The following is a 94,800-nucleotide window of genomic DNA, read 5'->3' as shown; positions in this document are numbered from 1 at the left end:
AAGAACATGCTGCAGCGCGACCGCCTCGAGTCCAAGAAGGTCTCGAAGACGCAGGCCGTCACCTCCAACCTCTCCGGTCCGCTCGGCGGCAAGAAAGAGGACCGCAACGTGCACATCGGGCCGTCGGACTACGTCGCCTGGCTCGATGACCGCAAGTGGGCGTACGTCCGCCTCGAAGGTCGCGCGTTCGGTGAGGTCCCCTTGAACCTTGAGTACAAGCTCGAGGTCTGGGACTCGCCCAACTCGGCAGGCATCATCATCGACGCCATCCGCGCAGCGAAGATCGCCAAAGACCGCGGCATCGGCGGCCCGATCATCTCCGCGTCGAGCTACCTGATGAAGTCCCCGCCCGTCCAGATCGAGGACACCGAGGGCCGCGCGCGCGTCGAGGCCTTCATCAAGGGCGAGCGCAACGACTGATTGCACTGAGACGGCCGACGTACCGCGAACAGTTGATCGATCGCGACAAGGCCGCTGCAGTTGAAGTCCGGGTGGGGGCCGACGCATATGCGTCGGCCCCCACCTTCTTGTCATACTCACCACGGCACCAAGTCAATGGCGACATGCTGGTCCGTGTCATGGATGCGTTCGCCCGAGTCTTGCGTGGCACCCCTTTCCAGTGCCGGGACGAATGCGGCCAAGGGAACATCGTCCGCAATAACGCTCCGTGCAATAACTGATCAGCCTGCCGCCTCGAACCAGAATTCGGGCTTCCTCATCCCATGCGCCGCGCCGTTCGACCTGCGCGCGAACGAGAATGCCGGTACGGTCATCAGCATCGGGCTGTCTGGCTCTTCTTGGATGGTGCGTCTACTGGCAGCGTTGCCAGTCGCGACAGGATTCCGCCCCGTCGTCCAGTTCCGATGATCACTGCAGGTCTGCCGATCAACGATGATCGGCGGCAAACCCGGAAGGCAGCAATGATGAAGTACAGGAAATTTGGCGCCCTGATCGGTTCGTGGGCTCTCTTAGGCACACTGGCTCTCGTCGGGACGGCGACGGCAACCACGGCAACATCGTCGACGCCCGCAGTCGACACCGTCGTAAGCCAAGCGAAGGAAAGTGCCGCCGAGGCGGCGAAAAGCGTCAGCGAAACCAAGCTCCAGGCAATCATGCGAGACCTGAAGCTGACGAAGAAGCAGGCGTTGGCTCGGATCAAGCTTGAGAAGAAGGCGGTCAAGCAAGAGAAGAAGTTGAAGAAGAAACTCGGCAACAAATTCGCTGGCCTGTGGATCTCCAAGAATGGCAAGAAGATCGTTGTCGGTGTCACGACAAAGAAGGCGGCCAAGGTCGCCAAGAAGGCAGGCGCGAAGCCAAAGATCGTCAGGAAAAGCCTCAAGTCACTGGCGAAACAGGAGAAGAAGTTCACCAGGGCCAATGCGGCCAAGGCTTCCGGCGTGAGTTCGTGGTGGATCGACCCGACGACCAACAAGTTGGTCCTTCAAGCAACATCCAAGAAGGCCGCGAATAGGGCGCTGAAGACGGCGGGAATCGCAACAAAGGACGCCACCGTTGAGATCAACTCGTCAAGTTACACGGCCTACCGTGACTACTGGGGCGGAGATCCACTCATGGGGTGCACCATTGCTTTTGCCGTGGAAGGCGGGCTGTTGACCGCGGGCCACTGCATCCCAGCGGGTTCGAGCAATCACGGACTCGACACCAAGATGAACAACACCCGCATCGGCACCGTTCAGGCGTACCAGTATGGTGGCGGCATTGACGCCGCCTATGCCCGCAATGAAGGCGGTTGGGTAGGAAAGGGCCGGGTCACCCATTGGAACGGGGGCGGCGGTGTTGACATTAAGGGATCAAACGAGGCCCCAGTCGGATCCCATGTGTGCAAGTCCGGCATGACGACCAAGTGGACTTGCGGCTACGTCACGGCGCGCAATGCAAACACCTACGTGAGCGGACAACTCGTCGTCACGGTCAACACGAATGTTTGCTCGGCCCCCGGCGACTCGGGCGGTGCTCTGGTGTGGAATGACCAGGCACAGGGAATCCTGTCCGGCGGATCGGGATCGGGCAGCAACTGCAGCACCGTCTTCCAACCCATCAACACGATCCTCCAGAAATGGAATCTGCGTCTGACTACGACGGGAAATGCTGGACCGTCCATCGCGTCGATTCAGGGCTGGCAGAACAAGTGCATCGATGTCCCTAACTCCCAGTTCGTCAACGGTGCCGCCGTCCAGATCTGGGACTGCAATGGCACGAATGCACAACGGTTCGAATTTCACAGTGATGGCACGCTGCGAGTCGGCGGAAAGTGCCTGGACCTAGCCGACTGGTCCACCGCCAACGGCAGCAGAGTCCAACTGTGGGATTGCTTCGGTGGTGCCAACCAGCAATGGACTCTGAATAGTTCACTCGACCTGGTCAACAAGCACGCCAACAAGTGCGTCGATGTCAAGGACTGGGGACGCAACAACGGGGCCAAGCTCCAAATCTGGGAGTGTTCAGGCACCGCCAACCAGAAGTGGTGGCGCAAGTAACCTCGACCAGGCCGTATACACCGCGGCGGCGGGGGGCGACGCATTGCGTCGCCCCCCGTTTCCATCCAGCAAGCAAGCGACTCAGAGCTCGCATCATTGGATAGGTGCCTGTCGTCAAAACGAATTCGCGGGTGAGTACCTGTAGCCGTCAAGAAGCCACGACGGACTCAGGCACAGACCCTCAACCCGTGGTGTCCGTCAGTTCCGGACCGACCGTTGAGGGCATGAGACTCTGTTACTACTCTTACGTAGCATGACGCTCAATGCAGAACATTCTCAGGCCAACCCATCCGTGAACGATCAGATCCGAATTTCGGACAGTGAGTGGGCGCGGAGGAAGCATTTACAGACAAAAGCTTGGTGGACTAGCGTTGCTATTACATCCGTCCTGGCGCTTGCCATCTCCTAAATTCCGTGGCTCTCGTGGAGTTTCACCAATAGCCTCCTGGCTGTTCCGACGCAGGTCTTCCGAACAATCCCATTTCTCGCTCTCGGCCTTGCCCTCGTTGCAATCTGGCGAAGTCCCGCTGCCACCGGCTATAGAACCATTGCTACGTTATTGCCATTGATCGTCGCCGGTTACTTCCTATTGGTTGTCGAAATTATTCGACCCCGGGCTGATTTTGAGTTACTTCTGGCTCGTCGTCCTCGTCGGCTACTACACCTGGCTAGCCGTGGTCCTTTCTTCTTTGAACTAGAACCACTCGGACATGCTGGCTCTGAATATTCCCTCATAACCATGATGGAATACCGTGAAACGACACCTCGGACGTCAAGCATCCTTCGTCAGACACAGATCTGCTAGAAGACAAAGTCGAAAACAGCGACGCCTGGCAACGGGCCGCGAACTAGTACTGCGGATACGCGTAGAACGCAGCGGTGGAGCGCGGCAGCCACGTCTCGACGACACCGCGGTACCCGCGTGTGACCGTCCCGCCTCCGCCGGTGTTCCCGTGCAGCAATCGGATGTGCGTCTTGGAGATCGCAGTCACCAGCCCCACGTGCCCGGCGTCCCGGCCGCGCTCCGTGCGCACGAACGCCAGTGCGCCGACCTTCGGCTTTTTCGAGGTCTTCATGGTCCGCTTGACCGTCTCGCGCATATTGGGGAACGGGATCAGCTTCTTCTTGGGCGGCAACAGGTCGGCATTGCCGGAAGCATGGAAACCCCACGTCTGGAAGTACCCGCACCAGGCGGCAGATGAGCCCATCCACTTCTGAATAGGGGTGTTCTTGTTCTTCGCGTAGGTGACCTTGAAGCCGAGCCAGCTGCGCAGCGCAGCGTCGACCTCCCCGAACCTGCCCTTCGCGGTGGTCGTGACCGCCTTCTTTGTCCTCGTGGACGAGTACGCCGTCCGCGCCGAGAAAGTTTGCACACAGCCTGACTGCAACAGGCCGCACTTGGCGTCACCGCTCGGAACCCCCCAAGATCCGGCTGGGCCACCCGATTTGCGATAACTTTCGCCAATGGCTCCGAGGGCCAGCCAAGTGCGCACCTTCTTGCCCTTCCTCACCTCCACCACGACGCCTTCGTCGAACACCTGCCAGCGGACGGCCGTCACCTTCTTGCCTGCGCCGGAAATCTTGCGTGTCTTCGCCTTCGACATCGTCCGCACCTTGGTTATGGCGTGACCAAGCTTGGCGGAGGACTCGTCCCGGCGAACGACCAAACTCTTGGTCACCCCGAAGGTCGGGACGCTGGCGGCGGCGGAGGTCCGCACGGACGGCGAGGCTCCCTTGACGACGATGCGGTACTGGGCAGGGCCGGTCACGCGAACATGCAGATGAGCCTTGCCGCCGGTGGTCTTGTGCGAATCTCCGACCTTCTGCCATGAGCCGCTCGGCGAGTACGCGGGTCCGACGACGCCTCCTGGCTCGGCCGTCTGGTTCGGCGTGATCTTCTTGATCTCCCGTTGTTGCACGCTGATGGTCGCGGACTTGGGCAGGCCCGTGACGGCCAGCCAGATGCGCTCGCCTACCTGCGCCTCCCTAGAGCTGACGCGCAACGTCGGCTTGACCTTGATGGTTTTGACCGCTGCCTTCGGTGCGGCGGTGGCGAGCACGGGGCCGGCGAGCAGGACCGGTGCCAGTGCGAGCGATCCAACGATGGCAGACGCGACCGCTAGACGACCGGCCGACCGCGAGCGCTTGAACCCAGACATGCCCGGCTCCCCTCCGTTGACGATTCCTCGATTCTCACACAATCCGGCGGGCTCGGCCCAGGCGTCGACGGCGCGCTCGACCGGCACGATGGCGGGCTCGGACGCTCGAAAATAGTTCGCGAACACTCCGAACCGGCACCTAGGCTGTACGGATGATTGACGCCGCAGCGCCCGATGGTTCAACCAGCCCGCCCATCGAACAGGGCCGCTGGCGGCGCAACGTCGCCCTGTTCCTGGGTGGCCAGAGCGTCAGCCTGATCGGCTCGGCGGTAGCCCAATTCGCGATCTTCTGGCACCTGACCCTGGAGACGAAGTCCGGCTGGGTGCTCGCGCTCGCTACGTTCTTCGGGTTCCTGCCGCAAGCGATCGTGTCGGTGTTCGGCGGAGTGTGGGCGGACAGGCACAACCGCAAGTTCCTCATCATCGGGGCGGATCTGGCTATCGCGCTGACGACCCTCGCATTCGCGTTCGCCTTCATGGCCGGCTACCGCCACCTCTGGCTGTTCTACGCGGCCCTCACGATCAGGTCGATAGGCGCCGGGATTCAGACGCCCGCGGTCTCGGCGATGATTCCGCAGATCGCCCCGGCCGACCAACTGCTGCGCGTCAACGGCCTGTTCTCCTCGATCCAGTCCCTCGCGAGCGTCGGCGCGCCCGTACTCGCGGCGGGCCTGCTTGCCGTGGGCGGGCTCGAATCGGCGTTCTTCCTCGACGTTGTCACCGCCGTGATCGGTGTGGGACTGCTGGGGCTCGTGCCCGTTGGGAGGGTCAAGCGCGCAGCCGACGATCATCGCGGCTACTTCGAGGACCTCGTCGTGGGACTCCGTTACGCCGCCGGCTCGCGGCTGTTGCGCTTCCTCATCGGCTACTTCGCGCTGATCATGTTCCTCGCCGTCCCGCCGAGCTTCCTCACGCTACTGCTGGTGGCGCGGAAGTTCGGAGACGACTCGTGGCACCTCATGGCGAACGAGGTCGCATTCGGCGTGGGCATGGTGCTGGCGGGCGTCTTCGTCGCCGCTGCCGCAAAGAGGTTCAACAACCGACTGCGTCTCGTGGCGTTCGGCGGCCTGGGTCTCGGAGTGACGACGATCGCGCTCGGGGTCGCGCCCACGTTCGTGCTCTACCTCGTGCTGATGTTCCTGTGCGGAATGACCGTGCCGCTGATGAACACGCCCATGTTCACGATCCTCCAGGAGAAGGTTCCGGCCGAGCGCCAAGGCCGCATCTTCGGTCTTGTCATGATCATCATGGCGATCGCCCTGCCGGTGGGCATGGCGATCATCGGTCCCATTGCCGACCACGTGAAGGTCGAGGTGCTGCTGTGGATCGGCGGCGTGGCGACCATCGTGGCCTCGGTGTGGGGGCTGCGCCAGTCCGTTGCGCTCGCCGATCAGGTGTCGGCTCCCGTGGGGGAGGACGAGGCCTGATCGGCTGACCCGACTGCACGGGCCGCACCGGTGTCGCCCAGGAAAACGGCGCTCAGAGCCAGCCGTTCTCCTGGGCGATGCGCGCCGCCTCGGCCCTCGTGCGCCCGTGCGTCTTTCCCATTGCCGCGGACAGATAGTTGCGCACCGTGCCCTCGGACAGGAATGAGGCGGCCGCTATGTCGGCGATCGTCCCCCCGCCAAGGGCCGCGAGCAGCACCTCGCGCTCCCGCTCCGTGAGCGGATTGTTCCCCACGGTCAGTGATTCAACCGCGAGGTCGGGGTCGACTGCCCGGAGGCCTTGGTGCACCCGGCGTACGGCCTGCGCCAGTTGTTCGGCGGGGGTGTCCTTCACGACGAATCCGCTCGCGCCTGCATCGAGCGCTCGACGCAGGTAGCCCGGCCGGCCGAAGGTCGTCACGATGAGCGAACGGCAACTCGGATACTCCCGGCTCAACGCGGCCGCGGCGCTGATGCCGTCGAGTCCGGGCATCTCGATGTCGATCAGGGCGACATCGCAGCGGTGCTCGCGCGCCGTCGTCACGACCTCGTCGCCTCGTCCAACCTGCGCCACGACCTCGAGATCGGCCTCGAAGTCGAGCAGCGCGGCAAGGGCACCGCGGACGAGTGCCTGATCGTCCGCCAGCAGCAGCCTGATGGATGTGGTCATGACCCCTCCGGTGTTGTCGCCGCCGTCACGATCAGACGAAAACCGCCGCGCTCGCCTCGAGTCGTGGTGACTCGCGCTCCGGCAGCGGAGGCACGCTCGCGCAGGCCGCGCAGACCGTGTCCCGCGGCCACATCGGACGATTCCGCCGCGGCCGTGGGGCCGCGGCCGTCGTCGGCCACCTCCAGCCGATCGGCGGCGATCGTCACCTTGACGTGCGAGGCGCCTGAGTGGCGAACCACGTTCGTGACGCCCTCGCGCACCGACCACGCGAACAGATCGCGGAGCGGAGGGCGGACCACGTCGATCGCGCCGGGCAACTCGGCGGAGATTCCGGCGGCGTCGAGGGCCCGCCGCGCGGCAGCGAGTTCGCCAGCGCGGGTCACGGCCCTCGTCCCGGCGACCGCCCCGCGCACGTCGGCCAACGCCGAGCGGGCGAGGGTCTGAATGTCGAGCAGTTCCGCCGTGGCTCGATCCGGGTTGAGCGGCACTAACTTGGCGGCCAGTTCTGACTTCACGGCGATCACGGTGAGCGAATGGCCGAGCACATCATGCATGTCGCGCGCGATACGAGCGCGCTCCTGGGCCACGGCCAGATCGGCGACCTCCGCCTGAGCCTGCTGAAGTTCGCGGTTGCGGCGGACGAGCTGGCTGAAGGCGAAGACGGCCGTGCTTGCCAGGACGATCGATACCGCAAGCGACGCATCGAACTCCCACCCGGCCACGAATAGGGGCAGCAGGACGGCGATCAGGACGCACGCCAGAGTCCCGATGAAGGCGAGCGGCCGGCGAAGGATGAGGTGGAGTATGACGGATACGAATACCAGGCCGACGAGCCCCTCCTGCCCCGCCCCCAAGCACGCCAGAAAGACGAGCACCGCCTGCAGCGCCACCAGCAGCGCGATCCCGGTAGGGTGCACCCCACCGCGGCGCTGCCTGAACACGGCCCACGCGAACACGAGTGCCTGGGCCACAATGGCACCGACCGCGAGCGCCCGCGGCACCGGCCGGGGATTGGCCCATGCCGCGACCAGCGGATCGGTGAGGAAGACGACCCAGACGATGCCGAGTCCTGGCCCGAATACCCGCCACAGTCGGCGGCGGCCAGAAGGGGCGGCGGCGGGGATGCTGGGCGGCCGATTCATGGGTTCCACGGTACTAGCGGGACCGCGCGCGTTCGCTCGTCACACCCGCGCCGTGTCCTTGCGGAAACGCCATGCCGCACCGAGCCCGAACAGCGCCGCCCACACGAGGACATTGACGATTGACGCGGCCGTGAAGCCGGTTCCCGTCAGCGGGGCGCGGACCAGCTCGGCAAGGCCGTACGTCGGCATGATCTGTGCGATTGATGCGAACCAGCCATCCCCGAGCGGCATGAACAACCCGCCGGCGAACGACAGGAGCGCCAGCACGGGGCCGAGGATCTGCATAACGTTCTCCGACGGCAGCAGATAGCCCATGAAGAGCCCGAAGGCGCCGAACACGAGCGAGCCTCCCCAGGCGATCAATCCCGAGAAAACCCAGACGTAGCCCGGCATTGAGGCACCGAAGAACGCGCCCACCGCGAGCGTGACCGAGACGGAGATCGCCCCGAGCGCCATGGACGCGATCAGCTTGGTCGCGACGTAGGCCCACGGCGCCAGCGGGGTGAGCCGCAACTGCCGCGTCCAGCCCTGCGAACGCTCGACCGACACACCGGCACCGCCCGAAGTAGCCGTGAGCATCGCGCCGTATAGCGCCATCGAGACGAGGATCCAGGCGGTGACGTTGCCGTGTCCCGCCTGCTCGTCACGGTACGAGGCCGCCGTGCCAAAGATCAGGAAGAAGATCGGCGGCATCAGCAGGGAGAAGAGCATAGTTCGCCGGTTACGAAGGAGCCGCCGCACCTCCAGGCGCAGGTACGTGGCACTCAGTCCCACCCGGCGCACGGGACGGACGGACGGGTTGCTTACTGGGGTGAGGCCGGTCATCGTGAGGCTCCTGTGGCGATGGCGTTCTGGGGCTGGGACGTGAGGGCGACGAAGGCGTCCTCCAGATTGTGCGAGGAGATCTCCAGGTCGTGCGCAGCCATCCCTAGCAGATAGCGCGCAACCGAGTCGGAGTCGTGCGCCCTCACCAGTACGCGAGGGCCACGCACGTCGACCGACTCGACCCCAGCGATGGCACGCAGATTGGCGGCCACCTCCTCCGGATCGGGATGCCCCGCACCCGTTGTGAGTTGCGCGCTGACGGTCCGGCCGGACGCGAGGTTCTTGATCTCGGCCGCGCTGCCGTCCGCGACGATGCGCCCCTGACTGACGAGCACGATCCGGTCGGCGTAGGCGTCTGCCTCTTCCAGATAGTGAGTGGCGAAGACCACCGTCCGCCCGCTCGCCGCGTCCTCGCGGATCGAGGTCCAGAACTCGCGCCGGCCCTCGACGTCCATGCCCGTCGTCGGCTCGTCGAGTAGCAAGAGGTCGGGCTCGCTGACGAGCGCCATGGCGAACCTCAGCCGCTGCTGCTGACCGCCAGAGCAGGCCGAGACCCGTCGGCCAGCTATCTCGGTGATGCCGGCTCGTTCGAGGAAGGGTTCCGGGTCCACCGATCGGCCGAACAGCGCCGCGGTGAGTTCGACGGTCTCGGCGACGGTGATGTCCCGCAACAGGCCGCCGGTCTGCATGACCGCCGCGACCTGCCCGGCGCCGATCGCGTCCTCCGGACTGCGGCCGAACACGCGGACGGAACCTGAGGTCGGGCGCGAAAGCCCGAGGATCATGTCGATCGTCGTGGTCTTCCCAGCGCCGTTCGGCCCGAGGAAGGCGACGACCTCGCCGGGTTGGATCGTGAGGTCGATGCCGTTCACGGCGTGGACCGTGCCGGCGGGCGAGGGGAACTGTCGATGAAGGTCCCGCAGTTCAAGCGCGGGGATGGTGGGTGCGTTCATGCCTTCATCGTCCCGCCGCACGGACGGCTGCGGCAGTCCTGCACGTCACGAACCGGGGATGACAGATGTCACTTGCTCGCCGCGCTCCGCCGCGGCGCATGGGTGTCTACCGGCAGGTATCCGGACTCTATTCCCGGACGTCCCTAAGCCTGGGCCTGCCACCATTCGAGCAGCCGCGAGCGCGCAGTCTCGTAATCCGCGGGACCCTCGTTCAGGCGCAGATCGAGCAGGAACTTGTAAGCCTCACCGACGACCGGGCCGGGCTTGACGTCCAGGATCTCCATGATCTGCTCGCCGCTGAGATCGGGGCGGATTGCCGCCAGTTCCTCGCGCGCGGCGAGATCGGCGATGCGCTGCTCCAGGTCGTCGTAGGCCGCCGAGAGGCGCGCGGCGCGGCGCTTGTTCCGCGTCGTGCAGTCCGCGCGGGTAAGTCGGTGCAGCCGCTCCAGCAGCGGCCCTGCGTCGGTGACGTAGCGCCGAACGGCGGAATCGGTCCATTCGCCGTCGCCGTACCCGTGGAAGCGCAGGTGCAGTTCGACCAGGCGTGCCACCTGCTTGATCGTGTCCTTGTCGAACCGCAGCGCCCTCATGCGCTTGGTCGTGAGCTTCGCGCCGACGATCTCGTGGTGGTGGAAGCTCACACCTCCGCCCGGCTCGAACCTGCGCGTGGCCGGCTTGCCGATGTCGTGCAGGAGCGCAGCGAGTCGCAGGATCAGATCGGGCCCGGGGACGGGCCCGTCCGCGCCGGTCTCGAGGTCGATGGCCTGATCGACGACGGTGAGCGTGTGCTCGTAGACGTCCTTGTGGTGGTGGTGCTCGTCCACCTCGAGTTGCAGGGCGGGGAGCTCGGGCAGAACGGCGTCAGCGAGGCCAGATTCGACGAGAATGCGCAGCCCGCGGCTCGCGTGGCGACCCAGCAACAACTTGACGAGCTCGTCGCGCACCCGCTCGGCCGAGACGATGCCGATCCGGTCCGCCATCTCGACGAGCGCGGCCGCCGTAACCGGCTCGATACCGAATCCGAGCTGAGACACGAAGCGCGCGGCACGCATCATGCGTAGCGGATCGTCGTCGAAGGACTGCTCCGGCACGACGGGCGTTCGCAGTACCTTCGCGGCCAGGTCGGTCAGCCCGCCGTAGGGGTCCACGAACGTGAGCTCGGGTAGGCGCACGGCCATCGCGTTGACCGTGAAGTCGCGCCGCGAGAGATCGCCGTCCAGATTGTCGCCGAAGGCGACCTGGGGTTTGCGGGACGATGGGTCGTAGACATCGGAGCGGTACGTCGTCACCTCGACGGTGATCCCCGGCCGGCCGCCTCGCGCGTGCCGCGCGGCGCCGATGGTGCCGAATTCCTTGCCGATGTCCCAGTGCGCGTCTCCCCACTGCGCCAGCAGCCGCTGGGTCTCATCGGGCATGGCGGACGTGGCGAAGTCGAGGTCGGTCAGGTCGCGATCCAGGAGCGCGTCACGAACCGGGCCGCCCACGAGGGCCAGCTCGGAGCCGTTCGCCGCGAAGAGCTCGCCGAGCTCGATGATGGCGGGGTGGTCTGCTTGCAGGCGGTCGAGTGCCGCGTGCAGCATGAATGCAGGATGGTCCACGGGCACGGCTGAGTTGGCGTCGGAATCGGGCATGATGACCAAGCCTAGCCGTTGTCCCAAGGCTCAGTCGGTAGAGTGGAAGGCATGTCAGAACCGGCCAGGCGAGATGAAGGGCGTCCAGGCGTACCCTTACCGCCCGCCGGTCATGCCCTTCGGCTGCAGGATGGCCGCACGCGCGAACCGCAACGTCACGCGCCGCGCGAGGACAGCGCGGCCTTCCCCATCTTCGAGGAGACGTCGGCGGGCGGCATCGTCCTCACGTACATCGACGGAGTGCCCCACGCGGCGGTGATCGCGCGGCGCAATCGAGGCGGCCGACTTGAGTGGTGCCTGCCGAAGGGCCACCTCGAGGGCGCCGAGACGCCCCCGCAGGCGGCCATCCGAGAGATCAGCGAGGAGACCGGAATCCGCGGACAGATCCTCGCCCTGCTAGGCGTGATCGATTACTGGTTCACGGGAACCGATCGGCGCGTGCACAAGGTGGTGCACCACTTCATGCTCGCGGCCGTGTCCGGCACCCTGACAGTGGAGAACGACCCGGACGCGGAGGCCGAGGACGTCGCCTGGATCCCCGTGGACCAGTTGACGCAGCGCCTCAGTTATCCGAACGAGCGCCGCATCGCCGCGATCGCGCAGACCCGGGTTCAGGATCACGACGTCACGAGCCACTATCGGGAGGGCTCGACGTGACCCGTCCCCGCACTTCGGCGCGGGTGGCTATCAATGCGTGGATGGTCTTGCTGACCTGCGCTTTTGCTGCCGCGCTCGTCCTCGCCGGCCCCGGAGTGACGGCGGCGCACGCGGTGTCCACGGCGACCGAGTTGAAGGTCACCATTGACGCGGTGAGCCCGAACGTGGTGACCCCCGGAGCTGAAATGAAGGTCTCCGCGACCATCCACAATCCGAGTGCCGCGGATTTCACCGGCGACTCATCGCTCCGCATTTCGCGGGTCATCCTGCAAACGTCTGCCCAGATCGACGAATGGCGCGTCGCGGAACCGCTCTCGGATGCCGGCTCGATCCTGCGCACCGCCCCGATCACCATCGCGGCGGGCAATTCGACGAGCATCGTGTTCAGCGTTCCCTCGACCGAACTGGGCCTCCTCGGCACCTCCGACGGGCTCGGTCCGAGGGGCATCGCGGTCGATGTGGCCGGAAGCATGGACGAGGTCTCCGGCCGGCTCGGCATCTCCCGCTCCTTCATGATCTGGCAACCCCTCGCAGCGGAGGCAACACCTGCGATCAACCTCACGATCGCCGCACCCATCACCTCGCCACTGAGCGATGTGCCCGCGCAGACCGAGGCCGAGGGCCGGCTCTCGCGGGTGATAGAGGCCTCCGCCGCCGGAACCGCTATCTCGTGGCTCGTCGATCCCGCGGTCGTCCTCACCGCGAGCGGGAAACTGCCGCCGAATCTGCTCGACACGGATCGACCCGCGACCACGCCCGCCAGCACGGCCTGGGCCACCCGCCTGACGGGACTCGCGAAGGGGCGGGACGTCACTGCGCTTCCCGTCTTCGACGGCGATCTCGGCGTATTGGGACGCGACCCAGCGGCGCCGGAGGCCTCGTCCTCCCTGACCCGGGAGACCCAAGCGATAGCGAGCGGATGGCACACCAACATCGGGCTGCCCGCGGAATCGGCCCCCGCTAAATCGATCCTGCAGGACGCTTACCGTCTGGGGATCGACACCGTGATCGCGCGCTCGGGCTACGACGTGATCTCCAACCCGATCGATACTCCCGGCGGCGTCACTCAGGTCACCCACGATCGCGGTGAGACAAAGGTACTGGTCGCCGACGAGACGCTGACCGACGCCTTCCTGGCCAGCGGGGATGACTCACCCGCCGCAGCCACCCAGACCCTGCTGGCGGAACTGGTCGTCATCGCCCGGCAGAACGTCGACTTCGAGCGATCCTTCCTCATCGCCGTGCCGCGCACGTGGGATCCGGACGTGGCGATCACCCAGGCCATGACGCAGGCCATCGAATCGGCGGCGTTCGTGAACCCGATCGGGCTCGGTGCCCTCAGCGCTGAACCCGTGGAGATCGTGGATCGCGCACTTCCGCGCGCGTCAAAGCGAATCGAGCGACTTCGCCTCACCGCGTCGGATTGGTCCAGCCTCGTCGCCAGCGCCAAGCGCGCAACCGACTTCGCGATCATCGCGGATAACCCGGAGGCCCTCACTGCACCCCTGACAGACGCGGTACTGCTGGCATCTTCCGTCAGCCTGCTCAGGAATAGCGAGGCGCGGGATGACGCGATCCCCGGCATCGAGCGCGCGTCCGAGGAGTTGATCGGATCGCAGGACGTGATCATCGGCTCCGACGTCAACCTGATCTCCGCGTCGGGGCTGCTGCCCGTGACGCTCGCCAACCGACTCGATCAGGACGTGACCGTCAACGTGAGTCTTGTGCCCGACCAGGCGCGCCTCATAGCCGAGCCGGTGACGGGCGTTCGCGTGCCAGCGGGCTCGCAGACCTCGGTCGACATCCCCGTGCGCGCGGTCGGAAGCGGCGATGTGCACGTGGAGGTGCGCCTCGTCTCGTCCGCGCATCGCGTCGTCGCGACCCCGGCGTCGTTCGAGGTGCGCGTGCGCGCCGACTGGGAGTCGCGGGGCACCATCCTGGTGGGCGGACTACTGGCCCTCGCGCTGATCGCCGGCATCTTCCGGACCATCCGGCGCGGTCGCGCCAGCACACGGACCACCAAGGGGCCCGGACAGGAGCTAGGACGCGCGTGAGCGACCCGAATCTCGAGCCCGAGGAGGAGGCGACCGGCACCTCTACCGGACGCGGCTCCGTGCTCATGGCCACCGGCACGTTCGTCTCCCGCATGTTGGGAATGGTGCGCAACGTCCTGCTCGTCGCCGTGGTCGGCGCTACGGGTCCCATCGCCAATGCCTTCGACATCGCCAACAAGCTGCCCAACGTCCTGTACGCCCTGCTCGCCACCGGTCTCATCAACGCCGTGCTCGTCCCGCAACTCGTCAAGGCATTCAAGCGCAAGAACGCACAGGAGTACACGGACAAACTGCTGACCTCGGCCACGGTCATCATCCTGGCGTTCACCGCGGCTTTCACGATCGCCGCGCCCTGGCTGGTCCGGATCTACACGGACTCGAGCTGGACGCCCGCGCAAGTGGCGCTCGCCACGGCTCTCGCCTTCTGGTGCACGCCGCAACTGTTCTTCTACGGCCTGTACGCGATCCTCGGCCAGGTGCTCAACGCCCGGCGGCAGTTCGGCCCGTATATGTGGGCGCCGGCGCTGAACAACGTCATCTCGATCATCGGGTTCGGCATCTTCATCGTGGTTTTCGGCCGCGCCGCAATCGGCGGTGGGGATGATGTCATCGCCGCCTGGACGCCGACCCAGACGGCCGTCCTCGGCGCGATCTCAACCGGCGGCATCGTCGCGCAGGCACTCATCCTCTTCGTTCCGCTCTACCGCTCCGGATTCCGCTGGCGCCCGCGCTTCGGCGTGCGCGGCATCGGATTGCGGGCAGCAGGCACAGTCAGCATGTGGGTGATCGCCGCCACGATCCTGGATCAGCTCGGCGTCTGGTGGGTCACCCGGCTGGCCACGGGCGCGCCGGCGCAGGCGATCGCGGCGGGTGAGGCCGCCACCGCGGGAGAGGTCGCCTCCAACGGCACGTACACGCAGGCGTTGATGATCTACCTGCTGCCGCACTCTCTGGTGACCATCTCCATCACGACCGCGCTGTTCACCTCGATGAGCCGCGCGGCCTCCGCCGGCCGCCTGGACCGCGTGCGCGCCGACATGTCCGAAGGCTTCCGCACAGTGGGCGTGTTCACCGTCGCGGCGACGGTCGCCATGATCGTGATGGCCCAACCGCTCGTCAAGGCGCTCGTCCCATCCATGCGCGGCATCGAGGTGGCGGTCACGGCTCCCGTCCTGCAGGCCATGTCGCTCGGGCTGGTGCCGCTCGGCGCGATGGTGCTCATGAAGTGGGCCTACTTCGCATTCGAGGACGGGCGCACCGTGTTCTGGATGCAGCTGCCGGGCACGGGGGCACTCGTCCTCTTCGGCTGGCTGGGAACCGTTGTGTTGCCCGCCAGCAACTGGATCGTCGGCATCGGCCTTGCGATGGCGATCTCCAATTTCGTGGTGCTGATCTCCCGATACGGCGGGTTGCGCGCTAAGCTTCACGGCCTGGACGAGGCCCGCGTCACGCGACTGCACGTACGAGCGGTCGTGGCCGCTATCGTGGCGGCGCTGCCCACGTGGGCGATCCAGCGCGCGATGGGGTTCCAGCCCGGGGATTCCTGGGGACACTCCCTGATCGTCACGGCCGTGGCGGGGAGCGTGTTCGTCGGCGTCTACGCGGGCGCGCTCAAACTCATGAAGGTGTCCGAACTGGGTCGCATGATCGATCCGATCGCCCGCCGGCTCCGCCGCCGCTGACGTGCGGAAACCATGAGCGGGCACGGTGACTCCACGCCCGCAAGTAAGCCGCACGCCCACCGATGCGCGGAAACATTGAGGAGTCACGGTGACTCCCTTGGCGCACCCGCGACGCGTCCTCGAGAGCCATGGGTCGTCCGACCACCCGCGACGGTTTAGCCTGATTCCACGGCATCGCGCACCCCTCGCCGGACGGTGCGGTCATCTGTGACTACCGGCGGTCAAGAAATGCGGATGGCTTTCAGTTTCAGGCTCTTGTTACCAGACTTCACCGTTCCGCGGGCGATGCCCTTCCCGAACGCATCGATGACGAGGTAGTCCAGCTTCTGGCTACTGCTCCGCGGTGCCGTAAAAGAACCATTCGCCGCCATCCGCTGTCACGGTGCGCGACTTCTGGCCCTTCGCGTGGTACCCCGGCGAGGCGACGACCTCCGCCCCCGCCTGCACGTGTCCGCAGCCGTCGCTAATCGTGCCCTGGACGGTCCCAGAAGTTGCTACTTGCGCCGGTGCCGTAAAGAGGATCGCCCCAGCCCCCACCATGACAAGACTCAGGCAAACCGCTGTTCGTCGCCACACGTCATGAACCATTACACGCACGGTCCTTGGGAGATTGTCCTTGTAGTCTACCGTCGATGCGCGCGGCGCCGAAGGGCCGGTCGCATCCGGCAATCCTGTCGGCACAGCGCGACGCGGCGGCTTGGCTGTCCGCATGATCTGCGCGCCTTCGGAACGCTCGCGACAAGCCCGCGGAGATGCTCACGGGCTTTTCAGCGATCCTCGCTAGACTTGGCGGCGTCTGACAGACCTCACTCTCTCCTCGCGGAAGGCATCCAAGTGGTTGACGATTCGACGCCGTTGTTGGTCGGTGGCCGGTATCGGGTGGATCGTAGCAATCCGCTCGACGGCCCGTTGACCGCGTGGTTTGGACGCGACGAGATCCTCGAGCGCGGTGTGCTGGTGATCGACGTGACCGAAACGGCCGCCGCGAACGGCGATACGGACATCCCCGCAGTCCTCGACGCTGCTCGCCGCGCCGCGCTGGTGAGCGACCGGCGGCTAGTCAAGCTGCTCGATGTGAGTCAGGACAGTGACCTCGCGTACATCGTGACCGAGGAGCCGGGTGGGAGCAGCATCGCCGCGCTGCTCGGCTCGCTTTCGCTCACCGCGGAGCAGGGACGAGCCCTCCTGGGCGAACTCGCCACCGGTCTCGAGGTCGCCGGTTCGCGCGGCGTGCACCATCTCGACATCAACTCCGATGCTGTGTTCCTCACACCCAAGGGGCCTCGCCTGCTGGGAGCTGGCTTCGCGGCCGCGCTCCTGGGCCGGCCTGTACCGCAGGAGGAGGACGCGGCGATATTCGACACTGACCAGTTGCGCTCCTTCGTCCGGGGACTGATCCCCGAGGAACAACTCGCGTCCGATCCGACCCTCTCAGACGTGCTCGATTCGTCCCGCGTATTCGTGCGTCCGGCTCAACTCGCGGCGCGACTGGATCCCTGGGATGCCACGACGCTCGTCACGCTCGTCGACGATCTACTGGCGGACGAGGACGCTCACGAGGACGCCGACAAGCCTGCATCAGCCGGCGACGCTCCCCCGCTCGTGGCCCCTTCGCGCACCTCCGCCCGAGCGCGTTTTGCACCGGACGATCAATTGTCTCCCCCCGGCACGCCGCCGCCCGCCGCGCCGTCGCGCTACACCGGACTGACGGGTGCCACTGGCGCGACGCCGGTGCGCGTCTCCTCGGGCGTCGCCGTCTCCGCAGGCGCGCTGGCGGGAGGCAGTGCGTCGCTTCTAGGTCCCGTTCTCCCAGGCGCCGCTGAGCCCGCCCCACCCGTCTTCGCCCCGGTAGGCGCGGCCGGCGCGGCAACGGGCACTAGCGCAGCCGGTGGCGGCCACTCATCGGTTTCGGGTGCGGTCAGCGCCGCGTTCGGCGCCATCGACGGACCGCCCGTTTCAGGTCCGGGTAGTCATACCGAGCGGGTCTCACTCTCGCGGCGGCTTCAGGTCAGTTCGACATTCGTCGTGCTGCTGCTCATCGTCGGCCTCATCGGCGTGGGGGGCGTGTGGGCCGCGCTCACGATCGGCGCCAATCTCGAGCCCACGCACGAGGTGCGCTCGCTTCGCGGAAGCGCCGCGCCAGTACCGTCGACCTCCGACGGAAGCGATGGTGACTCGCAGGGTTCGTCGGCTAGCACCGCTCCGCCGGTCATTGCCGAGGGGGCGGCGCTCGACCCGGACGGCGACGGCGACGAGCACCCCGAGCTCGTTGATCGGGCGTACGACGGGGATCAGCAGACGTTCTGGACCACGCGCACCTACAAGACGCCCAATTTCGGCGGGTACGACCGAAGCGGTATCGGCTACGGAATCACGCTTGAGAACGAGGCTCAAGTATCGGCTGTCTATCTGGTCACCGAGAGCAAGGGCGGGAAGTTCGAGCTTCGCTCCACCTCTCTCGACGATCCGAGCGGTGGCGAGCTGCTGAAGTCCGGGAAGTTCTCCGAGGACATGGAGATCGAGCTCGATAAGCCCGTCACGACGCAGTCGCTGGTCCTTTGGGTTACCGAACTGCCGAAGACGGATGACGGTTACGCGATCACGATCGGCGAGATCAACCTTTCCTGACACCGCGCGACGACCGCGGAACAACGCGAGCCGCCGTAAGGTTATAGTTCGCGAAACCACACATCGACGAAGGAACCTCCATGACGTCCACCACGCACCGGCTCATCATCGTGGGCTCCGGTCCCTCCGGCTACACCGCAGCGATATACGCCGCTCGCGCGGGGTTGCAGCCTCTCGTTATCGCGGGTGCGCTCAGTGCGGGCGGTGCCCTCATGAACACCACGGACGTGGAGAACTTTCCTGGCTTCTCCGAGGGAATCATGGGGCCCGATCTCATGACTCAGATGCAGCAGCAGGCCGAGCGGTTCGGCGCCACCATAGAGTGGGACGATGCCGTCTCGCTTTCGTTGGAAGGCGACATCAAGACCGTCGTCACCGACGGCGGTCAGACTTACACCGCGCCAGCCATCATCCTGGCGCTGGGTTCCGCATACCGGGAACTCGGGCTACCCGACGAGAAGCGCCTATCTGGACGCGGAGTCTCCTGGTGCGCTACGTGCGACGGCTTCTTCTTCAAGGACAAGCCCATTGCCGTCATCGGCGGCGGGGACTCGGCTGTCGAGGAGGCAACGTTCCTCACGCGCTTCGGCTCGTCAGTGACCCTGATCCACCGGCGCGACCAATTGCGGGCATCGAAGATCATGGCCGATCGAGCGCTGAACGACGCCAAGCTCAACATCATCTGGAACAAGGAAGTGCTCGGCATCGACGGTGAGAACGGCGTCGAGGCCGTCCGTCTCCGCGACACCGTCACCGGGGAAGAGTCACGGCTCGACGTGGCCGGCCTGTTCATCGCCATCGGACACGACCCGCGCACTGAACTCGTTCGCGGGCAGGTGGAACTCGATGACGCCGGCTACATCAAGGTCGACAGCCCTTCCACTCGCACGAATCTCCCCGGCGTCTTCGCCGCTGGTGACGTCGTGGACCACACCTACCGTCAAGCCATCACCGCGGCGGGCACAGGCTGCTCCGCGGCCATCGACGCCCAGCACTTCCTCGACTCGGTGCCGGTCGAATAGGCGCTGCCCCACCCTTAGCGCGATATGAGCGGTGCAACCCTTCAATCAGCGTTGTCATCAACGAGTGGACAGCAGCGTCCAGTTCGACTCGTGCAAGCCGGGACGGTCTTGACCAGGCGAAATCCAGCCTAGTGAAGGTGTACGCGGCAGAATGCGGTGCGGGGGCACCACACGGCGAAGTGCCTGCACAATACAACCTGGTGCGGTGCGAGCGCGGCGAAGCCGTAAAGCCGTAGCGGAGGCCGCCCAGCGGCCGTGAGCGGAGGCGAGCCGCGCTCGCACCGCAGCCACACGCACCAAACGTGCGCACAGCCAAGTTGAGCCCGCGTAGCCACGGTAGAGTCGGGCGGTTTCGTCAGGAACGCTTCTGGAAAAGTCCCTGCTCGTCTGGCGCAATCACGGTCAGAATGCGATTGAGGTCTTCGACTGACCCGAACTCAACGGTGATGCGTCCCTTTCGCTTGCCAAGCGCGATCTTCACTCGCGTATCGAGTCGATCGGCCAACCGCGTCGCGAGCTCATCGATGGCTTCCACCCTCGTGCCGGGCCGGGGTCGCACCTTGGGGGCGGGGTCCTCTGGCACTCCCCCCAGTGCGGCGATCTCCTCGGTCGCGCGGACCGAGAGTCCCTCCGCGACGATCCTCTGCGCCAGGCGCTCCATGCCGGCCGCGTCACTGAGACGTAGGAGGGCGCGTGCGTGGCCCGCGGAGATGACACCCGCCGCCACCCGACGCTGCACGAGCGGCGGCAACTTGAGGAGTCGCAGGGTGTTGGAGATCTGCGGGCGGCTACGTGCGATTCGAGTCGAGAGTTCCTCCTGCGTGCAACCGAAGTCATCCAATAACTGCTGATACGCGGCCGCCTCCTCCAGCGGGTTGAGGGCGGCGCGGTGGAGGTTTTCGAGCAGCGCGTCCCGAAGCAGGTCGCCTTCCTCCGTCTCGCGGATAATCGCCGGGATTCTCTCCAGCCCCGCAGCCTGCGTGGCCCGCCAGCGACGCTCACCCATGATGAGTTCGTAGGTGCTCCCGTCGCCACTCGGGTCGATGCGCACGACGATGGGCTGGAGAACCCCTACCTCGGCGATGGATGCGGTGAGCTCGGTAAGGTCGTCCTCGTCGAAGACGGTGCGGGGCTGCCTGGAGTTCGGGCGGATTGCAGCGGTGGGAATTTCGGCGAAGGACGCTCCGGGCACGGGCAAGAGGTCATCGGAGGCAGGGGCGGACGATAACGCTCCCGCTTCTCCCGCCGGATCAGAGATGGACTCCAGCGCCTGCACAGTCGTTTCGGCTGTCTTGGCGCTCAATTCCGAATCCGTACCTCTACGACCGGATGCGTCGGTGTTTTGGTGCCCCTGGCCTGCAGATCCGTCAGTTTTCGCCGAAGTTTCACCCTGTCCGTTACCCGGCCCGAAGAACACATCGGACGGTCGCGTCGCCGTGGGCCCCGTAGGAATTAGCGCACCCAGCCCTTTGCCCAAACCCCGTCGTTTCTGACTCATCCGTGCGCTCCTTGATCATTGTTCAAACCGACGTGTTGCCGTGTGTGCGTCGCATTCAGATCGGGCTGAAGATCCGATCCGCGCAAGTTGATCTCTCGTGCCGCCTCTCGGTATGCGAGCGAGCCGCTGGAGCTGGGTTCATAACTCACGACGGTTTTCCCGTGACTCGGCGCCTCAGAGACGCGAACCGAACGCGGGATGGTCGTGTTCAGCGTCTGGGCCGGGAAGTGCTCGCGCACTTCGTCCGCGACCTGGCGTGCGAGGTTTGTGCGCTGGTCGTACATCGTCAGGAGGATTGTCGAGAGTTCGAGAGGGGGATTCAAGTGGGCCTTGATGAGGTCCACCGTCTTGATCAACTGGCTGAGACCCTCGAGCGCGTAATACTCGCACTGGATGGGAATCAGAACCTCGCTCGCCGCGGTGAACGCATTCACGGTCAGCAGGCCCAGGGACGGCGGGCAGTCGATGAAGACGTAATCGAAACGATCAACGTTCGGCGATGACGGATCTCCGATGAAGGCAGTCAGAGCTCGTGAGAGGCGCGTTTCACGTGAAACCATGTTGACGAGTTCGATCTCCGCGCCCGACAGATCGAGCGTGGCGGGCACTACCCACAGTTCGGGAAATTCGGGAGATTGCCTCACAACGTCGGCGATTGGACTTCCCTCGATGAGTACCTCATACACAGAGGGCACGCCGGACCTGTGATCAACCCCCAGCGCCGTGCTCGCGTTCCCCTGGGGATCGGCGTCGATCACGAGCACCTTGAGGCCATCGCGGGCAAAAGCGGCGGCGAGGTTGACCGTAGAGGTCGTCTTTCCGACACCGCCCTTCTGGTTCGCAACCGTGAAGATTCTGGTGTCCGCGGGTCTGGCGACGGCACTTCCATCGAGTTGGCGCTTACGCTGAGCGTTGGCCAACAGTTCCGCGGCGAGCGGCGTGCTGTGATCAGCGTTCAGTGGCTCGTTCAATGCCTTTCCCTCTCATACTCCATTGCGACGCCGTGATCGAAGAATCGACCTCCCAGCGATGTGCACGTTCACACTCAACCAGGTGCCTGTGACCCTGCGCGACCAGGTGCCTGTGACCCTGCGCGCTTCGCGCCTCCTGAATTGGGCCGACTATTTCGCGTGATTCGCAATCCGCGTAGGCAGGTGCGCTACTTTCCACGGCGAATCCTCAGCACGGTGGCCGCCGAGTAACTCGGAACCGCCCTACGCTGCTCGATTGTGACGTCCCGGGCACCGTACCTACCCAGCACTTTGCTGGCTGATTCGACCTCTTCCTGCGCGCGCTGTCCCTTGAGGAGCACGAGCTCCCCGCCCACTTTCACTAGCGGGAAGCACCAGCGCGCGAGTTTGTCCAGTGCCGCCACGGCACGGGCGGTCACGACGTCGTATTCTCTCGCTCCCACGAACTCCTCGGCGCGTCCGCGCAGTACCTCGATATTGGCGAGGTCAAGGGTCTCTTTGACCTCGCTGAGCCACGCGCAACGTCTCTCCATCGTCTCAATGAGGACGACGTTAGCCTGCGGCTTCAGTATTCCTATCACGATTCCCGGCAGGCCAGCGCCGCTACCAACGTCCGCAATGGTCCGTACGTCGCCGATAGCACTTGCGAGGGATGCGCAGTTGATAATGTGCCGATCCCATAGTTTCGGCAATTCCCGTGGACCGATCAAACCCCGCCGTTCGCCCTGGCTTGCCAGAAGGTTCGCGAACGCGATCATCTTGTCGGCCGAGGCTCCGAGGAAGTCGATCGCATCCTGATGCGGTGCCTCGGGAACGGACGGGTTGTCGTCGGTGGCAGAGTTCTCACTCATACGCTCAACGCCACCAAAGGGGGTTTCCGCGTCTCGCTGTCAGGGCGATGTTTCACGTGAAACGACGATCCCTAGTCGGCGGACGGGAGAGAGATCTGCACGTAGCGATTCGGGTCCGTTCCGAAGGATTCGCTTACAAGGCCGGACTCGGAGATGACATCGTGCACAACCTTGCGCTCAAAGGCGTTGAGCGGCGGCAGCGCGGTCGGCTGGCCGGTTAGCTTTACGTTGTCAATCGTCGACTGCGCCAGTTGCACGAGTTCAGCCTTGCGCTGGGCGCGGTAGCCGGCAACATCGAGCATGAGTCTGGAGCGTTCTCCCGTTCGCGTTTGCACGGCGAGCCGGGTCAGTTCCTGCAGTGCCTCAAGTACCTCGCCCTCGGGGCAGACCAATGAACTGAGTTCTCCGGCTTCATCTGCCACGATTGCCACCGCGGCCCGTCCCCGCTCAACATCGATGTCGATGTCGCCGTCCAAATCCGTGATGTCCAGCAGTTCCTCAAGATAGTCAGCCGCGACTTCGCCCTCTTCTTCAAGCAGTTTGGTCGTCGCGTTTACTTCGTTTGAGATCTGTTCGGTGGACACCGTCACTCCTTCTCGTGCCATCGCTTGGCCGGCTGGCCAGGCGAACTACGCCTACTACTACGTCAATCATGACAGCCCAGGTACTGTCCCCGCCAAGTTACTACCGTTTCTTCTTCTTCGACTTCTGCCGAGCTTTGCCGACCGGCTGCTGCCGCTGGCCCTGCGGCTTGATCACGGTGGGGGTATCCGGAGCAATCACAATCCCCTTCGCTGCGGCCCTGCGGGCCCTACGCTCGTTGAGTTTACGCTCCGCCTCGGATCCGGGGGCTGGCATCTTGCGGATTGTGTAGAACTGCTGACCCGTCGACCACAGGTTCGTGGTTGTCCAGTACAGCAGGACGCCGATGGGGAAGTTGATTCCCGAGATGGCCATGACGAGGGGCATGGCATACATCATGATCTTCTGCGTCTGGGCCATGGGACCCTCGAGTGCGGCGGGTGGCATGTTCTTCAGCGTGAGTTGACGCTGGGTAATGAATTGCGTCGTAGCCATCGCAATGATGAGGATCGCTGCAATCACCTTGGTCTGACCGGCGGCGCCTGGCTGCAGGAACCAAGACGAAAGTGGGGCTCCGAAGATGGTCGATCCCTCGGCCTGAGCAGCCACTGCCGCGTCGATCGGGCCAATGGAGCCTCGATCGATCAGCGGGTCGGCGATCTTCGGTAGTGCCTGCAGGACGCGGAACAGCGCGAAGAAGAACGGCGCCTGGATCAGGATGGGAAGACACGACGCCATCGGGTGAGTGCCGTGCTTCTTGTACAGCGCCATTGTCTCGCGGCTCATCGCCTCGCGAGAAGCGGGGTCGGTTCTACCCTTGTACTTCTTCTGGATTTCCTTGACCTCGGGCTGCAGCAGCATCTGGGCGCGAGAAGCCTTGATCTGCCGGAAGAACAGCGGGATCATCAGCACGCGCAGGATCACGACGAGGCCGACGATCGAGAGCACCCACGCGAGTGACGTGGCGTTCGGCAGGAAGAAGTCGAACATGAGGTGGCACAGATACATGATCCAGGACACGATGAATTCAAACGGGGCCATGATGGTGCCCATCAGCACTACTCCTTCACGCGAGCGTCATCGTCAGACTCGCGCTCGTTCGTCTCGATGCCTGCGTGACTGTCATAGCCACGAAAAGACAGGCGGAACTTCTCCGGGACATCGTCGATGCCGCCGCTTGAAAACTGATTACATTTGGCGAGCCGCCAAGCACCCAGGGTTATGCCCTTGATCAGTCCGTGCCGCTCAATAGCCCCCAAAGCGTAAGCGGAGCACGTCGGGTAGTACCTGCAACGAGGGCCCAGGTACGGGGAAATCTTGCGCTGGTACCACCTGATGACCGCGACCGTCCCTCGTCCACGCGAAGAACGAATCGGATGAACAAGCTCACAGGGACCGTCGTGCTGATCCATTACATCATCGAACCCTGGGACTCTTCGAGCGGCGGGTGCGGCCTCGAGGGTGCCCATCGTCAGCACGGTTCCACAACCGAACCGGCTTTCGTTTCACGTGAAACGAGACGGCGGCACGATTGCTCGAAGGCGGATTCAACCTGGCCAGCCAGCTCCTCGAACGAAACGCGTGCACATCCGGGCAGAGCTCGCACGACAACGATCCTTCCGGGAGGTGACGCCGCCAACAGTGGACGCAGAATGTTTCGAATGCGGCGCTTGACGAGATTACGCTCGACAGCGTTGCCGACGGATTTGGATACCACAAGACCCGCGCGGGCTGGCATTTCACCAGCCGCGCGGGCCATGTGCACAACGATATTGGTGCGCCCGGAGCGCACGCCCTTCCGGATGACGAGTTGGAACTCGTCCGACCGGCGTAAGCGTCGCTCGGCGGGTAGCACGAATCAGGCGGAGAGTTCGGCCCGACCCTTGCGGCGACGAGCCGCCAGGATGGCGCGGCCGGCCCTCGTCCGCATGCGCAGACGGAAGCCGTGGGTCTTGGCCCGGCGCCGGTTGCTCGGCTGGAAGGTGCGCTTGCTCACGAGATACTCCAACGGTGTTGATCATCAGACGCCGACTTGCGTCAGATAAGTATTGTTGTCGCGGATCATCGCCCTTGCGCGCCAGCATATTCAGCGTGAACGCGATGGGAAGTGGGCACACTTCACCGCATGAACCTCAAAAGCCTACGAAACCAAGGCCCTACAAGTCAAGTGAAGACTGATGTGGATCACGACACCCTCCATCGATTGACCATCGCGCAGGGTTTGCCCATTACCCACATCTGTGGAAAACTCTGTGGATAGTATTTCCGGGGTGACGTCCGAGTCCGGACCCCAACGCTAGGGAATCACAAACCTTGTAAGACTTACCCACAGTGTGGAAATGCTGTGGGAGGGTGAACGTGGACGGAGAGTCAAGACCGTGACGCAATTCGATCCGGACGAACTGTGGAATCAGATCCTCTCTGCACTGGCCAATGATCCCGATGTCACGCCCAGGCAGGTGGCCTTCGCCAATCTCGCCAAACCGATCGGTTACTTCGGCAACATGCTGGCCCTCGCCGTGGGCAACGATGTGACCCGGGACTATCTCGAGAATCGCGTCCGACCGCTCATCGATGGAACCCTCAGCGAGATCGTCGGCGAGGACGCCAAGTTCGTCCTCACAGTAGACGCCGCCCTAGACGCCGAAACCCCGGAATTCCGCCCCTCCGTCCCGCAGGCACAACCCGACGCAGCCCAACTTCGCCCGCCCTTCGATCCAGGACCGTACATTCCGGGTCAGACAAATACCCCGGTGAGCCCGCCAGCGGCGCGAGTCAGCGAGTTCGTTGAGCACACGGCACCGAGACGTCCGGGTAGCACCGATCAGCTCAATCCGAAGTACGTCTTTGACACCTTCGTCATCGGTGCTTCCAATCGCTTCGCCCACGCCGCTGCCGTCGCGGTGTCCGAGACTCCGGCCCGCGCCTACAACCCCCTCTTCATCTACGGCGACTCCGGCCTCGGCAAGACGCACCTGCTCCACGCCATCGGCAACTACACGGTCAGTCTCTATCCGCAGATGCGGGTTCGGTACGTGAACTCCGAGGAGTTCACAAACGACTTCATCAATTCGATCTCCGAGGGCAAGGCCGGCGCCTTCCAACGGCGGTACCGAGATGTGGACCTCCTGCTCATCGACGACATCCAGTTCCTGCAGGGCAAGGAACAGACGATGGAGGAGTTCTTCCACACGTTCAATGCGCTCCACAACTCCGATAAGCAGATAGTGCTGACGTCGGATCTGCCCCCACGGCAACTGAACGGCTTCGAGGATCGGCTTCGATCGCGCTTCGAGGGGGGCCTGCTCACTGATGTGCAGCCGCCGGACCTCGAGACGCGTATCGCGATCCTCCGAAAGAAGGCCAGTTCGGAACGTCTCGCGGCCCCCGATGACGTCCTCGAGTACATCGCGTCGAGGATCTCGTCCAATATCCGTGAGCTGGAAGGCGCGCTCATCCGGGTGACGGCGTTCGCGAATCTGAACCAGCAGGAAGTCGATCTTTCGCTGGCCGAGATTGTTCTCAAGGACCTGATCACCGACGATTCCTCACTACAGATAACCGCGTCGCTGATCATGGCGCAGACGGCCCTCTACTTCAATCTGACTATGGACGACCTGTGCGGCACATCGCGTTCGCGCGTACTGGTAACCGCTCGGCAGATAGCCATGTACCTGTGCCGCGAGCTCACGGACCTGTCCCTGCCCAAGATCGGTCAGCAATTCGGTGGGCGCGACCACACCACGGTGATGCACGCCAACCGGAAGATCGCGGAGCAGATGGCAGAACGGCGATCCACCTACAACCAAGTAACGGAGTTAACGGCTCGTATCAAGCAGCAGCAGCGCGGTTGAGAAACCCCGCTCATCCCCAACTGTGGAAATGGCTGTGGAAGAACGTGGAAGACCCGGCCTAAACCGGTGGACAAATGACAAGGAAGTCGTAGACCCAGCGTGGAAATTGCGCCCGGCGCGCACAGGCGACCACAAGCGCCTAGGAGTTTTCCTCACTCCAGATCACAAGCGAAAACCCTGGCGGCGCAGCGCTGCCGAGTGGTTTCCACACAATCCACACCACCGATGACTATTACGAAACTATCTATTGTCTGAAATTCCCCACACCGCCATGTGGACGAGCGCTCCGCCCGAGGGACTTTCGCGAGATCCTCGTTGCCCGGCCATGCGACGCTTTAGCCAAAGCAGGTCCTCACCCCACCCGGCAGGAAGTTATATGGCGAACCGGCTCAAGTGACGTAGTGTTACCTGCAGAAATCAAACCCAGCCACGAGGTGAAAGATGAAGTTTCGCGTAGACCGTGACGTGCTCGCCGACGCTGTTACCTGGACAGCGCGGACACTTCCCCAGCGGCCGCCGGCGCCCGTTCTCTCGGGCGTGCTCATCCGCTCCGAGGACGAGTCCACCATCTCGCTCGCCACCTTCGACTACGAGGTTTCCGCCCGCGCTTCGGTCGCAGCCGAGGCAAGTGAGCAGGGAACCATCCTCGTCTCCGGCAAGCTCCTCGCCGAGATCTCGAGGTCCCTGCCGAACAAGCCGGTCGAGATCACGACAGAGGGCACGAAGGCCACCGTCGTGTGCGGATCGAGTCGCTTCACGCTCCTGACCATGCCGGTTGACGAATACCCCTCGCTGCCCGAACTGCCGGAGCTGATCGGTTCGATCGACTCCGAGGAGTTCACGCACGCCGTTCAGCAGGTATCCATCGCGGCGTCGAAGGACGACACCCTTCCCCTGCTCACCACGGTTCGCATCGAGGTCAGTGGTGACAAGATCACGTTGCTTGCGACAGACCGCTACCGTCTGGCTCTGCGGGAGGTCTCGTGGCAGCCGGCCAAGCCGGATCTGGAGACCTCGGCGCTCGTCCGCGCGCGGACGCTGAGCGAATCCGCCAAATCGTTCTCGTCCTCCGGTCGGGTCGAGATCGGCCTGCAGACCGGTGCCGGTGTCAATCGGATCGGCTTCCTGGCCGGAGGTCGGGTCACGACCTCCCAGCTCGAAGACGGCGACTATCCGCACGTGCGACGGCTGTTCCCCGAATCGACGCCGATCCAGGCTGTCGTGGAAACCGCCCCGCTGATCGAGGCCGCCAAGCGCGTGGCTCTCGTGGCGGAACGCAACTCCCCGATCCGGTTGTCGTTCTCCGAGGGACAGGTTGTCCTCGACGCGGGCCAGGGAGATGACGCCCAGGCATCCGAGGCGATCGAGGCGACTCTGAGCGGTGAGGACATCTCGGTGGCGTTCAACCCGCACTACCTGCTCGATGGGCTCTCAGTGCTGGGCACCCCTTACGTCCGCCTCGGCTTCACGCACCCGAACAAGCCCGTCGAATTCATCGGCCAGCGCACCGAGACGGGCGAGACCCTGGACGAGTACCGCTACCTGCTGGTCCCCATCCGCTTCACCTCCTGACCGGCAGGAATACGGACGTATGTTCGTCTCTCACCTGTCCCTGATCGACTTCCGGAACTACGAGAACGTCGATCTCGAACTATCGCCGGGGATCAACGCATTCGTCGGGCCGAACGGACAGGGCAAGACGAATATCGTCGAGGCCGTTGGGTACCTTGCCACATTGCGCAGTCATCGCGTGGCCAGCGAGGCCCCGCTGATCAGGGCCGGCGCCCAGCGCGGCGTGATCCGCTCGCGCATCGTCCGGGGCGACCGGGCGAGCACGGTCGAGGTCGAGATAACGCCGGGTAAATCGAACAGGGCGCGCATCAATCGCGGTTCGCTAGTGCGGTCGCGAGAGATCCTCGGAATCCTGCACGCGGTCACCTTTGCTCCGGAGGACCTCGTTCTGGTCAAGGGCGATCCTGATGCGCGCCGAACTTTCCTCGACACGCTCTGCGTGCAACTCGTTCCGCGCTTCGCGGGCATACTCGCCGACTACGAACGGGTGCTGCGCCAGCGCAATACCCTGCTCAAGTCAGCAGGTCCGCGCCGGCGCGCGTCCGCCGGCGGTAGCGTCGATCTGCGGACGCTGGATGTCTGGGACGAGAAGCTCGCGCAGTTGGGCGCGCAGATAACCACGCTGCGTCACGGCGTCATCAAGCAACTGGCACCGTATGTGGCCGCCGCATACGACCAGGTCAGCTCGTCCGCATCGGTGGCCGCGATCGCCTATCGCTCGAGCCTCGACGCCCACGTGGAGCAGGACGAGTCTCTGGAACTCGCGCCCACTGTTGCGGCGGCCACGATCGAGGCGCGTCTGCTCGAGACGCTACTGAAACTGAGGCCCAAGGAGGTCGAGCGCGGCCTGACCCTCGTCGGTCCGCACCGAGACGACCTGTACCTGTCGATCGATGGCCTCGCCACGAAGACGCATTCGAGTCACGGTGAGTCGTGGTCGATGGCGCTTGCGTTGCGCCTGGCGAGCTATGACCTACTGACCATTGGCCCTTCCGGTGACGATGTGGAGTGGGTTCCCTGGGCACAGGATGCCGAACCCGTGATGATTCTCGACGACGTCTTCGCCGAGTTGGATGCGCGGCGGCGGCGTAGCCTCGTTGAGCGAGTGGCGGCCGCCAAGCAGGTGTTGATCACGGCCGCGGTGGCTGAGGATGTGCCGGCCGAACTGGACGGGGCGCGCTTCGACGTCATGGCCGCGGAGGTGGCGCGTGTCATCTGAGGTCGAGGCGCCGGGTGAGGGCGCGGACGAGTTCGGCCGGGAAATTCTGCGGCGAATCAAGGCGGGTGCGGCCGCTCGCGGTGCAAAGCCGCGCCGCCGCCGCGACACTTCGGGACTCGAACCGCGGCCGCGAAGCGATTCGCGGGATCCTATCCTGCTGGGTGACTCCCTCGAAACCCTGATCGGCACCAGGGGTTGGACGGAGCAGCTGTCGGTCGCCGGGGTGATGACGCGCTGGCCGCAGATAGCGGGCGAGCAGATCGCGGGGCACAGCGAGCCGGTCGACTTCACTGACGGGATTCTCACGTTGAGGGCGTCCTCGACGGCCTGGGCCACCCAGTTGCAATTGCTCACCGGGCAGATTCTGCAGGCGATAGCGCGTGACCTGGGCGATGGCGTGGTCACGGACGTGAAGGTGGTTGGCCCGGCGGCCAGGTCCTTCAAGCGAGGCCCGAAAGCCGTTCGGGGCCGTGGACCCCGTGATACCTGGGGATAACTAGGGTTTATCCCGAAGGTTATCCACAATTACTGGGGATAACCGGCGCGTCTGGTTGCGCTCCGGCGCGAAAGGCGCAAGGCGCCCATCGACGCCCATTCCCGCGGGGAACCTCACGGATGGGGGTCAAATGCGAATTTGCCGCCTTAGGGCGCCAAATATCGGGAATCGACCCTACGATCGGTTACAATTTTGAGGGAAGTCGCGGAACTCATGGCTCTGCGGTGACACTGTCTCAACCCGCCGGGTTACGGCCCGGGCGCAGGCCCTGTGGATTGAGCGATTCGCCGCGCGTGGCCGCCGTGGCGCGTCGCGAACCGTTCGTGATTCCCAAGTGCCAAGAACAAGGAGTGTCTGCGGCTGTGACCGAATCCGACATCAACGATGCTGGGCAAGAATCCGCGACGACCGCATCGGCCAATGGGCGGATCGACGCCGAATACGGCGCCAGCGCCATCACGGTCCTCGAGGGCCTAGAGGCCGTCCGCAAGCGGCCGGGAATGTACATCGGTTCGACCGGGGAGCGCGGGCTCCATCACCTCGTGTATGAGGTTGTGGATAACTCTGTGGACGAGGCGCTGGCCGGCCACTGCGACCACATCGAGGTCACTATCCTGCCCGACGGCGGCGTACAGGTCGTCGACAACGGTCGCGGAATCCCGGTGGAGGTGCACCCGACGGAGGGCCGCCCCACCGTAGAGGTCGTCATGACCATCCTGCATGCCGGCGGCAAGTTCGGTGGCGGCGGATACGCCGTTTCCGGCGGCCTGCACGGCGTGGGCATCTCCGTGGTCAACGCGCTGTCGAAGCGCGTCGAGACCGTGGTCAAGCGCGACGGCTACACCTGGCGCCAGCTCTTCGAGAACGGCGGCCACCCGCTCGGCAAACTCGAACGCGGAGAGCCGACGCAGGAAACCGGCACCACGCAGACCTTCTGGGCCGACGACACCATCTTCGAAACAACGCACTACGACTTCGAGACGCTGCGCGCGCGCTTCCAGCAGATGGCGTTCCTGAACAAGGGGCTGCGCATCACGCTGACGGATCTGCGCCCGGAGGCGGCCACGGAGGACGAGATCACCGGCGACGGGACCGACGAGACCTCGAACCACCGCACCGTGAGTTACCTCTACGAGCGCGGGCTCATCGACTACGTGGAGCACCTGAACAAGTCCAAGAAGTTCGAGCTCGTTCACCCCGACATCATCGATATCGAGACGGAGGACTCGTCCCGCCGCATCTCCCTGGAGATCGCGATGCAGTGGACCAACGCATACTCCGATTCGGTGCACTCGTTCGCGAACACGATCTCCACCACTGAGGGCGGCACGCACGAGGAAGGCTTCCGAGCGGCGCTGACCTCGCTGATCAACCGCTATGCGCGCGCCAAATCGATCCTCAAGGAGAAGGACGAGAACCTCACGGGCGACGACGTGCGCGAGGGATTGACGGCGGTAATCTCGGTCAAACTCGGCGAGCCCCAGTTCGAGGGCCAGACCAAGACGAAACTGGGCAACACGGAGGCCAAGACGTTCGTGCAGAGCGCCGTCAACGAGAAACTCGGCGACTGGCTCGACTCGCACCCGAACGAGGCCCGCGACGTGATCCGCAAGGCGATCCAGGCCTCGCAGGCGAGGCTGGCGGCGCGCAAGGCCCGCGAGGCGACCCGGCGCAAGGGGCTGCTCGAATCGAACTCGATGCCCGGAAAGCTGAAGGATTGCCAGTCGAACCGGCCCGAGGAGTGCGAGGTCTACATCGTCGAGGGCGACTCCGCGGGCGGTTCCGCCGTGCGCGGGCGGAACCCGCACAACCAGGCCATCATGCCGCTACGCGGAAAGATCCTGAACGTCGAGCGGGCGCGTCTCGACCGGGCGCTGTCCAACGCCGAGGTGCAGGGCCTGATCACGGCCTTCGGAACCGGCATCGGCGAGGACTTCGACCTCGCGAAACTGCGCTATCACAAGATCGTGCTGATGGCCGATGCCGACGTCGACGGGCAGCACATCTGCACGCTGCTGCTCACCCTGCTGTTCCGCTACATGCGCCCGCTCATCGAGCACGGTCACGTGTACCTGGCTCAGCCGCCGCTCTACCGCCTGAAGTGGACCAACGCGGAACACGACTACGTGTTCTCCGACGCCGAGCGGGACGCATTCCTCGCCGCGGGGCAGGCGGCCGGCAAGCGCATCCCCAAGGAGAACGGGATCCAGCGCTACAAGGGTCTCGGTGAGATGGACTACTCCGAACTGTGGGACACCACCATGGACCCGGCCCAGCGCACGCTCCTGCAGGTGACGCTCTCCGACGCCGCCGCTGCCGATGAGACGTTCTCGATCCTGATGGGTGAGGACGTGGATTCGCGCCGGGACTTCATTCAGCGCAAGGCCAAGGACGTTCGCTTCCTCGACATCTAACTCCTGGTGGACGGGGCGGGCGCGCGCCCACAGGCCGCGCGCCGCCCGCACCTCACGCACTAGCTTCGAAAACAGACGAAAGGTCAGCGATGAGCGACGACCAACAGCCACCGGTACCGCAGAGCAATCCGCTTGAGCCGGACAACCCGGCCCCTGTGGCGCTGCAGCACGACCGCATCGAGCAGGTCGATCTGCAGCTGGAGATGCAGCGGTCCTACCTGGACTACGCCATGTCGGTCATCGTCGGGCGCGCGCTTCCGGACGTAAGAGACGGCATGAAGCCGGTGCACCGCCGCGTGCTCTACGCCATGTTCGACGGCGGCTACCGACCCGACCGAGCGTTCTCCAAGTGCTCGCGCGTCGTCGGCGACGTGATGGGTAAGTTCCACCCCCATGGCGACACGGCGATCTACGACGCGCTCGTCCGCCTGGTGCAGGACTGGTCGCTGCGCTACCCGCTGATCGCGGGGCAGGGAAACTTCGGCTCGCCCGGCAACGACCCGGCCGCCGCGCCGCGATACACCGAATGCCGCATGGCACCGATCGCGATGGAGATGGTCCGCGACATCGACCGCGACACGGTCGACTTCCAGGACAACTACGACGGCCGGACGCAGGAGCCGGTCGTACTGCCCGCACGCTTCCCGAACCTGCTGGTCAATGGCTCGTCGGGCATCGCGGTCGGTATGGCCACGAACATTCCGCCGCACAACCTGCGCGAGGTCGCATCGGGCGTGCAGTGGTACCTCGACCACCCCGAGGCGAGCCCGACCGAGCTGCTCGAAGAACTGATGCTCCGCATCAAGGGCCCGGACTTTCCCACTGGCGCCACCATCCTGGGCCGTCGCGGCATCGAGGAGGCCTATCGGACGGGCCGCGGCTCGATCACGCAGCGCGCAGTGGTCAACGTCGAGGAGATCAACAACCGCATCTGCCTCGTCGTGACGGAACTGCCCTACCAGGTCAACCCGGACAACCTGGCCGAGAAGATCGCCCAGCTCGTCAAGGACGGCAAGATGCAGGGCATCGCGGACATCCGCGACGAGACATCGGGCCGCACCGGGCAGCGCCTCGTCATCGTGCTCAAGCGCGATGCAGTCGCCAAGGTCGTGCTGAACAACCTGTACAAGCACACGCAGTTGCAGAACAACTTCTCCGCGAACATGCTCGCGCTCGTCGACGGAGTGCCGCGCGTGCTGTCGATCGACGCATTCGTCCGGCACTGGACGCACCACCAGCTCGAGGTCATCGTCCGCCGGACACGGTTCCTGCTGAACGAGGCCGAGGAGAAAATCCACATCCTGCGCGGCTACCTCAAGGCGCTCGACGCGCTCGATGAGGTCATCGCACTGATCCGTGCTTCGGCCACGGTCGATGTCGCCCGATCCGGTCTGATGTCGCTGCTGGAGATCGACGAGATCCAGGCGAACGCCATCCTCGCGATGCAGTTGCGCCGCCTCGCCGCTCTGGAGCGCCAGAAGATCATCGACGACCACAACGAGCTGGAGCGCCAGATCAAGGACCTCCAGGACATCCTGGACCGGCCCGAGCGCCAGCGCGCGATCGTCGGCGAGGAGTTGGGCGAGCTCGTCGACAAGTACGGCGACGAGCGACGCACGACCATCCTGCCGTTCGACGGCGAGGTCTCGATCGAGGACCTCATCGCCGAGGAGGAGATGGTCGTCACGATCACGCGCGGCGGATACGTCAAGCGCACCAAGATCGACCAGTACCGCGCACAGCGCCGTGGCGGCAAGGGCGTGCGCGGAGCGCAGTTGCGCGAGGACGACATCGTCGACCACTTCTTCGTCACCTCCACGCACCACTGGCTGCTGTTCTTCACGAACCTCGGCCGCGTGTACCGCGCCAAGGGCTACGAACTGCCCGAGGGCGGCAGGGACGCCAAGGGCCAGCACGTCGCCAACCTGCTGGCGTTCCAGCCGGGCGAGGTCATCGCCCAGGTCCTGGCGGTGCGTGACTACGAGGCGGCTGACTACCTGGTGCTGGCCACCAAGGCTGGCCTGGTCAAGAAGACGCGCCTCGGCGACTACGACTCGCCGCGATCCGGCGGTCTGATCGCCATCAACCTGCGCGAGGACGCCGAGGGGGAGTCGGACGAGCTCGTCTCGGCACGCCTCGTCAACGCCGACCAGGATCTGATCCTCGTCTCCCGCAAGGGGCAGTCGCTGCGCTTCACCGCCACCGACGAGGCGCTGCGCCCTACGGGCCGGGCGACGTCGGGCGTGACCGGCATGAAGTTCCGCGAGGACGACGTGCTCCTGGCACTCGACGTCATCACGGAGGGCTCGTACCTCTTCACCGTGACCGAGAGCGGACTGGCGAAGCGCACGGAACTCAGCACGGAGCAGTACCGCGTGCAGGGACGTGGCGGACTCGGCATCAAGGTGGCGAACCTGCCTGAATCGCGCGGCGATCTGGTCGGAGCGCTCGTGGTAAGCGAGGACGACGAGGTGCTGGTCATCATGGAGCGCGGCAAGATCGTGCGCTCCGCGGTCCGCGAGGTCAACCCCACGGGGCGCACGTCGCAGGGCGTGATCTTCGCGAAGCCGGACAAGAATGACCGGATCATCGCGGTGGCGCGTAACGCCGAACCCGAGTTGGATGAGGACGAGGATTCCGACGCCTCGGCCGCCGACGCGGCTTTGGCGGACGTGGTCGAGCCCGGGGCCAGCGCACCTGCTGCGGACGCCGAACCGGCGGAGGCGGAACAGGACGAAGAGTAAGGTCTAGCGATTCGCCGAGGTAGGTCTGAGGCGCATCGGGCACAATGGTGGGAAGCGCGGCGAGCGATCGCGCGAATCGTGCGTCCCAACCGTGGCGCGTGAAAGGTTAAGAACTTTGCCCAAGAGTACGAAGACGCCGAGCAACAAGGCGGCCAAGCCGTCGACGGCAGCGCCGGCCGCCAAGGACGCTGCGTCACCGCAGACCGGCGCGACCCCCGCGCGGAAGTCCACCAAGACCGCTACAGAGACGGGAGCGACCCCTGCGGCCGCTGCTAGCCCCGCGGCCGCCTCCGGACCGGCTCCGGCGCCTCAGGCCGATGCCACTCGTACGGGGGACACGACCGCGCAGTCTGCGGCGAAGCCCGCTGGCCTCCCCGGCCCCCGGCGGGTGCGATTGTCGGTCTCGCGCATCGATCCGTGGTCGGTGGTGAAGTTCTCTTTCCTAATCTCGTTCGCGGTCGGAATCATGATCGTGGTCGCGGCGGCCATCTTCTGGTTCATCCTCGACGGGATGCACGTGTTCAGCTCGATCAACGACACGATTGCCGAGATCGCGGGCGAACCCGAGAAGTTCAACATCCTGCAGTGGGTGACGTTGGAGCGCACGCTGTCCCTCGCCACCATCATCGCGCTGATCGACATCGTCGTGCTGACCGCGCTGTCCACGATCTTCTCGCTGCTGTACAACCTGACCGCCATGTTGGTCGGCGGCGTGAGCGTCACCCTCACCGACGAATAGCCGATTTGGCTAAGCGGTGGTTTTAGGGTAACTTTGATCGCCGTGACACCACCAAGGTTGGCGATCCCAGCCGGTGTCCGATTAGGGCCTTTAGCTCAGGCGGTTAGAGCGCTTCGCTGATAACGAAGAGGTCGGAGGTTCAAGTCCTCCAAGGCCCACGTTCCGTCTCTTACCCAGGAGGACGAGCATGAAGAAGCTGTTAGTGGTTGCCGCACTCGTCGGTGCCGGCGTGCTCGTCTGGCGGGCTATCAGCCAGCAGGACGAGGCTCGCGATCTGTGGGCCGAGGTCACAGACAAGCTTTAATCCCGCCTCACTGCGGAACACTCCGGACGGCCGCTCGGGCCGCCCACGGGGCCATGGCGCAATTGGTAGCGCACCTGCTTTGCAAGCAGGGGGTTGGGGGTTCGAGTCCCCCTGGCTCCACCCTGTGATGAGTCGAGACAGGTGTCTTAGATGAATCGCGAGACATGTCACTGACGCGAGCCCGGCCATCGGCCGGGCTCGCGTTGTTTGTTGTACCGGTAGCGGGCGCGGAGCAGGGGCATCGAGACTCCCGTCCCGGTATCGAACCAAGAGACGGTGCAGGTGCTGGCGGGACACGCCATAGTGCCAAGGTAGCTTCGGTGATTGTCAGTTCGTTGGAGATAGTCCGTAGGACGATGACTCGATGCTTCGACATCCCTTCCGCATGTGACCTATGAGGCGACTCACCAGGGACCGATCACGTGGTGAACCCGGACAGTTTGAGTAAGAACTATTTAGTGCTCGCGGAACGAAGTCAAGCTCCTGCTTCCCCAGCGGTCACGACGCTGGGGTTCACATCCGGCTGATCGGTCAGGTTGTGAGGCCGTAGCGTCGTTCGTCGCTGTGAACCTTACGACCACGGAACCAGTCCGGATCTGGTTGCCATGCATGTTTTCGTATAACATTAATGGCATGAGTGAGCGTGAAACGATCAACGGCACCCCTGTCACCGAGGAGCAGATCGCAGCCTGGGCAAAGGAGGCTGAGACCGGATACGACATCGCGGCACTCAAGAAGCGAGGTCGCGGGCGACCTGGGCGTGGCGCTGAACCGTCCCAGGTCATTGCGCTGCGTCTCACAGTAGATGAGATTTCGGCACTCGACGCACGCGCGGAACGTGAGGGCAAGTCCCGCTCCGAGGTGATCCGCGAGGCACTGGCCTCAGCGTGAGAGTTCATCCTTCGGCGTTGAAGCATGGGATCGACCCCGAAGACGCGATCCAGGCTGCAACGTGGGCGACCTGGATCGAAGACCTGGACGAGGACAGCCCGGCTCGGCAGCTCCGGCTCGGGTTCGATACCCGTGGTCGTCTTCTTGAAACGCTCGTGCTGGTCTTCGACAGCGGGAACGAACTCGTGATCCATGCAATGAAAGCGCGGTCGCAGATGCTCGATTTACTTCCGTAGCCGGTGTGTGTGGGACTGCTCATACCTCGGTTTCTCCCGCACTGTCATCCCATGCACACGTCACCGCCGCGACGAACCCCGAATCGTGCATGGCGATCCATTCGCCGACACTCCGCCCGATTGCCCCATACGGCTTCTAGCCGTTCGACGCGTTTCAACTCATGTGATTGGAATCTGTCCTGGCTCCACCCAACATGCGACATCGGAAGAGTGGGATGAGCTCAGCCTCCGTTAACTGCTTGCATCGCGACGACGCCGACTCGTTTCATGGGAGCACCCACGAGAAATGGTGCCCGCCGTAGTCTGGAGAGTACGGTTCGGTGAACGTGAGGTGCGCATCAAGGGAGAACGACGAGATGAGATCACTTCGATACTCGATCAACGTCACGCTAGATGGTTGCTGCCATCACGAAGCGGGGCTTCCCCCGGATGAGGAGTCGATGCGCTACTGGACCGAGGAGATGGCGCGAGCCGACGCTCTGCTATTGGGCCGGGTCACCTACGAGATGATGGAGTCGGCCTGGCGGCAACCGGCCACGGGCAAGTGGCCCGACTGGATGGAAGAGTGGGAGATCCCGTTCGCCGAGACCATCGATGGGGCGAAGAAATACGTGGTGTCGAGCACGCTGAGCGGAGTCGACTGGAATGCCGAGCTGGTGCGAGGCGACTTGGGGCAAGCAGTTCAGCGGCTCAAGCAGGAACCAGGCGAGAGCCTGTGGGTGGGTGGTGTGACGCTCCCTCTGGCGTTGGCAGACCTGGGCTTGATCGATGAGTACGAATTCCTCGTGCAGCCGGTTCTTGCCGGACACGGACCGACATTGCTCGCCGGTCTGCGCGAGCGCATCCAGCTCGAACTTGTGGATCGCCAGGAGTTTCACTCCGGGGCTATCGCTATGCGATACCGGCCTAGGCGCATCTCGGTTTGAACTGGTGCGTCTGCCGGGCATGGACCATCGAACCGTTCGCCGATGGACACCTGCAGGATCAGGCACCCGCAGGGTCAGTTATCGGCTGACTTCCGAACCCCGTCGGTGATGTAGGCGTCAAGGTTGCCGAGCGTCTGCTGGCCGCCCTCGACGGCGTGATACTTCTCCACCGCCTCGTCCCGCTGCTCTTTGGTGGGGAATAGGGTGCGCATCTCGACTCGCGTCGCCCCGCCGAGGGCCTCGAACGTGAGGACAGATTCGAACGCGTTCGGATCGCCGCGGTACTCACCGTGCAGCATCGCGATCCGCTCCGCAGGAACGACTTCGGTCCAGTAGATCCATTCGGGATAGTCCGTGCCATCGGGCCCGTGCATCTGGAACACCCATTCGCCTCCGACCGCGAACTGGAAGGATCGCGTCGTGGTGGTGAAACCCTCGGGCCCCCACCACTGCGACAGATGGCGCACCTCGGTGAATGCTTCATACACGAGTTCTCGCGGGGCATCGATGATCCGCGAGATGACGATCTCGCGGTCGGCGATGGACGAGGTCTCGGGCACTGTCTCACTCATGGGATGCTCCTTCGCTGGTGTGTTTCATGTCCTGTACGTACGACTCCAGCCGGTCGAAACTTTCGCTCCAGAACCGCTCGAAGCCCCCGGTCCATTCGTGGATGACTCGGAGGCCGCGCGCGTCGAGCCGGTAGATGCGCTGCTTGCCCGCCCTGCGATCCTGAACGAGGCCAACCTCGCGCAGCACCCGCAGGTGCTTGGAGGTGCCCGGCTGCGTTAAGCCGAGGGCCCGCGCCACGTCGGTGGCGGGGCGCTCGCCCGTTCGCAGGAGCGTCAGGATGTCTCGACGTTGGGGCTCGGCAATCGCATTGAAGACGTCCGAGGCTGTTGCTGCGCGTGGCATAGACCTATCATATGCCCATATAGGAAAGCGTCATGGGGTGCAACGGCGCCAGATATCCGCGGCTACGCGACCGTAGGCACCCTCAGTCCGTGAGGATCAGCCGCTCAATGGCGTGCACGATCCAGTCGCGGTAGGTGTCCTGGCTCATGCCGCCCTCGTCCACGAGCTGAGTGTAACTCTCCGGCGAGATGAGGAACGAGATCACCGACGCGAGTTCCCCGTCGTCCCGCGAACTGCGGCACAAGCCGCGATCGCGCAGGTGCGCGATGACCGACTCCATGTCGGAGCGCCGGTTGGCCTGCAGCGACGCGAGACGCGTTCCGACCGCGGGGTCAACGGCGGCTGCCTCGAGCACTCGCGGCCACAGCCTGGCCGACCGCTCGTACCCCTCGGCGACGAATGCCATCCAGCCTGGCAGGAACTCATCATCGGGCAGGCTGCGCAGATTCTCCAGGTCGCTGCGCTGATGCAGCGGGGTGTCATCGACGGCGCGCGTGAAGGCGTGACCGAAGGCCGCGATCAGCAGCGGCGCCTTCGGGCCGTGCTGCTTGACTGTCTCGACGGATACATCTGCCCGCTTGGCGATCAGCGCGAGCGACGCGCCGGAGTAGCCCTTCTCGCTGAAGACGGCGACGGCGGCGTCGAGAACCCGCCGCCGGGTCTGGGCGGCCTGCGCTTCGCGCAGCGGTGAGATGTACGGAGTCATTGACTTTCCTGTGCGGGTATTGAATACTTCTCGAATGCATCCAATATACCAGTCATCCCCGGACGGGAACCTATCGATTCTCCTGTGCAGCACGCCCGTGCACGGGCACATCTCGCCGCTCCTCGTGGTCGCCAGCGCGTTGGTCGAAGCGGGAAACGACGTGCGCTTCCTCACCGGTACCCGCTACCGGGAGGCGGTCGAGGCCACGGGCGCGCGCTGGGTTGGGCTCCCCGTCGACGCGGACTACGACGACAGCGATGTCGATGCCGCATTCCCCGGCCGAGTGGGACGCCGCGGCGTGGCCGCCGCCAAGTGGGATCTGCGCCATATCTTCCTGGCCCCCGCCGAGAGCCAGCTGCGCGCGGTTGACGCGCTGCTGGGGGACGAGCCCGCCGACATCGTTCTGACCGAAACCATGTTCCTCGGGGCGATGCTCATGCTCTGCCGTCCCGCGTCCGAACGCCCGCCAGTCGTCAACCTGGGCATCGTCCCCCTATCCCTGACCAGCCGTGACACCGCGCCCTTCGCCCTGGGCCTACCACCTGTGCCGGGCGCGATCGGCCGCCTGCGCAACGCCTTCCTGCAGTGGACGTCCGAGCGCATGATCTTCCGCGCCCTGCACCGCACCGCCGATGACCTGGCGCGCGCCACCACGGGACACCCGCTGGCCACCTTCGCCATGAACTACCCCGCAACTGCCGACGCAATAGTGCAACTGTCGGTTTCCGAGTTCGAATACCCGCGCAGCGACGCCAAGGTGCCGGTGCATTTCGTCGGACCGGTGTCGAAATCGGCACCTGACATGGAACTGCCGCAGTGGTGGGCAGACCTCGACGGCGGACGGCCGATCGTCCACGTAACGCAGGGCACGGTGGCCAACGCAGATCTAACCGAGCTCGTGATCCCCACGATTCGCGCACTCGCGGACCGAGACGTTCTCGTCGTCGCCACGACCGGTGGCCGGGAGCTTCCGGAGATCGACTTGCCCGACAACGCGCGCCTCGCCTCCTATCTTCCCTACGACCTACTCGTCCCGCGCCTATCGGCCTTCGTTACCAACGGCGGATACGGCGGGGTGCATTTCGCCCTGCGTCACGGCGTCCCGGTCCTCGCCACCGGGAACACTGAGGACAAGGCGGAGGTGGCGGCCCGCGTCCAGTGGAGCGGTGCCGGCCTGCGCCTCAAGCCGCGGCGCGGCAGCCTGGACCCGAAGCAGATCGCGTCGGCCGTTGATCGCCTGCTGAGCGAACGCCACTTCGCGGTCAGTGCGAGCCGGATCGGCGCGTCCATCGCCGAGGCGCCCGGTGCCGCCGGCATCGATGGCATCCTTCGCGAGATCGTGAGGGGACGAGCGCTCTGACGAGCGGGTTGGCTCAGGCCACATTTCGCCGCTAGGGGCGACATACGTCTGGCGGCGACCCGCTCTGCCGTATGCGGGTCAGTTTCCAGGCAAACCACGCAACAGGGAGAATTCCCGATCGCGACCCGACTGCGCGCGACGGAGGGCTCGTCCACAATGCCGGACGAGCCCTCCGCCCAAGCGCTACTCGGCGCCGACCACCGCGGGCGCCCCGTGGTCCACGCGCTTCGGCAGGACAAAGACGAGGGCGAACGCGACCACTGCCAGGATCGCCGAGACGGCCATGGCGTGGGCCGCCGAATCCACGAAACCGCGAGCCACGTCGGCCGCCCCGGAGATCTTCAGCGTCCCGAAGAACACCGACCCGATGACGGCGATGCCGATGGCGGAACCGATGCGCTGCATCGTTCCGATGACGCCCGAGGCCGCCCCCGCCTCGGTGCGATCGACGGTTGCCACGATGAACTGCGCGTTCGGCGCGATGAACAGCCCGGAACCGATGCCCGCCACGGCGAGCGGCGCCAGCAACTGCCAGTGATTCAGATCGGCGGCCGGGACCAGGACGAGCACGAGCCACACCGCGGCCAGGCCGAGCGCCACCATGGCGGTGCCCATGACCAGCGCTCCGCGACCGAACCGATGGGCGATGCGGTCGCTCTGCGACGCGCCAAGGATCGATCCGATGGCGAAGGGGATCGCCACGAAGCCGGACTCCAGCGCGGAGTGTCCCAGCCCGGACTGCCAGAGGATCGAGATCGTGAAGAAGATGCTGGTGAACGCGGCGAAGTAGACGAGGGCGAGCACCACACCGCCCGTGAACGCCGGGTGGCTGAACAGGTGCGGGGGCACGAGGGGCGATGTCCTGCCCCGGCGGACCACGCCCAGTTCCCACACGGCGAACAGCACAACCAGCAGAGCGCCGCCGATGAGCGATAGCCAGGTCCACAGCGGCCAGTCCTTCTCCTGGCCCTCGATGAGCGGAACCAGGATCGCGACCAGGGCACCGGCCAGCAGGACGAATCCGAACCAGTCGACGCCACGCTCCTTGGCGGCCTCGGCGCCGCCCGGCAGGACTAGAATCGCCGCGATGACAGCGATGATGCCGAAGGGCAGGTTGACGAAGAAGATCGAGCGCCAGCCGTCGGCGTCGCCGAGCCACTCGATCAGCACGCCACCCACGATCGGGCCGAGTGCCGTGGAGACGCCGATGGCCGCGCCCATCGCCGCGAATGCCTTGCCGCGCTCGCGGCCCGAGTACATGAGCTGGATCAGTGCGGTCACCGCAGGGAAGAACAGTCCGCCGAAGAGTCCTTGCGCAACGCGCCCGATGACCAGGGCGTTGCCCGAGTCCGCGAGTCCGCAGGCGAGGCTAGCGAGTGTGAAGCCCGTAAGGCCGACGATGAACACCCATTTGTGGCCCACGCGGTCGCCGATACGTCCGGCCGGAATGAGAATCAAGCCGTAGGCGAGGGCGTATCCGGAGATGATCCACGAGAGGGTGGCCTCGGTGGCGCCGATGCTCGTGCTGATAGTGGGCAGAGCGACGTTGACGATGGTCGTGTCGAGCATTCCCATGCCAACACCGAGGATGAGCACGGCGAGTGCGAGCGCTCGTCTACGGGTGCTGACGAGCGAGGGAAGAATGGGGGAGGTCATGGCTGTGCTTTCGTTCGGGTCCGCTCATCGCGGATGATTTCGGGTATCGCTGCCAGCAGTTCGTCGTGCCAGGCGAGTTCGGCTTCGAGTCGGTGGATGCCGTGGCGCGTGCCGAGCCATTCGGCCTCGGACAGGTATTTCCGGATGCTGATGCGGTGCGCGCGCTGGTCTTCGAGGATCGTGGCGATCTGGTCGCGCCGGTCGCGGACGACGTCTTCGAGTTCGTCGAGCCTGTCCGGATCGAGGCTCCAGAGGGCGAGGTCCACCGGATCGTGGCGCCAGGACAGTTCTGTCAGTGCCTTGTGGCGCATTATGCGCAGGGATTTGCGGCCGGTGTCCGTGATCGCGAAGATCTGCCGCTCCGGGTAGTTTCCGTGCTTTTCCGTGCGCAGTTGCTCGATCAGTCCATCTGCGGCGAGGCGCCGGGCGGCACCGTAGAGACCGCCGACGGAGATGTCCGTCCACTCGTGAACGTGCTCCTGCTCGGCCAGGGCGACGAGGGCGTGGCCATGCATGGGCCCTTGCCGGTCCAGGGCCGACAGGATGTAGAAGCGGATCGATGACACCGAACTACTTTCGCGGAAGTAGTTCGCCGCGTCAATATGACGAACTCCACTTTTCGGATATCTAGGGGCAGATGCGGAACCGCACGGCGATTGCTCGAACGCACCGACTCCGCAGCTGTTAAGTCTCCGCGCCCGCGAACGGATTGACCACCTGCACCCCGCCATAGTCCTGGCCGTGAGAAAGGTCTTCTGAAAGAAGCGTGCCGCATCGCCCAGCGCGTGCTGCGGCGATGATCGCGGCATCCCAATAGGAGATGCCGTAGCGATCCTGAACGGCAAGCGCCGTTCGCACGACCTCAAGTGTCACGTCCACCACCGTGAAGCGGGCGAATCCTTCGACGAGATCGGCGGCCTGGTCCAGGGTGAGCCGGTCTGGACGGCTGGCGCGAGTGGCTTGTACGACGAATTCCTGAAGCACTTGCGTCGAAAGCACGAGGTCGCGGGCCTCAAGGAGATCGCGAGCAACCCCAGCCTTCGCCTGCTCTTGGGGCGCGGTAGCGATCGCGTAGAGCAGGATGTTTGTATCAACGAACCGCACGGTCGTGGATTTCATCGCGGGTCAGGCGCTGTGCGCTGAATTCGACTATCTGCGCCTGCACCTTGTGCTGCAGGTCGAGTCTGCGACTGAATTCGGAATGGCGTTGGGCTAACTCAACAAGGTAGTCCGTGACGAGCGCACTGACGGAACGATCGCGTTCAGCGGCGGCGATGCGGGCGGCGCGATAGACATCGTCAGGAACGGTGACGGTGATGTTTTTCATGCTTCCTCCGACCTTGTCATCTAACACGGTAACACAGAAACACAATTTCACAGCCAAGAGTCACGGCCCGGCTCCTTGTCAGACCTCCTCCGCGAGCCGCCAGTCGTCGAAGGAGAACTCGGGCGAGACCACGCACGTCGCCAGCACCGTGTCGGTGACGGGCAGCGCGCGCTGCCACACCCCCGCTGGGATCAGCAGTTGGACGCGCGGTATGGACGAGTCCATCGTCACGACCTCACCCGCGTCATCCGGCTCGGCGCCGCTCCCCCCGAACTGAAGGTGCAGCGTTCCGGGACCGTGCCAGAGCCACAACTCGTCCGAGCGGACCACGTGCCACGCTGCGTCCTCGCCAGGAGCGAGCAGGAACTGGATCGCGGAGGCAGTCGCGCGCGGCCCGTTCGCTGTCTCCACGGAAACCGGCGTGGTCCACGTCCGGCGGAACCAGCCGCCCTCTGGGTGGGCCTCGAGTCCGAGGCGCTCAGCCAGTTCCGGCCGCAGCGGTGGCCCACCCGACCCCGCAGTCCCGCCACGCGCGGCGGTGGACTCGTCCTCTACCGGCTCGCCTGATTGAAGATCGCGTCCATCCATCGGATTTCCCCCTCGATCATCGTGGCCGCGACCGAGTCCTGCCCATAGCGGACCAGGTCCTCGATCGTGCCGAACACGTCCGACACCGGGATCTGCAGGAACACCATGTCGGCCACGGCGCCGGTCTGCAACTGCCCGATCCGGTCCGGCCCCGCGGCGAGCCCCAGCGCGGTCGCGCCGCCCAGGGTCGCGGTGTGCAGCAGGCGCCGGGCGAGATCGTCCTTGGCGTAACCTTGCGCGCGCGCCAGCTCGTACAGCAGCGCCACATCGGCCAGCAGGTCGAGCGACGGCGACGACGACAGCGAGTCGGTGCCGACCGCGATCGGGTTGCCCTCGCTCAGGTAGGCGGCCACGGGCGGCGGATCGAGTCCGATGATCTGATTGGACCGCGGGCACAGCGCCACGGACGTGGACCGGGCGCGCAGCAACGACCGATCCCACTCGGTCATGTAGACCCCGTGCGCCACGTGGCAGTCGGGGCCCAGCACGCCGAGCTGATCAACGAACTGGGTCGCGCTCATCCCGAAGCCGCGCTCGCGCAGCACCCGGAAGCTCTTGGACTCCCCCGAACGCCACAGGTCGGCCAGCGATCCCGCCTGCTGCTCGGCCCATTGGGCCTCGAGCTGGGACTCGGCCAGGTGAATGTGGAGCCGCAGCCCACGGCGGCGCACCAGGTCGGGAATCTCGAGCAGCGGGTCCGTGTCGAGTGAGTACGGCGCGTGCGGGGACAGACCCACGTTGGGCGGGGTCGGCATCCGGTCCAGGGCCGCGAGCACCTGCGTCGATCCGCCTTTGGCCCACTCCTCGTTGGACCAGCCCATGACCTCCCAGTAGGCGACGCCGTGCAGTCCGGCGTCGTGCAGGGCCGAGGCCGCCTGCGGATCGGTCACGACGTCCGCTGCGGCCGTGGTCCCGTACCGAATCGCCTGCGCTGCGCCCTGCGCGGCGTGCTCCCGCCAGTCGTGCGTGGCGTTGTCGTAGACGACGTTGAACGCCTGCGCCCAGTCGTCGAACCCCTTGTAGGTGCGCGAGGCGACCTCGACCATCCCCGTGTACTGCAGGTGCGTGTGCGCGTTGACCATGCCGGGCATCAGCACGCCCGGCCAGTGCCGCTCGGTGAATGCCTGCCCCGATTCGCGCAGCGTGGAGATCACCCAGTCGCGCTCCCCCACGTGCTCGATCCGCCCGCCGCGCACCGCGACCGCGCCGCCGATCACCGCCGGGGCCGTCACGGGAATGACCAGCCCGGCCGAGTACACCTCCACCAGCGACGGATTCGAGCGTTGCGTGCCGAGGCGCACGCCGTATTCGCGGGCCAGTGCGGACGAGCGCTCCGCCACCGATTCGACACGTTCCGCCGTGTGGGCGTCGCTCCCGCCTGCGGCGGGCTCGTCCACCAACGACTCCCGCTGCGGGGCCGGCGGCGCAGCGGCCGGATGCCACTGGCCGGGCTCGCCGGTCACCATGGCGGTGGCGGCCACCGCAGCATCCGCCTCGGCGGGAAGGGCATGGACGCCCGGCTCGCGGGGTGCATCGACGCCGGTCAGCAATTCGATTGCGGCGAGCTGAACGGCGAAGGACAGGTCCATGATCTCGATCGGGTTGCCCTCGCCCGCAGTCACGTTGATGCACTGGCCCTTGTCCAGGACCAGCACGTGGTGGTCATCCGGGAACTCGAGCCGCTCCCTTCTGTGACCTGCGGACGTGCTCGTGGCGCCCGCGCTCGCGGCCTGCGCGAGGGCGATCTCCTGCTCGACGCCCCCGGCGACGGCGAGGGCCGCACCCGGGCGGGCGGCCCTGATGATGCCGAGCGAGATCGTGTTCGGCTCGCCCGTTGCCGAGACGATGAGCGTGGCATCGCCCGCCAGTTCCGCGGCGTCCGCGACGCGGTAGCCGTCGAATCGCGCTTGGAGGGCGCGCACGGGGTCGATCTCCGCGACGCTGACGCGCGCGCCCAGGGCCGCCGCGTGCTTGGCGACGCCCTTGCCGACGTCGCCGTAGCCGATGACCAGGACGTTGCCGGTGCCGGCATCGCGGGCCGCGTCCTGCGCCACGGCCGCGGGGGCCGGCGGAACCAGATCCCCCTCCGGGTGATCCCCACTCGGCTCGCCATGAACCGTGCGGGCGAAGTCGTAGCCATCGCGATCGGGGTCGAGCAGATCGAGGATCGTCAGCAGGCACGACTGGCCGGTGCCGTAGGCATTGTCGAACAGCGTCTTGGACCGGGCATCGTTCACCGCGATGACCGGAACGCGCAGGCGACCCTCCGCCTGCCACTTACGCAGGGGGCGCAGCCCGGATGTCGTCTCCTCCGCCGCGCCGCGCAGTTGAAGGATTGCGTCGGGTAGATCGTGGGCTCGGCGGATCAGGTGCGAGCCGTCGTCTATCAGCAGGTCATGGCCGCGGCGCAGGTACTTGTCGGCCAGCTCAACCGCCGCAGACTCGTCCAACGTCGAATCCGCGAAGACCGCGAGCCCCGCCTTGCGCAGCGCATCCGCGACGTCGTCTCGGGTCTCGGCCGGGTGACCGAACACGCTCACGTTCGCGCCCGCGTGCGCCAGCGACAGTGCGAGCACGGCCGTCTTGGGTTCGAGGACGAGCGAGACGCCGATCCGTACCCCGCGCAGCGCGCGCGAATCCACGAGCCGGGCTATCGCCGCTGCGGTGACCGGCATGTGCTCGCGAGCCCACGCGATGCGCCGCTCGGCGAAATCGGCGTCGGCGTGGGTGTGGTCGGCGGCGGGTTGCGTCGGGCCGCCGGATGCGGACTCCGACGGGCCGGTGCCGGTTGAACTGCGACCGGCGGCGGGGGGAACCTGGCCGGGTGGCGGCCGCAACTCGTCGCCGGAGCGATCGGTGACCGTAGCCTTGCCGTCTGGTCCCGCGACGACCGTGACGTCGGCGCGGCGCGTGGTCAAAGAAAGCGCGGGGCCGCGACCGCCCGCGGGCAGGCCGGATGCGGTGGCCGCGCCGGAGGGCTCGTCCACTGTGCTGAATCCACCCACCGCGCCGGACTCGGCGAATGACGCGTGGAACCCGGACGGATTTGTTGTGCGGACGCAGCGCGCGCCCATCGCCTCAAGGGCAGCGCGCAATGCGGCCAGGCGCTCCGTTTCGGGACCGAGGATCGCGAACCGGCGCGAGGAGATCAGCAGATTCGTCGCCGCCGCGTACTGGCGGATGACGACCTGCGCCCAGAGTTGCGCGGCGGCCAAACTTGTCACGCCCCCGAAACTATCAGGCTCGGCCGTCGTCGAGGCAATGCCTGCTCACGCCTCGGCTTCGACCTTCGCTATGTGGATTTGTGCGCCGGGTGACTTGCGCCCGGCGCGTTGGGTGACGAGCTTCTTGACGACGTCCACGACCGTCGGGCTGTAGTCGCGCCAGGCTCCGCTGATCTGCGACTGGTCGATCTTGCCGGTGTGCAGATGCTCGCACAAACGGAGCCAAGCCGTGCCAGCGGCCGCCGTAAGGGCCGCTGCGACGGTCGCGTTCACCACGCTGCCCACGCCGGGAACTACTTTGATCAGGCTTCGGGCCAGTGCCTGCCCGGTAAGTTGAGTACTCAATTGCGCGAGCGCGGATTCGGAGAGCATCGACTTGAACTCGAGGTCGTAGATGGCGGCGAGCCGCCCCATCATCGCTAGCTGGATCGGTGCCAGAACCGCCGCGTCGGCGACGGGAACCGGGATAGCCGCTGCAGCGGCCGCGGCAGACGAGGCCTGCGCAATAACCGGTCGCGCCATCGCTCGTTTCCACGGGAGATTGAGTCGCTGAACGATGCGAAACGCGTCCTTGTCACTGTCTGGCGCGAGTTCCAGTGTCTTGGTGACAAGGTCACCGAGTCCGTGCCCCGCGCCCTTCCCGTGCGGGCCGTACGCGGCGGTGAGCATGACCGCCTTCACCGGAAGCGCGATTCGATTCCCGTCCGCGTCGACCGGGCTTTCCAGCCAGTCGCGGAACTCCTCGGTGTCGGGCGTGGCTCGCTGTCTACCGGATATCGGGTGCTTGATCCACTGCACCTTCGTCAGGACGAGGATCACCGGCAATCCGGCGGCGTCCAGTTCCTGGATCATGTCGATATCGGGTTGCGTGAGCCGATCCGCACTCGCATTCACGCAGTACCAGACGACGGCGATCTGCTCGCCGCGCGGCCGTGCCGCGATTGTCGAGAGGTGCGCGCGCAGTGCCTCGCCCGGCGAGGTGCTCGATCCGATCTCGAAGCCCTCGAAATCCCATATCCCCAGGTGCTCGTCCTGGTAGTAGTGGACGCCGCTGGTCACGGGCAGACCCTTGCCGACGCGCGCGAAGTCTCGTCCGAAAACGGCATTGACCAGTGACGACTTGCCGACGCCCGTCCCGCCGATGATCGCCAGATTGAATCGGCCGTACCGGGACCGCTCTTGCGAGTTAGCTTCGATGAATGGCCGACCGTCCAGGCGTGGCTCGTCATCCTCGGGTGGGCGTGACGCTGACGGGGGTGTCATGGCGAAGTCCGGTCCTCTCGGTCGGTACCGCTGTGGTCAGTAGCGTAATCGCTGGCGACGAAATATTGCGGTCGAAGGCCGCCCGCACCGTGCGGGTCAGTGCGGTAACGACAGACATCGGCCACGCCGCACCGGAACCAGCACCGCTATGGCAGAGCCCAGTCGACCGGATCCCCGCCCGCGGCGACGAGTGCCTCGTTGACGCGCGAAAAAGGCCGGGAGCCAAAGAATCCGCGATACGCGGAAAGCGGCGATGGATGCACGGACTCGATCGCGGGAACCGAGCCGAGCCGCGGTCGCAGGCTCTGCGCCGCGGATCCCCACAGCACCGCGACCAGCGGTCCGCCGCGGGCGACCAGGGCATCGATCGCGCACTCCGTTACCGCCTCCCATCCCTTTCCGCGGTGCGAGCCAGCCCTTCCCGGCTCGACCGTGAGCACGCGGTTCAGCAGCATGACCCCGCGCTCGGCCCAGGGGGTGAGGTCGCCGGAGGTTGGACGAGCCACCCCGACGTCCGATTCGAGCTCGTTAAAGATGTTCACCAGCGATTTGGGCAGCGCCACGCCCGGAGCAACGGCAAATGACAGTCCTATTGCGTTGCCCGGCGTCGGATAGGGATCCTGTCCGACGATGAGCACCTTGACCTCCGCGAGCGGATAGGTGAAGGCCCGCAGAATGTTCTGCGCGGCGGGCAGGAAATGCCGCCCGGCCGCGCGCTCCGCCCGCAGAAAGTCGCCCATGGCGTGCACTTGACCTTCTACGGGGGCCAGGGCGCTCGCCCAGCCGGGATCGACGAGTTCAGCGAGCGATTTCCTGGTCACTCCCGCAGGCTATCGCCCCGGTCAAGAGAGGAGGAAAACACGGTCCGACATGTGGAGACACTTGGCGATAATTTGAACCATTGCACGCCTATCGGTCGCTAGACCGATACGATCGGTGGGATAAACCAGAATTCGATGAGGCAACCGGCGCTACCCGCCGGGCGCCGCCATGCGCGTGGGAGGTGGAATGGGGTTCCTCGACCGTCTCGAGAACGGCACCGAAAAGGCCGTGGGCCGGGTATTCCGCAAGTTCCGCGGCGAACTCAAGGTCGTCGAGTTGGTCAGCGCCATCAAGCGCGAGGCGGACGAGCGCGCCGCGGCCATCGACCAGGAGCGCACCGTCGTTCCGAACGTGTACTCGTTCACGGTCTCTCCTCCCGATCGAGAGCGGCTGCAGTCCTGGGGCGAGGATGCGATCACGGCGGAGCTGGGCGAAGAACTCGTCCGCCACGCCACTCGCCAGGGGTACGCGCTCGTGGGCCCGGTTCGGGTCGCGATCGTCACCGGCGACCTGCCGCAGGGACAGTTCGATCTCACGTCGGAAACCGTCCGATCGGCGGTCCAGGCGCACACCAGTGGCCCGAACCGTCACCCCATGGTCGACATCGATGGGCAGCGATACCTGCTGACCGGTACCGTCACCGTGATCGGCCGCGGGTCCGAATCGGACATCGTCGTCGATGATCCGGGGATCTCGCGCCGCCACCTCGAACTCAGCCTGACGGCACACGGCGTAGTAGCGAGGGATCTCGGCTCGACCAACGGGTTGTACGTCGAGGGTCATCAGGTGCCCGCAGCGACCCTCATGGACGGCAATACACTCACCATTGGCCGTACGCGAATCTCGTTCTGGGACGCCGAGCCGGACGACACCGAGAACGATTAAGCGACCCCATGAACGAACTCACTATTGCCCTGTTGCGGATCGCCTACCTCGGCCTGATGTGGGTCCTCATCCTTTCCGTCGTTGGCGTCCTGCGCCGAGACCTGTACGGCACGCGCATCAGCCCGCGGCCTTCCAGAGCGCCAGGCGGCCGGCAGGAGGCTGGGCCGCGGCGCCCCGGTGCGGCCGCCACGGAGCATCGGGTCCTCACGGTAACGGCCGGACCGCTCGAGGGCACGACGTTGCCGCTCGGAAACGTCTCGGTGGTGATTGGACGCGCCCCGGACTGCACACTTGTGGTCGATGACGACTATGCCTCCTCGCGCCACGCGCGCATCTTCCCGGACGAGGGAAGGTGGTTCGTCGAGGATCTCGGTTCCACCAACGGCACTTTCCTGAACGGCAATCCCGTACATGACCGGATCGAACTGCCGATCGGCGCATCCCTGCAGGTGGGCCAGAGTTCAATCGAGTTGAGAAAGTAGCTGGTCATGTCCATCGCACTGCGCTACGCCGCGATCTCCGACGTTGGGCTCGTCCGCGCGAACAATCAGGACTCGGCCTATGCCGGGCCGCACCTGCTGGCAGTCGCCGACGGCATGGGGGGCCACGCGGGAGGCGACACCGCGAGTTCCCTCGCAATCGCCAAGCTCGCCCCGCTCGACGACGAGGCGCTGGGCTCGGGGGACATCGTCAAGCGCCTGAAGGACACGATCGAGGAGGCGAGGCTCGAACTCGTCGCCTACGCCCGCTCCCACCCCAAGGTCGCCGGGATGGGCACCACCATCACGACGCTGCTGCGTTCGGGCAACAAGATCGCCATGGCTCATATGGGCGACTCCCGTGCCTATTTGCTTCATAAGGACGAGTTCACCCAGGTAACGGTGGACCACACGTTCGTTCAGCATCTGGTCGATACAGGGCGGATCACGCCGGAAGAAGCCGAGAACCACCCCCAACGGTCCGTGGTCATGCGGGTCCTCGGGGACTTCGAGGTCGAGCTCACGCCGGATGTCTCGATGCGCGAGGCGCACGTCGGGGACCGGTGGTTGCTGTGTTCGGACGGGCTGAGCGGCTACGTGGCTCACGACACCATCAAGCGGACGCTTGAGGAGTACGAGGACCCCGCGCAGTGCGCGGAGAAACTCGTTCAACTCGCCTTGCGAGCCGGCGGCCCGGACAACATCACCGCGATCGTGGCGGATGTCATCGATCTTGACGAGCATCCCGACGGCGCCGTCGAGCAGCCGAATGTGCAGGTTGTGGGCGCCGCTGCGGTGAGCCGCGACGACGTCACCAGTGCGCAGGACGGCCCCGCCGCCCGTGCCGCCTCGCTCGCCGCCAGCGTAGCCTCGCAGGAGGAGAGCGAGCCGGCCGTCGACCAGCCGTCCGCAGTCGACCTGCGCGATGTCAGGCGTCGGCGCTGGCTTCCGTGGACGATTGTCGCGGTGGTGCTAGCGCTGATCGCAGGCGCTGCCGGATTCGGCTACCGCTGGACACAGCAGCAGTACTTCATCGGCGTCCAGGGTACGACCGTGACGCTCTTCCGCGGCATCCCCCAGTCGCTCGGTCCGTTCGACCTCGCCACCGCCATCGAGGTCACCGGCGTCGACGTCGCGACGCTGCCCGAGCCCACACGGTCGAGCGTGGCCGCCGGGCAGATCACCGCGTCCTCGCGCGAAGAACTCGCGCAGCGCTGGCAGGAGGTCACGGCTGAGACAGTGGCCGCGCCAAGCGCCCAGCCGCCCGCGGAAGTCACAACGCCAACCGACGAGTCGTCCACTCCCGCTGAGAGCGCGCCTGCCCCGAACGGCACCGACGCGGGAGGGCAGTAGTGGCGACAGTCGAGCCCACGCCGACGCTGCGACGCCGGTCCAGCGAACTCGGGTTGCTCGTCCTCTCACTCGGCCTGGGCGGCGTGGCATATGCGCTTGTCGGCCTGACGCGCTCGGGCCATCTGCCGGTGACCTTCTACCGCGACTTCTCGATCCTGGTGGCCATCACGCTCATCACCCACCTGGTGGTGCGGCGAAAGGCCGCGTATGCCGATCCGGTGATCCTGCCCGTCGCCGTCGCGCTCAACGGCATCGGACTCGCGATGCTGTACCAACTGGAGCCGAATACCAACGTTCCCGGCACCGATGGCATGGCGATCAAGCAGGCGCTGCTCACCGTTGTTTCCATGGCGATCGCGTGCGTCGTCCTGCTCCTGTTGCGGGATCACCGAACGTTGCGGCGCTACACGTACGTGGCCCTGCTCGCCACGGCGATCCTGCTGATCCTCCCGCTACTCCCCGGTCTGGGTACCGAACTGAACGGCGCCCGCATCTGGATTCATGTGGGTCCGCTGTCATTCCAGCCTGCTGAACTCGCCAAGATCGCCTTCGCGATCTTCTGTGCCGGCTACCTGGTCACCAACCGCGACACGCTCGCGCTGGCGGGCCGAAAGGTGTGGGGCCTGCAACTACCGCGCATCCGCGACTTCGGCCCCCTGCTTATCGCGCTGGGAATCAGCCTTGCGGTGCTGGTCTTCCAGCGTGACCTCGGGACGTCTCTACTGTTCCTCGGCATCTTCGTGGGGATGCTCTACATCGCTACCGAGCGGTTCTCCTGGATCCTGATCGGGTTCATGCTGTTCCTCGTCGGTGCGTACGGGGCGTACAAGTCCTTCTCCCATGTCGAACGGCGGTTCGACGGCTGGCTTCATGCCTTCGATGACTCCGTCTACAACGCTGCGGGCGGCTCCGCCCAGCTAGTCGACGGGCTGTTCGGCATGGCCAACGGCGGCCTGCTCGGAAGCGGCTGGGGGCGCGGTTACCCGCACCTGACGCCATACGCCTTCTCCGATTTCATCATTGCGGGGCTCGGCGAGGTCCTCGGCCTGACCGGGCTGTTCGCCATCCTCGCGCTGTACGCAATCCTGATCCAACGCGGATTCCGCACGGCGATCAGCACGCGCGACGGTTTCGGCAAACTCCTGGCCGGCGGCCTCGCGTTCGCCCTCGCCTGGCAATGCTTCGTGGTGATCGGGGGCGTCACGCGAGTCATTCCGATCACCGGCCTGACGGCGCCATTCCTGGCATACGGCGGATCGTCGCTGCTCGCCAACTGGCTGATCGTCGCGCTACTGATCCGCATCTCCGACAATGCGCGCCGTCCCCACCCGCTACCGCTGCGGGGCACGGCCAAGAGCGACGCGGGGGTGTCGGCGTGAACGCCCCGATCCGCAAACTGGCCGTCGCTAGCCTCGTCCTGTTCATGGCCCTCCTGCTCGCCGTGACCTACATCCAGGTCGTTCAGGCCCCGACCCTGAACGCGGATCCCCGCAACCGGCGCACGCTCTATCAGGAGTTCAACAGCCATCGCGGCCCGATCATCGTCGACGGCACTAACGTCGCGTATTCGCAAGAGGTCGACGATGACTACGGTTACCAGCGGTTCTACAGCGACGGCGCGCTATACGCGCCGGTCACCGGTTTCTACTCCGTTGTAGTCGGGCGCGCGGGACTCGAACGGTACAGCAACAATCTGCTGAACGGATCGTCCGATTCCCTATGGTTCAACCGTCTCCAAACCGTCCTGATGGGCAAGACCCCGCAGGGCTCGTCCGTCGAGACCACCCTCGATGCCAGTGTCCAGGAGGCGGCGGCGAAGGCTCTCGGCGAGAACCGCGGGGCGGCGGTCGCGATCGACATCGCGACCGGGAACATCCTGGCGATGGTCACGTCCCCCAGTTACGACCCGAATGACCTCGCTACCCACGACCGGGCGGCTGCGGCCAACCGCTATCAGGAACTGCTCGATGCGGACGGAGACCCGCTCATCAACCGGGCGATCGCGGGCGACACCTATCCGCCTGGGTCCGTCTTCAAGCTGATCACAGCCGCCACCGCGCTGGAGACCGGACAGCAGGGATTGGACGAACTCGACGGCACCGACGCATACCGGCTCCCGCAATCCTCCTCGACGGTCGGCAACTTCGGGGGCGGGGCGTGCAGCCCGTCGGGCAGTATCTCGCTCCTCGATGCGCTCCGTATCTCGTGCAACACCGCATTCGCGTCGCTGGGCAATCAGCTCGGCGATGCGGCGCTGCGTGCACAGGCGGATCGGTTCGGGTTCGACACGGCGTTGTCCATCCCGATGCCGGTCACGGAGAGCCGGTTCCCCGACGACCTCGACGCCCCGCAGACCGCGCTCGCGGCCATCGGCCAGGGCTCGGTCCGCGTCACTCCCCTGCAGGTCGCCATGATCTCCGCCGCGATCGGTGGCGGCGGGATGCTGCTCCAGCCGCAACTCGTCAAGCAGGTCCGCACCGCTGATCTCACCGTCGTAGAGCGCGCCGAACGCCACGAACTCGGCCAGGCGGTCTCCGCCGAGACAGCGCAGGAACTCACGGACATGATGATCGAGGTGGTGAAATCCGGCACCGGCACGCGCGCGCAACTGAGCGGGGTGACGGTTGCGGGCAAGACGGGCACGGCAGAGTCGGGCACGGGCAAGGCACCGCATGCCTGGTTCACTGGTTTCGCACCCGCCGAAAACCCGAGAATCGCCGTCGCAGTCGTCGTCGAGAACGGCGGCAGCGCGGGATCCGAAGCGACCGGTGGCACCGTGGCCGCGCCAATCGCCGCCGCCATTTTGAAAGCGGGGCTCAAGTAATGGCCATCGTCCCCGTCCCCGGGCTCATCCTCGGCGAGCGCTACCGGCTGGTCCGCCAGCTCGCCGTCGGTGGCATGGGCCAGGTGTGGGTCGCGCAGGACACATCGCTATCGCGTGAGGTCGCGATCAAGGTCCTCAAACCCGAGTTCGCGGGTAACGCCGACTTCCTCCGCCGCCTGCGCACCGAGGCGCGCAATGCCGCCTCGCTCTCGCATTCCGGCATCGCGCAACTGTTCGACTACGGGGAGCGCGATGGCATCGGGTACCTCGTCCTGGAACTCGTCCTCGGCGAGCCGATGAGCGATCTTCTGGAACGTTCGCCCGTCCTGCCGCTCGACCGCGCTCTGGACATCCTTTCGCAGACGGCGCGAGCGTTGCATTCGGCACACATCTCAGGCGTGGTGCACCGCGACGTCAAGCCGGGCAACATCCTGCTCGACCGTCAGGGAATCGTCAAGATCACCGACTTCGGGGTCTCGCTCGCGGCCGATCAGGCGCCTATGACGGCGACGGGAATGGTCATGGGCACTGCCCAGTACCTGTCTCCCGAGCAGGCCGTCGGCCGGCCGGCCACGCCGTCCTCCGACATCTACGCGCTCGGAGTGATCGGCTTCGAGGCCCTCGTCGGACATCGCCCCTTCACGGGCAAGACCGCCGTGGACATCGCTGTCGCGCACGTTAACGAGCCGGTTCCCGCGCTGCCCGCATCGGTTCCGCCCGACGTGGCATCGCTGATCGGACGCATGCTCGCCAAGGACCCGAGCGTTCGCCCTCGCTCCGGTGCGCAGTTGGCGATCATGCTGGACGAGTTGTCCGCCAAGTACCAATCGAGTCCGTGGCTCGGCGCCATCGGTAGCACGTCGGGACCGCAGCCGAGGGTGCCGTCCGCAGCCCCTCTCGATCCCCGGGCCGAGCCGCGCCGCAGGTCGAATGCATCCAACAGCCAGCCTCGTCGGACGCCCGTTCAGGGAACGCCCGTCGGACGCGCGCAGGCAGGAGCCGCAGCGCGGCGCGCCGAACCCGCCGAGCAGCGTGGCTCGGCAGGCAACGCGCCGGTGCAATCTCCGGCCCTTGGGCAGGGCGCGCGTCACGATGCCTCGGCCGGCGGTGCCGCGACACCGCGCGCACGTTCACAGGCCAGCGGCAGTTCCAGGGAGGCCTCGTCCCCGCCCCCGCTGCGGCGCGGCGCGCCGCGCGGCTCCGACCCGGACCTGACAACGAGGACGCCGAGACAGGGCTCCTCGCGCGCCCGCGCCGGCCAGCGACCGGAGGGTCCGGAACGCGCGGCCGCCGCTAAACACACCTCGACGACCACGGGCCAGCGCTGGGGCCGCATCTCCTGGCAGGCCATCGTGCTGGGCATGCTCATCCTCGCCGCGCTGATCGGCTCCATCATCGGAGTGGTGAACTCGGGTCGCAATACCGCCGCGGGACAGGGCATGAAAATGGGCATTTCCGCCGTCAGAACTGACGAGGGTACTACAGTTAGGCAACAATATAGGGTGACGGTTGCTCCGCGGCCGACCTTGCCGGTGGCTGACGGCGCCCGCGCCTTAGCCATTCCGACGACCGTGAAGGACATCTAGTGGTTGACCAAGCTCCTCGCATCCTGGCGGGCCGCTATGAAGTCGGCGCCCTCATCGGGCGCGGCGGCATGGCTGAGGTCCACATCGGGCACGACACCCGACTCGGCCGCACCGTTGCGATCAAGATCCTGCGCTCCGATCTAGCGCGCGATCCAGCGTTCCAGGCACGGTTCCGTCGCGAGGCGCAGGCGGCCGCATCGCTGAACTATCAGGCGATCGTGGGCGTGTACGACACGGGCGAGGACAACATCACCGACCCCGCCACCGGCGTCGTGTCGCACGTTCCGTTCATCGTCATGGAGTACGTCGAGGGCCACACGGTCCGCGACATACTCCGCGACGGCAACGCCGTTCCCATCGACGAGGCCGTCGAGATCACCATTGGCGTGCTCTCCGCTCTCGACTACTCCCACCGTGCGGGCATCGTCCACCGCGACATCAAGCCCGCCAACGTGATGCTCACCCCAACCGGTGAGGTCAAGGTGATGGACTTCGGCATCGCTCGGGCGCTCGCGGACTCCGCAGCGACCATGACGCAGACGCAGGCCGTCATCGGAACCGCGCAGTACTTGTCTCCCGAACAGGCCCGCGGCGAGCAGGTCGATGCTCGGTCGGACCTGTACTCGACCGGCTGCCTTCTGTTCGAGCTGCTCACCGGGCGCCCGCCGTTCACCGGCGATTCGCCCGTGTCCGTGGCCTACCAGCACGTTCGCGAGATTCCGCCGCCGCCCAGCAGCATCGCCAGCGATGTCCCGCCCGTCCTGGATCACATCGTCGCCAAGGCGCTTGCCAAGGATCGCGACAACCGGTACTCGAGCGCAGCTGCGTTCCGCGCCGACCTCGAAGCTGCGATGAAGGGCCTGCCGGTTCAGGCGACGAGCGCCGAAGCGGCGACCGAGATCCTGGCCGCGCCCGTGGCGGCGCCGGTCGCTCAGGCGCCGACGTGGAACGCGACGCCCACCGGGCCGGTCGCGACGAATACGGCAGCAACGCAGTCCCTGCCCCTCGATGGCGACGAGGAGGGCGAGGATAAGAGTTCCAAGGCCCTCATGTGGACGCTCATCTCGATTGCCGCGCTCGCGGTGATCGCGATAATCGCGATCCTCATCGCCGTGAACAGCGGCAAGAAGGAGGAGCCGACAGTCCCGACAAAAGCGCTGCCGTCGCTGATCGGGATGACGCTTGAGGAGGCCGGCGACGCACTGGCGCTTCAAGGCTTCACGAACGTCGACCTCGTCCCCAAGGAGGAGGCGAGCGCCGAGTTCGACGTTGACACCATCATCGACACCGACCCGCGCGAGGGCGTTCTCGTCAATCTCGACGGCGCCCAGATCACGGTGACGGTCTCCACCGGCCCTTCCGAGGACGCGGTGCCAGAACTCAGCAACCTGACGCAGGATCAGGCCCGCACCGCCCTGCAGAACGCCGGATTCGAGATCGAAACGGTCGGATCCGAGGACAGCAAGGACGTGCCCCGCGACAGAGTGACGCGCTCCGAGCCTGAGGCGGGCGTGACGGCCGAAAAGGGCTCCACGGTCAAGATCTGGTACTCGAACGGGCAGGTCACGGTCGACGACTACGTCGGCCGCAACGGCCAGGATGCCAAGGCGGAGATCGAGAAGGATCTTGGCCTCATCGTCACCATCAACGAGGTCGAAACGAACGACGCCAAGGCGGGCACCGTCACCGAGCAGAGCATCACCGCGGCCACGCGGGTCGATCAGCGCTCGGCGATCACGCTGACCGTGGCGAAGAAGATCGAGAAGATCCAGGTGCCCAACGTCGTCGGCAAGACCACCGCTCAGGCGCAGGACGCGCTCGCGGCGGCGAATCTGACGTATGACCCCGATCAGGACCAGCTCGTCTACCACCCGACCATTCCGGCTGGCCAGGTCATCAGCACGTCACCCAAGGCCGGCAAGAAGCTCGACCCGGGCAGCGTGGTTGTGCTGACGATCTCGCTCGGTCCGGAGCCGCAGAATCCCACGGATCCGACGAACCCCGGTGACACCGACGCCGACGACGGAAGCGCGGGCTGACCCGCGAGTAGTCCGCCACATCGTTTGCGGGCTTCGGCTGCGTTTGCCGCCCTGTAATCTGCCGCGAACGGATGCAACCGCCGCAAACGATACGGCGGCGCGCGGCATTCGCTACCCGACCTCCGCCAGCCAGTTCCGCAGCAGCGGGTAGCCGGCCTCGGTCAGCACGGCCTCGGGATGAAATTGGACGCCCGTCATCGGCAGTTCGCGATGCTGCAGGCCCATGATGACGCGCGCCGGATCTTGCGGCGTCGGCACGGTCAGGGCGGTCACCTCGAGCACGTCCGGCACGCTGTCTGGTTCGACGGCGAGCGAGTGGTACCTCGTCACGGTCAGGGGCCGCGGCAGGCCCGCGAAGACTCCGCTGCCGTTGTGCTCCACGAGGCTAGTTCGGCCGTGCATCACGCGCGACGCGAGGGTCACGCGCCCGCCGAAGTACTCCGCGAGCGCCTGATGCCCCAGACACACCCCGAGCATCGGCGTTGCGGTCCTAGCACACCAGTCGATCACGGCGAGCGATTGCCCGGCCGTTCGCGGGCTTCCGGGTCCCGGCGAGACTAGAACCCCGGCGTGACGCGGCAGTGCGTCCGGCACGGCGTCGTCGTCGTTGAGCAGCACCGTAACGCGCGCTCCGAGCGCGCGCAGGTACCCCACGATGGTGTGCACGAACGAGTCGTGGTTATCGAGGACGAGCACTCCGTCGCGCTTGGGCCCACCTGCCAATGCGTTGATCACGACATTCCGGGGGAGGCGGTCCGGCCGGGCGATTTCGGGGACTCGTCCTGATCGCTGGGGTTGTCCGCGCCGTCCGGAGATTCGGTCTTCAGCTTCGGGGAGGAACCGGCGAATGCATCGACGGAGGACTCGTCCCCAAGCGGTATGGCGAACTGCGGCTTCGCCGAGACGGACGCGGCGGGCAGGTCCAAAGCGTCGGAAGCCGCCACGTTCCAGCCCAGCCCGTACGCAGCGACGTACTGCTGATAGATCTCGATAGCGGGATCGTCGGCGAGCGCCGCTGTGAGCGAGTCTGCGCTACCGACGGCGGCGATCTCGTAGGGCGGTGAGTAGATCTGGCCCTGGAGGTAGAGCACGTTTCCGACGCAGCGGACAGCGGAACGCGCCGTCACGCGCACCCCCTGGAGCGTCATCGCCTCGGCCCCGCCCCGCCACAGCGCGTTCATTACGGCCTGCAGATCCTGCTGGTGCACGACGAGATCGTCGGCCACCGCTCCGGGGGGGATGATGTCGGTGCCGGCATCGGTGAGCGTGACCGTGACCCCTGGCCCCGTCACACGGGTGCCGCCCGCGCTCACGCGGGCCGCGGCATTCGTTGCGCCGTCTCCGCCACCCGAGCCCGCCTGCGCCGAAAGGCCATCGACCTTGTTCTGGAGCGCCGCCACGCTGTCGGTCAGGGATGCCACCTGATCCGAGCGCTGACGTACAAGTTGCAGCAGGTTCTCCGGATGCCTCGCGGTGCCCGACGTGCGGGCCAATTGGGCACTGACCGTGAACAATAGGCCGCTCAGGGCCAGCACGACGGCAGCGATGACACCGGCCCGACGGGCCCGCGCAGAGCGTCGTGCGACTGGGGTCATGGTCAGCTCCAGGTGAGGCGAACTAGACTTGGGGCAGATAGGCGTGGCCCGAATCCCCCAGGGAGCGGGTAAACCGTTATCCTTGTCCAGAATACGTTGACCACCACGAACAGGACCGCATCAGTGCCGACCTCAAAAATCTCCGACGACATCAATGAGCCCGACGACGACGTCACGGCATCCGGCGACGTCGTATCGCCCGCTGATTCGGCCGCTAAGAGCGCTGATTCCGCCAAGAAGCCTGAACTGACCAAGGCTCGACAGCGTGCCGCCGCCGCGAAGAACCGCAAGGTCAAGGCCAAGAGCGTGCGGCCGAGTTCGGCGAACCCGGTGTGGCTCGTTCCGACGATGCTGACCCTGCTCATCCTTGGCCTCGTGTGGATCGTGGTCTTCTACGTGACCTCGGGCCTGCTGACGTTCAACCTGCCGATTCCCGGCATCGGGCAGTGGAACCTGGCGGTTGGTTTCGCCCTGATCCTGGGTGGCGGAATCCTCTCCACGCGCTATCAGTGAGTCTCTAAGGCGCCGCAAGTACTTGTTGGGCGGGGGACGGGCGAGATCTATCGCCCGTCCCCCGCCCTTTCTGTGTAGGCCCCCGGTAACTCGGGAATTCGGCACGAGCGGCCGGTGAAGCGAGCGGGACGGCTATCCACATCAGTGGATTGGGGTGTGGATAACTACACGCGTGTAATTCGGGTGCCGATCCGCGATGGTGGGCCATCGCCATCGAGGCGTCCCGGAACCTACATGGCCCCGGCCACCGCGTACTTGGCCACCGCCGCGATCACCAACGCCGCGCCGACGGCACCCGTCGCGAAGTAACTGAGCTGGCGCTGATCGGGGCGCCGCAGTCGCGAGTACACGAACCCCAGTGCGGCACCGATGACCAGCCCGCCCAGGTGGGCCTGCCACGCGATGCCGGACCAGACGAACCCGAATACGAGGTTCAGCCCGATCACCACGAGCATCTGTTGCGCGTTCTGCCCCAGCCGCCGCAACTCGAACACGATCGCCGCGAAGAGGCCGAACACTGCGCCGGAAGCACCCAGCACCCCCGTGTACCAATCCCACGACGCAGGCGAAGCGAGGAGCAGGACACCCACCGAGCCGCCGAGTGCGGAGAGCAGGTACAGCGAGACGTATCGAACGCGTCCGAGCGTAATCTCGAGGAACCCACCCACCGACCAGAGCGCGATCATGTTGAACGCGATGTGCAGCAGGCCGGCGTGCAGGAACGCCGCCGTGAGGAACCGCCACGGCTCCTCGACGCCGATGAACGGAGCGAAGATCAGGTCCTGCGTCCAGGCGCCGCCCGTCACCTTCTGCAGCAGGTAGCTAACGACGCACAGCGCGATGATCCCATACGTGATCACCGGCGTGGTGGGAGAGAAGCGCGAGGCGCGGCTCGTCCTCCCCCGCTGGCCGAACCTGGCCCCGCCCAGCCCTGCCTTGCCCGACCCGCCACCGGCGCATTCGACGCACTGCACGCCGACAGGCGCGTTGCGAACGCACTGCGAGCAGATCGGACGGTCGCATCGCTGACAGCGGACGAAGGCGGGGCTATCGGGATGCCGGTAGCACATGTTCGGCCCGCCGGGCTGGGCAGCGCTGGGGTAGGTCATTTCTCGATCGTGACCGACTTCAGCACGATGTCCTCCACCGGACGATCACCCGCGCGCGTCGGAGTCGCGGCGATCGCGTCGATGACGGCGCGAGATTCGTCGTCGACGACCTTGCCGAAGATCGTGTGCTTGCCGTTGAGCCACGTGGTCGGCTCGACGGTGATGAAGAACTGCGAGCCGTTCGTGCCGCTCGGGCGTCCCGTGATCGGGTTGAGCTGCTTTCCGGCGTTCGCCATGGCAAGCAGATAGGGCTCGGAGAATTGCAGCTCCGGGTGGATCTCATCATCGAACTTGTAGCCCGGGCCACCGGTGCCGGTGCCGAGCGGATCGCCGCCCTGGATCATGAAGCCGGGGATGACGCGGTGGAAGATCACGTCCTTGTACAGGGGGTCGGTGCGCTTCTCGCGCGTCTTGGGGTCCGCCCACTCGATGGAGCCCTCGGCAAGTCCCACGAAGTTCGCGACGGTGCGCGGTGCGTGGTTCTCGAACAGTTCTACTCGGATGTCACCTTCGGAGGTGTGCAAAATCGCGTACATGGCCACATTGTTTCATGCCAGATCGCCCAAAACTTATGTGCGAGAGATTTGCCGCAACCAGGACTAACATCGACATAGCGGCCCGTTGGGGCGGCGGAAGACATCAACGACGGACGGCCAACTGTTTTCGTGACGGCTAGGAGCACATCATGGGCAAGAAGGTACACAAGTCAGCGGAGAAGCTCACCAGCACTCTCGACAAGATCGAGGTCGACAAGGTGAAGCGGGCAGCAGCCGAACTTAGCGCTGCCCTCGCGGACGCCGGTGCCAACGCTGGCGTGCAGTCCGGCAAGGTCGCTCGCCAGGCGAAGGACGCTGCCGCGCAGGCAAAAGACTGGGCCGAGCCCCGCGTCGTTACGGCCATTGACTGGCTGAGCCCGCGCCTGGCCAAGGCTAGGGACGAGTCCATCAAGGTGTCGGCCCCGATCGTGGAGAAGGCCGCGGAGAAGGCCGTGCCGGTGATCGATAGCGCGCACGACGTGATCGTCGACACCGTCCTGCCCAAGGTCGTTGCTGCACTCAACGCGGCAGCGGAGGAGGCTGCGGCCCGGACGGGTGCCGTTGCGCACGCTGGTGCGGAGCTCACCAAGAAGGCCGTCGACAAGGGCGCGGCGAGTTCCAAGAAGGCAGCGAAGAAGGCCGCCAAGACCGCGACCGCCGCTGCCAAGACTGCGAGCAAGAAGGGCTCCAAGGGCAAGAAGGCGACCTTCTGGGTCATTGCCGCGGCGGCAGCGGGCGCAGGCGGCTACGTGCTGTGGCGCCGCACGCAGCCCGTGGAGGACCCGTGGGCGGAGCCCTGGGACGACGCCGAGCCGCGCTCGTTCAAGGACACGCTCGATGATGCCCGGGATGCGGCACTTGATGCCGCAGAGGCGGCGGGCGAGGCTGCTGGGGGAGCCGTCGCCAAGGCCAAGGCCGCGGCTGGCGTCGCGGGCGAGGCCGCCGGAGACGCAATCGACAAGGCAAAGGCTGCGGCCGGAGCCGCCAAGGAGAGCGTCGAGGAGGTCGTCCAGGACGTGACGGCCAAGGCGAAGTCCGCGCGTCCGCGCCGCAAGCCGGCCGCCAGTGACGCGGCCGCGGCCGACGTGAACGTAGACCCGGATGTCGTAGCCGACACGAGCGAACCCATCACCCCCGAGACAGAATGAGATCGACTCAACGTGAGTCCCACAAACGAATTTCCGCACCCACGCACGTTTGACCAGCCGGCGCGCCTCCGGAACGTCCTCTACGAGATCCGCGGCCCGGTGGCCGAGCAGGCCGCGCGCATGGAGGCAGAAGGTCACCGCATCCTCAAGTTGAACATCGGCAATCCAGCGTCGTTCGGCTTCGATGCCCCCGACGTGATCGTGCGCGACATGATTGCGTCGTTGCCGTTCTCGCAGGGCTACTCCGATTCGCGGGGGATTCTGCCCGCACGCCGGGCGATTTTCACGCGCTACGAGACGGTCGAGGGCTTCCCGGAATTCGACATCGATGACGTGTACCTCGGCAACGGCGTCTCCGAACTCATCACCATCACCATGCAGGCGTTGCTGGAGGTGGGTGACGAGGTGCTCATCCCCGCCCCCGACTATCCGCTGTGGACGGCGATGACCACCCTCCCGGGCGGTGTGCCGGTGCACTACCTGTGCGACGAGGAGAACGGCTGGAATCCCGACCTCGCCGACATCGAGGCGAAGATAACGCCGAGGACCAAGGCGATCGTCGTGATCAACCCGAACAACCCGACGGGCGCGGTCTATTCGCGCGAGGTGCTGCAGGGCATCGTCGACCTGGCCCGCAAGCACGGCCTGCTCATCCTCGCCGACGAGATCTATGACCGGATCCTGTACGACGACGCGGAGCACACCTCGATCGCGGCGCTAGCTCCCGACCTCCTGTGCATCACTTACAACGGCCTGTCGAAGACGTACCGCGTCGCGGGCTATCGCGCCGGTTGGATGGTGATCACCGGCCCCAAGGAGCACGCAAGCGGATTCCTCGAAGGGCTCACCCTGCTCGCGTCGACCCGCCTCTGCCCCAATGTGCCGGCGCAGCACGCGATCCAGGTAGCGCTCGGCGGCTACCAGTCGATCGAGGAGCTCATCCGCCCGGGTGGTCGCCTGCTGGAGCAGCGGGACACGGCCTGGAACATGCTCAACTCGATCGATGGCGTCTCGTGCGTCAAACCGTCCGGCGCCCTCTACGCCTTTCCCAAGCTCGACCCGGAGGTCCACGAGATCCACGACGACGAGAAACTCGTCCTCGATCTCCTGCTAAGCGAGAAGATCCTTCTGGTTCACGGGCGCGGCTTCAACTGGCCGACGCCCGATCACCTGCGGATCGTCTTCTTGCCGTGGGCCCGGGATCTGCAGGAGGCGATCGAGCGATTCGGCAACTTCTTGTCTACTTACCGGCAATAGGGGATGCAGATAACTGCGCAGCGACGCATCGACGCCCGTTCTCGGAACCTCCCACGCGTAGGACTACAACACCGGCACCCAGGGCGCCGTCGATAACTCCGTCTCGGCTACGGGCACTCTATGCGCCGAGACGAAGACGTCCACGGACAATGCCGAGATCACCATTCTCGATACGCCGATCACGGTATCGGTGACCAAGAACTTCGATTCCTATCAGGACCAGTCGGGAACGACGAACATCGCGGTACCGCCGCTGGGCACCGCCGTCGACCGCTATCCGCTGTTCGGCTGGGAACTCGTAGCCACCAACACCTCCGTGTCGCACGTCGATTCGTTGACCGTCACCGACCCCAACCCCGCCCTTGCGCCGTCGTCGCGCGCGGGCCGCTGGGTGCGCAATCGTCTGCGTGGTTCTGGTTCGTTTGCTGTCGCTAGAGATGCGTCAAACGAACGAAAACCTAGCACGCGATGGTCAAGCGGGCTCGGGATCGTCCCCGCGGGAGAATGCGATGGCGATGAGCTCGCGTAGCACCTGCAGATCGATGTCGGCCAACTTGGTCACATAGACACAGCCGGCACCCTCGGTGTACTTGCCGAGGGCAGGAAGCAGGGCGGCACCCCGGGGAAGATCCTTGAGTCCATAGAGGGAGAGCTTCGACTTTCGCGGCGAGAATCCGGTCTTCGGCCAGTGCCCGCGCGTGCGCGGGTTGGCGGGCGAGATGTAGCGGTATTCGCCGTACCCCACGATGGTCGGTCCCCACATGACGGGCTCCGCGCCGGTGACCTCGCGGAAGATATCGGCGAGGACGAGTCCCTCGTCGCGTCGACGGGCCGGTTCCACGGCTGCGAGAAAGTCCTGCGGGGCCACGTCCGTCGGTTTCGTCTTGGGCTCTGCCATGGTCGAATCTTCGCACGACGAGGGGCATTCGTCGCGCCGCCGCAACCGTCCACTTGGTGGACTGAGGGCAGACAATCCTTGAGATGAACTGTAGGTTTACGTGGGAACCACAACGATGCGGGCGCCGCGTCGACTGGTTCGGGTGGCCCGCTCGCCGTGGCCCACGCCCAGATCCCGCGTAATCCCGGAGGCCTCATGCGCACCTCGTCCCTTGCTCGCCGCGGCATCGCCACGGCTCTCGCCCTCACCGCAGCCGTCGCGCTCAGCGCGTGCGGCTCGTCGTCGACCTCGTCCACCCCGGCGACCACGACACCGACTGCCGCCGAATCGACCGAGCCGGCCACTGGCGCGGCCCTGCCCACCATCACCGAAGGCAAGCTCACGATCGCGACCGGCGAGCCCGCCTACAGCCCGTGGGTGGAAAAGGACGATCCGGAGTCGGGCGAGGGATTCGAGGCCGCCGTCGCCTACGCCGTTGCCGAACAGCTCGGATTCGGCAAGGACGATGTCGTGTGGAAGCGCACCACGTTCGACTCCGCGATCGCGCCCGGTCCCAAGGACTGGGACTTCAACCTGCAGCAGTTCTCCATCACGGATGAGCGGAAGAACGCGGTCGACTTCTCCTCGCCGTACTACGTGACCACGCAGGCCGTCCTCACCCTCAAGGACAGCCCCGCCGCCACGGCGACTTCCATCGCCGACCTCAAGGACATCAGCTTCGGCGTCCAGGCCGGGTCGACCTCCGCCACGGCGCTCGAGAAGTTCGTCGACCCGAACAAGGATCCGTTGCAGTTCAACAGCTCGCAGGACACGGTGCAGGCGCTCAAGGGCGGCCAGGTGCAGGCGATCATCGTCGACCTGCCCCAGGCGCTCTACCTCGCGGCTGTCGAGCTCTCGGATCTCGGTGGAACCGTGATCGGCCAGTTCGCGGATTCGACCGGTGGTGACGAGTATGGCCTCGTGCTGCCGAAGGATTCGGAACTCACCGCCCCCGTGACCGCAGCAGTCGACGAACTGCGCGAGAACGGTACGCTCTCCGAGCTCGAGAACCAGTGGCTGTCGAACAACATCTCAGTGCCGGTCCTGAGCTGACGACATGACCGCAAGCGCACCAATCGGTGCTGATCCTACGGCCGAGCTCGATGTCGTCAGCGGCATCGAGCTCGGCCGGCGGGCTTACCGCCGCAAGCAGACAGGTAAGTCGGTCGTCATTGCGCTCCTCAGCACGCTGATCTTCGCCGCTGTGATCGCGCTGATCCTGCGCAACTCGCCAGGGTGGCAGGTCACCCGCGAGACGTTCTTCGCCCCTGAGCACTTCCGCGCATCGCTGCCTAAGGTTCTGGCCGCGCTGTGGCTGAACGTCAAGGTACTCTTCTTCGCCGTGATCGGCGTAGCCATCTTCGCGACGCTGCTCGCCTTCCTGCGCACGCTGCGCGGACCCGTGTTCTTCCCGCTCCGATTCGTCGCGGCGGCCTACACGGACCTGTTCCGTGGAGTTCCGTTCCTGATCGTGCTGTACCTGGTCGGCTTCGGCGTTCCTGCGCTCGGACTGACCGACAGCGTGATCCCCTACTCCGTGCTCGGAACGATCGCTCTCGTGCTGACGTACTCGTCCTACGTCGCCGAAGTGCTGCGCGCCGGCCTCGAGGCAGTTCACCCCTCGCAGCGCTTCGCGGCTCGTTCCCTGGGCTTGAGTCACGGTCAGGCGCTGCGCCTCATCGTGCTACCGCAGGCCGTCCGCAAGGTCACCCCGGCCCTGATGAACGACTTCGTCTCGATGCAGAAGGACGTGGGCCTGATCTCGGTGCTCGGTGCCGTCGATGCCATCCGGGCCGCGCAGATCTACCAGGCGACGACCTATAACTTCACGTCGTACGTAGTGGCCGGGCTGCTGTTCGTGTGCCTCTCGTGGCCGTTCATCCGGCTCACGGACTGGTACACGGCTCGCCAGCAGCGTCGCGAACAGGTCGGAGGCGTGGTCTGATGGCAACCCCAGTATTGGACGTTCGCGGGGTCGTGAAGAAGTTCGGCGACAACTATGTGCTGCGCCGGCTCGATCTGACCGTGCACAAGGACGAGGTCGTGGTGCTGCTCGGCGCCTCGGGGTCCGGGAAGTCGACCCTGCTGCGCACCGCGAATCTGCTCGAACGGGTCGACGACGGGCAGATATTCCTATCCGGACAGGACATCACCGATCCGTCGGTGAAGGTTGACTTCGTGCGCGCGCGCATCGGTGTCGTCTTCCAGCACTTCAACCTGTTCCCGCACCTGCGGGTGCTCGACAACGTGACCCTCGCCGCGCGCAAGGTGCACGGTGTGCCGAGGGGTGAGGCCGAGCAGCGCGGCATGGAACTGCTGGAGCGCATCGGGCTCGCCGACAAGGCCCGCGACTATCCCGACCGGCTTTCGGGCGGGCAGCAGCAACGCGTGGCGATCGTGCGCGCGGTGGCCACGCGCCCCGAGTTACTGCTCTTGGACGAGATCACCTCCGCCCTGGATCCGGTCCTCGTCGGCGAGGTGCTCGACCTGGTGGGCGAATTGAAGGACGTCGGCTCGACGGTGCTGATGGCGACGCACGAGATCGGCTTCGCCCGGCGCGTGGCCGATCGGGTGGTGTTCCTGCAGCACGGCGTGATCGTCGAGCAAGGGCCGCCCGAACAGGTCATCGACAACCCCACCCAGGAGGCGACGCGCGACTTCCTCGCGCGAGTGCTGCACTAGGCGCGGTGGCACCCTTCAGATTGGACTACGAGGGCTGGTACCGTGCTATGCTTCTTCGGCACGCGTGAGTGGCGGAATGGCAGACGCGCTGGCTTCAGGTGCCAGTGCCCGCAAGGGCGTGGGGGTTCAAGTCCCCCCTCACGCACGTGGTACGAAGGCCCGGACGGAATGCCGTCCGGGCCTTCGTCGTATTCTGGCTGGAAGCGCCAGCCAGAATGTGCGGAGCGTGTCCGAGCCTTCCAATAAGGCGCGAGATCCCTCGGATGATCTTGATCGTCGGAGGTGACCGTTCCTTCGGGCTGGCTCTTGCCGCAGAATAGCGATTTGTGGCTGGCCACTGCGGGTGTTCGTCCCCGGCGCGCGGGTCATTATCGGCCGGCCGTTCGGGGAAGACGCCCACGATGACGCGGTCACCCAGTCCGGAGAGGCTCATGATCGCCTTGAACTGGGCCGTGACCCAGTCCCGGTCCTGCATCAGCAATGTCAGTGAGCCGGGCCGGCTGTCCGGAGCGGAACGGCCCACGGTGGCGATGTCCCGGTTCATGTCCGCACCTCCAGATGTCTCAGGAGAAACCATCCGGTCAGGCGTCGATGCTCTTGACCTCCTCTCCGCTGCGGATGGCATCGTGGCTGCCGACATTGATCTTGCGGGGTTTGGCCCGCTCCGCGATCGGGATCTGCAAACGCAGCACGCCAGCGGTGTAATCGGCATCGACTTTGTCGGTGTCCAATGCGTCGCCCAGCACCAACTGGCGACTGAAGACCCCCCACGAGCGTTCGGTCGCGACCGCGTTCGCGGCGTCCGGAATATGGCTGAGTCTTTCTGCGCGGACGGTCAACACATTGCGCTCCACATCGATGTCCAGCTTGTCCGGATCAATGCCCGGCAGATCGAATTCGACCACGAATTCGTCCCCTTCCCGCCACGCGTCCAGCGGCATGCTGGACGGACGGGCATTCGTCCCGAAGACCTGCTGTGTGAGCCGGTCGAGCTCACGGAATGGGTCGTGTTGTAGTTGCAACAGCATTGCCTGATCTCCTCCGTTCACTTGTCGGTTGTCGGCCCTTCGACAATATGTGCCGAGTGGTATAGATTTTTATAACTCTGACACAGAGATAATGCAAGCGATTCGGGAAAGAAAATTGATGAATGATTCCGCAAGCACGGCAGCCGGTTCACGGGGTGTGTACAGCATCGCTGTGGCCGCCGAGTTAGTAGGCCTCGGTGAGCAGGCGCTGCGCCTATACGAGCGCAAGGGCCTGATCGCACCCAGCCGCACCACTGGCGGCACGCGACGTTACAGTGAGGACGACCTGACTGTTCTGCGCAGGGTGATCGAGTTGCGCGATGCTGGAGTGAACCTCGCCGGCGCTCGTCACGTGCTTGAGCTAGAATCCGCCAATCGGCTTCTGCAGTCGCAACTCGACGAACTCAGGATGCCCGAGAATCCTGCAGGATAGCCGCCTCCCATGTTCATGGGGCAGCCGCACCCCTCACGGCGGAATGAACTCCGATGAGCACTAGTAGTGGTACTGCGGCGTCTTGACCTTGTCGGCCTTGCCTAGCGCGGCGCGGGCCCATTCCCCGCTTAGGGGCGGAGTTCACGCAATAGTGCTGAGCTTGTGGCCTCCTCCTGTGCGAACTCGGCAAGGTGAAGAAGGCGGAGAACCACTGCACTTCTTCTTCGAATTGTCACGGATTCTCGTGCGAACTCGGGCAAGGCGGGTTGACGGCAGGAACAGATACGCGGCCCGGCGTGACGTGCGGATCGCTGGCCTGGGCAAAGATCAGCGCAAGATCGAAGGCATGTACGAGGTGGTCACGCTGCGAACTCGATCAATTGGTCCAGTGCCCGCTTACCGATCATGCTTCCCAAGTGTTGCATCAACCCGTCACTGAAATCCGGCGGGCGCGGCGGTTGTTCTCGCCGACCCTCCCGGCATGGTCGGAGTTCACGCGAAAGTGCGCGAGATCTTCCACGCGCTTGTGTGAATTTGGGCCAGGAGGGTGCCGCCGTGGAGACGGTAGTGCCGCCGGCGGCAGGTTGGTCCATTGCCCGGAACGCTCGTCCGGCCTGAACTCCGTCTTGCGGGTCAGCGTGCGGCGGAGACGAGTTCCGCGTTGCGCACCTTGATGAGCCGGCGCAGATAGGGCATGAGGACGAGTCGTTCGGCCAGCACCCCGAACATCGGCGAGGCGACCGTGATCGTGTCGACCATGCGTGTGCCACTCGTCGTCTCAGTAAACGCGTGCTCGTGATGGAACGACTTGAACGGTCCCTTGACCTGCTGATCTGTGAAACTGTGCGGTCGGTCGAGAGACGTGATCCGCGAGGTCATGGTGAACCAGAGCCCGAAGTGCCGCGCGCGCCAGGTGACCGTCTCGCCCAGCCCGATGCGCCCCGACGTGACGCCCGCGATGGCTCGTTCCTTGGACTTCGACATCGATGCGGCGTGGATGTCGATGTCCAGCGAAACGTCGAACAGCGATTCGATCCTCGCTGTCGTGTCGGTGACGAGCGTAAACGTGGTGGCCATCGCACTATTGTCCCAGCAGATTTTCTGAGATCTTGGACGAGTAATCCACCTACGAGCAGGGAATGGCCGCTATGAGAATTGCAGTCGCTGGCGGAACGGGCACCGTGGGTCGCTATGTCGTCGCGGCCGCGCGCGCCCGCGACTTGGACGTGACGGTGCTGTCGCGTTCGACCGGCGTGGACATCAAGACGGGTGTCGGGCTCGACCGCGCTCTCGACGGTGTGCGGTCGGTGATCGACGTCACCAACGTCACGACGCTGTCCTCGCGTGCCTCGCGCGACTTCTTCACCACGGTCACGCGCCATTTGCTGCGCGTGGGCGCAAAGGCCGGCGTGCGCCACCACGTCGCGCTTTCGATCGTCGGGATCGATGACATCGACGCCTCCTACTATGCGGGCAAACTGGCGCAGGAACGCGCGGTCATCGCCGGCGAGGTGCCGTACACGATTGCGCGCACGGCGCAGTTCCACGAGTTCGTCGGGCAGATGCTGGAGCGCATGAGGGGGCCGGTCGCGATGCTCCCGGAGATGCCCATCAGGCCGGTATCGGCTCGCGAGGTCGGGGAGCACCTGGTCACTCTGGCCCAGGGGCGAGCACAGGGACGGGCGACCGACTTGGTCGGGCCGGTGGATGAACTCCTTGCCGATCTAGCGCGGCGCCAACTTGCTCATGACGGGGTACGTCGTCGCGTGCTGGAGGTGAGGTTGCCAGGGGCGTACGGCCGCGGTATCGCGTCGGGAGCGCTACGCGGGGGTGAGGCGAGGGACGAGTCCTCCGTCACCTTTGACGAGTGGCTGCACGGCGAAGATCATTTTCGGCAACTCAGCGGTGGTGACGGTCCTCCTCGCCGGATGTGAGGCGGGGAGGAGGAACCGGCCGTCGTCACCGGGCGGAACTCGGCGGCCGATCCCGCGCCCGAGGACAGGCGTCTGGCTAGACTACCGATATCAGACTCACTGATCCGCGCAGGGCGCGAGATGGGCAGGACATCATGATTTCTCGGCGTATCGCCACGTTTGTCACCGCCGCCGCGCTGCTGGGGATCGGGCTGGCCGTTCCGGCGTCCGCGGCTCAGGCGGCCACACCCGCCAAGGCGAAGAAGTTCGCCGCCTCGGTCGCCAAGACGTACGGCGCCGGCGCTCTCACCAAGGACAAGTACGCGGTCGTATACCGCAAGGCGCAGGGCACCAAGCACGGCTACACCTTCTCGGCCGGGGCCGGCTACGTCTACGACGCCGACGACTACACGTTCGAGAGTTCCGCGACGACGAAGGCCTTCCAGGCCAAGATCGGCACAATCCTGAAGCAGCGCGGGCTCAAGGTCATAAAGAAGCGCACGAAGTCGAGCCCGGCGGTGCTGTTCGCCAACAAGACCTACACGTGCTCCATCGCCTACGCCGCGTTCGCCTGCACCACGACGAAGGCCGCGACGAAGGCGGCGAAGAAGCTGAAGCCGTTCCTGACCGGTTACCGGGGCTCGGTCAAGGGCACACGCTACGAGAAGTTCGACACCGTGGTCGGCTACCTCAACCACGAGAAGAGCAACACGAAGGGCTACAAGATCGCCACCGTCGTGGTCGATGGCCTGCCGATGATGTCGGGTGCCTCGGCGCTGTACTTCAAGGCCCCCGGCAAGGGCTGGAAGTTCGTGCGGGCCGGGCAGGACGTGCCGCTCTGCAGCCTGCTCGAGAAGAGCAAGGACAGTCGCAACGCCTTCGTCGGCAAGTACTGCTACCGCGATGACCACGACTCCAAGGTTCGGCTCTAGAGCGAGCCCTCGCCTACAGCACCTTCGACAGGAAGTCGCGCGTGCGCTGCTCCCGGGGTGCGTCGATGACCTGCTGCGCGGGCCCCTGCTCAACGATCACGCCGTCGGCCATGAAGACCACCTGATCGGCTACCTCGCGGGCGAATCCGACCTCGTGCGTGACGACGATCATCGTCATCCCGGATGACGCCAGATCCTTCATGACGGCGAGCACCTCGCCCACCAGTTCGGGGTCGAGCGCCGAGGTCGGTTCGTCGAAGAGCATCAGATCGGGATCCATCGCGAGCGCCCGTGCGATGGCAACGCGCTGCTGCTGGCCGCCCGAGAGCTGAGCGGGATAGTGATCCATCCGGTCGGCCAGACCCACCCTGTCCAGCAGGTGCCGCGCCCGCTCGGTCGCTTCGCTCCTCGACCGCTTCAGTACTTGAACCTGCGCCTCGACCACGTTCTGGAGGGCGGTGAAGTGAGGGAACAGGTTGAAGCGCTGGAACACCATGCCGATGCGCGCGCGCTGCTGGGCGACGAGGCGCGGGTGCAACTTCTGCAGGCGCACTTCCTCGCCGTGCGACACCTCGCGATAGCCCATGAGCTCCCCGTCGACGTAGATGCGTCCCGCCGTGATCTCCTCGAGCTGGTTGATGCATCGAAGCGCCGTCGACTTGCCCGATCCCGACGGTCCCAGCATCACGCACACCGATCCCGCCGGCACCTCTAGGTTGACGCCCCGCAGGACGTGGTTGTGCCCGAACTCCTTGTGGACCTCTTGCAGTTCCACCATTGATGTCGTCATCGTTAGCCCCTAGGTTCCCGACTCGTCGAGCGGCGACGGATCGGGCGTGGTGTGTGCGGCGTTGATCGCCTTCTGCTTGCGTGCCCGGCGGGGCACCGAAATCTCGGACGAGGCGGCGGAGCGCCCATCGAAACCGCGGCCGTAGTAGCGCTCCAGGTAGTACTGCCCAACCATCAGGATCGAGGTGATCACCAGGTACCAGATGGCGGCGACCACGAGCAGCGGAACGGGCGCGAAGGTGCGCGACCCGATGGCCGATGCCTGATACGTCAGGTCTAGCGTGAACGGTACGGCCAGAACGAGCGACGTGGTCTTCAGCATCGAGATCGTCTCGTTGCCCGTCGGCGGCACGATCACCCGCATGGCCTGCGGGATGACGACGCGCCGCATGATCGCACCGTTCTTCATGCCGAGCGCCCGAGCGGCCTCGTGCTGGCCCGGGTCGACCGACTGCAGCCCGGCGCGGATGATTTCCGCGAGGTACGCCGCCTCATTGAACGCCAGACCGAGAATCGCCGGGATTGCGGCGAGCGTGCCCACCGTAAGGGCCTTCGTTTCGAAACTGAAGAACTCCGGACCGAACGGAATCCCCAGCGACAGTACGGGGTACAGCACCGACAACATCCCCCAGAACACCAACTGGGTGTAGACCGGCGTGCCGCGGAAGAACCAGATGTAGACCCAGGCGACGTTCCGCATGACGGGGTTCTCCGACGATCGCATGATCGCGAGGGTGAGCGCCATGATGATCGACAGGACCATGGCCGCCACGGTGAGGATCAGCGTCCACCCGATCGCTCGCAGGATGTTCTGGTGGAACAGGTACTGGCCCACGAGATCCCACTGCAGCACTTTGTTGGTCACGAGGCCGTGCAGGAACATCGCCGCGATGATCGTCACGACCACCGCCGAGACGATGCGCCACGGGTAGCGAACGGGGATCGCGTGAATCCGGTTCGGGATCTGATCTGGTTCTGCAGTGTTCATGATTAACCTGCCGGGTTGAGTTCTGCTGAGGTGACCCCGCCGGACTCCACGCGCCATTGCGTAAGGATCTCGTTGTAGGTGCCGTCATCGATGAGCTTCTGGAGGGCCTTTTGTACGGCCTCCGTCAGCGCAGCGTCGTCCTTGGCCACGACAATACCCTGTGCCGCCGTGTCGAACGGCTCCCCGAGCTGTTCGATCTTGCCGCCGGTCTGCTCGATGGCGTAGGCGACGATCGGGGAGTCCGCGTACATCAGATCGGCCTTGCCGCCGAGCAGCGCGGTCGTCACATCGGACTGCTGGTCGTATTGCAAGGCGGTCGGGGCGGGCTTTCCCGCGGCCGTGCAGTCGGGCGTGATCTTGTCAGCCAGGTCGGTGTCCTGCACGGTACCGGTCTGGACGCCGATCACGAGCCCGCACACATCGGTGCCGACAGACTTGGGATTGCCCTGCGCCACGGCGAATGCGGAGCCAGCGTTGAAGTAACTGATCATGTTCACCTGCCCGAGTCGTTCCGGGTTGATGGTGAAGGAGGAGATTCCCACGTCGTACTTGGTGCCGATCGCCGGGATGATCGCGTCGAACGCGGAGGCCTGAACATCGGCCGTCAGCCCCAGGACTCCCGCGATCGCCTTGGCGAGGTCCACGTCGTAGCCCACGGGTGTGGTGCCGTCATCGGCCAGGAACTCGGCCGGTGCGTAGGTGAGTTCGGCACCGACCACCAACTTGCCCGTGCCCGCGATTCCTTCCGGAACCAGCGCGGCGATGGCCTCGTCCTTGGCTGACGGTGCTGCGGAACCGGTGGGGCTCGCGGAGCCGTCGTCACCACCTGAGCACCCGGCGAGGGTGAGTACGAGCGCGGTCGATAGGGCAAGGAGCGAAACTTTACGCATGGTGGTCTCCAGAGTTACGAGTGGTGAGTCGTCGCAAAAAGAAGCGGCGCTCCCCATGCTAATGAGCGCGGGGAGCGCCGCTTCGGGACTTAACTCGCGGGGTTGAGCTCGGCGGTTTCCACCGCGCTGTCGGTCACGCCCCACTGAGCGAGGATGTCGCCGTACGTGCCGTCGTCAATGAGCTTCTGCAGCGCATTCTGGATCGCTTCAGTCAGCGCAGCGTCGTCCTTGGCCACGACGATGCCCTGCGGAGCGGTGTCGAACACGTCGCCGAGCTGCTCGAGCTTGTCGCCGGTCTGCTCGATCGCGTAGGCGATGATCGGGGAGTCGGCGTACATCAGATCCGCCTTGCCGCCGAGCAGGGCAGTGGTGACATCGGTCTGCAGGTCGTACTGCAGGGGCGTGGGCGCTGGCTTGCCGGCGGCCTCGCACTCGGGAATGATGCGATCGGCCAGGTCGTCGTCCTGGACGGTTGAGGTCTGCACGCCGATGATCTTGCCGCACAGGTCGTCCGCGCTCACGCCGTTCGGGTTGCCCGCGGGGACGGCGAACGAGGATCCCGCCGAGAAGTACTGGATCATGTTGACCTGCTGGAGCCGGTCAGGATTGATGGTGAAGGACGAGATTCCCGCGTCGTACTTGGTGCCGATCGCCGGGATGATCGCGTCGAATGAGGACGACTGAATGTCAGCCGTCAGGCCGAGGACGCCGGCGATCGCCTTCGCGATGTCGATGTCGTAGCCGGTCGCGGTCGTGCCGTCGTCGCCCAGGAACTCGGCTGGGGCGTAGCTCGGGTCGGTTCCGAAGACGATCTTGCCGCTGGAGGCGACGCTCTCCGGAAGGAGCGCCGCGATGGCCTCGTCCTTCGCCGTGTCGGCCGACGTCGTGTCGCCGGGAGCGGCCGGAGTCGAGGATGAGGTGTCTTCCCCGCCGGAACAGGCCGAGAGGGTGAGGGCGGCGCCCAGTGCCAGGGCGACGATGGAGATCTTGCGCATTTTGTCCTCCGCGAAAGTCAGGAAATCGTGCTGCATCGGCAGCTTGAAGCCCCCGAGGCAGGATTTCTTCACACTAGACCCGTCATGTTACCGGCGTGTGTCGGGCGCCACCCGGGCTCGTGCACGGCTCGCGTGCAGGGCTTGCCGGAAATGGTGGGAACAACGTCCCAGGCGGAAGGCTGATTACGGGCGTAACAAAATCGCACTACTCTAAGGGGGTGACCATTGCGGAATCCAACGACACCCCAGCCGCCGAATCGAACGTGCGCCGCTCGTATGCCCGCCACGAGGTGCCAGAACCGCTGCGCGAGGACGTGCGCCTGCTCGGGCGCCTGCTCGGCACGGTACTGGAGGAGTCGGGCGGACCTGACCTGCTGGCCGACGTGGAACGTCTCCGCGAACTGACCATCGCGGCTTACGACGACCCGAACTCGAGCGCCTTGGACGAGGCGCGCGAACTCGTCGACACGTTCACGCTGGAGCGCGCCCAGCAGGTCGCCCGCGCCTTCACCTGCTACTTCCACCTTGCGAACCTGGCCGAGGAGTACCACCGCATTCGCGTGCTACGGCAGCGCGAAACGGCGGCCGGGCCTCGTTCCACGACCCAGGACGACACGCTTCCCGAGGCGTTCACCCAGCTCGCCGCCGAGGTCGGTTACGAGGAGGCCGTGAAGCGACTCACCGAGCTCGAGTTCCGCCCGGTCCTGACCGCCCACCCGACCGAGGCGCGCCGGCGCGCGGTCACCGGCGGCATCCGCCGCGTGTCCGATCTACTCGCGGCCCGCGACTCGCTACGCCTGGGCGGCACGTCGCTCGCAGAGAACGAGCGCAGCCTCCTGGCCGAGATCGACGGCCTGTGGCGCACCGCGCTGATCCGTTCCTCGAAGCCGTCGGTTCAGGACGAGGTGCGCCAGATCATGGCCGTCTTCGAGTCGACCCTGTTCAACGTGATCCCCGCCGTCTACCGCCGTTTCGACGACTGGCTACTCGGCGACCGCGCGGGACGCATTGAGCCGCTGGTCCGGCCCTTCGTCGGACTCGGCTCGTGGATCGGCGGTGACCGCGACGGCAACCCCAACGTGACCGCCGAGGTCACCCGCGAGGCCGCGCAGATCGCGTCCGAGCGCATCCTCATCGCGCTCGAGCGATCCGCGCACGACATCGCCCGCCGCCTGACCGCCGACGACGACACGACCCCGCCCTCCGCTGCGCTGAACAGCCTCTGGGACCGCCAGCGCCAACTCTCGCGCCGCCTCACGGACCTGGCTGAGGCCAAGTCCATCAACGAGCGGCACCGCGCGGCCACACTCGTCATCTCCGAGCGCATCGCGGCCACGCGCCGCCGCGACGCAGACCTCGCGTACGCGTCCGCCGAGCAACTCGAATCGGACCTGCGCACCGTGCAGGACTCGCTCATCGCCGCAGGCGCCCCGCGCGCCGCCTACGGGGCCCTGCAGAACCTGATCTGGCAGGTGCAGACGTTCGGCTTCCACCTGGTGGAGCTGGAGGTCCGCCAGCACTCCCAGGTGCACGAAGAGGCGCTCGCGGATATCGCCGAGCACGGCCTGCAGGGCAAGCTTCAGCCGCGCACCGTCGAGGTCCTCGACACGTTCCGCGCCATTGGCGCGATCCAGCGCCGCTACGGAGTTCGGGCGGTGCGCCGATTCATCGTGTCCTTCACGCAGAAGCCGGAGCACCTGGAGGCGGTCTACCAGCTCGCGAACCTGGCGTTCGCGGATTCCGATGATGCGCCGATCATCGACGCCATTCCGCTGTTCGAGACCTTCGCCGACCTGGAGAACAGCGTCGAGATCCTCGAGCAGATGCTCATGATCGAGCAGGTCAAGCGCCGGCTGGAGGCGAACGGACGCCGAGTCGAGGTCATGCTCGGCTACTCGGACTCGTCCAAGGACGTCGGACCGGTATCAGCCACGCTGGCGCTGCACTCGGCCCAGGAGCGGATCGCCGCCTGGGCAGAGCGCCACAACATCACCCTCACGCTGTTCCACGGCCGCGGCGGCGCGCTCGGCCGCGGCGGCGGCCCGGCCAACCGCGCGGTGCTGGCCCAGCCACCCCACTCCGTGGATGGCCGTTTCAAGCTGACCGAGCAGGGCGAGGTCATCCTCGCGCGCTACGGCGACCCGACGATCGCCGTCCAGCACATCGAACACGTCGCCGCGGCGACCCTGCTCGCCTCGGCACCGAGCGTGGAGGAGCGTAACGCGGAGGGCACCGCCAAGTTCGCCGAGCTGGCCGGAAAGCTGGACGAGACTTCCCGCTCCGCATTCCACCGCCTCGTGAAGTCCGACGGCTTCCCGCAGTGGTTCGCGCAGGTCACACCCCTCGAGGAGGTCGGCCTGCTGCCGATCGGTTCCCGGCCGGCCCGCCGTGGCCTGTCCGTGTCCTCGCTCGATGACTTGCGTGCGATTCCGTGGGTGTTCTCCTGGTCCCAGGCGCGCCTCAACCTCGCGGGCTGGTATGGTCTCGGCTCCGCGCTTGAGGCCGTGGGCGATGTGGACGAGTTGCGCGCCGCGTATCGCGAGTGGCCGGTCTTCGCGACGATGATCGACAACGTGGAGATGTCCCTGGCCAAATCGGACGATCGCATCGCCGAGCAGTACCTCGCCCTGGGCGACCGGGACGACCTGTCGAAGCTGGTGCTCGATGAGTACCGGCGAACGGTCGACTGGGTGCTCAAGGTGACCGATTCCGAGTGGCCGCTGGCTAACCGCCGGGTGCTCGGCCGCGCCGTCCAGTTGCGTAGCCCCTACGTCGGGGCGCTGTCCCTGATTCAGGTGCGAGCTCTCACCGCACTGCGCACCGGCAACCACACGGCGAGCACGGAGGAACTGCAGCACCTGTTGCTGCTCTCCGTGAACGGCGTCGCGGCAGGTCTGCAGAACACGGGCTGATGTCCGATCCACTGGTTGTGCCGGAGCGGGTACTGCGCTCGCGGACTTCTGCTAAGTGGCAGCAGTTCGAGCCGGATGTCCTGCCGCTGTGGGTCGCGGAGATGGACTGCGATCTGGCTCCCGGGGTCGCCGCGGCCATTCATGCGGTCATAGATCGCGGCGATACCGGCTACGCGGCCGGTGAGACGCTGCAGAATGCGCACCGGGCGTTCGCCGCGCAGACGTGGGGCTGGGAGCCGGAGGGCGCAGAACTCGTCCCCAACGTCATGCTCGGTGTCGTGTCGCTGTTGCGAACGCTGCTGCGGCCGGGCGCGCCGGTCTTCACCGCCAACCCGATCTATCCGCCGCTGGTGGAGTATCCCAGGGCCGCGGGTTTCGATGTCCGCCAGCTGGCGGACGGGATCGAGGAACTCGACGCGCAGTGGCAGAAGCTGACCGGTGACTTCCCGCGCGCCGCCTACCTGCTATGCAATCCGCAGAACCCTACGGGCCAGGTACATTCCGCGGCTGAGCTTGAGGCCCTCGGCGAGGTGGCGCGGCGCCACGGCGTCGTCATCATCGTGGACGAGATCCATGCGCCGCTGAGCTACGTCCCGTTCACCCCGGTGATCCCGCAGATCCCCGAGGCCTTCGCCCTGCAGTCGGCGTCGAAGGCGTTCAACCTCGTCGGGCTGAACGTGGCCCTGCTGCTACGCGGCCCACAGGCGCCGCCTGTGCGCCGCGCACCGGAGCTGATCAGCGCGGTCAGCCACGTCGCGGAGATCGCGCATAGCGCCGCCTACGGTCAGACGCAGTGGCTGGCTGATCTCCTGGCTGCGCTGCGCGTGCGCCGCGAGATCGTCGCCAGGTTCCTTGCCCGGGAACTGCCGCAGGTCGGCTTCGCGACTCCTGACGCGACGTACCTGGCGTGGCTGGACTTCAGCGCGATGACGACGGCGTCAGGTGAGCCGGTGACCGCCCGCAGGCTCGTGGCCGAGGCCAAGGTGGCGCTCTCCTCCGGCCGCCCATTCGGCAGGCCGGGTTTCCTGCGCCTCAACTTCGCGACGAGTGAAGAGATCCTGCTGGAGGCGCTGGAACGGATAGCGGCCGCGGTCCGGTGACCCCCGCCGATCGGCGTGAGCGAATCGAGTTCTGCGCGCTGGTGCACGCGCTTCGCTCGCTGCCCTGCCCTGCGATCGTCGCGATCGACGGCTGGTCCGGTTCGGGCAAGACGTGGCTGGCCAGTCACGTGGTCGCGCAGCTCGGAGGAACCGGGCTCGGCTGGACCGTGATCCACATGGACGATTTCGTTCCCGGCTGGGACGGCTTGAGCGCGGGGGTGGCCGTCGTGCACCAGGACATCGCCCTGCCGCTCGCGCGCGGCGAAACGGCGCGTGCACGGGTATGGGATTGGCACGATTCCAGGCCGGGGGTGGAACTCGAGTTCCGTCCGCAGGAAGGCCTGATCCTGGAGGGCAGCGGATCCATCGCGGCGACCGGCGAACTCGCGACGCTTGGGATCTGGATCGACTTGGACGAGGCGCATCGCCGTCGCCGCCTCCGCCGGCGCTCGGACTATGAGGCATACGCCCCCTACATCGACCATTGGGCTGGCCAGGAGCGAGCCATCGAGCGCGAATGCGACTCAATGCGACGGGCCGATCTTGTAGTTGCCGAGGTGGGCCGGGACAGCCTCGTCCTCGAGCGCGCCAGCGAGCGTGGGAGGGCGGCGCTCGCTCCACCCGCGAACACGCGATAGGCGCGGCTCTCCCGGCACAACGGAGAACTCGTCCTAAGAAAAAGAATATTCGTTCTGTATACTGAATGAGTGCCACGAGTCACCGAGGACCATCGAGCCGCCCGCCGCCGCCAGATCACCGACGCAACGCTTCGCCTGATCAGCCGCGAGGGTACGCACCGCATAGCGATGTCGAACATCATCGCCGAATCCGGCCTGTCCGCCGGCGCGATCTACACCCACTTCGCGTCGAAGGACGAGATCCTCGCCTCGGTGATCGAGCACGCGCTCACCGAGAGCAACCGCCACGTAGAGACGGCAATGGCCCAGTCCCCACTGCCGCATCCCGCCGATCTGCTGGCGCGCATCAGCCCCGGCTGGGACGGTCCCGACGGATCCATCGCACTGGTCCAGGTATGGGGGCATGTGGCGGCGGAGCGGCAGCTCGGGCCGCTGGTCGAAGAGCACGTCGCGGCGTCGCGCGCTGCGCTCGACCGCTACGCCGCTCACTGGCTGGCAGAACAGGGGATCGCCGATGAATTCGCGGCCGAGACCCTCGGTGGGCTCCTCATGGGGCTGAGCCAGGCTTACACTCTCCACTCCGCGTTCGAGCCAACCCTCAATGCCACATCGCTTCGCGAGGCGGCTCGCGCCGCCATAGATGCATTGGTGGCTCCACTGATCTGCACCTCGTTCACTGTCAAGGAGACGAACCATGCGTAACGACGCTACCGTCGCGGGAGGCGATGATTTCGGGACCACTTCATCGCCCGCCAATTCGCGCACCGCGGAGTTCGACGCGTTCGGGCCGTGGGTGGACGAGGTGCGGAACGCCGAGGACGTGCCGCGTCTCTATCGCGACCATCCGATCGATTTCGACACGACCCGGCTCGTGCTCAAGGTGCCGCGCGACATCGAGCGTCGCCTCGCGAACCCGGGAATGCACCTGTACGACCACCTGCTCATCGTGGATCGCCACACACTGACAGCCTTAAGCCGGCGGACCGATGATACTTATCGCGTAGAAACAGTGCCACTGACTTCCATCGCGGCGGTTACGCTGGCGGTCAACCTGCTCGACGGTCGGTTCGTCATCACTCCAGCTGACTCCTCTCCCATCGACGTGCGCTTCTCCGGTGCCGCCAGGGAAGCGATGGATGGACTCGTCGCACTGCTGCGCGCGGAGGGATGGCACCGCGCGGACGTCCCCGTAGGCCCTATTCGGGGCGGAACCCCGATCGCGGACGTTCGACTCGGCGGGGTGGACGAGATCCTCGGCAACGATTGTCGTGCCGACCTCGCTGCCAGCGGCGCCTACCGGGTACTCGCGGCGTTCGAGCGGCGTGCGGTGAAGTCGAAGCGCACCGGCTTACGAAAACTGATCGACCTGCTGCGCCCGCTCGCGTTGCAGGGAGCGGTGCTGGCCACGGATGGCGTCGAATTGCGGATCTTCGGGCGGATCGCGCCGCTGCGGCGCCGATCCCTCGCCGAGTATTCCGATCGCCGCGTCAGCGTGAGCATCGCCGCGATCACGGGCGTCGAGGTAGCGGCCAACCGCGACGTCGTGGACGTGAACGACGTGACGATTCGCCTGGGCGGCGGTTCAATCGAGGTGAGCGTGCCTGGCGGCTCGGAAGCAGAGCGAGCGCTGGTCGCCCTGGCGCGGTGAGTGTTCTCACTCGCTGAGTGTTCTAGTGCGCTGAGTGTTCTCACTCGCTGGTCGCGCATGCCCGTGGTTCACCCACGTCCCTTGCCGTTCAGGCCATGAAATACAGGAGGGTCAACCGCAATATCATGCCCTCAGCGCCTCCCGGATGGCGAGCGCGAGTCCCGATTCGGCATTGGTCCCCGTGACCTGGCTCGCAGCCTCCTGTACGGCCGGGGAAGCGTTGCCCATCGCGAAGGAACGCCCGGCGATCGAGAACATGCCGATGTCGTTGGGGCCGTCCCCCGCAGCGGCGATGTGAGCGCGGTCCACGCCGAGCCGCTCCGCGATGAGGGCAACGCCGTGTGACTTGTCGGCGCTCGGCGTGGTGATCTCGAGGTAGTGCTCGCCAGTGAGCTGACCGAGCAGGCCGTCGGGCAAATCCGCGAGCACGCGCGAACCGACTGCAGGATCGGCCGGGTTGAAGGGGACCATGATCTTGAGCGGCCCCTGCTTCTCGAGCGCCCGCTCGACGTCGAGTTCACCGGCCGGCGCTATACCGGTGACACGCGCCTCGTAGTCGACCACCTGGGCGGGGAACGAGTAGAACCACTCGTCCTCGGCGAACCAGCACAGGGGGGTCGCAAGTCGCTGACACGTCTCGTAGACCGTGCGGGCGGCATCGACTGGCAGGGGATGCTTCGCGTAAGCGACTGGGGCACCGTCGGCTGGTACCTCCCCCACCCAGGCACCCTGCAGTCCGACGAGTGGCTCGCCACGCAATCCCAGGTCGTCCTGCAGGATCGCGATTGCCTGCGGGCTGCGGGCAGAAGCGAGGATGACGTGCACTCCGGCCGCCCGTGCCTCGCCGATGGCGGCGCGGACCTCATCGGTGATGTGGTGATCGAACGTCAGGAGCGTGCCATCGACATCGGAAGCGAACAGGCGGAGAGAGAAAGACGAGGGCATCCCTTGAGCCTACCGGGCGGGGACGCGGGATTGGGATGCTCGGCCTTGGCCCACGTGAGACCTACCTCGCTGGCGCTCGCCGCAGCGCCGCGGGGAATCGCCGATCAACGAGCTTTCTTGTTAAACCCCGCCCCTTGAAAGAACGCCACGATGACGGCTGCGGCCACGAAGACGTAACTGAGTAAATCGCTGAAGTACAACGAGATCACCGCGTTGAGAAAGGTTGCGGAGATGCGCAGTTCCTCCAGGAAGGGGGTTCCCAGGTACTTCGCGTTCAAGCCCGCATCCATCAGGACGATCGCGACCAGGAACAGCGCGAGCGTGACCAGCGCGGCACAGAGCCCCGCTTGCGCACCCTTGGTGCGTCCGAACCGAGAGAAACCGAATCCCACCGCTAAGCCGATCAGGACCGAGAGGACGGCGTATTCCTTTTCGGCCGATACGGCCACGACGACGTAGAGGATCGTGGCCGCGACCCCGAAGCCCAAGCCAGTCAGTAGTCCCCGGGTCAGGTTCGCGGGCGCGGGCTCGGCCGCGTAGTCTGGCGCGGCGAGATCGGCGGCCCCGCCGTCAACGCCCGCGACGTGACCGGCCGGGGGCCTTTCGTACGCGATCGGTTCGACGCGAGGGTCGCGAGAACCACCGTCATTGCTCGGGGGTATGGCAGTCAACGCATTCTCCTTCGGTTTCATGAGTGCGCGCCGCACCCACTTAGAACCTATCGCGCTCGGCGGCGTGCTGCGACGGTTTGTGACCTCCGGCCGGGTGCCACGTCAGCCCTGGCGGGAAGTCCGCTGCCGGACGGAGCGCGTGACCACGAACTTCGGCGTGGCCGCGACCACGGTCGTGGGTCCGACGGCGCGCCTCAGCGCAGGGACGTAGCCCAGGTGCCGGTTGAAGACCGTCCACAGTTCGCCCCCGGGCCGCAGCAGGCGGCCGGAGGTAGCGAACATCTGTTATGCGGGTGATGCATCCACGCCCGCTCCTACGTGGAACGGCGGGTTGCACAGGATGAGGTCGATGGTCCCCGCTCGCTCGTCGCTGGCTAGGGCGCTCGCTAGGGCGCTCGCTGAAGTCCACATCGGGTAGACGCCGGCCTCGTCCGGATGCGCGGCCAGCATCCCGGCACGTCTAGCGGTTTCCTGGGTGGACTGCACGGCGAGATAGGAGTCGTCGGCGGCGAGCACGCGGGCACCCGCGACCGCGTGGCTTGCGGCGAGCGCCAGCAGGCCGGTGCCGCAACCGAGGTCGACGATGCGCGGGGCCGGGTTCGGGCCTTCGGCGGCAATCCTCGCCGCGTCGCCGACGTGCCGCAGCAGAACGCGAGTGCCGATATCGATCCGGGTACTCGCGAAGACGCCGCCGTGGGCCGCCACGTCGATCCCGCCCGCGCCTGCGAGCCCGAGCTCACGGCGGGTGACCCTGGCAATACGCGGGAACGCGCCGCCCGGTTTTCGTGGCCGATCGCCATGACCCCGAGCAGTGGTTGCGAACAGCACGCGCGACTTCTGGCGCGCCCTGGAAGCGGACACCACCTCGAAGTGACCTGCTAAGACCTCGTTCATACCCAGGCTCATGTGCTTGACGCGTCCCGCGAGCGCGACGCGCACGCCAGGGGCGGCATGCGTGGCTATCGTTGCCGCGTACTCCTCGAGGCGATCGAGCGACTTGGGCAGTCGACCGACCACGAGAGCCGCTCCCGACACGGCGGCCGCAAGAGCCTCGGCCGCGTCCGCGGATCGCCGCGCGCGGGCCAATTCCGACGCGACCAGTTGGCGCGCCGTGTAGCTGTCCTGCCAGGCGCCGATTCGCGGCGGCGAAGTGCCCTCCCTGGCGGCAATGCGATGCGCGAGTTCCGCCACCAGCGGCGTGAGGGCTCCCGTGTGGTCGTCCAGCACGGCGATGGGTCCCGAGGCGGCGACGGAGGCCTCGTCCAGGAGAAGGGAATCGACGGGGTCGGGTTCGAGCCCGCGATCAGAGCACCACGAGGCGAGCTGGGCGCTGGGCAAATCGGGCATGACCTCAAGTGTGCCGTACTGCGGCGCGGCGATGCGCATGTTATGGGTGTTGCTGATGTGGTGAGAATGTCCACAATCTGGCGCAACTTCGCGGGAATGGCAGCGATCTTCGGCTAGATACCGTATCGTTGTGGACGCAATGCGGCTGCGCCGCACTTCATGACCTGCCGGGCACACCGCCCGTCACCCGTGAGAAGGGAAAACTATGTCGCTCAACCGTTCGGACGTCATCTCCGCCATTGCTGGCAAGTCGGGCCTGACCAAGGCCCAGGCAGACGAGGCTCTCTCGGCCCTCCAGGAGGTCCTGCTAGAGTCGGTCGCCAGTGGCGAGGGCGTCAAGCTCACCGGCCTGCTCGCCGTTGAGCGCGTCGAGCGTGCCGCTCGTACCGGCCGCAACCCGCGCACCGGCGAGGAGATCGCCATCCCCGCTGGCTTCGGCGTCAAGCTGACCGCCGGCAGCCTGCTGAAGAAGGCCGCCTCCGCGTGATCTTCTCCTAGAGCTTAGGCAAACCGCCTCGCGGTGACCCTGGGGCCCGGAACCGGTTGTGAGACTGGTTCCGGGCCTTTTTGTGTCCGGGTATAGCGTTCTTCGCCGCGAGGGCAGGCCAGGAGAGCGTTACACCATGCCCGTTCGCTGGAGGCGCTGCATGGCCAGCCAGCCGAACGGGATGCGCCCCCAGTAGGTCACCACGCGGAAGAGGACCACGGCGGACGTCGCTATAGATGCGGGAACGCCCGCGGTCGTGGTCAGGCCCGTGACCAGGGCGAACTCGATAGCGCCTACGCCACCGGGCGTGGGGACGGCCGCACCGACGGTATTGCCGACCAGGTAGACCACCGCCGCGTCGACGAGCGAGACATGCTGGCCGAACGCCTGCAGCACCGCATCGAAGGTCAGCACGTAGCCGATAGTCATGGCCCCGTTTCCCGCGAGGCCGAGCAGGATGCGCTGCGGCTGCGAGATCACCTCGCTCAGGCGCGGCCAGATCTGCTTGAGAGTGGGCACTGTCTTCGCCGCGACCCACTTACGCACCTTGGGCACGAGTAGCAGGATCACTACGACGATAATCACGCCCACGACCGTGGCGACCACGGACGCCGACGGGAGCGCTCGCAGCGCTGACCGATCGCCGCTGATGAGGACGATCACCAGCAGGATCGCGACGGTCACGACAACCTGCGTCACCTGCACCAGCGACACCGTCGCCATCGCGAGCGATGTCGTCACCTTGCGCGTCGTGAGCAGCCGCATATTGAGCACGGCCGGCCCGATCCCGGCTGGCGCCGCGAGCGTTACGAACGATGCGGCGACCTGCGTCTGGAAGACGCGCCAGAACTTAATCCTGACCGGCGAGAACGCGGCCAGCGATACCGATGAGCCGATCCACGGCAGTATGCCGAACGCTATCGCGGCGGCCAGCCACCACGGGTTGGCCTGCACGAACGCGTCCTTGATCTCGTCGAGGCCGACCGAGGTCATCACGACGAAGAGCGCCACGACCGTCAGCGCCGACATGATGATTCGACGAGCCGAGAAGCGAGTGAGTTGCAGGGGCTCGATGTCGGCATCCGGCAACTGCGCGGTGACCTCCTCCCGCAACGCGCTGAGGACCTTCTTGTCGGCCCTGACCTGCGCGCGCGTGCTCGCCGGTAGCGTCGGGGCCTGGATGAGTGGGCCGATGCTCGCGACGTCGACGCCGGCGAGGACAGCCGAACGCACTGCCCGTTCCGGCCCGACGCGGAGGGCGATCAGCGCGAGGATCTGCGCGAGGTCCAGGCTGCACGAGAGTTCGCTGGCGGCCACGACCCCCGCCTCCCACCCCGTGAGCCAGACGGTCGGCCTGTCCTCGGTGTCGGTGCGCACGAGGATCGTGTCGTCCGTCAGCTGGCGGTGCGAGAGTCCGTGGCGGTGAGCGCGGCGGATCTGGCGCCAGAGTTCGGCCAGGACCCGATCGGACACGTCCTCCTGCTCGAGATCGCGCCAGGGAACCGCTCCGCTGGCATGTTCCTGGATGAGCAGCATGGAATCCCCGGCCGACGCGACGCCGCGCAGGCGCGGAACTCGTACGCCCGCCGACTCTGCCGCATAGGACGTCAGCGCGGCGCGTTCGGCGACGGCGCGTAGCGAACGCGCGGATCGCCCCTCTAGGCCGCGCATGCGAATCGACTGCCACAGGCTCTCGACCAGGCCTATCACCTGCTGGTCGCCGTCCAGCACCACGACATCGAGGCGCGGACCGTCCTGCGTCGACATCGCATACACGCGCTGCCGTGATTGCCGGGCGATCGCGCGGGATGCCGGGTCGGTCGCCGACCTGGCGATGGCCACCGTCGTCGTGGGCGGTTCGCTGTGCAGATGGAGGTCGGGGGTGACGGTGGACTCGTCCTCGGGATCCCGGACCCGGGCGATGGCTGTGGGCTCGAACCCGGCCCGGCGAACGGCGTCGACGAGCGCAGTGCCGTACGCGCGCTGCGATTTCATTCCCGCCGCGTAACGGATGGCGAGGCCCGCGATACGGCCCAGCAGGAGCGCCAGGCCCACCCCCGGGATCGTCACCTGGCCGCCGATCAGGACGAGCGCGAGGGCGACCCACAGCAGGTTCCACGTCCAGCGGACGGTTCGCCGTCTCATCCGTGGTCCGGCCATCGTCAGCATCGCGCACAGCGAGGCGACGTAGACGGGAATGGCGACGATTCGCGCACCGTTCTGGAAGACCGAGAGGCCGATGAGCATCTGCGTGGAGGCGAATTCCGTGACCGCCCAGATCGCCGCGATGCCAGCGGCCGCACCAACGAGCGTCGCCATCAGGGACAGCGCCGCCTGCCGGATCGCGCGGCCGAACAGCAGTTCTCCCAGCACCGCGATTGGCCCACCGATGATCACGGTCAGTTCCAACAGGCGCACCGGGATCGAGAGCATCCGCATGATGGGGGTGGATGCGTCGCGGACGTCCTCCGCGATGCCCTGTGTCGTGCCGTGGGCGTAGACGGCCAGCACGAACATCAGGGCGATTCCAGCAGCGCACAGCACGATTCCCAGGACATCCCGGGGATGGCGCAACTGCGTGGGGGTGTCGTCTTCGAGAATGCGAACGCTACGTGCGTCATCGGCGTCCACAGTCATAGGGGGATTCTAGGCGAGTGGCGCCTCGTTCGTCCTACGAAATCCCGAGAGCGGCGAGCCACGAGTCGGGAAGGAACTGGTATCCCGCGAATGCCACGACGTCCAAGATGGTGTGCGCCACCACCAGCGGCATGATCCGTCCGCCCTTGCGCCACAGGAAGTACCCCGTGAAGATCAGCCCCATCGCAACGTTTCCGATGAACGGCCCGATGCCCTGATACAGGTGGTAGGTGCCGCGCAGCAGGGACGAGGCGAGCAGGATCGCGGGCGTGGACCAGCGCAGATCGCGCAGCCGCGTTGTGAGGTACCCGACAACGATGACCTCCTCGAGCAGCGCATTCATCACCGCTCGCAGGATTAGGATGGGCATCGTCCACCACAGTGCGTTCAGCGTGGCCGCCTGAATCTCCACGGTGATTCCCAGGGCTCGTCCAAGAACATACAGGCCAATGCCCGGCACCCCGATCAGCGCGGCGAGCCCTACCCCATGCCAGGCGTCGCGCCACGGCCGGGTCAGGTCGAAGCCGATCGCCCGCGGTGCCCGCCCGGCCACGCCCAGCAGATAGAGAGCGAGCAACATCGGCACGAGCGCGAAGCCGATTGCGAGCAGCTGGTAGGTGAGATCGAGCCATGGGCGATCGGACATGGACGAGTTAATCGTCGTCGATTGGTCACCCAACGCCGTCGGTGCCGTAAGCCGGGCGACGAGGCTCACAATCGAGTAAACGGCCGACTGGCCGAGGCTCAGTGCGAGGACGATGACGATCTCACGCCTGGTCCACCGTTCGCTTGCGGACATGCGTCCCTCCGCTCGTGTTTGGATCGAACTCGATCTTTCACCGTAGCGCCGCGGCGGCTATTCTTTGGGTAGCCCTGGCTCAAGGGAAGAACTGAAGGAGCAATGCAGCTATGACTTTCCCGTCGAACGACCTCGAGGAGATGCTCAGGGACGCCAACGAAGACCGGCTGGACATCGGAACCTTCCTTCGCGCGCTCGTGCGATCCACCGCCTGGGTGCCCGTATCGCAGGGTGACAACGGGGAGGGACCGCAGATCCGGACGGTTCGAGTGGAGTCCAAGCCGTATGTGCGGGTTTTCACGTCCGAGGAGCAGGCGCGCGCGGTTCTCCCGGAGAAGAACTACATCAACCCCGTGCTGGGAACCGTCCTACGTAACCTGCCGTCCGACTGGGGGCTCGTGATCAACCCCAATGCGGAACTGGGATTCTCCGTCGGCTCGCAGACGTTGCGCCAGATCCTCACCGAAGAGGGCCTGTAGGCCAGCGCCTGTTGTCCCGCGTGACCTGACGAGGGGCCGGACCCGGCATCTGCCCGGGTCCGGCCCCTCGTCGCTTGCCCCCCGCCTGAGCGGGCTGCGCCGATTGCCTACGCGCCGGCTTCCTACCTACGCGCCGGCCGACTGTCTGAGCGTCGCGCCGAGTGCGGCGTCCACGTTGGTCCAGTACTGGAAGAACCGCTCACGGATCGCCGGGACGGTGATCGATTGAGCCTGGCCGGTCAGGGTTTGCACGAACCGGGTCTTCTCCCCGTCCGAGAAGACGTCACGGTAGAGCGTTCCGGCCTGGCCGAAGTCGTCATCCTCGGCGTGCAGGGTCGCGGCGGTGCGCACGAGTTCGCCGTCGCTCTCCCAGCCCCCGTCGCCCGCTGCGACGGGGTCCGCGACCGGACCGCCGAACGAGTTCGGTGCGTAGACCGGTGCGGTCGCCGGCTTGAAGCCGTGGCGCCCGGCGCCGTCCTGGGAGTAGTTGTGCACGGGTGCGGCGTGCGGCGCGTTGACCGGCACCTCGGCGTGGTTGGTGCCGATTCGGTAGCGCTGCGCGTCGGGGTAACTGAAGACACGGGCCATGAGCATCTTGTCGGGGCTGATGTCCACGCCCGGGACCGTGTTCGCGGGCGAGAAGGCGGCCTGCTCGATCTGTGCGAAGAAGTTCTCGGGGTTGCGGTTCAGCGTGAGGGTGCCGACCGGGATCCGCGGGTAGTCCCCGTGCGGCCACACCTTGGTCAGGTCGAACGGGTTGAAGCGGTAGGTCTTGGCGTCGGCGTAGGGCATGACCTGAACGCTCAGGTCCCAGGATGGGAAGTCGCCCTGCGCGATCGCGTCGTACAGGTCGCGGCGGTAGTGATCGGCATCCGCCCCCGCGATGCGCTCTGCCTCGTCCGCGGCCAGCGGCTCGACGCCCTGGCGCGAGGCGAAGTGGTACTTGACCCAGAAGCGCTCGCCGTCGGCGTTGATCCACTGGTACGTGTGCGAGCCGTAGCCCTGCATGTGGCGCCACGACGTGGGCAGTCCGCGGTCGCCCATGAGGTAGGTGACCTGGTGGGCGGATTCCGGCGACAGCGTCCAGAAGTCCCACTGCATGTCGGCGTCTCGCAGTCCTGAGCCTGGCAGGCGCTTCTGCGAGTGGATGAAGTCGGGGAACTTCATGGCGTCGCGGATGAAAAAGACAGGTGTATTGTTGCCGACGATGTCGAGGTTGCCCTCGGTCGTGTAGAACTTGAGCGCGAAGCCGCGCACGTCGCGCCAGGTGTCGGGTGAGCCCTGCTCGCCGGCGACGGACGAGAACCGCAGGAGCGACTCCGTGACGGCCCCGGGCTGGAATACAGCCGCGCGCGTGTATGCGGATACGTCGCCGGTGACCCGGAACTCGCCGAACGCTCCGCCGCCCTTGGCGTGCACGACGCGCTCGGGGGTCCGTTCGCGATTGAACTGCGCGAGTTTCTCGACCAGGTACCGGTCATGCAGCGCGGTGGCGCCGTCCGGGCCGGCGGTCAGCGAGTGGTCGTCGCTCGCGACGGGCGCTCCGAACTGGGACGTGGTGGGGGGTGTGGACATGCTGCTTCCTTCCAGATTCGGGCATGACGACGCAACCCATCCGCAACGCAGACGGGTGGGGGAGGCGATGTCAGGCCGGAGCCGCCTGGCACGCGGGGCATAGGCCCCAGAACGTGACCTCGGCGACGTTCACGATGTATCCGCTTGTATTCGAGGGGGTGAGGCACGGCGATTCGCCGACGACGCAATCCACGTCGGTCACAGCACCACAGCGGGTGCAGACCAGGTGGTGATGGTTGTCGCCGACGCGCCGCTCATAGAGGGCTGCAGATCCGGCCGGTTCGATGCGGCGGACCAGGCCCGCTCCGGTCAGATCAGCGAGAACGTTGTGCACCGACTGAATCGACGTGGTCGGCAACGTCCGGGAGACCTCTCGAAAGACCAGGTCGGCGTTCGCGTGGGGCAGGCTCGCCAAGGCGTCCAGCACTGCGATGCGACCGGCCGTGACCCGCAGCCCGGCGTTGCGCACCGCGGTCTCGAGATCGGTATCCATGGCACTCACCTTACCCGGTTATTTTGAATGATTCAAAAAAGACTCGACAGGCGGATGGTGTCCCGCCGGGCGCGGGGCCCATCTACGTCCGGGAAGCGCCGGGCGCGGGGCCCATCTACGTCCGGGAAGCGCCGGGCGTGGGGCCCATCTACGTCCGGGAAGCGCCGGTTAGGGTTGCTCAGCGCGCCATATATCGGGTGCTGAGCCACCCTAACCGGTGTTCTTACGCGCGAAGGGAGTTACGCCCCGCAGCCGCATCCGCCGCAACCGCAGCCACCGGCGGGCTCGGCGTCGGCGGAGGTGAGCGATATGAAGTTCGGGCCGCTCGCCTTGACGGGCTCGGCCAGGCTGTAGCCGGCCTCGTCGATGGCGGCGGCGATCTCGTCATCGCTGAGCGCGGCTCCGGACGTCACGGTCACCGTCGACGTCTGGCCTGCGGACAGGTCGACCTTGACCTCGGACACGCCATCGAGAGCGCTGAGTTCGGTCGTCACCGCGTTCACGCAGTGGCCGCAGGTCATTCCGTTGACCTTGAGCGTGGTGGTGGTCATGTTCACTCCTAGGGGTTCGATCGGCCGCCGTGCGGCCGATGCATCAGTCGAGGTAAGTCTTGACGAGCGACTCGGCGAGTCCCACGTACGTGCCGGGAGTCAGTGCGGCGATCCTGGCCTCGACATCGGCCGGCAGGCCGAGCGTGGCGACGAATGCTCGCAGGTCCTCGGCACCGATGCGGTGGCCGCGCGTCAATTCCTTCAACCGTTCGTAAGGGTTCTCCATTCCCGGGGTGCCAGCGATGCCGGCGGCGCGCATGGCGGACTGGATGGCCTCACCGAGCACCTCCCAGTTGCGGTCGAGGATGCCGGCGGTCACGTCCGTGTCCACGGCGAGCCGGCTCAGGCCTTTGGCGACGTTGTCGATCGCCAGCAGGGAGTGCCCGAACGCGGGGCCGATGTTGCGCTGCGTTGTCGAGTCGGTCAGGTCGCGCTGCAGGCGCGAGGTCACGAGGGTCGAGGCGAGCGTGTCGAGCAGCGCCGAGGAGATCTCGAGGTTGGCCTCGGCGTTCTCGAAGCGGATCGGGTTCACCTTGTGCGGCATCGTGGACGATCCCGTCGCGCCCGGAACCGGGATCTGCTTGAACACCCCGAGTGAGATGTACGTCCACACGTCCGTGGCGAGGTTGTGCAGCACGCGGTTGAACCGGGCGATGTCGGAGTACAGTTCCGCCTGCCAATCGTGGGACTCGATCTGCGTGGTGAGCGGGTTCCACGTCAGGCCCAGGTGCTCCACGAAGGCGCGCGACACGGCAGGCCAGTTCGCCCCGGGGACCGCGGCCGTGTGCGCGCCGAACGTGCCGGTCGCGCCGTTGAGCTTGCCCAGGTACTCGGCAGCGTCGATGCGCCGTAGTTGGCGGCGTAGGCGGTGCGCGAGCACGCCGAGTTCCTTGCCGAGCGTGGTGGGCGTCGCCGGCTGGCCGTGCGTGAGCGCCAGCAGGGGGACGGCGGCGTGCTCGTGAGCCATCGCGGCGAGCTGATCAGCCAGCGCGTTCGCGGCGGGCAGCCACGCGCCGGTGACGGCGCCGCGCACCATGAGCGCGTATGACAGGTTGTTGATGTCCTCGGAGGTGCAGGCGAAGTGCACGAGTTCGGCGGCCCCGG

At 65.9% G+C, this 94,800-nt stretch carries 89 protein-coding genes, 3 tRNA genes and 1 pseudogene (1 of these 93 running past the window's edge); 47 read left to right on the top strand and 46 right to left on the bottom strand.

Going from position 1 to position 94,800, the window contains the following annotated elements; genetic code table 11:
• On the top strand, positions 1-420 hold a 420-nt coding region (locus FB461_RS09190; RefSeq protein ID WP_484335624.1), incomplete at its 5' end, for an inositol-3-phosphate synthase.
• 500 nt (positions 421-920) lie between these two features.
• Entirely contained in the window at positions 921-2,498 is a 1,578-nt protein-coding gene (locus tag FB461_RS09185) for a S1 family peptidase (RefSeq protein ID WP_170222685.1), read from the top strand.
• Positions 2,499-3,346: 848 nt separating this feature from the next.
• Here the strand turns inward: FB461_RS09185 and FB461_RS09180 are convergent.
• Positions 3,347-4,783 carry a CHAP domain-containing protein gene (locus FB461_RS09180; protein WP_142121344.1) on the bottom strand — a complete coding sequence of 479 codons (1,437 nt, stop codon included), beginning with the start codon at positions 4,781-4,783 and terminating at the stop codon, positions 3,347-3,349.
• Between the two features lie 26 nt (positions 4,784-4,809).
• On the opposite strand from FB461_RS09180, the gene FB461_RS09175 reads away from it, so the two are divergent.
• Positions 4,810-6,084: an MFS transporter gene (locus tag FB461_RS09175; RefSeq protein ID WP_142121342.1), complete on the top strand. Its 1,275-nt coding sequence runs from the start codon at positions 4,810-4,812 to the stop codon at positions 6,082-6,084.
• A gap of 52 nt (positions 6,085-6,136) precedes the next feature.
• Here FB461_RS09175 and FB461_RS09170 read toward each other — a convergent pair whose 3' ends face one another.
• The 5 genes from FB461_RS09170 to FB461_RS09150 all read right to left on the bottom strand — a co-directional run bounded on the left by FB461_RS09170 (position 6,137) and on the right by FB461_RS09150 (position 11,302).
• Positions 6,137-6,751 carry a response regulator transcription factor gene (locus FB461_RS09170; protein ID WP_142121340.1) on the bottom strand — a complete coding sequence of 205 codons (615 nt, stop codon included), beginning with the start codon at positions 6,749-6,751 and terminating at the stop codon, positions 6,137-6,139.
• On the bottom strand, positions 6,748-7,893 hold the full coding sequence (locus FB461_RS09165; RefSeq protein WP_142121338.1) for a sensor histidine kinase: 1,146 nt from the start codon (positions 7,891-7,893) through the stop codon (positions 6,748-6,750). Before FB461_RS09165 ends, FB461_RS09170 begins: the two co-directional genes overlap by 4 nt.
• Before the next feature lie 39 nt (positions 7,894-7,932).
• Positions 7,933-8,718, bottom strand: coding sequence for an ABC transporter permease (locus tag FB461_RS09160; RefSeq protein ID WP_142121336.1), 786 nt, complete (start codon positions 8,716-8,718; stop codon positions 7,933-7,935).
• Positions 8,715-9,671: an ABC transporter ATP-binding protein gene (locus FB461_RS09155; RefSeq protein ID WP_142121334.1), complete on the bottom strand. Its 957-nt coding sequence runs from the start codon at positions 9,669-9,671 to the stop codon at positions 8,715-8,717. Before FB461_RS09155 ends, FB461_RS09160 begins: the two co-directional genes overlap by 4 nt.
• A gap of 143 nt (positions 9,672-9,814) precedes the next feature.
• Positions 9,815-11,302: a CCA tRNA nucleotidyltransferase gene (locus tag FB461_RS09150; RefSeq protein WP_142121332.1), complete on the bottom strand. Its 1,488-nt coding sequence runs from the start codon at positions 11,300-11,302 to the stop codon at positions 9,815-9,817.
• Positions 11,303-11,353: 51 nt separating this feature from the next.
• On the opposite strand from FB461_RS09150, the gene FB461_RS09145 reads away from it, so the two are divergent.
• From FB461_RS09145 to murJ, 3 genes are read left to right on the top strand one after another with little or no spacing between them, the layout of a single operon-like run.
• Positions 11,354-11,959: an NUDIX hydrolase gene (locus tag FB461_RS09145; RefSeq protein WP_142121330.1), complete on the top strand. Its 606-nt coding sequence runs from the start codon at positions 11,354-11,356 to the stop codon at positions 11,957-11,959.
• Positions 11,956-14,013, top strand: coding sequence for a DUF6049 family protein (locus FB461_RS09140; RefSeq protein WP_142121328.1), 2,058 nt, complete (start codon positions 11,956-11,958; stop codon positions 14,011-14,013). Before FB461_RS09145 ends, FB461_RS09140 begins: the two co-directional genes overlap by 4 nt.
• The gene (gene murJ, locus FB461_RS09135) at positions 14,010-15,695 is read left to right on the top strand and encodes a murein biosynthesis integral membrane protein MurJ (protein WP_246046174.1); all 1,686 of its coding nucleotides are present in this window, start codon (positions 14,010-14,012) and stop codon (positions 15,693-15,695) included. The genes FB461_RS09140 and murJ overlap by 4 nt, the downstream gene beginning before the upstream one ends.
• 330 nt (positions 15,696-16,025) lie before the next feature.
• On the opposite strand, the gene FB461_RS09130 is transcribed toward murJ, so the two are convergent.
• The gene (locus tag FB461_RS09130; RefSeq protein WP_142121326.1) at positions 16,026-16,235 is read right to left on the bottom strand and encodes a hypothetical protein; all 210 of its coding nucleotides are present in this window, start codon (positions 16,233-16,235) and stop codon (positions 16,026-16,028) included.
• Between the two features lie 294 nt (positions 16,236-16,529).
• Here FB461_RS09130 and FB461_RS09125 point away from each other — a divergent pair, with 294 nt between their 5' ends.
• A complete protein-coding gene (locus FB461_RS09125) occupies positions 16,530-18,323 on the top strand; it encodes a protein kinase family protein (RefSeq protein WP_142121324.1) in 1,794 nt (597 codons plus the stop codon).
• Between the two features lie 80 nt (positions 18,324-18,403).
• Positions 18,404-19,345 carry a thioredoxin-disulfide reductase gene (gene trxB, locus FB461_RS09120; RefSeq protein WP_142121322.1) on the top strand — a complete coding sequence of 314 codons (942 nt, stop codon included), beginning with the start codon at positions 18,404-18,406 and terminating at the stop codon, positions 19,343-19,345.
• A gap of 355 nt (positions 19,346-19,700) precedes the next feature.
• Here the strand turns inward: trxB and FB461_RS09115 are convergent, their stop codons facing one another.
• The 8 genes from FB461_RS09115 to rpmH form a co-directional block, all read right to left on the bottom strand.
• Positions 19,701-20,843 carry a ParB/RepB/Spo0J family partition protein gene (locus tag FB461_RS09115; protein WP_142121320.1) on the bottom strand — a complete coding sequence of 381 codons (1,143 nt, stop codon included), beginning with the start codon at positions 20,841-20,843 and terminating at the stop codon, positions 19,701-19,703.
• Positions 20,840-21,814: a ParA family protein gene (locus FB461_RS09110; protein ID WP_211349882.1), complete on the bottom strand. Its 975-nt coding sequence runs from the start codon at positions 21,812-21,814 to the stop codon at positions 20,840-20,842. The genes FB461_RS09115 and FB461_RS09110 overlap by 4 nt, the downstream gene beginning before the upstream one ends.
• Positions 21,815-22,002: 188 nt before the next feature.
• Positions 22,003-22,665 carry a 16S rRNA (guanine(527)-N(7))-methyltransferase RsmG gene (gene rsmG, locus FB461_RS09105; RefSeq protein ID WP_142121318.1) on the bottom strand — a complete coding sequence of 221 codons (663 nt, stop codon included), beginning with the start codon at positions 22,663-22,665 and terminating at the stop codon, positions 22,003-22,005.
• A 71-nt stretch (positions 22,666-22,736) separates the two neighbouring features.
• Entirely contained in the window at positions 22,737-23,270 is a 534-nt protein-coding gene (locus tag FB461_RS09100; protein WP_142121317.1) for a Jag family protein, read from the bottom strand.
• Positions 23,271-23,349: 79 nt separating this feature from the next.
• The gene (gene yidC / locus FB461_RS09095) at positions 23,350-24,300 is read right to left on the bottom strand and encodes a membrane protein insertase YidC (protein WP_142121315.1); all 951 of its coding nucleotides are present in this window, start codon (positions 24,298-24,300) and stop codon (positions 23,350-23,352) included.
• A gap of 5 nt (positions 24,301-24,305) precedes the next feature.
• Positions 24,306-24,659, bottom strand: coding sequence for a membrane protein insertion efficiency factor YidD (yidD, locus tag FB461_RS09090; protein ID WP_142121313.1), 354 nt, complete (start codon positions 24,657-24,659; stop codon positions 24,306-24,308).
• Positions 24,660-24,718: 59 nt separating this feature from the next.
• Positions 24,719-25,102, bottom strand: a complete 384-nt coding sequence (gene rnpA / locus FB461_RS12505; RefSeq protein WP_142121311.1) for a ribonuclease P protein component — start codon at positions 25,100-25,102, stop codon at positions 24,719-24,721.
• A gap of 3 nt (positions 25,103-25,105) precedes the next feature.
• Positions 25,106-25,243 carry a 50S ribosomal protein L34 gene (gene rpmH / locus FB461_RS09080; protein WP_142121309.1) on the bottom strand — a complete coding sequence of 46 codons (138 nt, stop codon included), beginning with the start codon at positions 25,241-25,243 and terminating at the stop codon, positions 25,106-25,108.
• Positions 25,244-25,625: 382 nt separating this feature from the next.
• Here rpmH and dnaA point away from each other — a divergent pair, with 382 nt between their 5' ends.
• The 13 genes from dnaA to FB461_RS09020 all read left to right on the top strand — a co-directional run bounded on the left by dnaA (position 25,626) and on the right by FB461_RS09020 (position 38,642).
• A complete protein-coding gene (dnaA, locus tag FB461_RS09075; protein WP_246046172.1) occupies positions 25,626-27,101 on the top strand; it encodes a chromosomal replication initiator protein DnaA in 1,476 nt (491 codons plus the stop codon).
• Between the two features lie 441 nt (positions 27,102-27,542).
• A complete protein-coding gene (gene dnaN, locus FB461_RS09070) occupies positions 27,543-28,673 on the top strand; it encodes a DNA polymerase III subunit beta (RefSeq protein ID WP_142121305.1) in 1,131 nt (376 codons plus the stop codon).
• Positions 28,674-28,692: 19 nt separating this feature from the next.
• Complete coding sequence (recF, locus tag FB461_RS09065; protein WP_142121303.1) at positions 28,693-29,892, top strand: DNA replication/repair protein RecF; 1,200 nt, start codon at positions 28,693-28,695, stop codon at positions 29,890-29,892.
• A complete protein-coding gene (locus FB461_RS09060) occupies positions 29,882-30,388 on the top strand; it encodes a DciA family protein (protein WP_246046171.1) in 507 nt (168 codons plus the stop codon). Before recF ends, FB461_RS09060 begins: the two co-directional genes overlap by 11 nt.
• A 428-nt stretch (positions 30,389-30,816) precedes the next feature.
• Complete coding sequence (gene gyrB / locus FB461_RS09055) at positions 30,817-32,802, top strand: DNA topoisomerase (ATP-hydrolyzing) subunit B (RefSeq protein WP_246046182.1); 1,986 nt, start codon at positions 30,817-30,819, stop codon at positions 32,800-32,802.
• An 89-nt stretch (positions 32,803-32,891) separates the two neighbouring features.
• The gene (gene gyrA / locus FB461_RS09050) at positions 32,892-35,546 is read left to right on the top strand and encodes a DNA gyrase subunit A (RefSeq protein WP_142121299.1); all 2,655 of its coding nucleotides are present in this window, start codon (positions 32,892-32,894) and stop codon (positions 35,544-35,546) included.
• A 115-nt stretch (positions 35,547-35,661) separates the two neighbouring features.
• Positions 35,662-36,285 (top strand): DUF3566 domain-containing protein, encoded by a 624-nt coding sequence (locus tag FB461_RS12320; RefSeq protein ID WP_246046170.1) that lies wholly within the window; start codon positions 35,662-35,664, stop codon positions 36,283-36,285.
• 84 nt (positions 36,286-36,369) lie between these two features.
• Positions 36,370-36,443, top strand: a tRNA-Ile gene (locus FB461_RS09040).
• Positions 36,444-36,472: 29 nt separating this feature from the next.
• Positions 36,473-36,589, top strand: a complete 117-nt coding sequence (locus FB461_RS12145; RefSeq protein ID WP_211349881.1) for a DLW-39 family protein — start codon at positions 36,473-36,475, stop codon at positions 36,587-36,589.
• 47 nt (positions 36,590-36,636) lie between these two features.
• A tRNA-Ala gene (locus FB461_RS09035) sits at positions 36,637-36,709 on the top strand.
• Between the two features lie 513 nt (positions 36,710-37,222).
• A complete protein-coding gene (locus FB461_RS09030; RefSeq protein ID WP_142121296.1) occupies positions 37,223-37,480 on the top strand; it encodes a ribbon-helix-helix domain-containing protein in 258 nt (85 codons plus the stop codon).
• Positions 37,477-37,716 (top strand): toxin, encoded by a 240-nt coding sequence (locus tag FB461_RS09025; protein ID WP_142121294.1) that lies wholly within the window; start codon positions 37,477-37,479, stop codon positions 37,714-37,716. Before FB461_RS09030 ends, FB461_RS09025 begins: the two co-directional genes overlap by 4 nt.
• A gap of 356 nt (positions 37,717-38,072) precedes the next feature.
• A complete protein-coding gene (locus FB461_RS09020) occupies positions 38,073-38,642 on the top strand; it encodes a dihydrofolate reductase family protein (RefSeq protein ID WP_142121292.1) in 570 nt (189 codons plus the stop codon).
• Between the two features lie 74 nt (positions 38,643-38,716).
• On the opposite strand, the gene FB461_RS09015 is transcribed toward FB461_RS09020, so the two are convergent.
• The 3 genes from FB461_RS09015 to FB461_RS09005 all read right to left on the bottom strand — a co-directional run bounded on the left by FB461_RS09015 (position 38,717) and on the right by FB461_RS09005 (position 40,263).
• Positions 38,717-39,214: an SRPBCC family protein gene (locus tag FB461_RS09015; RefSeq protein WP_142121290.1), complete on the bottom strand. Its 498-nt coding sequence runs from the start codon at positions 39,212-39,214 to the stop codon at positions 38,717-38,719.
• The gene (locus tag FB461_RS09010; RefSeq protein ID WP_142121288.1) at positions 39,207-39,557 is read right to left on the bottom strand and encodes an ArsR/SmtB family transcription factor; all 351 of its coding nucleotides are present in this window, start codon (positions 39,555-39,557) and stop codon (positions 39,207-39,209) included. Before FB461_RS09010 ends, FB461_RS09015 begins: the two co-directional genes overlap by 8 nt.
• An 82-nt stretch (positions 39,558-39,639) precedes the next feature.
• Complete coding sequence (locus FB461_RS09005) at positions 39,640-40,263, bottom strand: TetR/AcrR family transcriptional regulator (RefSeq protein WP_170222683.1); 624 nt, start codon at positions 40,261-40,263, stop codon at positions 39,640-39,642.
• 34 nt (positions 40,264-40,297) lie between these two features.
• Here FB461_RS09005 and FB461_RS09000 point away from each other — a divergent pair, with 34 nt between their 5' ends.
• Entirely contained in the window at positions 40,298-41,623 is a 1,326-nt protein-coding gene (locus FB461_RS09000; protein ID WP_142121284.1) for a glycosyltransferase, read from the top strand.
• A gap of 183 nt (positions 41,624-41,806) precedes the next feature.
• On the opposite strand, the gene FB461_RS08995 is transcribed toward FB461_RS09000, so the two are convergent.
• From FB461_RS08995 to FB461_RS08955, 8 genes are all read right to left on the bottom strand, one after another.
• The gene (locus tag FB461_RS08995; RefSeq protein WP_142121282.1) at positions 41,807-43,279 is read right to left on the bottom strand and encodes an MFS transporter; all 1,473 of its coding nucleotides are present in this window, start codon (positions 43,277-43,279) and stop codon (positions 41,807-41,809) included.
• The gene (locus FB461_RS08990) at positions 43,276-43,845 is read right to left on the bottom strand and encodes a PadR family transcriptional regulator (RefSeq protein WP_170222682.1); all 570 of its coding nucleotides are present in this window, start codon (positions 43,843-43,845) and stop codon (positions 43,276-43,278) included. Before FB461_RS08990 ends, FB461_RS08995 begins: the two co-directional genes overlap by 4 nt.
• Before the next feature lie 118 nt (positions 43,846-43,963).
• Positions 43,964-44,383: a PIN domain-containing protein gene (locus FB461_RS08985; protein WP_211349880.1), complete on the bottom strand. Its 420-nt coding sequence runs from the start codon at positions 44,381-44,383 to the stop codon at positions 43,964-43,966.
• Positions 44,370-44,606: a hypothetical protein gene (locus FB461_RS08980; RefSeq protein WP_142121276.1), complete on the bottom strand. Its 237-nt coding sequence runs from the start codon at positions 44,604-44,606 to the stop codon at positions 44,370-44,372. Before FB461_RS08980 ends, FB461_RS08985 begins: the two co-directional genes overlap by 14 nt.
• Positions 44,607-44,684: 78 nt before the next feature.
• On the bottom strand, positions 44,685-45,194 hold the full coding sequence (locus FB461_RS08975) for a cupin domain-containing protein (RefSeq protein ID WP_142121274.1): 510 nt from the start codon (positions 45,192-45,194) through the stop codon (positions 44,685-44,687).
• Complete coding sequence (locus FB461_RS12140) at positions 45,158-48,418, bottom strand: adenosylhomocysteinase (RefSeq protein WP_211349879.1); 3,261 nt, start codon at positions 48,416-48,418, stop codon at positions 45,158-45,160. The genes FB461_RS08975 and FB461_RS12140 overlap by 37 nt, the downstream gene beginning before the upstream one ends.
• A 45-nt stretch (positions 48,419-48,463) precedes the next feature.
• Positions 48,464-49,681 carry a GTPase family protein gene (locus tag FB461_RS08960; protein WP_142121272.1) on the bottom strand — a complete coding sequence of 406 codons (1,218 nt, stop codon included), beginning with the start codon at positions 49,679-49,681 and terminating at the stop codon, positions 48,464-48,466.
• Positions 49,682-49,827: 146 nt separating this feature from the next.
• Positions 49,828-50,502, bottom strand: coding sequence for a uracil-DNA glycosylase (locus tag FB461_RS08955; protein ID WP_142121270.1), 675 nt, complete (start codon positions 50,500-50,502; stop codon positions 49,828-49,830).
• A 187-nt stretch (positions 50,503-50,689) separates the two neighbouring features.
• Here FB461_RS08955 and FB461_RS08950 point away from each other — a divergent pair, with 187 nt between their 5' ends.
• The 7 genes from FB461_RS08950 to pknB are packed head-to-tail and all read left to right on the top strand — an operon-like array spanning position 50,690 to position 59,669.
• Positions 50,690-51,388 (top strand): FHA domain-containing protein, encoded by a 699-nt coding sequence (locus FB461_RS08950; protein ID WP_142121268.1) that lies wholly within the window; start codon positions 50,690-50,692, stop codon positions 51,386-51,388.
• Between the two features lie 8 nt (positions 51,389-51,396).
• Positions 51,397-51,870: an FHA domain-containing protein FhaB/FipA gene (locus FB461_RS08945; RefSeq protein WP_142121266.1), complete on the top strand. Its 474-nt coding sequence runs from the start codon at positions 51,397-51,399 to the stop codon at positions 51,868-51,870.
• 6 nt (positions 51,871-51,876) lie between these two features.
• Positions 51,877-53,220 carry a Stp1/IreP family PP2C-type Ser/Thr phosphatase gene (locus FB461_RS08940; RefSeq protein WP_142121263.1) on the top strand — a complete coding sequence of 448 codons (1,344 nt, stop codon included), beginning with the start codon at positions 51,877-51,879 and terminating at the stop codon, positions 53,218-53,220.
• Positions 53,220-54,599, top strand: a complete 1,380-nt coding sequence (locus FB461_RS08935; RefSeq protein ID WP_142121261.1) for an FtsW/RodA/SpoVE family cell cycle protein — start codon at positions 53,220-53,222, stop codon at positions 54,597-54,599. The genes FB461_RS08940 and FB461_RS08935 overlap by 1 nt, the downstream gene beginning before the upstream one ends.
• Complete coding sequence (locus FB461_RS08930) at positions 54,596-56,044, top strand: peptidoglycan D,D-transpeptidase FtsI family protein (RefSeq protein WP_142121259.1); 1,449 nt, start codon at positions 54,596-54,598, stop codon at positions 56,042-56,044. Before FB461_RS08935 ends, FB461_RS08930 begins: the two co-directional genes overlap by 4 nt.
• Positions 56,044-57,630: a serine/threonine-protein kinase gene (locus FB461_RS08925; RefSeq protein ID WP_142121257.1), complete on the top strand. Its 1,587-nt coding sequence runs from the start codon at positions 56,044-56,046 to the stop codon at positions 57,628-57,630. Before FB461_RS08930 ends, FB461_RS08925 begins: the two co-directional genes overlap by 1 nt.
• Entirely contained in the window at positions 57,630-59,669 is a 2,040-nt protein-coding gene (gene pknB, locus FB461_RS08920) for a Stk1 family PASTA domain-containing Ser/Thr kinase (protein WP_142121254.1), read from the top strand. Before FB461_RS08925 ends, pknB begins: the two co-directional genes overlap by 1 nt.
• A gap of 111 nt (positions 59,670-59,780) precedes the next feature.
• Here pknB and FB461_RS08915 read toward each other — a convergent pair whose 3' ends face one another.
• The gene (locus FB461_RS08915) at positions 59,781-60,404 is read right to left on the bottom strand and encodes an anthranilate synthase component II (RefSeq protein ID WP_246046167.1); all 624 of its coding nucleotides are present in this window, start codon (positions 60,402-60,404) and stop codon (positions 59,781-59,783) included.
• Positions 60,401-61,264 carry a DUF881 domain-containing protein gene (locus tag FB461_RS08910; protein ID WP_142121252.1) on the bottom strand — a complete coding sequence of 288 codons (864 nt, stop codon included), beginning with the start codon at positions 61,262-61,264 and terminating at the stop codon, positions 60,401-60,403. Before FB461_RS08910 ends, FB461_RS08915 begins: the two co-directional genes overlap by 4 nt.
• 123 nt (positions 61,265-61,387) lie before the next feature.
• Here FB461_RS08910 and FB461_RS08905 point away from each other — a divergent pair, with 123 nt between their 5' ends.
• Positions 61,388-61,777: a cell division protein CrgA gene (locus tag FB461_RS08905; protein ID WP_246046165.1), complete on the top strand. Its 390-nt coding sequence runs from the start codon at positions 61,388-61,390 to the stop codon at positions 61,775-61,777.
• A gap of 230 nt (positions 61,778-62,007) precedes the next feature.
• On the opposite strand, the gene FB461_RS08900 is transcribed toward FB461_RS08905, so the two are convergent.
• Together FB461_RS08900 and FB461_RS08895 are read right to left on the bottom strand one after the other, a co-directional pair.
• A complete protein-coding gene (locus FB461_RS08900) occupies positions 62,008-62,886 on the bottom strand; it encodes a rhomboid family intramembrane serine protease (protein ID WP_142121250.1) in 879 nt (292 codons plus the stop codon).
• Positions 62,883-63,422, bottom strand: a complete 540-nt coding sequence (locus tag FB461_RS08895; RefSeq protein WP_142121248.1) for a peptidylprolyl isomerase — start codon at positions 63,420-63,422, stop codon at positions 62,883-62,885. The genes FB461_RS08900 and FB461_RS08895 overlap by 4 nt, the downstream gene beginning before the upstream one ends.
• A gap of 149 nt (positions 63,423-63,571) precedes the next feature.
• Here FB461_RS08895 and FB461_RS12015 point away from each other — a divergent pair, with 149 nt between their 5' ends.
• The 3 genes from FB461_RS12015 to FB461_RS08880 all read left to right on the top strand — a co-directional run bounded on the left by FB461_RS12015 (position 63,572) and on the right by FB461_RS08880 (position 66,356).
• Positions 63,572-64,570: a hypothetical protein gene (locus FB461_RS12015; protein ID WP_170222681.1), complete on the top strand. Its 999-nt coding sequence runs from the start codon at positions 63,572-63,574 to the stop codon at positions 64,568-64,570.
• 12 nt (positions 64,571-64,582) lie between these two features.
• On the top strand, positions 64,583-65,827 hold the full coding sequence (locus FB461_RS08885; protein ID WP_142121246.1) for a pyridoxal phosphate-dependent aminotransferase: 1,245 nt from the start codon (positions 64,583-64,585) through the stop codon (positions 65,825-65,827).
• 190 nt (positions 65,828-66,017) lie between these two features.
• Positions 66,018-66,356 carry a hypothetical protein gene (locus tag FB461_RS08880; protein ID WP_142121244.1) on the top strand — a complete coding sequence of 113 codons (339 nt, stop codon included), beginning with the start codon at positions 66,018-66,020 and terminating at the stop codon, positions 66,354-66,356.
• Here FB461_RS08880 and FB461_RS08875 read toward each other — a convergent pair.
• Positions 66,300-66,725, bottom strand: a complete 426-nt coding sequence (locus tag FB461_RS08875) for a DUF1801 domain-containing protein (RefSeq protein WP_142121242.1) — start codon at positions 66,723-66,725, stop codon at positions 66,300-66,302. The genes FB461_RS08880 and FB461_RS08875 overlap by 57 nt on opposite strands.
• A gap of 195 nt (positions 66,726-66,920) precedes the next feature.
• On the opposite strand from FB461_RS08875, the gene FB461_RS08870 reads away from it, so the two are divergent.
• The 4 genes from FB461_RS08870 to FB461_RS08855 all read left to right on the top strand — a co-directional run bounded on the left by FB461_RS08870 (position 66,921) and on the right by FB461_RS08855 (position 69,591).
• Entirely contained in the window at positions 66,921-67,817 is an 897-nt protein-coding gene (locus FB461_RS08870; protein ID WP_142121240.1) for an ABC transporter substrate-binding protein, read from the top strand.
• 4 nt (positions 67,818-67,821) lie between these two features.
• Entirely contained in the window at positions 67,822-68,709 is an 888-nt protein-coding gene (locus tag FB461_RS08865; RefSeq protein WP_142121238.1) for an amino acid ABC transporter permease, read from the top strand.
• Positions 68,709-69,446 (top strand): amino acid ABC transporter ATP-binding protein, encoded by a 738-nt coding sequence (locus tag FB461_RS08860; protein ID WP_142121236.1) that lies wholly within the window; start codon positions 68,709-68,711, stop codon positions 69,444-69,446. The genes FB461_RS08865 and FB461_RS08860 overlap by 1 nt, the downstream gene beginning before the upstream one ends.
• A gap of 62 nt (positions 69,447-69,508) precedes the next feature.
• A tRNA-Leu gene (locus FB461_RS08855) sits at positions 69,509-69,591 on the top strand.
• A 436-nt stretch (positions 69,592-70,027) separates the two neighbouring features.
• On the opposite strand, the gene FB461_RS08850 is transcribed toward FB461_RS08855, so the two are convergent.
• A complete protein-coding gene (locus tag FB461_RS08850; RefSeq protein ID WP_142121370.1) occupies positions 70,028-70,468 on the bottom strand; it encodes an Hsp20/alpha crystallin family protein in 441 nt (146 codons plus the stop codon).
• A 124-nt stretch (positions 70,469-70,592) separates the two neighbouring features.
• Between FB461_RS08850 and FB461_RS08845 the strand changes: the two genes are divergently transcribed.
• Entirely contained in the window at positions 70,593-70,907 is a 315-nt protein-coding gene (locus FB461_RS08845; RefSeq protein WP_246046163.1) for a MerR family transcriptional regulator, read from the top strand.
• Between the two features lie 633 nt (positions 70,908-71,540).
• On the opposite strand, the gene FB461_RS08840 is transcribed toward FB461_RS08845, so the two are convergent.
• On the bottom strand, positions 71,541-71,984 hold the full coding sequence (locus FB461_RS08840; RefSeq protein ID WP_142121233.1) for an SRPBCC family protein: 444 nt from the start codon (positions 71,982-71,984) through the stop codon (positions 71,541-71,543).
• A gap of 71 nt (positions 71,985-72,055) precedes the next feature.
• Between FB461_RS08840 and FB461_RS08835 the strand changes: the two genes are divergently transcribed.
• Complete coding sequence (locus FB461_RS08835) at positions 72,056-72,841, top strand: SDR family oxidoreductase (protein ID WP_142121231.1); 786 nt, start codon at positions 72,056-72,058, stop codon at positions 72,839-72,841.
• A gap of 134 nt (positions 72,842-72,975) precedes the next feature.
• Positions 72,976-73,752 carry a hypothetical protein gene (locus FB461_RS08830; RefSeq protein ID WP_142121229.1) on the top strand — a complete coding sequence of 259 codons (777 nt, stop codon included), beginning with the start codon at positions 72,976-72,978 and terminating at the stop codon, positions 73,750-73,752.
• Positions 73,753-73,765: 13 nt separating this feature from the next.
• Here FB461_RS08830 and FB461_RS08825 read toward each other — a convergent pair whose 3' ends face one another.
• The 4 genes from FB461_RS08825 to FB461_RS08810 all read right to left on the bottom strand — a co-directional run bounded on the left by FB461_RS08825 (position 73,766) and on the right by FB461_RS08810 (position 77,486).
• On the bottom strand, positions 73,766-74,542 hold the full coding sequence (locus FB461_RS08825; RefSeq protein WP_281282077.1) for an amino acid ABC transporter ATP-binding protein: 777 nt from the start codon (positions 74,540-74,542) through the stop codon (positions 73,766-73,768).
• 9 nt (positions 74,543-74,551) lie between these two features.
• Positions 74,552-75,529: an amino acid ABC transporter permease gene (locus FB461_RS08820; RefSeq protein ID WP_142121227.1), complete on the bottom strand. Its 978-nt coding sequence runs from the start codon at positions 75,527-75,529 to the stop codon at positions 74,552-74,554.
• A 2-nt stretch (positions 75,530-75,531) separates the two neighbouring features.
• Entirely contained in the window at positions 75,532-76,419 is an 888-nt protein-coding gene (locus tag FB461_RS08815) for an ABC transporter substrate-binding protein (protein ID WP_142121225.1), read from the bottom strand.
• 89 nt (positions 76,420-76,508) lie between these two features.
• On the bottom strand, positions 76,509-77,486 hold the full coding sequence (locus FB461_RS08810) for an ABC transporter substrate-binding protein (protein WP_246046161.1): 978 nt from the start codon (positions 77,484-77,486) through the stop codon (positions 76,509-76,511).
• A gap of 146 nt (positions 77,487-77,632) precedes the next feature.
• Between FB461_RS08810 and FB461_RS08805 the strand changes: the two genes are divergently transcribed.
• The 5 genes from FB461_RS08805 (at position 77,633) to FB461_RS08785 (ending at position 83,712) form a co-directional block, all read left to right on the top strand.
• A complete protein-coding gene (locus FB461_RS08805) occupies positions 77,633-80,326 on the top strand; it encodes a phosphoenolpyruvate carboxylase (protein ID WP_425466912.1) in 2,694 nt (897 codons plus the stop codon).
• Positions 80,326-81,426: an aminotransferase class I/II-fold pyridoxal phosphate-dependent enzyme gene (locus FB461_RS08800; RefSeq protein WP_142121223.1), complete on the top strand. Its 1,101-nt coding sequence runs from the start codon at positions 80,326-80,328 to the stop codon at positions 81,424-81,426. The genes FB461_RS08805 and FB461_RS08800 overlap by 1 nt, the downstream gene beginning before the upstream one ends.
• Positions 81,423-82,064 carry a nucleoside/nucleotide kinase family protein gene (locus tag FB461_RS08795; protein ID WP_142121221.1) on the top strand — a complete coding sequence of 214 codons (642 nt, stop codon included), beginning with the start codon at positions 81,423-81,425 and terminating at the stop codon, positions 82,062-82,064. Before FB461_RS08800 ends, FB461_RS08795 begins: the two co-directional genes overlap by 4 nt.
• Before the next feature lie 69 nt (positions 82,065-82,133).
• Positions 82,134-82,766, top strand: a complete 633-nt coding sequence (locus tag FB461_RS08790; protein ID WP_142121219.1) for a TetR/AcrR family transcriptional regulator — start codon at positions 82,134-82,136, stop codon at positions 82,764-82,766.
• Entirely contained in the window at positions 82,759-83,712 is a 954-nt protein-coding gene (locus FB461_RS08785; RefSeq protein WP_142121217.1) for a hypothetical protein, read from the top strand. The genes FB461_RS08790 and FB461_RS08785 overlap by 8 nt, the downstream gene beginning before the upstream one ends.
• A gap of 123 nt (positions 83,713-83,835) precedes the next feature.
• Here the strand turns inward: FB461_RS08785 and FB461_RS08780 are convergent, their stop codons facing one another.
• From FB461_RS08780 to FB461_RS12445, 3 genes and pseudogenes are all read right to left on the bottom strand, one after another.
• A complete protein-coding gene (locus FB461_RS08780) occupies positions 83,836-84,657 on the bottom strand; it encodes an HAD family hydrolase (protein ID WP_142121215.1) in 822 nt (273 codons plus the stop codon).
• Between the two features lie 104 nt (positions 84,658-84,761).
• Positions 84,762-85,328 (bottom strand): hypothetical protein, encoded by a 567-nt coding sequence (locus tag FB461_RS08775; RefSeq protein ID WP_142121213.1) that lies wholly within the window; start codon positions 85,326-85,328, stop codon positions 84,762-84,764.
• A gap of 102 nt (positions 85,329-85,430) precedes the next feature.
• Positions 85,431-86,675: pseudogene (locus tag FB461_RS12445) on the bottom strand (class I SAM-dependent methyltransferase).
• A 205-nt stretch (positions 86,676-86,880) separates the two neighbouring features.
• Here FB461_RS12445 and FB461_RS08760 point away from each other — a divergent pair.
• Positions 86,881-87,162, top strand: a complete 282-nt coding sequence (locus tag FB461_RS08760) for an HU family DNA-binding protein (protein WP_142121207.1) — start codon at positions 86,881-86,883, stop codon at positions 87,160-87,162.
• Positions 87,163-87,291: 129 nt separating this feature from the next.
• Here FB461_RS08760 and FB461_RS08755 read toward each other — a convergent pair whose 3' ends face one another.
• Both FB461_RS08755 and FB461_RS08750 read right to left on the bottom strand, forming a co-directional pair.
• Complete coding sequence (locus FB461_RS08755; RefSeq protein WP_142121205.1) at positions 87,292-89,799, bottom strand: lysylphosphatidylglycerol synthase transmembrane domain-containing protein; 2,508 nt, start codon at positions 89,797-89,799, stop codon at positions 87,292-87,294.
• A 34-nt stretch (positions 89,800-89,833) separates the two neighbouring features.
• Positions 89,834-90,598 (bottom strand): CPBP family intramembrane glutamic endopeptidase, encoded by a 765-nt coding sequence (locus FB461_RS08750; protein ID WP_142121202.1) that lies wholly within the window; start codon positions 90,596-90,598, stop codon positions 89,834-89,836.
• A 110-nt stretch (positions 90,599-90,708) separates the two neighbouring features.
• On the opposite strand from FB461_RS08750, the gene FB461_RS08745 reads away from it, so the two are divergent.
• Entirely contained in the window at positions 90,709-91,077 is a 369-nt protein-coding gene (locus FB461_RS08745) for an SseB family protein (protein ID WP_142121199.1), read from the top strand.
• Positions 91,078-91,203: 126 nt separating this feature from the next.
• On the opposite strand, the gene FB461_RS08740 is transcribed toward FB461_RS08745, so the two are convergent.
• From FB461_RS08740 to purB, 4 genes are all read right to left on the bottom strand, one after another.
• A complete protein-coding gene (locus FB461_RS08740) occupies positions 91,204-92,652 on the bottom strand; it encodes a catalase (protein WP_142121196.1) in 1,449 nt (482 codons plus the stop codon).
• A 70-nt stretch (positions 92,653-92,722) separates the two neighbouring features.
• The gene (locus FB461_RS08735) at positions 92,723-93,145 is read right to left on the bottom strand and encodes a Fur family transcriptional regulator (protein ID WP_142121193.1); all 423 of its coding nucleotides are present in this window, start codon (positions 93,143-93,145) and stop codon (positions 92,723-92,725) included.
• 239 nt (positions 93,146-93,384) lie between these two features.
• Complete coding sequence (locus tag FB461_RS08730; protein ID WP_142121190.1) at positions 93,385-93,696, bottom strand: heavy-metal-associated domain-containing protein; 312 nt, start codon at positions 93,694-93,696, stop codon at positions 93,385-93,387.
• 43 nt (positions 93,697-93,739) lie between these two features.
• Positions 93,740-94,800, bottom strand: the 3' portion of a protein-coding gene (gene purB, locus FB461_RS08725; RefSeq protein ID WP_142121187.1) for an adenylosuccinate lyase. It continues 412 nt past the right edge of the window; 1,061 of the gene's 1,473 nt are visible here — the last part of the coding sequence; the start codon falls outside the window, past its right edge — the gene reads right to left on this strand; its stop codon occupies positions 93,740-93,742.

Source organism: Rarobacter faecitabidus (assembly GCF_006716265.1).
GTDB classification, from domain to species: Bacteria; Actinomycetota; Actinomycetes; order Actinomycetales; family Cellulomonadaceae; genus Rarobacter; species Rarobacter faecitabidus.
The sequence above is the reverse complement of the archived record's forward strand: the minus strand, read 5'-3'. Positions and strand labels throughout refer to the sequence as shown.

What these genes read in the sequence shown, in the direction of transcription:
- FB461_RS09185 (WP_170222685.1), top strand. Translation starts at nt 921, where the DNA reads ATGATGAAGTACAGGAAATTTGGCGCCCTGATCGGTTCGTGGGCTCTC.
- FB461_RS09175 (WP_142121342.1), top strand. Translation starts at nt 4,810, where the DNA reads ATGATTGACGCCGCAGCGCCCGATGGTTCAACCAGCCCGCCCATCGAA.
- FB461_RS09170 (WP_142121340.1), bottom strand. Translation starts at nt 6,751, where the DNA reads ATGACCACATCCATCAGGCTGCTGCTGGCGGACGATCAGGCACTCGTC.
- FB461_RS09165 (WP_142121338.1), bottom strand. Translation starts at nt 7,893, where the DNA reads ATGAATCGGCCGCCCAGCATCCCCGCCGCCGCCCCTTCTGGCCGCCGC.
- FB461_RS09160 (WP_142121336.1), bottom strand. Translation starts at nt 8,718, where the DNA reads ATGACCGGCCTCACCCCAGTAAGCAACCCGTCCGTCCGTCCCGTGCGC.
- FB461_RS09155 (WP_142121334.1), bottom strand. Translation starts at nt 9,671, where the DNA reads ATGAACGCACCCACCATCCCCGCGCTTGAACTGCGGGACCTTCATCGA.
- FB461_RS09150 (WP_142121332.1), bottom strand. Translation starts at nt 11,302, where the DNA reads ATGCCCGATTCCGACGCCAACTCAGCCGTGCCCGTGGACCATCCTGCA.
- FB461_RS09145 (WP_142121330.1), top strand. Translation starts at nt 11,354, where the DNA reads ATGTCAGAACCGGCCAGGCGAGATGAAGGGCGTCCAGGCGTACCCTTA.
- FB461_RS09130 (WP_142121326.1), bottom strand. Translation starts at nt 16,235, where the DNA reads ATGGTGGGGGCTGGGGCGATCCTCTTTACGGCACCGGCGCAAGTAGCA.
- trxB (WP_142121322.1), top strand. Translation starts at nt 18,404, where the DNA reads ATGACGTCCACCACGCACCGGCTCATCATCGTGGGCTCCGGTCCCTCC.
- FB461_RS09115 (WP_142121320.1), bottom strand. Translation starts at nt 20,843, where the DNA reads ATGAGTCAGAAACGACGGGGTTTGGGCAAAGGGCTGGGTGCGCTAATT.
- rsmG (WP_142121318.1), bottom strand. Translation starts at nt 22,665, where the DNA reads ATGAGTGAGAACTCTGCCACCGACGACAACCCGTCCGTTCCCGAGGCA.
- FB461_RS09100 (WP_142121317.1), bottom strand. Translation starts at nt 23,270, where the DNA reads ATGGCACGAGAAGGAGTGACGGTGTCCACCGAACAGATCTCAAACGAA.
- yidC (WP_142121315.1), bottom strand. Translation starts at nt 24,300, where the DNA reads ATGGGCACCATCATGGCCCCGTTTGAATTCATCGTGTCCTGGATCATG.
- yidD (WP_142121313.1), bottom strand. Translation starts at nt 24,659, where the DNA reads ATGGATCAGCACGACGGTCCCTGTGAGCTTGTTCATCCGATTCGTTCT.
- dnaN (WP_142121305.1), top strand. Translation starts at nt 27,543, where the DNA reads ATGAAGTTTCGCGTAGACCGTGACGTGCTCGCCGACGCTGTTACCTGG.
- recF (WP_142121303.1), top strand. Translation starts at nt 28,693, where the DNA reads ATGTTCGTCTCTCACCTGTCCCTGATCGACTTCCGGAACTACGAGAAC.
- gyrA (WP_142121299.1), top strand. Translation starts at nt 32,892, where the DNA reads ATGAGCGACGACCAACAGCCACCGGTACCGCAGAGCAATCCGCTTGAG.
- FB461_RS12145 (WP_211349881.1), top strand. Translation starts at nt 36,473, where the DNA reads ATGAAGAAGCTGTTAGTGGTTGCCGCACTCGTCGGTGCCGGCGTGCTC.
- FB461_RS09030 (WP_142121296.1), top strand. Translation starts at nt 37,223, where the DNA reads ATGAGTGAGCGTGAAACGATCAACGGCACCCCTGTCACCGAGGAGCAG.
- FB461_RS09020 (WP_142121292.1), top strand. Translation starts at nt 38,073, where the DNA reads ATGAGATCACTTCGATACTCGATCAACGTCACGCTAGATGGTTGCTGC.
- FB461_RS09015 (WP_142121290.1), bottom strand. Translation starts at nt 39,214, where the DNA reads ATGAGTGAGACAGTGCCCGAGACCTCGTCCATCGCCGACCGCGAGATC.
- FB461_RS09010 (WP_142121288.1), bottom strand. Translation starts at nt 39,557, where the DNA reads ATGCCACGCGCAGCAACAGCCTCGGACGTCTTCAATGCGATTGCCGAG.
- FB461_RS09005 (WP_170222683.1), bottom strand. Translation starts at nt 40,263, where the DNA reads ATGACTCCGTACATCTCACCGCTGCGCGAAGCGCAGGCCGCCCAGACC.
- FB461_RS09000 (WP_142121284.1), top strand. Translation starts at nt 40,298, where the DNA reads ATGCATCCAATATACCAGTCATCCCCGGACGGGAACCTATCGATTCTC.
- FB461_RS08995 (WP_142121282.1), bottom strand. Translation starts at nt 43,279, where the DNA reads ATGACCTCCCCCATTCTTCCCTCGCTCGTCAGCACCCGTAGACGAGCG.
- FB461_RS08980 (WP_142121276.1), bottom strand. Translation starts at nt 44,606, where the DNA reads ATGAAAAACATCACCGTCACCGTTCCTGACGATGTCTATCGCGCCGCC.
- FB461_RS08975 (WP_142121274.1), bottom strand. Translation starts at nt 45,194, where the DNA reads ATGGATGGACGCGATCTTCAATCAGGCGAGCCGGTAGAGGACGAGTCC.
- FB461_RS08960 (WP_142121272.1), bottom strand. Translation starts at nt 49,681, where the DNA reads ATGACACCCCCGTCAGCGTCACGCCCACCCGAGGATGACGAGCCACGC.
- FB461_RS08950 (WP_142121268.1), top strand. Translation starts at nt 50,690, where the DNA reads ATGGGGTTCCTCGACCGTCTCGAGAACGGCACCGAAAAGGCCGTGGGC.
- FB461_RS08945 (WP_142121266.1), top strand. Translation starts at nt 51,397, where the DNA reads ATGAACGAACTCACTATTGCCCTGTTGCGGATCGCCTACCTCGGCCTG.
- FB461_RS08940 (WP_142121263.1), top strand. Translation starts at nt 51,877, where the DNA reads ATGTCCATCGCACTGCGCTACGCCGCGATCTCCGACGTTGGGCTCGTC.
- FB461_RS08925 (WP_142121257.1), top strand. Translation starts at nt 56,044, where the DNA reads ATGGCCATCGTCCCCGTCCCCGGGCTCATCCTCGGCGAGCGCTACCGG.
- FB461_RS08910 (WP_142121252.1), bottom strand. Translation starts at nt 61,264, where the DNA reads ATGACCCCAGTCGCACGACGCTCTGCGCGGGCCCGTCGGGCCGGTGTC.
- FB461_RS08900 (WP_142121250.1), bottom strand. Translation starts at nt 62,886, where the DNA reads ATGACCTACCCCAGCGCTGCCCAGCCCGGCGGGCCGAACATGTGCTAC.
- FB461_RS08895 (WP_142121248.1), bottom strand. Translation starts at nt 63,422, where the DNA reads ATGTACGCGATTTTGCACACCTCCGAAGGTGACATCCGAGTAGAACTG.
- FB461_RS12015 (WP_170222681.1), top strand. Translation starts at nt 63,572, where the DNA reads ATGGGCAAGAAGGTACACAAGTCAGCGGAGAAGCTCACCAGCACTCTC.
- FB461_RS08875 (WP_142121242.1), bottom strand. Translation starts at nt 66,725, where the DNA reads ATGGCAGAGCCCAAGACGAAACCGACGGACGTGGCCCCGCAGGACTTT.
- FB461_RS08870 (WP_142121240.1), top strand. Translation starts at nt 66,921, where the DNA reads ATGCGCACCTCGTCCCTTGCTCGCCGCGGCATCGCCACGGCTCTCGCC.
- FB461_RS08865 (WP_142121238.1), top strand. Translation starts at nt 67,822, where the DNA reads ATGACCGCAAGCGCACCAATCGGTGCTGATCCTACGGCCGAGCTCGAT.
- FB461_RS08860 (WP_142121236.1), top strand. Translation starts at nt 68,709, where the DNA reads ATGGCAACCCCAGTATTGGACGTTCGCGGGGTCGTGAAGAAGTTCGGC.
- FB461_RS08845 (WP_246046163.1), top strand. Translation starts at nt 70,593, where the DNA reads ATGAATGATTCCGCAAGCACGGCAGCCGGTTCACGGGGTGTGTACAGC.
- FB461_RS08840 (WP_142121233.1), bottom strand. Translation starts at nt 71,984, where the DNA reads ATGGCCACCACGTTTACGCTCGTCACCGACACGACAGCGAGGATCGAA.
- FB461_RS08835 (WP_142121231.1), top strand. Translation starts at nt 72,056, where the DNA reads ATGAGAATTGCAGTCGCTGGCGGAACGGGCACCGTGGGTCGCTATGTC.
- FB461_RS08830 (WP_142121229.1), top strand. Translation starts at nt 72,976, where the DNA reads ATGATTTCTCGGCGTATCGCCACGTTTGTCACCGCCGCCGCGCTGCTG.
- FB461_RS08825 (WP_281282077.1), bottom strand. Translation starts at nt 74,542, where the DNA reads ATGACGACATCAATGGTGGAACTGCAAGAGGTCCACAAGGAGTTCGGG.
- FB461_RS08820 (WP_142121227.1), bottom strand. Translation starts at nt 75,529, where the DNA reads ATGAACACTGCAGAACCAGATCAGATCCCGAACCGGATTCACGCGATC.
- FB461_RS08815 (WP_142121225.1), bottom strand. Translation starts at nt 76,419, where the DNA reads ATGCGTAAAGTTTCGCTCCTTGCCCTATCGACCGCGCTCGTACTCACC.
- FB461_RS08800 (WP_142121223.1), top strand. Translation starts at nt 80,326, where the DNA reads ATGTCCGATCCACTGGTTGTGCCGGAGCGGGTACTGCGCTCGCGGACT.
- FB461_RS08785 (WP_142121217.1), top strand. Translation starts at nt 82,759, where the DNA reads ATGCGTAACGACGCTACCGTCGCGGGAGGCGATGATTTCGGGACCACT.
- FB461_RS08780 (WP_142121215.1), bottom strand. Translation starts at nt 84,657, where the DNA reads ATGCCCTCGTCTTTCTCTCTCCGCCTGTTCGCTTCCGATGTCGATGGC.
- FB461_RS08760 (WP_142121207.1), top strand. Translation starts at nt 86,881, where the DNA reads ATGTCGCTCAACCGTTCGGACGTCATCTCCGCCATTGCTGGCAAGTCG.
- FB461_RS08755 (WP_142121205.1), bottom strand. Translation starts at nt 89,799, where the DNA reads ATGACTGTGGACGCCGATGACGCACGTAGCGTTCGCATTCTCGAAGAC.
- FB461_RS08750 (WP_142121202.1), bottom strand. Translation starts at nt 90,598, where the DNA reads ATGTCCGCAAGCGAACGGTGGACCAGGCGTGAGATCGTCATCGTCCTC.
- FB461_RS08745 (WP_142121199.1), top strand. Translation starts at nt 90,709, where the DNA reads ATGACTTTCCCGTCGAACGACCTCGAGGAGATGCTCAGGGACGCCAAC.
- FB461_RS08740 (WP_142121196.1), bottom strand. Translation starts at nt 92,652, where the DNA reads ATGTCCACACCCCCCACCACGTCCCAGTTCGGAGCGCCCGTCGCGAGC.
- FB461_RS08735 (WP_142121193.1), bottom strand. Translation starts at nt 93,145, where the DNA reads ATGGATACCGATCTCGAGACCGCGGTGCGCAACGCCGGGCTGCGGGTC.
- FB461_RS08730 (WP_142121190.1), bottom strand. Translation starts at nt 93,696, where the DNA reads ATGACCACCACCACGCTCAAGGTCAACGGAATGACCTGCGGCCACTGC.